The following is a 112,010-nucleotide window of genomic DNA, read 5'->3' on the forward strand; positions in this document are numbered from 1 at the left end:
CGCGGTGTCCTGCCGGAACGGCACGTGGCTGTAGAGGGAGGACGCGCCCGGCTCCGGCGTCGGCCGCCGGTCCAGGACGGCCGCGCCCCGCACCCGCTCCACGATCTCCCGCAGGTGCTCCGGGGTCGTCCCGCAGCAGCCGCCGACCAGGGCGGGCCCGTACTCGCGGACGAAGTTCTCCTGCGCGTCGGCCAGTTCGGCCGGCGACAGCGGATAGTGGGCGCCGTCCGAGGTGAGGACCGGCAGACCCGCGTTCGGCATGACCGAGATCGGGATCCGGGCGTGCCGGGACAGGTGCCGCAGGTGCTCGGCCATCTCCGCCGGGCCGGTCGCGCAGTTCAGGCCGATCATGTCGATGCCCAGCGGCTCCAGGGCCGTCAGCGCCGCCCCGATCTCCGAGCCGAGCAGCATGGTGCCCGTGGTCTCCACGGTGACCTGGACGATCACCGGCAGGTCCACACCCACCCAGTCCAGGGCCCGGCGGGCGCCGATGACGGCCGCCTTCGTCTGGAGCAGGTCCTGCGAGGTCTCGATGAGCAGGGCGTCCGCGCCGCCCCGGATCAGACCCTCCGCGTTCTGCTGGAAGGCCTCCCGCAGCGGCTCGTACGTCACGTGGCCGAGCGTCGGCAGCTTCGTACCGGGGCCCATGGAGCCGAGCACCCAGCGGGGGCGGCCGTCGGCGGCCGTGTGCGCGTCCGCCGACGTACGGGCGATCCGGGCGCCGGCCTCGGACAGCTCGTACACCTGGTTCTCGATGCCGTACTCGGCCAGCGCCGCCAGGTTCGCGCCGAAGGTGTTCGTCTCGACGCAGTCCACGCCCACCGAGAAGTAGGCGTCGTGGACGGAGGCGACGATGTCGGGGCGCGTGAGGTTGAGGATCTCGTTGCAGCCCTCCAGCTGCCGGAAGTCCTCCATCGTCGGGTCGGCGGCCTGGAGCATCGTGCCCATCGCCCCGTCGGCCACCACGACCCGCGTCGCGAACTCCTCCCGCAGGGAACGCCGGGCGGTACTCACGTCAGCCCCCTCAGATGTGTCACGAGCGTGGCCGTGCAGCCCACCCCGTACGTCGTCCTGATCCGGTCCAGGAGGGAGTCCCGGTGCAGCCGGTACTCCTGCGTCCCCACGTAGTCGAGGACCGTCGCGGCCACCGCGCAGCCCAGCTGCGCCGCGCACCGCTCCGGCACGCCCCACAGCCAGCCGGCGAGGAAGCCCGCCCGGAACGCGTCCCCGACCCCGGTCGGGTCGACGACCCCGGCGACCTCCACCGCGGGCACCGCCAGCGGCTCCCGGCCCTCGCCCCGGACACGGACGCCCGCCTCGCCGTGGGTGGTCACCCAGGTGCCCACCCGGCGCAGCACGTCCGCCTCCGCCCAGCCGGACTTCTCCAGGAGGAGCGCCGTCTCGTACTCGTTGGTGAACAGGAACCGCGCCCCGTCCACCAGCTCCCGCACCTGCTCGCCGTCGAGCCGCGCCAACTGCTGCGAGGGATCGGCGGCGAAGGGAATCCCCAGGTCACGGCAGGTGCGGGTGTGCCGCAGCATGGCCTCGGGGGCGTCCGGGGAGACCAGGACCAGCTCCAGCCGGCCGGTGCGCGCGACCACGTCCCTGAGGTCGATCTCGCGCGCCTCGGCCATCGCCCCCGCGTAGAAGGTGGCGATCTGGTTCTGGGCCCGGTCGGTCGTACAGACGAACCGGGCGGTGTGGAGCGACTCGCTGACGCGCACCGAGTCGGTGTCCACACCGTGGTCCTTCAGCCAGACCCGGTACGGCTCGAAGTCGGCGCCGACCGCGCCCACCAGGGCGGGACGCAGACCGAGGACACCGAGTCCGAAGGAGATGTTCGCTGCCACTCCACCGCGCCTGACCTCCAGGTTGTCGGCGAGGAACGACAGGGAGACCTTGTCGAGCCGGTCGGCGAGCAGCTGCTCGCTGAACCAGCCGGGGAAGGTCATCAGATGGTCGGTCGCGATGGATCCCGTGACAGCGATGCGCATGGCCTACTCCCCCACTGCCTTCTTCAGGGCCTCCGCACGGTCCGTGCGCTCCCACGTGAACTCCGGCAGCTCGCGGCCGAAGTGGCCGTACGCCGCCGTCTTCGCGTAGATCGGGCGCTTGAGGTCCAGGTCGCGGATGATCGCCGCCGGGCGGAGGTCGAAGACCTCGCTGACGGCCTCCTGGATCCGCTCNTCGCGGCCGAAGTGGCCGTACGCCGCCGTCTTCGCGTAGATCGGGCGCTTGAGGTCCAGGTCGCGGATGATCGCCGCCGGGCGGAGGTCGAAGACCTCGCTGACGGCCTCCTGGATCCGCTCGTCCGGCAGGGTGCCGGTGCCGAAGGTCTCCACGAAGAGGCCGACGGGCTCGGCCTTGCCGATCGCGTACGCCACCTGCACCTCGCAGCGGCGGGCGAGACCGGCCGCGACGACGTTCTTCGCGACCCAGCGCATGGCGTASGCCGCCGAGCGGTCCACCTTCGACGGGTCCTTGCCGGAGAACGCGCCGCCGCCGTGGCGGGCCATCCCGCCGTAGGTGTCGATGATGATCTTCCGGCCGGTGAGCCCGGCGTCACCCATCGGGCCGCCGACCTCGAAACGCCCGGTCGGGTTCACCAGCAGCCGGTAGNCGTAGGTGTCGATGATGATCTTCCGGCCGGTGAGCCCGGCGTCACCCATCGGGCCGCCGACCTCGAAACGCCCGGTCGGGTTCACCAGCAGCCGGTAGCCGTCGGACTCCAGGCTGACGCCCTCCTCCACCAGCTCCTTGAGGACGTGCTCGACGACGTACTCGCGCACGTCCGGGGTGAGCAGGCCCTCGACGGAGATGTCGGCGGCGTGCTGCGAGGACACCACCACCGTGTCGAGGCGCACCGGGCGGTCCCCGTCGTACTCGATGGTGACCTGGGTCTTCCCGTCGGGCCGCAGATACGGCACGGTGCCGTTCTTGCGGACCTCGGTCAGCCGGCGCGAGAGCCGGTGGGCGAGCGCGATCGGCAGCGGCATCAGCTCGGCCGTGTCGTCGCAGGCGTAGCCGAACATCAGGCCCTGGTCGCCCGCGCCCTGCGCGGCCAGCTCGTCGCCCGCGCCCTCGACGCGGGACTCGTACGCCGTGTCCACGCCCTGGGCGATGTCCGGGGACTGCGCGCCGATGGACACCGAGACGCCGCAGGAGGCGCCGTCGAAGCCCTTCGCGGAGGAGTCGTAGCCGATGTCGAGGACGGCCTCGCGCACCAGCTTCGCTATCGGCGCGTACGCCGAGGTGGTGACCTCGCCCGCGATGTGCACGAGACCCGTGGTGATCAGGGTCTCCACCGCCACCCGCGAGGACGGGTCCTCGGCGAGCAGGGCGTCCAGGATGGTGTCGCTGATCCGGTCGGCGATCTTGTCGGGGTGGCCCTCGGTCACCGACTCCGAGGTGAAGAGGCGCCGGCTCATGCCTGGACCTCCACCGGGGCCTTGAAGAAGTGCTGCTCGATGGCACCGAGGGTGCGGATGGACTCGACCTCCAGGGTCTCCATCTGGATCGCGGTGCCGCTCTCCTGCTCCAGGAGGAAGACGAACTCGACGAAGGACAGCGAGTCGATGAGCCGGTTCTCGATCAGGTCGAGGTCGGACGCGATGTCGTCGCGCTCCGGGTGACGCTCGAGGATCCAGTTCTTCACCGTCTGCAGGCCGTCGGCCATGGTTGCTCTCCTTTAGCTGCTGCTAGCTACTGCTGCTGGATACGTGAGGGGTGGGGGCGGGGTACGGGGTGGGGGCGATGATCGGAGCGGCCACCGCGACCGCGTAGTCCACGTCGTGGCTGATGGACACGGTGATCTCGGTGATGCCGGACTCGGCGGCCATCTCGGCCGCCGACCGGTGCAGTTCCACGAGCGGCCAGCCGCCCTCGGAACGCCGCACCACGATGTCCGGCCAGGGCAGGAACCTGCCCCTGACCCGTAAGGTCTTGAAGGCCGCTTCCTTGGCCGCGATCCGTCCGCACAGGCTCAGCACGTCGAGCCCGGAGGAGGTACGGCAGTCGGCGAGCTCGCCGGGGGTGAGCATCCGCTCGAAGAACCGCTCCCCGTACTGGGCGAGGAGCCTGCGGACACGGTTGACGGACACGATGTCCATGCCGAGGTTCGCCCACCCCAGGCCGCCCGCCGGCGGGGCGGCGGGACGGGCCGGCACGTCAGATCACCGGCCCGGCCGCGCCACTCGCATCGGCCCGCAGGCGGGCGTTCGCGTCGAGCACCGCCCCGGTGGCGGCCTCCCAGCTGCCGTGGCGCCTGGTCAGCGCGGACAGCCAGCGTTCGAGACCGAAGGCGACACAGCTGGTGAAGGCCGGCCCGCCGGTCGACTCCAGGGTGATGTCGCAGCGGTCGCCGAAGAAGTTCCGGTGCGTGTTGACCGAGGCGATGGCCAGGTCCTCGTACAGGAACTCGTACTTCACCGGCGTCAGCCGCTGGAGGAGCGCCTTCGAGCCGCCCTTGTCGAAGAACGGGTCGCAGGCGGCCTCCTTGCGGAGCGGCAGGTCGAGGGCGGCGGCGAACGCCTGGATCCTGCCCGTGAAGTCCGCGAGGTGCGTCTCGGCGTGCTCACGCGCGCCGATGGCGACGATCTCCCGCATGCGGAAGCCGAGCTGGCGCCGCATGCCCTCGTAGTGGGTCTCCTTGCGGAAGCACCAGGAGCAGATCGTGACGAGGGTGTCGTCGGCGACCCGGGTGCCCCGGTGGTCGAGGTAGACGGCGTAGCAGGACGCCGAGGGCAGTCCGAGCGCGGCCGGTTCCAGGGCCTCGCTGGGGAAGCGGCCCGTCTCGGCGGAGAAGGGCGCGGTCTCCCGGCGCTCCAGGTCGAGCGGGGTCGCCACGACGGCCTGGTGCGGGAAGTTGTCGTAGTAGTCGAGCTTCGCCAGCTCGGCGGCCGGCAGGAGCGGGGGCATGGTCATCGGGCGGGCGCCCGCGGTCACTCCCCAGCTCTCGAAGGTGTCGTCGAGGAGCCGCAGCAGGCGGGTCCCCTCCGGGCCGAGCGAGGGGAGGCCCCTGGTCTCCCCGACGGTCTCGGGGGTCGTCAAGGTCATGGTCGGTGCACCTCTCGGGTGAGGGCTCTCGGGTCGGGGAGTCGCTCAGACGACGGGCAGGCTGTCGTCCGAGAAGATCCCGGTCTTCAGGAAGAAGGCGAGCGGCTTGCGGATCGCCTTGCGCTCGTGGGGGCGGCGGCTCGGGTCGGCGACCAGCGCGTTGCGCAGGGCCAGCGGGTCGGGGATGCCGGCGTCCCGGTACACATGGGGGTTGTAGAGGGAGTTGACGCTGTAGACGACGTACCGCTTGAGGTACGCCTCGACCTCGCGGACCCGCTCGGCGCTCACGGCCTGGCACATCCGGCCGTACAGCAGGGAGACCAGCTCACGGCCGAAGGCGATGTGGCGGGACTCGTCCTGGTGGTGGATCCGGTTGACCTCGCGGATCGTGTGGCAGAGCGAGGTGTCCTTCGCCATCCGGGAGTTGTAGTGGTCGACCAGCTCCTCGAAGAAGAGGATGCGGGTGAAGACGAGGAAGTTCTCGACCTCCGGCTCCCAGGCCGCGTCGGCGCGCATCGCGGTGGAACCGTAGATCTTGTGGCCGTAGCGGCGGCAGAACTCGGAGAAGAACCACATGTGTTCGTTCTCCTCACCGATGAAGTGGTGGAAGAAGTCCGAGGGCACCTCGAAGCCGGGCATGTGGATGCGGCCGACGACCTCGATGAGGAGTTCGCGGATGCCGTGCACATTGAGGCTGTAGAAGTTGATCGACTCCCACTTCGACAGGCGCTGAAGCGTTTCCTCACCGAGGGCGTCGTAGTGCTCGGTGCCGTAGACGGTGAGCAGCTCCGGCGTCATCCAGAAACGGTTCTCCTCCAGCGTCTCGGGCCACTGGAAGGTCTGGTACGGGTTGTAGTAGTCCTCGACCGAGCGCTCGCTGAGGCGTTCGAGGACCTCCATGAACCGGTCCGTGACCGGCAGCGGGGCGGCGACGCCCATGATGTGACTCCTTGGGAAGGGGACTACGGGCGGACTTCGTAGACCGCGTTGACCGGGGTCTCGGTCGCGCGGCGCCAGCGGGTGAAGCCGGCCTCCTCCGCGATGGCACGGAAGGCCTTCTCGCCGGAGTGGTTGCCGAGCGCGTGCGGGCCGCGCTGGGCGACCGCGACGGGCAGGCACATCACGGCGGACAGGGCCATGAACATGCGGGCGGCGGGCGTCTGGACGTCGATGTCCTGCGGGGACACGTTCGACTCGACGAGCATCCAGGTGCCTTCCGCGTCCAGGGACTTGTGGACGTGCTGGGCGGCGGCGACCGGGTCGCCCATGTCGTGCAGGGCGTTGAAGAAGCACACCAGGTCGTAGCCGGAGCCCGGGTAGTCGTCGGCGGACGCCACGTCGAAGACGACCCGGTCGGACAGACCGGCCTCCTCGGCGAGCTCCCGCGCGATCGAGATGGCCTCCTCCGAGTAGTCGAAGCCGTGGACGGTGGCGTTCGGGAAGGCCTTCGCGATGAGCAGCGTGGTGTGGCCGACGCCGCAGCCCACGTCGGCGACGGTGCCGCCGGCGGCCAGCTTGTCGGTGACCTGGTGCAGCGCGGGCAGCCAGTCCGGGACGAGCTTGTGCTCGTAGGTCGGCTGGAAGAAGGAGCCCATGCCGGTGTCGAGGGCCGCGTCGTGCTCGGCCCAGCCGACGCCGTCACCGGTGCGGTACGCGTCGACGAGCAGGTCCTCGGTGGCGTACAGCGCCTTCAGGGCGGTGAAGAACCCGGCGGCGTACGTGACGGCCTTCGGGTCCGCGAGGACCTCGACGTGGTCGGCGGGCAGCGTGTACGTGAGGGAGCTGGGGTGCCGCTCGACGTACCCGGCGGAGAGCTGGGCGTGCAGCCACTCCTCGATGTACCGCTCGTTCGTGCCGGTCCTCGCGGCCAGCTCGGGGGCGGTCAGCGGGCCGTGCTCGGCCAGCGCCCGGTAGAGGCCGAGGCGCTCGCCGAGGGCGACGGTCAGGCCGCGGACGGCCGCACCGGCGTCGGTGATGACCCTCTGGTGGAAGTCGTGGGCGCTCATGCGGCCTTCTCCTCCTCGTACGTGGGCAGGTCGCAGGTGAAGAGGAAGGACCGGGGCACGCGCGGAACGGAGCGGGCCGGGACCGGGTAGGGCCAGCGGTCGAAGTCGGCGCCCGGCTCACCGGGCTGCCTGACCTCCCGTACGGCCCAGCCGCAGTCGGCGAGCAGCGCCTCGGGCTCCTCGGTGCCGAAGAGCCACGGGTTGCCGTCCTCGTCCAGGGCCTTCATGAAGCCGCGGGCGAGCGGGTTCTCCAGGGCGGCCTTGGAGATGACGTCGCCGAGCAGCACGGAGCCGGGGGCGGCGTGCGCGGAGAGCGTCGACATGAGGGTCCGTACGGCCTGCTCGGGCAGGAAGAACAGCAGGCCCTCGACGACCCACAGGACGGGCTCCTCGCTCTTCCAGCCCGCCTCCTTGAGGGGGCCGGTCCAGTCCTGGGTGAGGTCGACCGGGATCGGGACCCGGGTGCGGCCCGCGGGCTGCGGCTCGTCCTTGAGCATCTCGGCCTTGGCCTCCAGGAGGGCCGGGCGGTCGAGCTCGTAGACGGTGACGCCGTCGGGCCAGGGCAGCCGGAAGAAGCGGGTGTCCATGCCGGCGGCGAGGAAGACGACCTGACGGATGCCCCGCTCCTCGACGGCCCGGACGATGGCCCGGTCGAGGTACGTGGTGCGGATGGCGAGGAACGGCACGGTGCCGCCCCCGGCGTAGCGCTCGAGCAGTTCGAAGCCGATCGTGTCGGCGACGGTGCGCGCGTAGGGATCGGCGAACAGCCGGTCCTCGCGCTCGGTCTCCAGGGCGCGCGCGGCGGCGGTCCACTGGGCGGTGCGGGATACGGCCTCCACAGGAGGTCCCCCTTCACTCGTGAACGGTCTGGTGTGGGTGGGGTGGTGCGGGAGGTACGGACGGCCGTGTTCAGGGGCCCGACGAAGGACGGTTCGTCAGGCGCTCATGACCGGGACACAGGTCTTGGCCGGTCGCGCGCACGCGACGGGGTCCTCGGCCGCGGGCATCGACGACAGATGGTCGGCCTCGGAGTCGGCGGGGCGCCGGCGGAAGATGCTGTGCAGGATCATGCTGAACACGGCCGTCCCGTCGGCGGCCACCAGGGTGCACCGCGGTTTGACGGTGCCGGTGGCGGGGTTGAACGGCGACGGGGTGACGCCGAGGACCTCGAAGCGCGCGGTGAGGACGTCGCCCGGGCGGACGGGCCGCAGGTAGCGGACCTCGTCGATGCCGGGCGAGCCCATACAGGCGCTGTAGGCGAGCAGTCCGTCGACGTAGCGGCGCATGAACATCGCCTGGGTGTGGAACCCGCTCGCGATCAGGCCGCGGAACTGCGACTGCTCCGCGCGTACGGGGTCCGTGTGGAAGGGCTGCGGGTCGAAGCGCCTGCCGAACTCCAGCACCTCCTCCGCCGTGACGGTGACGGCGCCCAGCTCATGGACGTCGCCGGGCCGGAAGTCCTCGAAGTAGCGCATCTCGCGCCCCCCCTTGACCTAGGAGTGGTCTTTCCCTGGCACACCCCAATCTACGAATCGACCATTTATTTTGTCAACCCAAAAGAAGGATTTCGGAGCGCTCAGCCGAGGGCCTGTTCGACGTCCGACCAGAGATCCTCGGCGTCCTCGATGCCCACCGACATCCGCACGAGCCCGGGAGCGACCCCCGCGGCCCTCAGGGCGGCCTCGTCCAGCTCCCGGTGGGAGGTGGACGCGGGGTGCGTCACGAGGGTCTCCACGCCGCCGAGGGAGAGCGCGAGCCTGGCCACCCGTACGCGCTCGACGAAGGCCCGGCCCGCCTCCCGGCCGCCCGCCGGCTCGAAGGAGAGCAGCCCGCCGCCGCCGGAGAGGACCTTCCCGGCGCGCTCGTACGAGGGGTGCCCCGCGAGCCGGGGGTAGTGGACGGCCGAGACGCCGGGGTGGGCGTCGAGCCGCTCGGCCAGGGCGGCGGCGTTGGCGCAGTGGGCGCGCATCCGCAGCGGCAGCGTGGGTATCCCGCGCAGCGTCAGCCAGGCGGCGAACGGGTCGGCGCAGGCGCCGAGTTCGACCGTCCGGGGCCAGACGCGGCGGCGCAGTCCGTCGTCCGCGAAGACGGCGGCGCCGCCGAGCACGTCGGAGTGCCCGGAGAGGTACTTGGTGGTCGAGTGGACCACGATGTCGGCGCCGTGCTCCAGGGGGCGGCAGAGCACGGGCGAGGCCAGCGAGTTGTCGACCACGCTCGTCACCCCGAGCGCGCGGGCGGCGGCCAGCAGACCCGGCAGGTCGGGGACCTGGCCGGTGGGGTTGGCGATGGTCTCCAGGACCAGCATCCGGGTGGCGGGGTGCACGGCCGCGGCCTCCAGCTCGGCGGGGTCGTCGCCGGATATCCGGACGACCTCGATCCCGTACCGCTCGGAGAGGTCCGCGAGGACGGCGTGCGTGCCGCCGTAAAGGCACCGCTGGGCGACCACCCGGTCGCCGGGCCGCAGGAGGGCGAGCAGGACCCCGCTGATCGCCCCCATGCCGGAGGCGAAGGCGAGGGCCCCCTCGCCGCCTTCGAGGCCGGCGAGGGTCTGCTCCAGGGCCCGTACGGTCGGGTTGCCCCGGCGGCTGTAGACGTACCGCCCGTCGGGGTCCGCCATCGCCCCGGCCAGCTCGGCGGCGGAGTCGAAGGCGAAGGCGGAGGACTGCACGAGGGGCACCGAGAGCGGCCAACTACCGCTCTGGAAAGGCTCGTTGACTACGTGCACGGCACGGGTGTTCAGTTCCACGACGGTCCTTTCGAGAACCCTGACGGGGTACGGAAAAGGGGCCGCCCGATGTCCGGGGAAGGACATCGGGCGGCCCCTTCGGGGCGGTTCAGGCGGTGACCTTCTCGCCCTGCGGAGCGGGGGCGGCGGCCTCGGCCGCGAGGGCCTTGTCGCTCTTCATGACGAGCAGGGTGATCACACCGCCGAGGGCGGCGATGATCGCGGCGCCGATGAAGGCGGACGAGAAGCCGTCCGTCAGCTTCGGCAGGTTGCCGAGCTGGTCGGCGCCCTGGGACATCGCGACGGCGGTCAGCGCGGCCAGACCGAGCGCGGAGCCCACGTTGTAGGTGGTGTTGACGATGCCGGAGGCGAGACCGGCCTGCTCCTGCGGGGCGCCGGACATGGCGGCGATCATCGCGGGGATGTACGCGAGGGACATGCCGAGCGCGGCGACCAGCGAGGCCGGCAGGACGTCGACGAGGAAGGAACCGGTCGGCGGGACGGCCGCCAGCCAGACCAGACCGGCCGCGAGGACCAGCAGACCGCCGCCGATGAGCGGCTTGGCCCCGAACTTCATCATGAGCCGGGCGGTGATGGCCGTCATGAAGATCATGAGGAGCACGGTCATCGGGAGCAGCGCGGCACCGGACTCGAAGGCGCCGAAGCCCAGCACCTGCTGGAGGTACAGGTTGAGGAAGTACCACATCGGGATCCAGGCGGCACCGAGCAGCGTCATCGCCAGGTTGGCCGAGCCGAGGCGCGGGACCCGCCAGACGCTGAGCGGCATGAGCGGCTCGCTGATGCTCTTCTGGATCACGAGGAACAGGCCCAGGAGGACGGCGGCGCCGATCAGCTGGAGGATCGTGCCGGTGGAGCCCCAGCCGACCTCGGGGGCGCGGACCACGGCGAACACGGCGAGCGCGAGACCGGCGGTGACGGCGGCGGCTCCGAGGACGTCGACCGAGCCGCGGCGGGACTCGACGTTCGGGAGCAGCTTGGTCGCGGCGAGAGTGGCGAGGCCGATCGGGATGTAGATGATGAAGACCCACTGCCAGCTCATCCACTCGGTGAAGACACCACCGAGGAAGACGCCCGCGGTACCGCCGGCGGGGGCCGCGGCGCCGTAGAGCGCCATCGCCTTGCCGAGCTCCTTCGGGTCGTGCATGAAGAGCATCATGAGCAGGGTCATCGCGGAGGGCGCGATCAGCGCACCGCCGACGCCCTGGACGGCGCGGCCGACGATCTCGACCCAGGCGGTCTGCGCGGCGGCGGCCACGACGGAACCGGCGATCATGACCGCCCAGCCCGAGACGAAGATCCTGCGGGCTCCGACCAGGTCGGAGAGGCGTCCGCCGAGGAGCAGCAGACCGCCGAAGACGATCACATAGGCGTTGAAGATCCACTGGAGCTCGCTCTGCGAGAAGCCCAGGTCCTTCTGCATCTCGGGAAGCGCGACCCCGATGATCGACGTGTCCATGATGACCATGAACTGTGCGGCGGCGAGCACGACAAGTGCCCACCAGCGCCGGGGATTGACGGTTGACATTGCCCTGACCCTTCGCTCGCTCTGACCCCCGACCACGGCCGGGGCATACCCCTAGGGGGTACCTGTGCGGTGCACCGTAGCATACCCATGGGGGGTATGTAAGGGCGAGGTGAGGACGGAGCCGGGGATGCGTGGGAAGCAGCGCTTCCGCGGCCCCGGCCGGGCAGAATGCCCCCATGACCGCAGACCAGGACCCCGCGCTCCTCCAGCGGTGGAACACCACCCTGCTCGCCGCCCGCGCCGGCCGCGAGGGCCCCGACCCCGCCCCCTACGGCCGCAACCTGCTCGCCCGCTGGGCCGAGCCGCAGCGCCGCTACCACACGGTCGACCACCTCCGGGCGGTCCTCGACCGCATCGACGAACTGACCGATCAGGGCGGCGAGGGAGGCGAGCTGGAGCTCGTACGGCTCGCCGCCTGGTTCCACGACGCCGTCTACCGCCCGGACCGCTCGGAGAACGAGGAACGCTCGGCGGTCCTCGCCGAGAAGGCCCTCACCGAGGCCGGACTCACCCCGCACGAGGTCGCCGAGGTGGCCCGGCTCGTCCGCCTCACGACCGGCCACGACCCGGCCGGCGGCGACCTCAACGGCGAGACCCTCTGCGATGCCGACCTCGCGGTCCTGGCCTCCGACCGCGATACCTACCAGGGGTATACGGCGGCGGTCCGCGAGGAGTACGCCTTCGTCCCCGAAACCGCCTTCCGCGAAGGCCGCGCGACGATCCTCCGCCACCTCCTCGGCCTGCCCCGCCTCTTCCGCACGCCCTACGGCGCGGCGGTCTGGGAGGAACGGGCGCGCGAGAACATGGAGCGGGAACTCGCGGAACTGACGGACATGTCCGGAAAGGCCTGAACGGATCGAGTCGACCTCGAAACGTAATGAGAAAGACCCTCTACCGCCGGTAAGATCATTTCCACTTTGTCTTCACCCGCGAGAGATTCCAGGAAAAAGAACATGAGACTGCGTACGGCCCTCCCGATCGCCGCCGTATTGCCCGCCCTGCTCGCCCTGTCCGCGTGCAGCGGCGAATCCTCGGACTCGGGCGACAAGAATCCGAAGGCGAGCGCGCAGAACACGAGCAGCGCCGAGGAGAAGGAGGCGGCGGAGGCGAAGAAACTCGGCGCACTCGACACCAAGCAGCTCGAAAAGGTCGCCCTCACGGGAAAGAACGCCGGATTCGACGCCAAGAAGATAGCCAAGTCGGAGGTCGAGGCCGGCCGCGGCATGGAGGCCGACAAGAAGGCCTGCCAGCCCCTCGCCAGCCTCATCGGCGGCTTCACGCACATCCCGGCCGTCAGCGAGGTGCACCGCTCGCTCCAGCCGGTCGAGGCGACCAGCGCGACCGTCGGATCCATGTGGCTCGCCTCCCACTCCGAGGAGAACGCCGCCCGGGTCATGAAGGACCTGCGCGCCGCCGTCACCGCCTGCCCCAAGGGCTTCAAGACCCTCGGCCTGACGTACGGCAAGGTCGAGAGCCTCCCCGCGCCGAAGCTCGGCGCCGAGGCCGTCGGCTACCGGATCACCGGCGACATCGGCAAGCAGAAGGTCCCGATGACGTACACGGTGGTCCGCGAGGGCGGAATCATCGCCGCGTTCTACGGCGTGAACATGCTGGACCCCCAGCAGGCGGCGATCCCGGAACCGCTGATCAAGGCGCAGCTGGACCGCCTGGGGGGCTGACGTCCCCCTTTTTTCCGTACGCACGGAAGGGGCCTCCCCGGGAAAGCTTTCGCTTTCCCGGGGAGGCCCCTTTCATGTCGGCCGACCAGGTCAGTCGACGTGCCCCGATTCCATCGGGAACTCCGGCGGCGAGGGGGCGTCGTACAAGGACTGAAGGTCACCCATCAGCTCGTACTCCGCCTCCCGCCAGGACGGGTTGGCACCGACGACGAAGCTGTCGCCGTCCCGTTCCAGCATCCACGTGTACGCGGCGCTTTCCTCCGGAATGCCGTGCCGTTCACCGAGCACGGCGAACTCCTCGGCGGTCGCCCGCCGGATGTGGAGCCCGTTCCGGTAGAGGGGCTTGAGGAACATCAGTTCCACATGCCCGATGGAGACCTCGACCCTCGTCGTGGTCTGGTCCACCAGGGTGGCCGGACTGGTCAGGAACAGCTGCCGGTGCGAGGGGAGAAACGCGGTGACTCTGAAGAGCCGCCCCTCCCGGATGAAATCCGTCATGACCGCCGTCCTCCTCTCCTTAATCGACCGGTGTGCCGTTGGCATAGGTCAGCTTCGTCGGATAGACCTGCTTGACCACCATCTTCCCCGTCTCCGGGTCCCTCACGGTCATGTGCCACTCGACGGAGGCCCACTTCCGGTACTCCATCCGGAGAGCCGCACGGAGCTTGACCATCTCCCACGCGGTTCCGTAGCCGCCGTCCTGAATGAGCTTCCAGCTGCTGTCCGGGATCGAGTCCCCTCGCGCCAGAAGCATGGACAGCGCCTCGTCGGCGGTCTTGGCGCCCTCGACACCGTCCAGGGAGACCGAGAGCTTCACGTTGGGGTTGGACACCGCCCGCTCCACACCCACCGTCCAGATGGCGCGCTTCCCCAGCCCCATGCTCTCCGGCAGTTCGATGCCGTACAGCTCCTTGTTGTTGAACGTCTGACCGCCGAGGGACTTGGCCAGGTCGTCCGAGTAGGGGTTGATTCCGAGGACGACGTGATCGCCGTCCTTCACCAGACCGGCGAGGATCGCGGCGCACTTCTTGACGAGGTCGTCGCCGCTCGACGCCACCGAGAACGAGGCGACCTTGAAGGTCACGACGTCCCCGGCCTGGCACACCTCGTCGATCTTCCGGAGGATCCGGCTGATGATGCCCGAGATGGCGGCCTCGGTCAGACCGATGGTGCGGAGCGCCCGGTAGGCGTCCATGAACCCGACGCCCATCCTGAGGGAGGCGTCCAGGGCGGCCACTCCGGCCTTGGCCCCGCGGAAGAGCGGGCCCGCGACGAACCAGCTGGCCGCCCAGGCGCAGTCGCCCCAGCTGCCGCCCGACACACCCGGGGTGAGCAGCTTCGCGCAGCCGATGAAGTCCCCGAGGAGGATGTCGACCGGGTCGATGCCCGAGTTGAACTCGGTCATCGTCAGCGTGATGGTGAGCGTCTTGGTCTCGGCCTCGGTCGTCTCCGGGCCGAGGTAGACGGTGTCCGCGGCCGGGCAGCTGCCCGAGGCCGTGTACTGCTCCCACGGCACCATGCACATGTACACGTCGACGTGCGACTTGTACGTGACGTCGGACGTGACCTTGCAGTCCCCGAAGTGGATGATCGGGTTGCAGTTGTCCTTCTTGACGTTCTTCGGCTCACCGATGTACTCGATGTGGTCGAGCACCGCCCACACATCGCTGATCCCGGTGGTGACGCCCTGCGAGATCTGCTCGGAGCTGCCGGCCTTCTCGGTGCGGTCGGCGGCGTCCTGAGCCTCCTCCGCCGCGTCCCTGGCGCCGGCCGCGGCCTTCTCGGCGGCCGTCGCGTCCGTCTCCGCCTGGGTGGCGGTGGCACGGGCGCTGGCCGCGTCCTCCTCGGCCTTGGTGGCCACGGCGCGGGCGTTGGCGGCGTCCTTCTCCGCCTCGGTCGCCGCGGCGTCGGCCGCGTTGGCGTCGGTCTGCGCGTCACTGGCCGCCGACGACGCCGCCATGGCGTCGTTGCCGGCCGACATGGCGTAGCCGTCGGCGCGGCCGGCGGCCGCCTGGGCCTCCTTGGCGTCCTTGGCCGCCTGCGCCGCCGACTCCTGGGCCCGCAGATACGCCTTGGCGGCGCGGGACGCGTCCGCCGCGGCGGCCGCTGAGGCCTGCGCCGCGAGCTTCATGTCCGCGGCGGCCTGATCGGCCAGGGCCTTCGCCTCGGCGGAGAACGCCAGGGCCTGGTTCGCGGTGGCGGCCGCTGCCGCCGCCTGCTGCTGCGCGATCGTCAGCGACTGCTGGCCGGTGAGCACCGCGAACGCCGCGGAACTGTCGAGCTCCTGGTACGGGCCGCCGAGCGAGATCGCCTCGTTCGCCGGCTTGTTCACCGCCGCCGCGGAGTCACGCGCCGCGAGGGAGGACCGTACGGCCGCGAGCGCCTTGCCCGCGGTGACCGCCGCCCAGGACGCGGTCTGCGCCGCCTCGGAACGGGCGGCAGCCGCCTCCGTCTTGGCGACCTTGGCCGCCGCGGAGGCCTTCTCCGACTGCTCCTTGGCACCCTTCGCGTCGGCCGCGGCGGCCTGCGAGGCGTCGATCGCCTCGGCCGCCGCCGCGTGGGCCGCGGCGGCGGAACCGGCCGCGATCCAGTACGACGCCCAGGCGCTGTCGGCCGCCGCCTTGGCGCGGGACGCGGAGCCCTGCGCCTTGGTGGCCGCCTCGCGGGCGTTGGTGGCGGCGGCCGTGGCCGCGTTCGCCGCCGCGCGCGCGTTGGTGGCCGCCGTGGTCGCCTCGTTCGCGGCGGAACGGGCGTCGGTCGCGGCCGCACGGGACGCGACGGCCGCGTCCGTACCCTCGTCGGCTGCGGCCTTGGCCTCGAAGGCCGCGGCCTTCGCGTTCAGCGAGTCACGCCGCATCTCGGCCTCAAGGGCCTTGTCGCGGGCGGCGACCGCGTCGCGCTCCGACTGCTCGGCGTCGCCCCTGCGGGCCGACGCCGTGGCTCCGGCCGCCTCGGCCGAGGTACGGGCCTCGCTCGCGATCCGTCCCTGGGCGACGGCGTCGGCCTCATGGCCGGCGGCCTTGTCGCGCTCGCGCTCGGCGGTGGCCCGGTAGGCCGCCGCGTTGGCGCGCTCCAGCTCGGCGACGGCACGCGACGCCTGCGCGTCGGCCGCCGCCTTCTTCGCGTCCTGCTCCTCCGCGAGGGCCGTCTCCTTGGCCTTCTTGGCGGTGGCGGCGTTCGCCGCGGCCGAGGCCGCGTAGGCGTCGGCGCTGTCCGCGGCGGCCTTCGCCTGGGCGGCGGCCTCCTGCGCGGCGATGCGGCGGAACTCGGTGTTCACCGCGTGCGTCTCGGTCTGCGCCAGGGCGAGCAGCGCCTCCGAGGTCGACACGGTCGCGTTCGCCGCGTTCAGGGCCGTCTCGGTCGCCTTGGAGGCGGCCGTGGCGGCCGCGCCCGAGGCACGGGCGACCTGCACGGACTGCTGGGCGTACATCAGACCCCGGCCGCGCGGCACCTGGGCCGCGTCCGCGATCGTCCAGGCCTGCTGCTGGGCCGACACCGCGCGCTGCGCGGCGGCGTTGGCTGCGGTGGCCTGCTCCTTGGCTGCGGTGACCAGGGCCTGGACCTTGCCCCGGGCCTTCGCGAGGTCCGTCTTCGCCTTGTCGAAGAGGGCCTGCTTGGGCTTGAGGATGTGGTCCGGGTCGGCCTCCAGCTCGTCGTGCCAGTACTTCTGCCAGCGCAGGATCTGGTCGGCGAGCCAGGCCTGGCCGATGGCCTCGACCATGTTGTCGGTGGCCTTGCGGGTGGCCGCGGCGGCGTCCGCCTCGGCCTGCATGATCAGGGTGCGCGGGGCGGCCTGGCCGGCGTACTCCGCCTCCCACTCGGCCGAGGCCTGGGAGACGGCCTCGCTCAGGGCGTTGCGCGGGTCGGTCGGGTCCGCGTGGTTGCACGTGGCCCACTGCTGCTTGAGGTCCTCGACCTCGACACGGAACTCGGGCGAGCCCTCGGTCAGCTTCTGGCGGGCGAAGCCGCCGTTCCGCAGGTACGTGGCGATGTCGGCGGACGTGGTGCCACCGGAGTACCGCGTCTGGTTGACGCTGGAGTCCCGCAGCATGATGTCCGCGGCGAAGTCGTGCCAGCTGTCCTGGCCGCGGTTCTGCTCGGTGATCTGGCGGGCCTTGGCTATCGCCTCGGGGCTCGCGTTGGTGTGCGCGTCCCAGCCGATGCGGTCGGCCATCTTCGCCTGCGTGGAGTAGGTGTAGGCGCTGATGTCGGCGCCGAACTCCGGGGCGTGCAGCGTGATCCCGTCGTCGAACGAGCTCATCGCGTACGGGCGGTTGGCGTCCTCCAGGAGGGCCTTGCGCGCCGCGAACGTGTCGAGGTACGCGTAACCGGCCTCGCGGTCCTGGTCACTGGCCTGCCCCAGGGGCATGAAGCCGATCCAGCCGATGTCCCCGATGACGGCCTTCAGGTCGTCGTTGGTGCCGGACAGGCCCTGGATCGCGATGGCCTTGGTCTTGGCGCCGCCCGCGTGCAGGGCGACTCCGGCGAGGCACCGGTTGAGGCGCGGGGTGGAGCGGACGTCACGGATGACGGCCGTCAGGTCGTTCAGGCGCCGCAGGGCGTTGTCGGCGTCGTCGAAGATCTTCCGCAGACCGGAGGAGACCTGCTCGATCGCCTGCGCGAGCGCGGGCATCCGGCCCACGATCACGGCCGACGAGGGGATGTCGACGAGCTCCCACAGGCAGTCCTCGACGTCGGAACCGGCCAGGCAGTCCTTGACCTTCGCGGCGTCGAGCTGCTCGAAGAGGATCTGCCCGCCGTTCGCGGTCGCCCACTCGACGATGTCCACGGAGACGGCCGCGAGGCCCTTCCGGTAGTCGTCGACGCAGGTCTGGCCACAGGCGTCGAGCAGGATCTGCTCCTCGCGCTGCCCGAGCACCGGCCAGTTGGAGGCACCGCCCTTGATGGGCGTGACGCCCTGGGCCAGCGCGTCCTTGTGCGCGGCCTCGTTGCGGTCGCGCTGCTGCTGCTCGGCGAGCCTGGCGGCCTCCTCGGCGGCGGTGCTGTTGCCCGCCGCGTCGGACGCCTTCGTCTCGGCGTCCTTGGCCTCCTGCTCCGCCTGGGACGCCTTGTCCTGCGCGCCCTGGGCGGCCTCGGCGGCCCGCCCGGCCTTCTCGTTCGCCTCGGCGGCGTGCCGCTCGGCGTCGGTGGCCTCACGGTCGGCCTCAAGGGCGGCGTTGCTCGCCTCGTCCGCGGTGAGGCGGGCGGAGACGGCGTCGTTCCCGGCCTGCGTGGCGTGGCCGGCGGCGGCGTCGGAGGCCGCCTTCGCGCCCTTCTGGGCACCGGAGGCCTCGGCCGCCGACGCCTGGGCGCGGGTCACGGCCTCGACGGCGCGGACCGAGTCGGCGGCGGCACGGGCGGCCGCCTCGGCGGCGAGCTTCGCGTCACCGGTGGCCTGCGCGGCGGTCTGCTGCGCCGACGCGGCGGCCTCGGCGGCCTCCGTCGCCTTGGCCTCGGCCGCCGCGGCCTGCTGCTCGGCGACCGTCTTCGACGACTGGCCGACGAGCACGGCGAAGGCCGCGGAGCTGTCCTTCTCCTGGTACGGGGTGCCGATGGCGATGGCGTCGTTGCCGGCGGCCACCGCCTCCTTGGCGCTGTCACGGGCGGCGAGCGCGGCCTGACCGGCGGCGTACGCGCGGCCGAGGACGGTCGCGGCCGAGGTGAGCGCCTCGGCGGCGCTCGTACCGGCGGCGAGCGACTCCTGCTCGGCCTTCCTGGCGAGCGCGGTGGCGTTCTCCGAGGCCGTGGCGGCGTTGTCCGCGCGGGTCGACGCGTCCTGGGACGCGTCGAGCGCGACGGCTGCGGCGGCGTGCGCGGTGGAGGCCGCGCCGACCGAGGTGTAGTACGCCGACCAGGCGCTGCCCGCGGAGGCCTGGGCCCGCTCGGCGGCGCCCTCCGCGGTGGTGGCGGCGGTCCGCGCGGTGACGGCGGCGGCCGTGGCCTGGTCCGCGGCGGTCTGGGCGGCGGTGGCGGCCGTGGCGGCCTGGGTCGCGGCCGTCCGGGCGGCCGTGGCGGCGGCCCGGGTCTCGGCGGCGGCGGCCGTGCCCGCGGCGGCGTTCGCCGCGGCTTCGAGGGCGGCGGCGCGGGCGGCGGTGGCCTGCTTCGACCGGAGCGCGGCGACGGCCTGCTCCCGGGCGGTCTGCGCGGCCTTCGCCCTGGTGTTCGCCAGCGTGCGCTTCGTGGTGGCGTCGGTGGTCGCCGTACCGGCGGCCGTGTCGGCGCTCTGCGCGGTGGTCTTCTGCGTACCGGCCCGCTGCTCGGCCTCCACCGCCTTGGTGCGCTCGGTGGCGGCCTTGGCGCGGGCGGCGACGGCGTTGGCCCGCTCCGTCTGCGCCTCGGCGCGCTCGGCGGCGGCGGTCGCGGCGGCCGTCTTGGCCTTGTCGCGCTTCTGCTCGGCCGTCGTACGGGCGGCCTTCGCGGTGTTCGCGCTCTCGGCGGCGGCCGTGGCGTTGGCCTCGGCGCTGTCGGCGGCGGCCTTCGCCTGCGCGGCGGCCTCCTCGGCGGCGACGCGGCGGAACTCGGTGCTGATGGCGTGCGACTCGGTCTGCGCCTTGGCGAGGAGCGCGTCACTGGTCGCGATCGTCGCGTTCGCGGCGGAGAGCGCCGTCTCGGTGGCCTTCGCGGCGGCGGTCGCGGCCGCCGCCGAGGCGCGGACGACCTGCACCGACTGCTGGGCGTACATCAGGCCGCGGCCGCGCGGCACGTGCGAGCTGTCCGCGACGGCCCACGCCTCCTGCTGCGCGGTGGCGGCCTGCGCCGAGGCGGTGGCGGCCTTCGCGGCCCAGGCCTTGGCCGAGGCGGCCGCGGCGGCGGCGGTGGAGCGGGCGGCCGCGAGGTCGGCGGTGGCCTTGTCGTAGAAGGCCTGGTCGGGCTTCTCGAAGATGGTGTCCGGGTCGTTCGCGAGGGTGTCCTGCCAGTGCTTGCGCCAGGTCAGGATCTGGTCGGCGAGCCACGCCTGCCCGATGGCCTCGACCATGTCGTCGGCGGCCTCGCGGGTCGCCTTCGCGGCGTCGGCCTCCGCCTTGATGATCGTGGCGCGCTGGGCCGCCTGACCGGCGTACTCCTGCTCCCACTCGACCATCGCGGTCATGACCGGCTCGTTGAGGACGCGGCGCGGGTCGACCGGGTTCTGGTAGTCGCAGCCGGCCCAGGCCTGCTTGAGGTCCTCGACCTCGACGCGGTACTCCGGGGAGTCCTTGGCGAGGGGCGCGACGACGTAGCCGCCGTGCTTCAGGTAGGACGCGATGTCGCTGGAGGTCGTACCGCCGGAGTACTGGGTGTTCTTGACCGAGCTGTCCCGCAGCATGTCGTTCGCGGCGAAGTCGTGCCAGTCGTCCTTGCCCGCGCTCTCCTCCATGAGGGCGCGGGCGCGGGCGACGGCCTCGTCGCTGGCGTTGCTGTGGCCGTCCCAGCCGAGACGCCAGGCGAGCTGGGTCTGCGTGACGAGGGTGAAGTGGCTGACGTCCTCGCCGAAGGCGGGGGCGTGCCACTCCATGGCGTCGTTGTTCCAGGCGGACTCGCGGTAGGGCTTGTTGGCGGTGTCCAGTCCGTCGGTGCGGGCCCGCACCATGTCGGAGTAGACGCCGCCGGCCTCCTTGTCGGCGTCGGCGGCGAGGCCGAGGGGGCCGTATCCGATCCAGCCGAGGTCGCCGATGGTGTCGCGGAGCTGGGTCTCGGTGCCGGTGAGGCCCTCGATCGCCTTGGCCTTCATCTGCCCGGCGCCGAAGTGGAGCGCCACCCCGGCGAGGCAGCGGTCGAGCCGCCGTGACGCGCCGATGGTGTTGCGGGAGAGGCCGGTGTCCTCCTCGGGCACCGTGTCGGCCGTGGCCGCCGGGGCCTGGACGAGGCCGGTGAGTACGGCCGCGGCCGTGACGAGGGCCACCGTGCTGGTGGCTCTGGTCACCGTGGACCGTAGACGACGCCGGCGTCTGCCGGCGTCTCTGAGCAATGACATGGTCTGCCTTTGATCTCTGCGATCGACCGGCAGTTCAGTCATGGGCATGACAGCAGAGTCCCCGGGCACGGCAGGTGCCGGCGCCCTCGTCCCCCCACGAACCGACACTGCCGCTTACCCTGCGACGATGTCACGCGCGGTAGCTCGCGTGAAGATCAAATAAATGCCGCCAACCGCGTACGGGACACCGAGTACGGACAAAGCAACCGATCAGTTGATCATCTTGTTACCGGCCGTAAGGAACCGCCGACCGCCCGGCCGTCCCAAATGTCGAGATCCCCGCGGGTCCGGGAATGACAGGCACAAACCCCAGGTTGACGCATGTCATGCCGTCACCCTCCGCCGAGCCCACGAACCCCGCCGGCACGACCCCCGGGAGCACGCCCGAGGGCCGTCGCATGCCCCTCGCCGTCTACATCCTCGGCCTGTCCGTCTTCGCACTCGGCACGAGCGAATTCATGCTCTCCGGCCTCCTGCCGCCCATCGCGGACGACATGAACGTCTCCATCCCCAGCGCCGGACTCCTCATATCCGCCTTCGCGATCGGCATGGTCGTCGGCGCCCCGCTCCTCGCGGTGGCCACCCTCCGCCTCCCCCGCAAGACCACCCTCATCGCCCTGATCACCGTCTTCGGCCTCGGACAGGTGGCCGGCGCCCTCGCCCCCACCTACGCGATCCTCTTCGCCTCCCGCATCGTGAGCGCCCTCGCCTGCGCCGGCTTCTGGGCGGTCGGCGCGGCCGTCGCCATCGCGATGGTCCCGGTCGGCTCGCGCGCCCGCGCCATGGCCGTCATGATCGGCGGCCTCTCCATCGCGAACGTCCTCGGCGTCCCCGCCGGCGCCTTCCTCGGCGAACACCTCGGCTGGCGCTCCGCGTTCTGGGCCGTCGGCCTCGCCTCCGCCATCGCCCTCGTCGGCGTGATCACCCGCATCCCGCACATCCCGCTCCCCGAGACCAAGCCCCGCCTCAAGCGCGAGCTCGCCATCTACCGCGACCGCCAGGTGCTCCTCGCCGTCGCCGTCACCGCCCTCGCGGCGGGCGGCGTCTTCTGCGCCTTCTCCTACCTCGCCCCGCTGCTCACCGACGTCTCCGGACTCGACGACAGCTGGATCTCCGGAGTCCTCGCCCTCTTCGGCATCGGCGCCGTCGTCGGCACCGCCATCGGCGGCCGCGTCGCCGACGCCCACCTCTTCGGCGTCCTGCTCAGCGGCATCGCCGCCTCCACCGTCTTCCTGGTCGCCCTGGCGCTCTTCGCGTCCAGCCCGGCCGCGACGATCGTCCTGACCTTCCTCCTCGGCGTCTCCGCCTTCTACACGGCCCCCGCGCTCAACGCCCGCATGTTCAACGTCGCCGGCGCCGCCCCCACCCTCGCGGGCGCCACCACCACCGCCGCGTTCAACCTCGGCAACACCGGCGGCCCCTGGCTCGGCGGCACGGTCATCGACGCGAACCTCGGCTACGCCTCGACGGCCTGGGCGGGCGCGGCGATGACGGCCGTGGGCCTGGGAACGGCGGCCGTCGCCCTCAAGCTCCACAGGTCCCCGTCCCGCGTGGTGACCTCCGGATCACCGGCGGAGCGGAAGGCCGTATCGTCCCGCTGAACCCGTCGCGACCGGCCGGCCGCGCGTGGCCGGAAAATCGCCGCGCGGCCGGCCGTCACGCCCCTAGGGTGGCACCGTGACGACCCAGATGATCATCCTCAACGGCGGTTCCAGCGCCGGGAAGTCCGGCATCGTGCGGTGTCTCCAGGACGTACTGCCGCAGCCCTGGCTGGCGTTCGGGATCGACTCGCTCATCGACGCCATGCCCGTCGCCCTGCAGAGCTCCGACGACGGCATCGGGTTCGCCGCCGACGGAGGCGTCAGCGTCGGGGACGACTTCCGCGCCCTGGAGGGCGCCTGGGCCCAGGGCCTCGTCGCCATGGCCCGCGCCGGCGCCCGCGTCGTCGTCGACGACGTCTTCCTCGGCGGGGCCGCCTCCCAGGAACGCTGGCGGGGCTTCCTCGGCGACCTGGACGTGCTCTGGGTCGGCGTCCGGTGCGACGCCGCCGTCGCCGAAGCCCGCGAGACCGCCCGCGGCGACCGCGTCGCCGGCATGGCCGCGAAGCAGGCCGACCTCGTCCACCGGGGCGTGGTCTACGACATCGAGGTCGACACCACCCACACCGCGTCCCTCGACTGCGCCCGCGCCGTCGCCGCCCGCGTCGTGTGACGCGAGCGCCTCCGGACCCGCGCCGAGACCGCTCACGCCGACGTCAGATCCTGCACCAGGCGCGTCATCAGCGGAGACGGCTCCACCGCCAACTCCCGCCGCAGCAACCGCTGGTAGTCCTTGTAGCGCTTCACCGCGCACGCCGTGTTGCCCTCCGCGATGTGGATCTCGATCAGGATCCGGTGCGCCGTCTCCCTGATCGGGTCGATCTCCGTCGCCGTCAGCGCCGTCTGCAGCGCCGCCAGATACTCCCCGTCCCGCCGCAGCCGCTGCGCCAGGCTCTCCAGCGCGTGCAGCCGCACCTGGTCCCAGCGCTCCCGCTCGAGCACCAGCCACTCGTCCGGCCAGCGCGGCAGCAGCTCCTCGCCCAGGCTCTCCACCAGCGCGTCCGGGTCGGGCGGCGGCGGGCCGTCCGCCACCGCGCCCCGCGCCAGGCCCCGTACCGCGTGCAGATCGACCTCGACCACCGGAGCCAGCCGCAGCCTGTGGTCCACGCACTCCACCGCCGTCACCGGACCCGCCCGCCGACCGTGGCACAGCGCGGTCCTCAGGTTCGCCGCAGCCCTGCTCGGACTGCAGTCGGGCCAGAGCCGCTCGGCTGCCGCACCCCGGTACACGCCGCCGGCCGTGTGCACGGCGAGAAGCGCCAACAGGCGCTGCGCCCCCGAGGGGAGGGGGATGCGGCATCCGGCGTATGAGAGCTCGAAAGCACCGAGCAGTTCGAGGTATACGCCGTTCGATGACACATCCCTCACTGTGCAACCGGCCGGTGGATCACGCATCCGCTCGTCCGCCCGCCCGGACCGCCGCCGTACACCTCCACGGCCCCGCCCCCGGCCCGCCCGCACCGGCCCCGCCCGCCGCCGGAACCCCGCCGGGCCCCGCCGCCCCACCGGGCTGACCGGCGGCCAAACGGCCCCGCGCACGCCCCGGCGACACCCCCGCGACGCCCCGGAAACGATCCCGCGACGCCGCTTGCACGTTCCGGGTGACACACCGTGCACGACGGCCGCCCAGAGTCGGACCGACAAGCCTTTCCGCACGCGGTGCCCACGGGCACGGAAAGCAGGTCCGAGATGAAGCCTCGGGCAGTCCTGGGAGAACTCCGCCCACGGCCCGACGAGCCGTTCGGCGACCCCCGGGTGTGCGTCGCCCTGCTCGACGGCCCCGTGGACCTGTCCCACCCCTGCTTCGCGGGCGCGGATCTTACGCGTCTGGACACCCTGGTGCAGGAGCCCGCGGGCCCCGGCCCGATGTCGCTCCACGGCACCCACGTGGCCAGCCTGCTCTTCGGCCGGCCCGGCACCCCCGTCACCGGGATCGCCCCGCACTGCCGCGGCCTGCTCCTCCCCGTCTTCCGCGACGGCGGCGACGGCCGCGTCCCCCAGATCGACCTGGCCCGCGCCATCGAACGCGCCGTCGAGGAAGGCGCCCACGTCATCAACATCAGCGGCGGCGAACGCGCCGACGACGGCCGGCCCGACGCCCTCCTCGAACGGGCCCTGCGGCTCTGCGAGGACCGGGGCGTCCTGGTCGTCTCCGCCGTCGGCAACGACGGGGCCGACACCCTCCAGGTCCCGGCCGCCGTCCCCTCCGTCCTGGCCGTCGGCGCCGCCGCGGCCGACGGCTCCCCGCTCGACATCAGCAACTGGGGCGGCGCCTACCGGGCCCACGGGATCCTCGCCCCCGGACAGGACATCGAGGGCGCCGCTCCCGGCGGCGGCCTCGCCTCCCTGACGGGCAGCAGCTTCGCCACCCCCCTCGTCGCCGGCACGGCGGCCCTGCTCGTCGCCGCCCAGCTGGCCGGCGGCGCCTCCGCGGACCCGAGGGCCGCCGGCCAGGTACTGCTCTCGACGGCCACCGCACCCGCGGACTGCGCCGACCCGGACGCCCCGGCCTGCCGGCGCGGGCTCGGCGGCAGCCTGGACGCCGTCCGGGCCCTCGCCGCCACCACCAGGAAAGAGGAGACAGCCGTGACCACTCCCGCAGCCGAATCCGCCGCCGCGCCCCAGCCCGGGGCGCCCGCACCGGCACCGGCACCCGCCCCGACCCAGAGCCCCGCACCGCAGGCCGCCCCGGCGGCGGTCGCACCCGTGGCGGCCCCGGCGGTCGTCCCGGCGGCCGCACCCGCAGCCGCCGTCGCGCCCCCGGCGCCCGCGCCCGCGGCCGTACCCCCGCCCGTACAGCAGGCACCCGCCCCCCAGGCCCCGGCACCGGCCCCGCCGCCCGCACCCGTCGCGCCTCCCGCGCCCGCCCCCGCGTACACCTCCCCCCACCCCGCGCACTCCGGCGTACGCCCCTCCTGCGGGTGCGGCGGCGACCCCGCCGGCTGCACCTGCGGCGGCGGGGACGGGAGTACGGCCGGGGGACGGCAGCTGGTGTACGCGATCGGCACCATCGGCTTCGACTACCCGACCGAGGCCCGCCGCGACGGCTTCCGGCAGCAGATGCCGTACTTCACCACCACCGTCGGCGGCGAGGAGGTCGAGCAGGACCCCGACCCGTACAACGTCAACCAGCTCCACGACTACCTCCTCGGCGCCCCCTGGGCCTGCGACAAGCTCACCTGGACCCTCGTCATGGACGGGGCCACGGTGTACGCGCTGGAGGCCGAGACGCCCGTCGCCATGGACTGGGGCCAGCCACTCGTGCTCCCCGAGGAGGTCCAGAAGGAGCGCAGGACGGTAGCGGAGCTCGCCGCCAAGAAGGACACCTCCTTCGAGGCGCTGGTCGCGATGCTGACCAGCCCCCCGGTGTCGACCGTCTACCGCGTGTTCCGCGACGCCATCGCGGGCCAGGCCATCAACGTCGAGCGGCAGACCGACGAGCGCGCCGACTACATCTCCCGCGTCTCCATCCCCGGCGTCCTCACCGGCCGCACCACCCGCCTCTACTCCGGCCAGATCGTGCCGGTGGTCGAGGTGAAGAGCCGCGGCCTCTACACCTGGCACGAGTCCCTGCTCGTCGACACCGTCATCCAGCAGATCAAGGACGAGGCCGGCAACCAGAAGGTCAAGATCCGCAACCCGGAGGAACTGCGCCTGACGATCCGGTCGTTCCTCGACAAGATCTACTACCAGTTCCGCAACCTCGGCCAGACCTCCGCCGACCGCGCGCTCAACTTCATGGGCACCAACACCTACTCCTTCAGCAACATGCTCGCCCAGGGCCTGCTGTCGTCGAGCAAGGTGCCCGGATCCAGCAAGAACCTGTACGCGCTCGACACGGTCGCCGTGACCAAGAGCCCGTACTGCCGCCTCGGTTCGGACTGCCAGGACGTGACCGTGACCTTCTACGACCCGGAGGACGAGCGCAGGTCCCGGCTCTCGTACCAGTTCACGATCGACGTGAGCGACGAGCTGCCGGTCACCCTCGCCCCGGTCCACACCTTCCTCGGCTCCTTCTGACCCGAGGGCTCCTTCCGACACCAGGACTCCTTCCGACCCCAGTACCGCGAGAGGAGAACCCCATGAACACCCGGCGCACTCCGCCTCCACGCGCTCCGGGAACACCGCCGCTCCAGGCCCGTCCGGTCCGCCGCGACGCGTACGAGACCGGCGCGGACCCCCGTACCGGCGTCGGGGCCGCCAAGTCCCCCTGCGCCACCATGACCGGCCCGGCCAGGCAGATGTGCTACGCGAGTTACGGCGTGGCCACCTGACCGAAGCCTTCGAGGAGAGGAAAGGAAACCGTCATGTCCGACGAGACCCACACCACCCGCGAAGCCGGCGACGCGAGCCCCCGCCGGTCCACCGCCGGGCAGCTCCGGCTCCAGCTCCCCCAGCAGTCCGCGCCGGTCGAGCGCGGCAGGCACCCCGAGAGCGGGGACGCCTCCGGCGTCGCGGCCAGCGGCCTGATCGCCAGCCTCCTCGGCGACATCCTGCCGTTCTGAGGCCCGCGACACCGCAAGGACCGCAAGGCCGGAAGACCGCGGCACAACAGCGGTGACAAGGAAAGGAGAACACCATGTTCAAGGAGACCCAAGCCCAGGAAGGCGGCGCGGACACGCCCCGCCGGTCCCCTGCCGGGCAGCTCCGGCTCCAGCTCCCCCAGCAGTCCGCACCCGTCGAGCGCGGCAGGCACCCCGAGAGCGGGGACGCCTCCGGCGGCGCGGCGGCCAGTGGGTTCCTCGGCAGCCTCCTCGGCGACATCCTGCCGTTCTGAGTCCGGCGCCATCGGCGGGACCGGCACCGCGGACCCGTGACCGGTCCGGTCCCGCCCGATCCGAGGAAGAACCATGCGACTCGACCTGCCGAAGCTGGCACCGGCGGTGGACCGGCGGGAGCACTACCTGCCGTTCCGCATCGTCGTCATAGCCCGGCCACCGGGCCTGCCCGAGTTCCTGGTCCACCAGCCGCCGAAGGGCCCCTTCGGAGGTCTGCCCGCCGACCCCGCGCCCCTCGTGCACGGGTACGGGCGCGGCTGGACCTGCGCACCGGCGACGGGCTGCCGCTGGACCGGAGTCCTGTGAGGGAAAGGGTGGTGACGGGTCGTCCGAGCGGCGGCCCGCCACCATGAGGAGAAGGAGCGGAAGCCATGGCGCAGCTGCGGTCGGCGGTCTCCTGGCCGAACGACAAGACGTATCTCTTCCTCGACGACGACACCTACGACCGGTACGACTCGGTGACCGGGGTCCGGGAGGACTCCGGGCTCGGCATCGACCGGTGGGAGGGGCTCCCCCGGTCGCCCGACGCGTTCGTCTGGTGGGGCGCGGGCAAGGCGTACGCCTTCTCCGGCGGCGACTACTTCCGGTACGACGACCCCGCCGACCGGGTCGACCCCGACTATCCGCTCCCGGTGGGCCCCGGCTGGCCCGGACTCCCCGCCGGCGAGGGCGGCGGCCCCGACTGGCGGACCGGCATCGACGCCGCCGTGAACTGGGGCAACGGCAAGCTGTACCTCTTCAAGGGCGACGCGTACGTGCGGTACGACATCACCGCCGACCGGGTCGACCCCGGCTACCCCGTGAAGATCGCGGACCGCTGGACCGGGGTGTTCCCCTCGGGCCTGGACGCGGTCTCCTACCCCGGCGGGCGGTACGCGTACTTCTTCCGCGGCGGCCAGTACCAGCGCTTCGACGTGGACGCCGACGCGGTGGACGCGAGCGGCCCCCTCGACGCGTCCTTCCGGCTCGCGCCGACCCCCTCCGGGGCGGTCGCGCCGGCCCGGTTGCTCAGTCCCGTCCAGGCGAACCGCCTGATGGCCGACCTGATCCGGCGGGGCGTCCTGACCCTGAAGAGCCCGGTGTTCGTGGACGGACCGGCCGGGATCGTGTCACCGACGCCCGCCCAGCGGGTGGTGGTGAGCCCGCCGACCTTCGGCGGCATCCGCTACACGAACCAGATCGCCCCGGCGGCCACCGTCATCGACAACCTCGACCAGCGGATGCTGGTCGCGCTGTACCGGCTGACCCGCTGGATCAACTCCTCCGCGCCCGACGTCACCGAGCTGCTCCACCTGGGCATCGGCCACGGCAACGGCCCGGCCAACGACTGCCACAACGAGGGCAGGGCGCTCGACCTCTCCGGCATCGTGGGCGAGGCGGACGGCGCGGCCTTCACCCGCTCGGTGAAGCAGCACTGGGGCAGTCTGCCCCGCCCGCCCGGCGTCGTCGTCCGCATCAGCCCCACCACGGACCCGCTCGGGTACGGGCTGTTCACGACGGCCTTCCGGTGCGCGACGTTCGAGTGCGAGGCCACGGCGATCGGCGCGGCCAACAAGTGGCCCATGCCGGAGCTGGGCGGCGCCGGGTTCGTGATCTACCCGGACTACGGCGGCTCGGCCGCGCTCCGGGCCGCCCACCAGGACCACATCCACCTCCAGGTGGGCGTGACGCGCAGCCCGCCGCCGTGACGCCGCGCCGAAGCCGCCGTCAGGACGCCGGACGCCCCTTCGGCCGGCGCAGGCCCGCCTCCGTGAGCCGCAGCAGCAGCTCCTTCGACCCGACCTCGACCGCGCCGGCCTCCACCGCGTCCCGGTACCGGTCGGAGGGGATGTCGTAGTGGTCCCGCTCGAAGGCGCGGGGCGGGGCGCCGATCGAGGCGGCGAAGGCGTGCAGCTCGTCGAAGGAGACGTCGCTGACCAGGTGGGACCACATGCGGCCGTGCCCCGGCCAGGTCGGGGGGTCGATGTAGAGGGTCACGTCAGCCCGCCCACCGGCGCGACGACCACGCCCTGCTTGCCGCAGACCCAGTGCGGGTCCGGGCCCAGCTCGGGTTCCACGTCGAGGGCGTGCGGGTCGCCGGAGGAGCAGACCGGGCAGAGCGGCCAGCGCCCGTGGCGTTCGAGCAGGGCGTCCTGCACGTCCTGGGCGACGAGCCCGGCGACGTACGTGACGCCCTCGGGCCACTGCTCGACCCACCAGCGCCGGTGGGTCACGGCGTCCTCCACCATCGACACGACCTCGGCGGCCGCGACCTCGCGGGCCACCAGGTCGGCCAGTACCAGCGCGCGAGCGGCGTGGAGCGCCTGCTCCACGGGGTCGATGTCGTCCATGGACTCATTGTCACTCGCCGCGGGAGAACCGTACGAATACGCCGGCCGGCCGCAGGACCGCCGCCCCGCCGGCCGTACGACTGCCGCCGGGCGCCCATACGGAAGGGACCAAGGCCCCCTCCCGATCGGGGACCGACGGGGTCTTGTCGCCCCACCCCTCCGAAAGTATCTTTCAGATGTGACCAATGATGTGAAGGAAAGTTTCACGAGCGACGCGCCGCCCGCACCCGCCGCCCTCGCGGCCAAGGTCCGGACCCTCGCGCCGTCCATGACCCGCTCCATGCAGCGGGTCGCCGAGGCCGTCGCCGGAGACCCGGCCGGCTGCGCCGCGCTCACAGTCACCGGCCTCGCCGAGCTCACCGGCACCAGCGAGGCGACCGTCGTCCGCACCGCCCGCCTCCTCGGCTACCCCGGCTACCGCGACCTCCGGCTCGCCCTCGCCGGGCTCGCCGCCCAGCAGCAGTCCGGCCGGGCGCCCGCCGTCACCGCCGACATCGCCGTCGACGACCCGATCGCCGACGTCGTCGCCAAGCTGGCCTACGACGAGCAGCAGACCCTCGCCGACACCGCCGCCGGACTCGACACCGTCCAGCTCGGCGCCGCCGTCGCCGCCCTCGCCACCGCCCGCCGCATCGACATCTACGGCGTCGGCGCCTCCGGCCTCGTCGCCCAGGACCTCGGCCAGAAACTCCTTCGCATCGGCCTCCTCGCACACGCCCACAGCGACCCGCACCTCGCGGTCACCAACGCCGTGCAGCTGCGCTCCGGGGACGTGGCCATCGCCATCACCCACTCCGGCTCGACGGGCGACGTCATAGAACCGCTCCGGGTCGCCTTCGACCACGGCGCCACCACGGTCGCGATCACCGGCCGCCCGGACGGCCCGGTCACCCAGTACGCCGACCACGTCCTGACCACCTCCACCGCCCGCGAGAGCGAACTGCGCCCCGCGGCCATGTCGTCCCGCACCAGCCAACTCCTGGTCGTGGACTGCCTGTTCACCTGCGTCACGCAGCGCACGTACGAGACGGCGGCCCCTGCCCTCGCCGCCTCGTACGAAGCCCTCGCCCACCGCCACTCACCCCGCACCCGCTGACCGGCCCACGAAGCCGCCCCCGGCAACCGCACCCGCCGAACCACCCACGAAAGAGCCTCTCGTGTCCACCACGTACTCCGAACTGCGCGCCCAGCTGGCCACCCTCACCACCGAAGCGTTCCGTCCGGAACTGGCCGAGATCGACCAGCTCCCCACCGCCGAGATCGCCGCGCTCATGAACGGCGAGGACGCCACCGTCCCCGCCGCCGTCGCCCGGCAGCTCCCCGCCATCGCCGCCGCGATCGACGCCACCGCCGAGCGCATGGCCCGCGGCGGACGCCTCGTCTACATGGGCGCGGGCACCGCCGGCCGCCTCGGCGTCCTCGACGCCAGCGAATGCCCGCCCACCTTCAACACCGACCCCTCCCGGGTCGTCGGCCTGATCGCCGGCGGCCCGTCCGCCATGGTCAAGGCCGTCGAAGGCGCCGAGGACTCCAAGGAACTCGCCGCCGAGGACCTCACCGCCCTCGGCATCACCGCGGACGACACCGTCGTCGGCATCTCCGCCTCGGGCCGCACCCCGTACGCCATCGGCGCCGTCGAGCACGCCCGCGCCCGGGGCGCGCTCACCATCGGCCTGTCCTGCAACGCGGACAGCGCCCTCGCCGCCGCCGCCGAGCACGGCATCGAGGTCGTCCCCGGCCCCGAGCTGCTCACCGGCTCCACCCGGCTCAAGGCGGGCACCGCCCAGAAGCTCGTCCTCAACATGATCTCGACGATCACCATGATCCGGCTCGGCAAGACGTACGGAAACCTCATGGTCGACGTCCGCGCCTCCAACGAGAAGCTCCAGGCCCGCTCGCGGCGCATCGTCGCGCTGGCCACCGGCGCCCCGGACGAGCAGATCGAGGCCGCGCTCACCGCCGCCGACGGGGAGGTGAAGAACGCGATCCTCATGATCCTCGCCGACATCGACGCCCCGACGGCCGCGCAGCGGCTCACCGTCTCCCAGGGGCATCTGCGTGCGGCGCTGCACGCGAAGTCCAGCTGAGCCCCCTCCCCTCACAGCAAGGCACCACCGCACCATGAGCACAGACGACAAGAACCGCGCCATCGCCGCCGCGATCCTCCCCCTCGTCGGCGGCGCCGAGAACATCAGCTCCGTGGCCCACTGCATGACCCGCCTCCGGCTGGGACTGCGTGACCGCTCGCTCGTCCAGGACGAGGCCCTCAAGGCCCTGCCCCCGGTGATGGGTGTGGTGGAGGACGACACGTACCAGATCGTCCTCGGCCCCGGCACCGTCGCCCGCGTGACCCCCGAGTTCGAGGCCCTGGTGGCGGCCGCGCCGAAGCCGGTGCACTCCGCCGACGACCTCGCGGCACAGGGCGCGGCGATGAAGTCGGCGCGGAAGGCGAAGAACGCCACCCCGTTCAAGCTGTTCCTCCGCCGGATCGCGAACATCTTCGTCCCGCTGATCCCCGCCCTCATCGGCTGCGGCATCATCGCCGGCCTCAACGGGCTGCTCGTCAACCTCGGCTGGCTGCCCGGCGTCACCCCCGCGCTCGCGGCGATGGCCAGCGGGTTCATGGCGCTCATCGCGGTCTTCGTCGGCTACAACACGGCGAAGGAGTTCGGCGGTACGGCGATCCTGGGCGGCGCGGTCGCGGCGATCATCGTCTTCCCCGGCGTCGCGAAGATCGACGCCTTCGGCCAGACGCTCTCCCCCGGCCAGGGCGGTGTGCTCGGCGCGCTCGGCGCGGCGGTCCTCGCGGTGTACGTCGAGAAGTGGTGCCGCCGCTGGGTGCCGGAGGCCCTGGACGTCCTGGTCACCCCGACCCTGACCGTCCTGATCTCGGGCCTGGTGACCATCTTCGGCCTGATGTTCCTGGCCGGTGAGATCTCCACCGCCATCGGCGAGTTCGCCAACTGGCTCCTCGCGAACGCGGGCGCCGGAGCGGGCTTCCTCCTCGGCGGCCTGTTCCTGCCCCTCGTCATGCTCGGCCTCCACCAGGCCCTCATCCCGATCCACACCACGCTCATCGAGCAGCAGGGGTACACGGTCCTCCTCCCCATCCTCGCGATGGCGGGCGCGGGCCAGGTCGGCGCGGCCATGGCCGTCTACCTCAAGCTCCCCCGCAACGGCTCCATCCGCCGCACCATCAAGTCCGCCCTCCCGGCCGGCTTCCTGGGCGTGGGCGAGCCCCTGATCTACGGCGTCTCGCTCCCGCTGGGCCGCCCGTTCATCACCGCCTGCGTCGGCGGCGCGTTCGGCGGCGGCTTCATCGGACTCTTCAGCATGCTGGGCGACTCGGTCGGCTCGACCGCGATCGGCCCCTCGGGCTGGGCCCTCTTCCCGCTCCTCGACGGCAACAAGGGCCTGGGCGGGACGATCGCGATCTACGCGGGCGGGCTGATCGTCGGCTATCTGGTCGGCTTCGTGGCGACGTACTTCTGGGGCTTCAGCAAGGAACTCCTGGAGGAGTTCAACGTGGAGACGGAGCCGAAGTCGGAGCCGGCGGAGGTGACGGGCACGGAGTCCCCGGCGCGGACCCCCGAGCCGGAACCGGCGAAGGTCTGACGACCGAGGCACGAAGCAGGGGGAAGCACGGGGAGGGCCCGGCCGGAGAGATCCGGCCGGGCCCTCCCCTCTGTGCACCCGGTCCGTCCTACCGGCAGAGCACGTCGGCCCCGGGCCGTACGCCCTCCGTGAGGAACCGGGTCACGGCCGTGTCCCCGCAGGCGTTCCCGTTCCCGAGGTAGACCCCGTGCCCGCCGTGGTCGACGGAGACGAGCCGCGCGCGCTGACCGAGGGCGGCGCGCATGGCGAGGCCCTTGGAGTACGGGGTGGAGGGGTCGCGCAGGTTCTGGATCATGAGGATGTTGGACGGCCCGCGGTCGGTGATGCGGACGGGCTTCTCGGTGGCGCCGCCCTTCCAGTACGCGCAGGGGGTGACGTTCACGGGCAGGCCGGCGGTCAGCGGGTGGGCGGCGCGGTCGGCGGTGACGGCGCGCTGGTAGGAGCGGACGGGGGAACGCGGCCAGTCGACGTCGTTGCAGATGACGCCGACGGTGATGGCGGCGGCGTCGTCGGGCATCGGGGCGGCGAGCTCGCGCGGCAGTACGGGCACCCCGGCGGGGTCGAGGGCGTCGGTCACGAGCTGGGCGAAGGCGGGGAAGGCGGCGTCGGAGTACAGGGCCTGCTGAAGCGCCTGGAGGAGCATGGTGCCGGTCAGGGGCACGCCGGGGGTGTTCGACGGGTGCGGCTCGCGGTCGAGCCGGGCGGCGAGACCGAGCACCGCCGCCCGTACGTCCTCGGGGCGTTCGGCGAGCCGCAGCCCTTCCCCGGCACGGTCGGGGTGGGCGGCCCAGGCCGCGAAGTCGGGGAAGCGGTCCTCGGCGCCCGTCGCCATGCCCACGAGCCAGCCGCGGGCGACCCGCCTGGGGTCGGGGTCGTTGCTGCTGTCGAGGACCCAGCGGTCGGTGCGGTCCGGGTACTTCTCGGCGTAGGCGGCGGCGACGTAGGTCCCGTACGACACGCCCCAGGCGGACAGCTTGCGCTCGCCGAGGGCCTGGCGGAGGCGTTCGAGGTCGCGCACCTGGTTGGCGGTGGTCAGCCCGCGCAGCATGGCGCCGCCGTTGCGGGCGCAGGTGTCGGCGATCCGCTTGGACCGGGCGACGTTCTCGTCGATGCCGCCGTCGGCGCCGGGCCAGGACCGCAGCGTCACCATCCACCGGTCGCCCTCGTCGAGCCCGCACCGCGCCTTCGCGGAGCCGCCGATGCCCCGCGGGTCGAAGGCGACGAGGTCGTAGGCCCCGTCGAGCTGCCCGGCGAGCACGGCCCCCTTCTGCGCGAGCCGCTGCACACCGGAACTCCCGGGCCCCCCGGGAATGACCATGAGCGCCCCGCGCCGGGCCTCGGGCCGGGTGCTCCGGATGCGGGAGACGGCGAGCTGGATCCGCTCGCCGTCGGGATCGGCGTAGTCGAGGGGTACGGAGAGCTTGGCGCACTCCTGCCCGGGCAGCGGCTTCACCGCGGGGTCGCAGACCCCCCAGTCGAGCCCGGCGGCGACGGCGGGAGCACCCCCGCCGGAAACGACCCCGGCGCCGGCGACGGCGAGGGCGGAGAGGGCGAGAAGCAGGGCGTTGCGTCCACGGTTCGTTGTCATACCCACAGCCTCCCGAACCCGCCCCGCCCACCCCATCCGGCGAACAGGCGGATCGGTGGTGGGGTCAACCCCCGGGTGCGGGAGGGGTGTTCGGGAGGGGAGGTGCTGTGGAGCCGGTCAGAACCAGTGGAGGCAGTGCGGGGTGCGGTCGGAGCGGAAGAGGGTGTCGGCGAGGGCGGGGGCGGCCGGGTGGTGGGCTCGGATGTGGCCGGCGCGCACGAGGGTGGTCGGGGTGGTGCCGCCGAGGTAGATCGAGCCCAAGTCCCTTACGTCCAGGGAGAGATCGGGTTCCCGGTCGGTCGGAGCGCAGTCCGCCTTGCCGTCGCGGACGGTCAGGAGGTAGCGGCCGTGCTCGCCGAGGAAGGGGTCGTCGACGTCGAGGACGAGCTCGCCGTCCGTGTCCCAGCCGCGTGCGGTCAGCGCGCGCGGGACGTCGAGGATCCGTACCCAGAGCCAGTCGGTGTCGCCGCCGACCTGCCCGGCGCGGAAGTCCGTGAGCTGCCAGCGCAGCGGATGCTCGGGCGGAAGGTGCTTGAACACGACCTGGGAGACCAGGTCGTGGCCGAGGAGGAACCGGGCCAGGGCCGTGAGGACGGCGTCGTCGGTGGCGATGGTCTCGTCGACGGTGAGGGCGTTCTCGGCGTCGTCGCGGGAGTAGCTCGCGTATCCGTCGGGGACGCCGTCGGCGTCGCGGTGGACGGCGACGTAGCGCGGCGCCGGGGAGACCGGGGGCTGCCCCGCGCCCAGGGCCCACCAGCGGGGCGGCCGGGACAGCGCGCCGGGCTGCGCGCGGCGGTACCGGTCGTAGACGGTTTCGAGGATCTCCCCGCAGTCGGCACGACGGAGCACTTCGACGGAGCCGGGGCGGGGCGCCGGGCCGGACTCCTGGCCGAACTCCTGGACGTCGGTGGTTCCGCCCGCCCGGGAAGGGGCGAGGGCCGCCTGATGGCGGGGCACGGTGAGACGGGCGGTGTAGGTCGCGGGCCCGTAGCCGAACCGGCCGTAGATCGGGGCCTCGGAGGCGAGCAGGACGGAGAGGAACTCCCCGCGGCCGCGCAGCTCGTCGAGCTGATACCGCATCATCGCGCCGAGGACGCCCCGACGCCGGTGCGAGGGGAGGACGCCGACGGCACTCACCCCGGCGGCGGGGGCGAGGACCCCGCCGGGCAGGGTCAGCTCGAAGGAATACGACCCGGCGGTGCCGACGGGCACGCCGTCGGCGGTGGAGGCGAGCACACCCCGGTCCATTTCGAGCGCCGACCACCAGAGCCCGCCACCGCCCTCGGCGGGCGTCTCGGTGAAGCGCCCGAAGGCGGCGTGGAGGGTGTCGACGAAGACGGTGAGGTCCTGGTCGGTGGTGGAACGGATCTCCATGACGACGGCTTCCTCCCGGGAAGGGCACGGACACGACGAGGTGCGGTGCCCGGGCACAGTGCAGTCCGACGGGGAGAAGGGGTCAACCGAATTACGCGGCAGTCCGCGGACCAGGACACGGTTTATGCGAACGCGCCACGAGGACAACACCACTAGTCTGACGGTGAGTTACCCCGAGGAGGATCACTGTGCGAGCGACGCACCGGCACGTCACGCATCTGGCTCTGGTGGCTGCGCTGACCGGTTTGGCGGGCTGTTCCGGCGGCGCGTCCGGGACGGACACGGACGCCGGGGCCCCGGGTGCGACCTCCGGCGCCAAGCCTCCGGCCGCGGCGAAGCCGAAGGCGTTCGACCCTCCGGCGAAGTTCGGCGAGGAGATCGCCCTGCCCGTGGACGAGGACGTCAAGGACTGGGGGTTCGCCCTGCACGGGCCCACGCTGTACCACCGGACCTCCGCGGCCCTCGACGCCTACGACACCCACTCCGGGCAGAAGCTCTGGTCGTCCCCCCTCGGCCGCAAGGACTGGTACACCGGCAAGGAGGGCCAGCCGAGCGACGACCAGGTCATCCCCCCGGTCCTCGCCCAGCAGGACGGGCGCACGGGCGTCCTCTTCGCGTACGCCGACTACACGAAGGGCTCGGGCACCGAGCGCGACCGGACCGACGTCTACCTGCGTTCCGTCGACGCGGACAGCGGCAAGGTGTCCTGGACGATCCGGCTGCCCGCGCCGAAGGGGGCGACCGTGAGTGACCTGGAGCCAGGGGTGATCGGCGCCGAGGGCGGAACCGCCGCCGTCAGGGTCCTCACCAGCACGGACGGCGGCGGCAGGGACGGCGGCCAGAGCGCCACCACCTACGCGGTCGACCTGAAGAGCCACCAGGTGACCTGGCAGAAGGACGGCTTCGCGGGCGGCGTGCTGGACAGCGGCGTCGTCATCGGCGCCCAGCTCAGCGAGGAGGCGACCTTCCAGGCGATCGACGGCTGGCACTCCCCGCAGAAGGACCTCGCCCTCGCGGGCCTGGCGCTCACGGACGGCTCCCCGCGCTGGAAGGAGGAGGACCGCGCCGGCGTGGAGGTCGAGCAGGTGGGAGGCGGCTTCTTCGTCGCGGGCACGCTGCGCGACAGCCGTACGGGCGAGCGCGTCGCCGGCGCACCGAACAGCAGCCTCATCCACTGCGTCCACGACCAGCGGTCCGTGGTCGTCTGCGACACCAAGGAGACCGCACGGGGCATCGACGCCCAGAGCCGCAAGGTGCTCTGGACCATCTCCGAGAACGACCCCTCGCGGAAGAAGCCCGAGGTCGAGAACGCCTTCCACGGTGCCGTCTACGCCACGGCCGACGCCGACGGCGTCATCCTCGACGCCCGCACGGGCAAGGACCGCGGCCTCTACGACGGCGCGAGCACGTACGTGATCAACGAGTACGCGGCGGTGGGCATCGACCTGAACGTGTACCCCGCGACCGGGTGAGCCGGGCCTCGGCCCGACCTGCGGCCGGGTGAGCCGGGCCTCGGTTCGACCTCGGCCCGACCTGCGACCGGCCCGCCGACACGACCGGCCGCAGCCCGGGGCCGCGGCCACGCTGCGGCTCCTGATAGAACCCGGGCATGACATACAGGTTCACAGCCCGCGCCGTCGCGGCCGAGGCGGACGTCGAGGGCGAGATGCAGGCCGGTGTGGCGGAGGAGGACGAGGGCTTCTTCCTCCTGTTCACGCGCGCCCTCGGCGAGCCGTCCGCACAGGACGTCCCGCTCGGGCTCGACACGTACCAAGTGACCACCCCGGACGAGTGCACGGCCTACGGCTGCGTCCGCGAGGCGACCCTCACGGACACCTCGCTCACGGTGACGCTGGACCCGGCCTGCCTGGACGACCTGGAGCTGGACGACACGACGATCGAGGCCGTACTCGACGTACCGGCCGAGAGCATCGCCGAGCTGCGCACCGTACTCGCGAAGGTACTGACCTCCGGCCGCGAGGAATCCCACCCCCTCCTCACCGGCTTCCCGACCTGACCCCTCACCGAGGCGCCGAGCCCCGCGTCAGCTCAGGAACGTCTTCCGCCACTCCAGCGGAGACATCGTGAGCGCCGCCTCCGCGAGGGCACGCGCCGACGCCGTCTTGAGGCTGTTCATGGACGTGTCGATCCAGTCCTGGACCAGCGTGTTGCCCTGAGACCGGTACTCCACGGCCTGCACGAGGCACTCCAGCTTGTCCGCGTCCTTGGCCACGATCGCCTCGGGACTGTCGTTCGCCTCGTACTCCTCGACCACCCGCTGCACCCCGGCCCGCACCGCCGGGTGCGCGGCGGACACCTGATCGGCGGTGACCGTCCGGTTCGACGCCGCGTCGATGTACCGGCGGCCGATGTGCGGGATGTCGCCGATCCGCGTCTCCTGCGTGTCGTGGAACAGGCACATGAGGGCGACCTTGGCGGGGTCCACGCCCTCCATCATGGCCAGCACGGCGCCGACGATGCCCACGCGGAACGAATGCTCGGCGATCGACTCGGGATTGTTGTTCCCGGTGAACCACCACCCGGTGCGCTTGGCGTTCTTGAGGACGCCCATATGGTGGTCTGCGTGCGCGGGATGCTTTCGCGCGCCAAGCGCAGGACGAATCCCGCGATGGATCCCGTAGCCGCACGACCCCGCGCAGGTGGTCTTGACGTCATGGCCGAACTCCCCGAGAACGTTCCGTCCTCCAACACGTACTGCCGGTCAGTCCTACCGCGCCCGCGCCGACCGTACGTTCAAGACGCGGAAACGACCAGCACCCATACGGGTAGCGGGCGTTGACGCGCACATCGAGGAGCAACAACGGCTCCACTGCGCGACCTGCGGCAGCGGGCCGAAGGGGCGCCCCTGTGTACCTCCCGTCCGCTGCCCTTCCTGAGAGGAGCCCCCACATGCCCACTCCCGACCCACCCCGCAGAACCCCCGGTTCCAGCCGCCAGACGCACACCTCCCCCGAACCCCCGCCCGGCGCGCCCAGCCGTCCGCTCCGGCTGCGGGCGGCGGCCGGATGGGCGAGGTTCATGCGCCGGGCGGAGGTCGACGTCCCCGTCGAGGAGGAACCCCTGGCGGAGCCCGAAGCCCCACCTCCGGGACCGGCCCCGGTCCAGGCCCTCGCCCGGGCCCGTACGTGAATCCCGTAGGGCACGACGGCCACGAGCAGCACCCTCTGCTCCACACGAAGGTCCGCGACACCGCCAGCCGGTGCGAAGGCGAGCTCACCGCCGTCACCCACGAGCTGCATCACGACGGCCGCGTGGTCCGCATCGCCCACATCCGGCCCCCGAACGGCATCGAGTGGACAACCTCCGCCGACAACATCCACGCCGCCTTCGAAACCCCCGACGGCTGAGCACCACCCCCGCAGATGCCACTCACCCGCCAACTCACCTTGGAGAAACCCGTGTTCCGTCACTCGGACCGACTCCCGACCGGCACCCCCCTGCCCCTGGGGTACGACACCCCCGCCCCCTGGGGTGTGCAGCGCATGGTCCCCTACCCCGCCATGGCCCCCTCCTGGGCGCGGGCCGAGGTCGACCCGGACACCCAGACCGCCCGCTACTTCGACCTGGCGGGCCAGGTCATGGAGATGCCCCAGCACGGAACGAGTACCGGCACCAACCCGGGCACCAACACCGGCAACCCGTCCGACGGTTCCAGCGGCGGTGGTTCCGGTGGCGGGGACAGCGACACCGGGAACGACTCCGACCAGTGACGCGCACCGGCCCGGTGCTGGTCGTCACCATGATCGACGACCCCACGGCCGACGTGGTGATCAGCGAGCTGTACGACCGGGGCGTCCCGGTCGTACGGCTCGACTCCGGGGACTTCCCCGCCACCCTGTCCTTCGCGGCTTCACTCACGCCTCACGGCATCGGGGGAACCCTGTCCACCCCCACCCGGACCGCCGACCTCTCCGCCGTACGGTCGCTGTACTACCGACGCCCGTCCGGCTTCGCCTTCACCCACCTCGACGAGCAGGACCTCCGCTTCGCCGTCACCCAGGCCCGCTACGGTCTCGGCGGCGTCCTCGCCTCACTGCCCGGCTGCCTCTACGTGAACCACCCGCACCGCATCGGGGACGCCGAGTTCAAGCCCTCCGGCCTCGCCGCCGCCGTCCGGTGCGGATTCCGGGTCCCGGCGACGCTCGTCACCTCGGACCCGGCCGCCGCACGCGCCTTCGCCAGGAGCCACGGGCCCGTCCTCTACAAGCCGTTGTCGACCCCGCCCTTCCGGATCGGCAGGGTGTCCTGCACGGTCGAGGTCGGTGAGGTCACCGAGGACCAGATCGACGAGCGGGTGGCCGGCACCGCGCACCTGTTCCAGCGCCGCGTGGACAAGGCCGCGGACGTGCGGGTGACCGTGATCGGGCGGGAGGTGTTCAGCGTGCGCATCGAGTCCGGGCTGCTGGACTGGCGTACCGACTACGAGCGGCTCGTGTACACCGTGGTCGAGGCGCCGTCCGGGATCGTCGACGCTCTTCACCGGTATCTGGACCACTTCGGGCTGGTCTTCGGGGCTTTCGACTTCGCCGTGGACCGGGCGGGCGCATGGTGGTTCCTGGAGTGCAACCCGTCCGGGCAGTGGGCGTGGCTGGAGCCGGAGACCGGGCTGCCGATGGTGGCGGCCATGGCGGATCTCCTGGAACGGAGGACCGCGTGAGTGACGGGACTGAGCTCACCCGCGGCTTGGCCGACCGGCTCGCCGCCGACGGACACCTGCGCTCGCCCCGATGGCGGCGGGCCGTGCTCGACACCCCTCGCCACGAGTTCCTTCGCGGCGGCTTCTTCCAGCGGGTCGACGGAGACGGCACCACCGGCTGGAGCCCGGTGATGCCCACGGACCCCGCGTGGCTCCCGGCCACGTACGCCGACGAATCGCTGGTGACCCAGATCGCCGGAACCGTCGTCCCCGGCGACCTCCACGGCCGGATCCATCGCCCGCCGACCAGTTCCAGCACCATGCCGGGCCTGGTCGTCCGCATGCTTGAGGAACTGCACGTGGAGGACGGGATGCGCGTCCTGGAGATCGGCACCGGCACCGGCTACTCGACCGCTCTCCTCTGCCACCGTCTCGGTGACGGCCTCGTGACCTCGATCGACATCGACGAAGGCGTGTCCGTCCGCGCCCGGAACGCCCTCGGCGCCACCGGACACACCCCCCGCCTACTCGTCGGGGACGGCCTCGCCGGGGATCCGGACGGCGGCCCTTACGACCGGATCGTGGCCACCTGCGGAGTCCTGGAGGTGCCGCTGGCGTGGCTCGCCCAGGTCAGGCCCGGCGGCCGGATCCTCGTCACGGTGGGCGGATGGATGTACGCCTCCGAGCTGGCCCTGCTCACCGTCGACGGGGAGGGCGGCGCCCACGGCCGGCTGCTCGGCGGCCAGGTCTCGTTCATGCAGGCCCGCCCCCATCTGCCACCGCCCCTCGGCGTCCTGCCCGACCTCGCCGCCGGGGAAGAACGGGAGACACCCGTCGGCGCCGACTCACTGGACGACTGGACCACCCGGTTCGTCGCCCAACTCGCCGCCCCACGTACCCAGCGCATCCGCGTGGCGTCCGAGGGCGGCAAAGAAGTCGAGGTACTCCTCGACGCCGACGCCGGTTCGTGGGCGACCCTGCGTCGCGACGGCGCCCGCTGGATCGTCAGCCAGGGAGGCGAGGACCGCTTGTGGGACACGGTCGAGGACCACGTGACCCGCTGGCGGCGAACCGGATCGCCAGACCTGGACGACTTCAGGATCACCGTCGCCCCGGACGGCCAGACGATCACCTGGCCGACCTAGCCGGTCGAGCGCCGGGCTCCTACGGAGCCATCCCACTCACAAAGAAAGCGGCCACGCCCCAGCCCCGAACACCCACCCCCCTGGCCTCGCGGGCCCCGTCTCGGCGATCATCCTCCGCATGACTGACACCTCCACCCCCAGCACCTGGACCCTCGGTGATCTCACCGTCCGTCGCGTCGGATTCGGTGCCATGCGGTTGCCCCAGCGGGGGGCCGCTCTCGTCGAGGACGCCGTGCCCCGTGACCGGGCCGAGGCCATCGCCGTGCTGCGGCGGGCCGTCGAGCTCGGGGTGAACCACGTGGACACCGCCGCTTTCTACTTCTCTCCGCTGCTCTCCGCCAACGAGCTGATCAACAGCGCCCTCGGCGGGCCCTACCCCGACGACCTCGTCATCGCCACCAAGGTCGGGCCCTGCCGCGACGCCTCCGGCGCGTGGGGTGCGCACGCGCGGACGCCCGCCGCCCTGCGCGGCCAGGTCGAGGAGAACCTGCGCCAGCTCGGCCGCGACCACCTCGATCTCGTCAACCTCCGCATCCTCGGCACCGATTCCGTCGCCGAGCGGTTCGGCGCCCTCGCCGAGCTCCGCGACGCCGGCCTCATACGCCACCTCGGCGTCTCCAACGTCACCCCCGAGCAGCTCGCCGAGGCCCGGACCATCGCCCCCGTCGTCTGCGTGCAGAACATGTACGGGATCGGCGTCCGCCCCGAGTACGCCGACTTCGTCCGCCGCTGCGGCGAGGACGGCATCGCCTTCGTGCCCTTCTACGCCATCGCCGGCGCCGGCCGCGAAGGCGGCAACACCGCCCCCGAGAGCCCCGAGGTCCTCGCCGTCGCCGAGGCCCATGGTGCGAGCCCCGCCCAGATCCGTATCGCCTGGACCCTCCACCAGGGCCCCCACCTCCTCGCCATCCCCGGCACCGGCGACCCCGCCCACCTCGCCGCGAACGTCGCCGCCGGCGCGATCCGGCTCACCGCCGACGAGCTGGCCCTGCTCGACGGACTCCACCTCGCCGGGGCCACTGCCTAGACTCCCTCCCCATGACGACCACCGCCCCCAGCCCCGCCATCGCCGCCGACCTCGCCCCCACCGGCGTCCTCCGGGCCTCCGTCAACCTCGGGAATCCCGTGCTCGCCCAGGGCACCCCCGAGGCGCCGTCCGGAATCACCGTCGACCTGGCGCGGGAGTTCGGCGCGCGGCTCGGCGTACCCGTGGAGCTGCTCTGTTTCGACGCGGCGCGGAAGTCGTTCGAGGCGATGGCGGACGGCCGGGCCGACCTCTGCTTCCTGGCCGTGGACCCGGCGCGGGAGACGGAGGTGGCGTTCACCGCCCCGTACGTCGTCATCGAGGGCGTGTACGCCGTTCCCCGTGACTCCGGCCTCACCTCCGTCGCCGACGTCGACGCGCCCGGTGTCCGGATCGGGGTCAAGCAGGGTTCCGCGTACGACCTGTTCCTGTCCCGGTCCCTCGCGCACGCGACCGTCGTGCGCGGGGACGAGGGGGTCGACACGTTCCTGGCCGAGGGGCTCGAGGCCGGTGCGGGCATCCGTCAGCCGATGACCGCGTACGTGGGGGATCACCCCGAGCTCCGGCTGATCGACGGCCGGTTCATGGAGATCCGGCAGGCGGTCGGCACGACCGTCGGCCGTGCCCCCGCGACGGTCGCCTTCCTCCGCGACACCGTCGAGGAGCTGAAGGCGAACGGCTTCGTCGCCGACTCGCTCCGCCGCGCCGGCCAGGACGCGGGGCTGCTCGCCCCACCGGCCTGAGGCCTGACGGGGCCCACCTGGGAAGGCCTCCCTCCGGACCCGTAGGGGGCCGAGGGGACCCCTACGGACCCCTCGGGCCCCTACGGGCTCAACCCCGTCACGTCCTCCACCGTCAGCGGCTCCCCCGGGATCAGGGTCCGGTCCCCGGGCCCGTACGGGACGAGTTCGTCCCACCACCGGGCCCTCGGGTCGTACCGGGCGTGCGCGACCCTCCCCGTGAGGGCCGGGTCGCGGCTCCACAGCGCGCGGAGGGCGAACGCCGGGCCCTGGTCGAGGTGCGCGATCCCGTCGACGGCGAGCGTGCCCAGTGCCGTGGACATCACGGGGCCGCACGCGGGGCGGGCGAGTTCCGGCACCTGCCGCGCCGCCGCCGTGCAGACCTCCAGGGTCCGGGCGAGCGGCAGCCCGAAGTAGCGGCGCGGGCCCGTGCCGCGTACGGCGGAGAGGGAGTACGGGAAGAGGCCGAGTTCGAGCTGTTCCCGCCACATCCGGGCCCAGGTGTCCGCGTCGTCGTTGACGTGCCGGAGCACGGGGGCGCGGGTGCGCAGGATGGCTCCGGTGGCCCGCAGCCGGCGCAGGGCGCGGCGGGCCGCTTCGGGCCGGAGTTCCCGGGGGTGGGTGACGTGCAGCATCAGGGCGAGGTGCCGCCCGGAGTCGACGATCCGCTCGAAGAGGCGGAGCAGGTCGTCGGCGTCGGGGGCGTCCAGGAACCGCGCGGGCGAGAACGACACGGCCCTCGTGCCGATGCGGACGGTGTGCACGCGGGGCTGGTCGAGGAGCGGGGTGAGGCACGCGTCGAGGAGGGCGGTACGCGTGAGCAGCGGGTCGCAGGGGCCGACCGGGTCCCAGAGGTCCGGGGGATCGTACGGGTCGCAGGGGTCGGGGTCGTACGGGTCGTACGGGTCGCCCGCGCGACCCCCGCCACCCGCGCCTCCCCCGTCGCCCGTACGCGCGCCGTCGCCCGTACGCGATCCGCCGCCCCAGCCGCCCGAATGCCGCGACAGCCGTTCCCTGATGCCGTCGACGACCAGGCGCGACCGGTCCCTGTCCCCGGTCCGCAGGGTGTGTTCGACGGCCGCGAAGTCGGCGGGGTCGAGCATGTCCCGGTGGGGCATGACCAGGCGGTAGAGGGGGTCGTCCGGGGCACGGGACCAGTCGATGAGTTCGTCGGCGACGTGGGCGCTGACCCGGAAGGGCAGGACGCTGCCGACGACGTCGGCGTCGTGGGCGAGTGCGGGCTGGCCGGTGCGGTCGGCGATGAGCCGGCCGAGGCGGCGGCCGGTGAAGACGCTCACGCGCGGCCTGCGCGTACGGCCCCGACCCCGGCCCCAGCCCCGGCCCCAACATCGCTTCTCTGCGCGGTCGTTCCCTGCACGTCGTTCCCTCCCCGGAGGCAAGTGCCTCGCGCCTCTCGGACGATGGTGTCGATGATGGGGAGCGGGGCGCGGGCCGCCAACGGGACTAGCGGGGGCCGGTGTCGGCGGCAACGGGGGAGTCCGGCCAAACGCCCGGGGCATGTACCGGACGGGATTTCACACCGCCAGACGGGCCGGGGAGCGGGTCCGGGCGGTAAGTCCGTTACGTACCAGCGGGATTCAGGCCAATGCGCACATCCGGGGCATCTGTCAGATTGGCGCCTTTCCTTCACCTCACGCCCGCCCGCCGACCACCCTCCGGCCCACCTCCCCGACCCCCCTGAAAACCCACCCCGGCGCCCCCCGCACACCCCCCTCCCCGACCCTGAGGGCACCCCTACGAGGCCTCCCGTACGGGTTGCACCCCCGCACCCGCACCCCCTCCCCGTACGCGGCCCACGCCCCGCACAGCCCCTCCCCGCCCACCCTCAACACCCGTCCTGACCTGGGCTTTTACCCTCACTCCCCCTACCCTGGAGACAACTCGGAGGGGAGATCTTCTTGGATCTGAACAACCGTGACATCCGCACGGTCGACGACGTCCTGCGCCTGCTCGACGGGCTCTTCGCGCCCGACGCCGACCGGTGGACGGAGGGCGGGTCGGACTGGTGGGACGGCTTCTACGCCGACCGGGACAAGCCCGTCCCGTTCTTCGTCACGAAGCCGGACGAGAGCCTGGTGTCGTACGTCGAGCGGGGCCTCCTGCCGACCGCCGACGCCGCCTCCCCGGGCACGCCCACCACGCGTCGCCGGGCCCTCGACCTCGGCTGCGGTCCCGGCCGGAACACCCTCTACCTCGCCTCGCTCGGATACGAGGTGGACGCCGTCGACCTCTCCCCCACCGCGATCGGCTGGGCCGGGGAGCGGGCCCGGGAGGCCGGGGCGACGGGCGTCCGGTTCGTACGCGGCGACGCCTTCACGTCGGCCGCCCTGGACGGCCCGTACGACCTGATCCACGACTCCGGCTGCTTCCACCACCTGCCGCCGCACCGCCGGGTCAGCTACCTCGCCCTCCTGGAGCGCGTCCTCGCGCCCGGCGGCCACCTCTCCATGACCGCGTTCGCGGCCGGGGACGGCGGGATGGGCTCGGAGGTCCCGGACGCGGAGCTCTACCGGCGGGGAAGCCTCGAAGGCGGACTCGCGTACACGGACGCGTCCCTGCGCGCGCTGTTCGCGGACCTGACGGAGATCGAGGTCCGCCGCATGCGCGACGAACCCGCCGACTCCCCCGCCTTCGGCGAATCCTTCCTCTGGACGGCCCTCTTCCGCCGCGCCTGACGACCGACGCGCCGCGTCACCGCCGCCCGGGCAATGCGGTGGTGGCACGGCGCGCACGCGAGCCGATCGCGCAGGCCCTCCTCCACCCGTAAGGGCAGGGCCGGCTCCCCCGGGAGCCCGTCCCTCACATCGACCTCAGGTGCTCCGCCAGCCGGTCGTACTGTTCGCGTACCCCCGCCTCCATCCCCGCCGCCAGGGCCTGGTCGCGGATCTCGTTCGAGGGCCAGAAGGACGTGCTGGTCAGGGCCGTGCCGCCGTCCGGGGTCGCGTCGAAGGTGAGGGTGACGCGGACCGGGTCGGCGTCCGGCATCTGTTCGAAGACCTCGGTGTAGTCGAGGCGTTCGACCGGGACGACGTCCTCGTACGTCCCGGAGAAGACGAACTCCTGGCCGTCGGGGGCGGTCTGCCCCCAGCGCCACGCGCCACCGACCCTGAGATCGATGTCGACGACCGTCGTGGTCAGCGCGGACACCCCGTACCACTCCCGTACGTGCTCCGGGCCCGTCCACGCCTCCCACACCCGGGCCGGTGGGGCGTCGAACGTACGGGTCACGACCAGCTCGCGGTCGGTCGGCGTCGTCAGGAGGGTGACCATGGCCCGTTCCCTTCCTCGTTCCGGCCGTCCGTGCGTCCGGCCGCACGCGCGTCCACCGCCGTACGGGAATCCGGCCGTGAACCAATCCAGCCATTCCAGGATCACCCCGGCGCTCCCGGTAAACCAAGTGAACATGTTCAACAGGTCAGCGCTACAGTGCTGCCACGCGGCCGCCTCGATCACGGCGACGCCGCCATCACGACCTGTGGGGGGTCCCCTTTGCCGCGCTCTACGCGCAGGCTTCCGCACGCCCTCGTGCGTGCAGCAGCCGTTTTCGCTCTCTCGGCGGGCGTCATCGTGCCCGCCGTCATCCACGCCCCTGCCGCTCACGCGGACTGGACGTCCGTCCAGGGCACCACCGAGGACGACGGCCGCTACACCGTCACCCTCCCGAACAACGCGCTCTGGGTGAAGGTCAGCGTCCTGGCCTCCGCCGACGCCGACGCCCCGGTCCTCGCCTCCACGGAGGAGGTGATCCCGAAGGGCAGCTGGGTGACGACCAAGGCGCCGGTCACCCTCCCCGCGGGCACCGCCCTGGGGGACTACCCGGTCAGGGTCGACTACCGGCTCTCCGGCGAGACCACCAAGCAGTGGACGGGCACCTACGGGCACCGCACGCACGTCGGCGTCGGGAAGCTGGCGTTCGACCGCGCCTCGACCGACTGGGACAACCGCAGGGCCGTGCTCACCGGCACCACCACCCTGTGGAACCCGGCCACCGGTGAGCGCACCGCCGCCCCCGAGGGCACCAAGGTGCTGGTCACCCTGCCCATCGACAACAACGGCTCCTCCCGGACGCTCAGCGCGGTCGCCGTCGCCGGCGCCGACGGCAGCTTCGCGCTGCCGGTCACGCCTAACGGAAGCATCCAGGGGGCCACGGCCCGGATCGTCGAGCCGGCGCCCGGCCTCGACCCGGACGACACCGTCCCGGTGCCGTACCTGCCCGCGGACGCGACCCTGAAGTACCGGATCACCTCGGACGTGAGCAAGTTCCGCGTCCTCGCCTCGACCGACGTCCGGGTCACCGGACGGGTGGAGCGGCTGACCCCGGCCGGCTGGAAGCCCTTCGCGGGCGTGCCCGTCGTCGCCACCGGCCTCCAGCCCGGCTACGACGCCGCCGCGGTGAACGTGCTCGGCGGGATCAACACCGCGGAGAACGGCACCTTCTCGTTCCTCGCGCGCCCGTACTACGTGACCGAGGCCGTCTACACCTCGCTGCGGCCCTCGCCGTACTTCGCGGGGTCGGTCCGCCCGTACGACAAGAACGACATCGCGGTCCCGCAGCAGTTCTCGTTCAGCCCGTACAAGATCACTCTCGACGCGTACGGCAAGGTCACCGCGACCGGCAGGCTCGCCAGCGGCGCCGCGCCGTACTGCGACAAGGTGCAGCCGGTCGTCCTCCAGTACTCCCGTGACGGCGGGCGCACCTGGGGCACCCTGCGCTCCGGCGCGACCGACTTCTACTGCAACTACACCCTCTCCGCCTGGGGCTACACGGACGCCCGCTACCGGGTGGTCCACCCGGAGACGGACCAGCTCGTCGGCAAGGCCGCCGCCAACATCCGCCTCGCCCGCTACGAGACCCGCTTCTCCGCCTTCACCATCAGCCCCACCCGGCCCGTGGTGAACGGCAAGATGACGGTCTCCGGCACGGTGCAGCGCAAGGTCAGCGGGGTCTGGAAGCCGTACGCCGGCGCGAAGCTGACGCTGCTCTTCAAGCCCAAGGGCGACACCAACTGGTACTGGATCACCAAGAGCATCGTCACCAACACCAGCGGCAACTTCAGCTACCGCGCCACCGCCTACGAGGACGGCACCTGGATCACGATCCTGCAGCCGCCGGCGGGCTACTTCTACAGCGAGACCACTGCGAGGTACATCGATGCGCGCTGATCTCCGGCTCTCCCTGACCGCGGTGCTCACCGCCGCCGTCCTCTCCGCCGCCACCCTGCCCGCCCTCGCCGACGAGGCACCGGCCACGCCGACCCCGATCGGCATCGGCCCCGCCCTCACCGACGACGCCCAGCGCGGCACGTTCCGGGTCGCGGCCTGGACCGACGCCCCGCAGGCCAAGGTCACCGCGGTGTCGGCCCGGGTCCGGCAGGGCGACACCGTCCTCGCCGAGATCCCCGCCCTGGCCCCGGGGAACCCCTGGGACTCGCAGACCGCGGGCCGCTTCCTGGTGCCGTCCGAGGCCGCGCTGCGCCTCACCGAGGACGGCGGGACCATCCCGGCCCTCGGTACGTACGCGATCGACGTCACGGCCACCGACTCGCTCGGCAACACCTTCACCCGCACCGACGCCGGCACGCTGGACTTCCGGCTGCGGCCCCGGCTGGACACCTTCGGCGTCGGCACCCCCGCCTGGGACGACCGCAACGCCCGCCCGACGGGCACGCTCGTCGGCGTCCAGCCCGGCTCCGGGGACCTGGTGCCGCTGTCCGGCCGTACGGTCACCGTCGCGCCGACGGCCACGACGCCGGGCTCCGCCGTCACGGCGGTCACCGGCGACACCGGCGCGTTCACCGGCGGTCCGCTGCCGGTGGCCGACCGCTACGCCTCCTTCGAGGCCTCGTACTCCGAGGACAGCGCCGAGGTGCACGGCTCGGTCTCCGAGTACCGCCAGGTGTACGACGTGAAGGGCCGCGCGGTGCAGGTCACCGCCGTCGCCGACAAGAAGCGGGCGCTCAGCGGCGAGGCCGTCACCATCAGCGGCCGCGTCACCGACCCGGCCGCCGGGAACGCCCCGGTCGCGGACCAGGCGCTCATGGTGACCCTCGGGGAGTACACGTACAACGCCCCGTACGGCACGACCGTCCACACCGACGCCGACGGGCGCTTCTCCGCGCGTCTGATCGCCGCCTCGGGCCTCTCGGACTACGGGGACTACTGGACGGTGCGGTCCGCCGATCCGTACCTGCGGTTCGACCAGGTCTCCGGTGCGGTCGCCGTGCCGTGGGAGACCCGTATCGACCTGCTGACCGGCGGGCTTTCCGCCGACGGCCGGGTCTCGGTGGGCGGCGTCTTCCGCCCCCGTTACGGGCTCGGCTCGCGCTCCTCCGTACCGGCCCAGTACCTCCAGCTGGAGCAGTCCGCCGACGGGAAGACCGGCTGGCGGAAGATCGCCGCCGCGGAGGCGTACGCCGGCTACTGGTCGACCTTCGGCCTCGCCGCGAACAGCAGCGGCGGCTACTTCCGCGTCCGGCACCTGACCAGCGACGCCTACGCGGAGTCCAGCAGCCGGGTGTTCCGGCTGGTCAGGACCCCGGTCCGGGTCGCCGGCATGAACTCCGGTCCCGAGCCGGTCCGCAAGGGCGCGTACGTCGCCACGACGGGCACGCTCCAGCACTACACGAGCGGCGCGTGGCGGGCGTTCGGGAACGTTCCCGTGGCCCTGCAGTTCCAGGCCAAGGGCACGACGACCTGGCGTCAGGTCGCCACCGGCCGCTCGGCCGCCAACGGCTGGGTCTCGCTGAAGGCGAAGGCCTCCGTCGACGGCAGCTGGCGCATCCGGTACTGGGGCGACTCCACGCACTTCCACTCGGCGGCCCCGTGGGCCGACTTCGTCGACGTGCGCTGATCCCTTCCCCGTAGGGCCGCTACCTCAGGGCCCGTACAACGCCCGAGGGCGGCACCCCCAGCAGGGGGTGCCGCCCTCGGTCCGTTCTTCTTCGCTCCGGCTCGCGCCTCGGCGACGAACCACCGATCCCGGAGGATCAGAAGTCCATGTCACCGCCCGGCATGCCGCCGCCGGCCGGCGCGGACGCCTTCTCCGGCTTGTCGGCGATGACGGCCTCGGTGGTGAGGAACAGCGCGGCGATCGACGCGGCGTTCTGCAGCGCGGAGCGCGTGACCTTCGCCGGGTCGATGATGCCCTCGGCGATGAGGTCGACGTACTCGTTGGTCGCGGCGTTCAGGCCGTGGCCGACGGGCAGGTTGCGGACCTTCTCCGACACGACGCCACCCTCAAGGCCGGCGTTGACGGCGATCTGCTTCAGCGGGGCGTCGAGCGCCTTGCGGACGATGTCGGCACCGGTGGCCTCGTCACCCGAGAGCTCCAGCTTGTCGAACACACCGTCGGCCTGGACGAGGGCGACGCCACCGCCGGCGACGATGCCCTCCTCGACGGCCGCCTTCGCGTTGCGAACGGCGTCCTCGATGCGGTGCTTGCGCTCCTTGAGCTCGACCTCGGTCGCGGCACCGGCCTTGATGACCGCGACACCGCCGGCGAGCTTCGCCAGGCGCTCCTGCAGCTTCTCGCGGTCGTAGTCCGAGTCGCTGTTCTCGATCTCGGCGCGGATCTGGTTCACGCGACCGGCGACCTGCTCGCTGTCACCGGCACCGTCGACGATGGTGGTCTCGTCCTTGGTGATGACGACCTTGCGGGCGCGGCCCAGCAGGTCGAGGCCCGCGTTCTCCAGCTTCAGGCCGACCTCCTCGGAGATGACCGTGCCGCCGGTGAGGATGGCGATGTCGTTCAGCATGGCCTTGCGGCGGTCGCCGAAGCCCGGAGCCTTGACCGCGACGGACTTGAAGGTGCCGCGGATCTTGTTGACGACCAGGGTCGACAGGGCCTCGCCCTCGACGTCCTCGGCGATGATCAGCAGGGGCTTGCCCGACTGCATGACCTTCTCCAGGAGCGGGAGAAGGTCCTTCACCGAGGAGATCTTGGAGTTGACGATGAGGAGGTACGGGTCGTCGAGCGACGACTCCATGCGCTCCATGTCGGTGGCGAAGTACGCCGAGATGTAGCCCTTGTCGAAGCGCATGCCCTCGGTGAGTTCCAGCTCCAGACCGAAGGTCTGGGACTCCTCGACGGTGATGACGCCTTCCTTGCCGACCTTGTCCATCGCCTCGGCGATGAGCTCGCCGATCTGGGTGTCGGCGGCGGAGATGGAGGCCGTCGAAGCGATCTGCTCCTTGGTCTCGACATCCTTCGCCTGCTCCAGCAGGGCGCCCGAGACGGCCTCGACGGCCTTCTCGATACCGCGCTTGAGGGCCATCGGGTTGGCACCCGCGGCAACGTTGCGGAGGCCCTCGCGGACGAGCGCCTGGGCGAGAACGGTGGCGGTGGTCGTACCGTCGCCGGCGACGTCGTCCGTCTTCTTGGCGACTTCCTTGACCAGCTCGGCGCCGATCTTCTCGTACGGGTCCTCGAGCTCGATCTCCTTGGCGATGGAGACACCATCGTTGGTGATCGTGGGGGCGCCCCACTTCTTCTCGAGGACGACGTTGCGGCCCTTCGGGCCGAGGGTGACCTTGACGGCGTCAGCGAGCTGGTTCATGCCGCGCTCGAGACCGCGCCGGGCCTCCTCGTCGAACGCGATGATCTTGGCCATGTGAAGTGGTCCTCCCGGACATGGGGTGGATAACGCTCCAGGACCGCGCCGACGCCCGCGACGGACGGCCTGCGAGCCCGGCGGTTCCTTGCCCCACCTGGCCGCGGGCCTCATCTGCCCGATCCTCGTAAGCACTCTCACCTTCCGAGTGCTAACGCCAATGATTAGCACTCGGCCTAGGAGAGTGCAAGCGACTCTCGACGATCGGGACACTCGCAGCCGGGTCCCGGGGACACGCGTGACCGGGTCCCGGGGACACGCACAGCCGGGCCCCGGGAACGCACGAGGGGTCCGCATCCCCTCAGGGATGCGGACCCCTCGACAGCGTTGCGTCGTCGGCCGATCGCGCCGCGCTCAGACGGCGAGCTTGACCATGTCCGCCTGCGGACCCTTCTGGCCCTGCGAGATCTCGAACTCGACCCGCTGGCCCTCTTCGAGACTGCGGTAGCCATCCATCTGGATCGCGCTGTAGTGGACGAAAACATCCGCACCACCGTCTACCGCGATGAAGCCGTAGCCCTTCTCCGCGTTGAACCACTTGACGGTGCCCTGAGCCATGCCTAACTCCCCTATTACTGGCCCTTGCGCGGGACCCGCACTTCGCGGACCCGGGGTCAGACCCTGCGCCGGAACGCGTCGACCGCCGCTGAATGTATCTGCCCAACTGCCCTCTGCAACAGGTCATTCGAGCGAGAATTCTGGGCGCGCCGGAAAGGTGAATTGGGGATAATCCCTGGAGTTCCGGGGCAAGTCGGGCCCGGCAAAACGCGCAGAACGTACACAACGCGCAGGTACTTTGGCTGCTTCCTGACGCACGGCGACGCATTCTCATATGCGTCCGGCATGAGCAGCGGAGGGGGCTTCCCCAACTCTACCGCGCTCAACCATGCAGAATTGCCCCTTCCGCTTACAGGCGCGGAAGGGGCAATTCGAGAGAGATGGGGATCAGCAGCCGCCGGCGACGGCCGGAATGATCGAGACGCCCGCGCCGGCCGGGGTGGCCGTCTCCAGGCCCTGCTCGAAGCGCACGTCGTCGTCGTTCACGTAGACGTTGACGAAGCGGCGCAGCTTGCCCTGGTCGTCCAGGACGCGGGCGGCGATGCCCGTGTGGTTCTTCTCCAGGTCCGCGATGACCTCGGCGAGGGTCGTGCCCTCGGCCTGGACCTCGGACTGCCCGCCCGTGTAGGTGCGGAGGATGGTGGGGATGCGGACGTTCACGGCCATGTCTTCGAAACCTTTCAGTGGGCCAGGAAAGCGGGCCGGTCCGGAGCGGACCGGCTCAGGCGGGCCGGCCCTGAGCGGGCCGGCTCAGAGCGCCAGGCCGGCTTCGCGGAACGCGTCCAGGCTCGGGCGGATGGTGGTGGTCGCCTGAGAGGTGTCGGCCACCGCGTCCAGGGTCTTGAGTCCGTCGCCGGTGTTGAGGACGACGGTGGTGAGGTCCGGGTCGATCAGCCCGGCCTCGACGAGCTTCTTCGTGACGCCGACGGTCACGCCGCCCGCGGTCTCCGCGAAGATCCCCTCGGTCTGCGCGAGCAGCCGGATCGCGTCCACGACCTGCTCGTCGTTCACGTCCTCCACGGCGCCGCCGGTCCGGCGGGCGATGTCGAGGACGTACGGGCCGTCGGCCGGGTTGCCGATCGCGAGCGACTTGGCGATCGTGTTCGGCTTCTGGGGCCGTACGACGTCGTGGCCGGCCTTGAAGGCCACGGACACCGGGGAGCAGCCCTCGGCCTGGGCACCGAAGATCTTGTACGGCTTGTCCTCGACCAGGCCCAGCTTGATGAGCTCCTGGAGACCCTTGTCGATCTTCGTGAGCTGGGAGCCGGAGGCGATCGGGATGACCAGCTGGTCGGGGATGACCCAGCCGAGCTGCTCGCAGATCTCGTACGCGAGCGTCTTGGAGCCCTCGCCGTAGTACGGGCGGAGGTTGACGTTCACGAAGCCCCAGCCCTCGCCGAGCGGGTCGCCGATGAGCTCCGAGCAGAAGCGGTTGACGTCGTCGTAGTTGCCCTCGATGGCGACCAGGTCACCGCCGTAGACACCGGCCATGACGACCTTGCCCTGCTCCAGGTCGTGCGGGATGAACACGCAGGAGCGGAAGCCGGCGCGGGCGGCGGCGGCGCCGACGGCGCCGGCCAGGTTGCCGGTGGAGGAGCAGGAGAGGGTGGTGAAGCCGAAGGCGCGGGCGGCCTCGATGGCCTGGGCGACGACCCGGTCCTTGAAGGAGTGGGTCGGGTTGCCGGAGTCGTCCTTGACGAACAGCTTGCCGGGGGCGACGCCGATCTCGCGGGCGAGGTTGTCGGCCTGGACGAGCTTGGTCCAGCCCGGGTTCAGGTTGGGCTTGTCGGCGACGTCGGCGGGGACGGGCAGCAGGGGGGCGTAGCGCCAGATGTTGGCGGGGCCGGCCTCGATCTGCTTCCGCAGCGCCTCGGGGTCACCGGTGGGGAGGTCGTACGCGACTTCGAGCGGTCCGAAACACAGCTCACAGGCGAAAATGGGACCGAGTGCGAACACTTCACCGCATTCGCGGCAGGAAAGCCCGGACGCGGGACCGAGGTCGACCGAAGTGGCGGGGGTAACCGTCTGTACAGCCATGGAGGCGAGGCCCTTTCTCCTCATCTTTCCCATGACGAATTTTTCGTCATGAGACGGATTTGGCACCTTCCCGAGCCGGGGGCCTCGATGGAGTACGAGACAAACCGACTGGAGGGTTGCCGGGGCTTCAACGGGCCGTTTCCCTCTGCCCCTCTGGATGAGCGGTATTCGATTGTGAAGCGCGGTGGACTTCGTTCCTGCGCTCCGACGCGGTCGGCACCCCGACGTGCATCGGGGATCCGCGTTGTTCAAGACTGTAACCGAAGGCCCGGACGCTCGGACCGGCCGTCCGAACCGCGAGATGGAGATCACGTGCTGGAAGAGGTGGAACGCTGGCTGGACCGGCGGTCCTGGTCCGTGGCGGACCGGCCGCTGGAGCGAATCCTCGCGGCCAAGCGGAACACGAAGGTCAGCGTCGTCCTGCCGGCGCTGAACGAGGAGGCGACGGTCGGCGACATCGTCGCCGTGATCCGGCGCGAGCTGATGACGGAGGCCGTTCCGCTGGTCGACGAGCTGGTGGTGATCGACTCGGGTTCCACGGACCGGACGGCGGAGGTCGCGGCGGCGGCCGGCGCGCGGGTGGTGGCGCGGGACGCGATCCTTCCCCGGATACCGGCCGTGCCGGGCAAGGGCGAGGTCCTGTGGCGGTCACTGATGGTGACGAGCGGGGACGTCGTCTGCTTCGTCGACGCGGACCTGCGGGACTTCTCGGCGGACTTCGTGACGGGGATCGTGGGCCCGCTGCTCACGGACCCGGACGTGGAGTTCGTGAAGGCGATGTACGACCGCCCGTTCGGCGACGCCGGCCCCGAAGGGCCCGCCTCCGGCGGGACCCCCGCTCAGGGCGGGCGGGTGACGGAGCTGGTGGCGCGCCCGCTCCTGAACCTGCACTGGCCGCAGCTGGCCGGCTTCGTGCAGCCGCTGGGCGGCGAGTACGCGGCGCGGCGCTCGCTGCTCGAACGGCTGCCGTTCCCGGTGGGTTACGGAGTGGAGCTGGGGCTGCTGGTGGACGCCCTGCACACGGTGGGTCTGGACGCGCTCGCGCAGGTGGACGTGGGGGTGCGCAAGCACCGTCACCAGGACGGGCAGGCGCTGGGCCGGATGGCGGCGGCGATCTACCGGACTGCGCAGCTGCGGCTGTCGCGGGGCCATCTGGTGCGGCCGCGGCTGACGCAGTTCGAGCGGGGCGAGAAGGGCTTCGAGCCGACGACGTACGCGGTGGACACGGAGGAGCGGCCGCCGATGGCCGACATCGCGGAGTACGCGAGGCGCCGCGTGGCGTAACGCCCCATGATGATCCGTTTTGCATAAATTGCCCTTTTATGCGCTTCACATCACCTCACTTCGGGAGAGTGCTCGCGGCCGTCGGGCTCGTCGCGGGCTCCCTGGCGTTCACGGCGGCCGGACCGGCCGCCGCGGACGTGATCGAGCCCTTCGGCAAGCGGTACGAAGAGTCGCTGTACGGCGACTTCACGACGCTCGGGAACACGGTCATGGGCTGCCCGACCGCCCCTGCGGACATGGCGGCGCGCTGCGCGACCGCGGCGGCCGGCCAGGGGTCGGACAACAACAACGCCTTCGTGATGGAGCGGATCGACACGGCCGGAACCGGGGGCGGATACGGCTCCAGCACCGGCCACGTGGTGATCCCGGCGGGCGCCGAGGTGGCGTACGCCCGGCTCTTCTGGGGCGGCAACGACGGCACGTACAAGGGCCCGAGCGGAGCCGCGCTGAACCGCTGCGACATCTCCGGCGCGGATGTCGGGCGCTCCCCCGGCGACCCGACGACGACCGCCCCGGTGATCGAGGTCGGCTCGGGTCCGGCGGTCCCGGTCTCGATCGACAGCATGGTCGCGGACCCGGCGGACACCAACGGGCCGCACTACTACACGGGCGAGTCGGACGTGACCGCCGCCTTCGCGGGCGTCTCGGGGACGGACGCGCGGATCGCGGTCGGGAACGTCTGGGCACCCAACGGCAAGGGCTGCGTGGCGGGTTGGTCGCTGACGGTGGTCCACAGGTTCCCCGGCCCGGACCCGGTCAAGGCGCCGGAGCGCCGGAGCGTCCACGTGTACGGCGGCCACGTCCTGCAGCGCTCGACCTCCCCCGCGACCACGATCACCGTCGACGGCTTCCACCGGAGTCCGGGCACGGTGCGCGCGAGCGTGACGGCGTACGAGGGGGACTGGAACACTCCGGGCGACACGTTCCTCGTCGACGGCAGGAACGTCACCGAGTCCCACACCGGCAACACCAACAACTTCTTCATCAGCGAGGACGACGGCGCCGTCGACCCCCGTCCGGCCAACAACCTGAGCATCGACGCCAAGGCCTTCGCCCTCCCGGCCGGCGCGGTCCCGCCGGGCGCGACCTCGGCCGATCTGACGTTCTCCACCAGCGGCGACACCTATCTGCCGTCCGGTCTCGCCTTCTCCGTACCGGTCCCCGACCTGGAGATCACCAAGACGGCGAGCCCTCGCACGGTGAAGCCGGGCGACACGCTCACGTACACGATCACCGCGAAGAACACCGGCCCGCTCGACTACCCGAACGCGAAGTTCGGCGACGACCTCACCGGCAACCTCGACGACGCCGACTACGCCGGGGACGTACGGACGACGGGCCCCGGGAGGGCGACGTACACGAAGCCGAGGATCTCGTACTCCGGGACCATCCCGGCGGGGAAGACGGCGACCGTCACCTACTCGGTGAAGATCAAGAACACGCCGGCCGGGGACGGGAAGCTCCGCAACGGCGTGGAGGTCGAGACACCCCGCTCGAACTGCGGCAAGGGCAGCGAGGACCCGTCGTGCGCGGTGGCCCCGGAGATCGACAGGCCGAAGCCGACCCCGACGCCGACCCCGACACCCACCCCGGTGGACCCGACCCCGACCCCGACGGAGGTCGACCCCACGCCGACCCCCACCGACGACCCCACGCCCCCGGCGACCGTCGAGCCCTCCTCCCCCGCTCCCCCGGCGCCCGGGCCGCACGGCGACGACGCCGGTGACGCCGGTGACGCCGGTGACGCCGGTTCGATGGCAGAGACCGGCGGCAACGGCGAGCGGCTGTGGCTGCTCGGCGCGCTGGGCCTGGCGCTGGCGGCGACGGGCGTGGTGGCGAGGGCGGCGATGCGCGGACGGCGCGACTGACGCCCGACCACGCTGGGTGGCCGGATCCCCCCGTCTCGTATACGTACGTTTGAGCGTTTACGGGACGGGCTAGGTTCGCCCCATGGCTTCTGTGCTCGTGGCATCCAACCGGGGCCCCGTCTCGTACGTCCTCGGCGACGACGGCTCGCTCGACGCCCGCAGGGGCGGCGGCGGCCTGGTCTCGGGGCTGAGCGCCGTGTCCGCCCAGGACAGTCTGTGGGTGTGCGCGGCGCTCGGCGAGGGCGACCGGGAGGCCGTCCGGCAGGGGGTCGGGGAGCCGGGCGTACGGATGCTGGACATCGACCCGGAGGTGTACGCCGACGCGTACAACGGCATCGCGAACTCGGTGCTGTGGTTCCTCCACCACCAGTTGTACGACATTCCGCGCGAGCCGGTCTTCGACGCGGGGTTCCGGCGCCGCTGGAAGTCGTACCGGAGCTACAACCGCGCCTTCGCCCGGGCGCTGGCGGCGGAGGCGGACGAGGGCGCGGCGGTCCTGGTGCAGGACTACCACCTGGCCCTGGTCCCGGGGCAGCTCCGGGCCCTCCGCCCGGACCTGCGGATCGCCCACTTCACGCACACCCCCTGGGCCGCCCCGGACTCTCTGCGCATGCTCCCGGCCGACATCCGCGAGGAACTGCTGCGGGGGATGCTGGGCGCGGACCGGCTGGGCTTCCACACCCCGACCTGGGCGAGGGCGTTCGAGGACTGCGCGGGCGAGCTCGGGCGCACCCGGGTCGCGGTGTACCCCCTGGGCGTCGACGCCGACGAGCTCCGCGCCCTCGCGTACCGCCCGGAGGTGGACGAGAAGCTGGCCCGCCTGCGCGCGGAGACCGGCGGCCGGAAGACCATCGTCCGGGTCGACCGCACGGAACTCTCGAAGAACATCCTGCGCGGCCTGCACGCCTACCGCGAACTGCTCACCACCCACCCCGAATGGCAGGACAGGGTCGTCCACCTGGCGTCGGCGTACCCCTCCCGCCAGGACCTGGAGTCGTACCGCGCCTACACGGCCGCGGTGACGGAGCTCGCGGACGAGATCAACGCCGAGTTCGGCACGGCGGCCTGGCAGCCGGTCCTGGTCTCGGTCGAGGACGACTTCCCCCGCTCCCTGGCCGCCTACCGCCTCGCGGACGTGGCCCTGGTGAACCCGGTCCGCGACGGCATGAACCTGGTGGCGAAGGAAATACCGGTGGTCTCGGAGTCCGGCTGCGCCCTGGTCCTCTCCACGGGCGCGGGCGCCCACGAGGAACTGAAGGACGACGCCCTCACGGTGAACGCCTTCGACGTGACGGAAACGGCCGAAGCCCTCCACAGAGCCCTGTCGATGCCCCCCGCGGAACGAGCGGACCGCACGAAACGCCTGGCGGCAGCGGCGACGGCCCTGCCCCCACAACGCTGGTTCCTGTCGCAGCTGGAGGCACTGGAAGGGCTCGAGCCCTGACCCCACGACTCCGCCGCCGCACGACGACGGTGCCGCGCCGCACGACGCCGGTGCCGCGCCCGCGCAAGCGGTGACGGCCTTGCCACCCGCTACGGCAAGACCGCCACCATCCGCCTCACCGGACCCCACGCCGCCGTCTTCATCCGGTCGGCGAGGTGATCCGAGGGGAACCGTCTAGTAGCCGAGGTCCTTCTGCTCGGTGATCAGACGGCCGGCGATGTGCAGATTACCGTCGGAGTCGAGCACCGCGATGATCTTCTTCGTGGAGCCGTGGTGGGTCGTGAAGTAGATCTTGTCCGCCTCCTGCGAGGTGGAGTAGTTCGTGTTCACGGACAGCTCGATGCTCACCGGGGAGCTGATGAGCACGTCCTTCTTCGGCGAGGACGGGTAGATCTGGTTCTGCCGCAGCTTGACTCGGCCGTGGGTGTCCCCCTCGTCCCAGTCGGACGCCACGCCGAGGTCGATGTCAGCCATGCGATTTCCCCTCCGGTTCCAATGGACGAACTCTGCGGCCGGGCGTCACAGGACCTCCCGAACCGAGCCCAGAACCTACGCAGTTCGTTCACATCTCGGCACAACATCTCAGCACTATGACCAATTTTCACCCTGCTTCGTCGCGAAGTGACAGCAAGGTACCGGAGCCACCAAAAATGCCCGAAAAGAGCCTTGACAATTCTCTGAGATGACGACCAGTGGGCTCTCTCGGATCACCCCGCCGCCCAGTCGACCCGAAGGCGCTCCCAGAGGGTGTCGCTCAGACGTCGCTGTCGCTGCCGCCGTCGATGACGGTCAGCTCGGCACCCTTCCCCGCGTACGGGTCGGGGGTGCCGGCGGGGATGTTCCGGACGGCCCGGCCCTGAGCGGCACCGTTGCCGTTGAACACGAAGTCCGGGCGGATACGCCAGTCACGCCCGTCGGGGTAGATGAAACCGGCCTCGGCGAGCTGCCTGAGGGACCGCGACACGGTCGACTGGGACATGCCCACCTGCTCGGCGAACTTGACCTGGCTCTCCACCCGGACAAGACCGTGGTCCTTGCGGTTCTGGAGGGCGCACATCTTGTGGAACAGCTTGTAGGCCGCCCCGCTGAGGTCCGCCTCGGCAAGGGCGTCGTGCGCGTCGTATCCCATCGTGGTGAACCCACCTCCCCGGAACCAGAGTCCGTGCGCGGCGCCGACCGAGGAGTGCACCGTGAGGTCCTGCACCTCACCGGTGGTCCGGTTGACCGTCTCGATCCTGGTCACTCGTCGAGCCGCACGCACAGCGTACCTCCGTGACTAAATGAGGCCATCCAGAACTGGATGGCCTCACCTAAGACCTTCATGGAGCATCCACCTTTGCATAGACCAAGCCGATCCATACCATCTTCTATGCAATCTCGCATAGCCACTCTCCATGGCTGCAACACGGCTCGGTCATTCACGCAGGTCCGGGGCCTGCCATGGTCAGCCCGTCTTCATAGGGAAAGCGCACCCGCCGTACGGGAGCCCCTGCGGTACTCGCTGCGCTCCGTTCCTCGGGGGTGCCCCACCCTCGCCTCGGGTGCCCACCCGGCCGCCGTCGGCCGGGGCCGGAGCAGCAGGGAAGCGTGGCCGGGGCCGGTGGGTGGTCGTCGTGCGCACATGGCGGACGCCCGTCCGGCTGTCCCGCAGCCTCGGCGGGCTTTCGTGGGCCGCGGTCACCGCGGGCCGCCTACGGGAAGGGGCTCACGCCGTCGCCGGGTCGCCGGTACCGTTCCCGTATGGCGTACGAGCTGGAGGAACAGGAGGCCATCGGCCGCCGGATCAAACGGCGTCGACTCGGCCTCGGCATGGCTCAGGCCGACCTCGGCGCGGCCATCCGCAAGTCGCAGGCGTGGGTGTCCAAGGTCGAGCGGGGCCGGATCGAGCTGGACAGGGCCGGCCTCATCAACGTGATCGCGGCCGCGCTGCACTGCCACCCCAACGACCTCATCTCCCGCCCCTACCTGGGCAGTCCGAGCGACGAGCAGTGGCAGCCGGCGGCGGCGTCGATCCTGCGTGAGTTCCGCCGCTACGACCTGACCCCGGTCTTCGACGGAACTCCGCGCCCCTCGAACGCACTGTGGGCGGACATGACCCGCCTCCACCGACTCCGCGACGCGGCCGCGAACGTGGCGATCCTGCGGAACCTGCCGGACCTGCTGCGCGAGGCTCACGCCCTGGCCGATCGGTCCCGGGGGCACGAGCAGGAAGAGGCGTTCGGCATCTACGCGGTGTGCTGCAAGTTCGCCCACACTTCCGCTCATACCCTCGGCCACGCCGAACTGGTCGCCACCGCGTGCGAGCGGGCCTCCTGGGCGTCCCGCCTGTCGGGTGACCCGATCCTCCCGGCCGTCGCCGACTGGATGCGCGTGTGGGACATGTGGGCCACCGCGGACTGGGCAGACGCCGTCGCGCTCGCGGACAAGGCTCTGACCGGGATCGAGGCCGAGTACGAGCGGGGCGAACCGCGCGCCGTGCGGGCCTGGGGCAGCCTCCAGCTCCGCGCGGCCGTCTCCGCCGCGCGGGCCAACAACAGGGCCGAAGCCGAACACCGCATCGGCCTCGCCCGCCAAGCCGCCGACCGCGCGGACGCCGTTCGCGGCGAGCCGTTCGACGACCGGCACTCGCTCACGTTCTCGTCCGGCAACGTGACCGTCCACGGCATCAACGTCGCCCTGGAGATGAGCGACCAGCGCCGTGCGCTGGCGCTCAACCACCAGGCGGACCAGGGCCAGATCGAGGCCCTTCCCCATTCCCGCCAGGGGCACCACCGCATGGACCTGGCCCGAGCCTATCTATGGGACGGCGACCGGCATCGTGCGCTGGCCGAACTCCGCGCAGCCGAGAGCCTGGCCCCGCAGCTCGTTCGCAACCACCCGATAGCCCGGGCCACCCTACGGAAGATCGTGTACGCCGAACGGGCCTCCACCCGAGGACAGTTGCGTGGGATGTCGAGCCGATTTCACCTCGATGACCAGGACCTATTCTCCTGACTCATATTCAGCTGTCGTTCGTCCCATAGCTTCTGAGGCATGACGGAAGGACGCACCACCCACGTCTCCGCGACGGCCTGGCGGCCGCAGCGCGGCGACCTCGCGTACGACATCGGCAGCTCGCGCGTCGGTGTCGTGACCGCGTTACCGGAGGACACCGGCACCGCCACCCATCAGCTCACCCCGGAGGGCGGCGGCTCCGGCTGGACAGCACCCCTCGGCCGGCTCAGGCCGCCCGCCGCCGTACGCGCCGCAGCGCTGTACGTGTGTGTCCAGCGAGGCGGACTGCAGCCCCACCTTCCCGTCGAGCGCGCCGAGGAGGAGGGCCGGAACTTCGCCGACCGCCACGGCCTCTCCTTGGTCGAGACGATCACCGATCCCTTCGGCCAGCCGGACCCCCGGCTCCGCGAAGGCTGGCTGCGCGTCCGCGAACACGCCGAGGCCGGCCGGGTCGCAACGGTGATCGTCCGCTGGCCCGCCGCCATCTCACCCGAGCACTCCCACGAGCTCCGCGCACACGAGATCGCGTGGCTCAAGGACCGCGCCACAACGGTCCGCTACTCGTGGCCCCCGCTCGCCGATCCCGGCATGGGCTGACGCCCGGCCGCACAGTCTCGCCGGTCTGCCCCCGGGCAGGTCGCCGGCGATGGGGGTGCGTGCCCGGCGGAGTTCCCCGTACGGACGGTTTCGCCCCCGCCCGCACCACTCGAACCGAAGCGATCGAGAGGAGCAAGACATGACCTTGCAGGCCATGGAACCCGAGGTCTCGGAAGCCCCCGCTCTCCGCGACCCGCGCACCTACGTCAAGCCGGACGTGTGGGAGCGTGAGATCACCCTGCTGATGCGCGACCACCCCTTCGACGAGGTGATGGCCACCCGTCTGTTCGGCGCGGCGGTCTCGTACCTCGTCACCGCGATGGAGAAGTGGGGCCAAGGCCTGGAGATGTGCTGCGGCCGGATCGTCGACATCGCCGTCCACGTCTTCATCCTGGACACCCGCAACTACCGCGAGTTCTGCGCCGAGCACTTCGACGGCCGCTTCCTGGAACACATTCCGGAGATCGCCTTCAAGTACGACGGCTCGGTCGAGCGGACCGCGCACATCATCGCCGAGAACGGCTTCGAGGTGGACTGGAAGCTGTGGGAGGCGGACTACGCCAAGTGCGGCCCGTGCTCCGCCGGTTCCAACTGCCACTGAGCACCGGCACCCACACCACGCCCGGAGGCGCTCCCGCGCCTCCGGGCTCCCCGTGACACGTCCGGGCGCCCCGCTCGGATTCGCCCACGACACGCGGAGAGACGCGAGTAGCCTCACGGTCCCCACCGTCCGGCACGCCCTCCGGAGGACTTCATGTTCAGCGCAGCACCGGCCACCCCGGCCGAATACTGGGACACGTACAAGCCCTACCGGGGGGAGGGAGAACAGCCTCGGCCCGCGGCCGGCGCCTTCGACTGGACCGGCGTTCCGGGACACGGGCCCGGGGCCGAACTGCTCGGCGTCCCGGAGACCGCGCTGGACCTGGGTCCGGCCGAAGGGGAGAACGCCGCCTTCCTCGCCCGGCAGGGCGTGCGCGTGACCGCGGTCGACTTCTCGTCCTCCCAGGTCGACCGTGCCCGCCGGTTCTGGGGCGACGAGCCCCGCCTGACCTTCGTGCATGCCGAGGCCTGCGCCTTTCTCCACCAGGAGAACCGGCGGTTCGACGCGATCTACTCGACGTGGGGGGCCGTCTGGTTCACGGACCCCGAGGACCTGTTTCCGCTCGTCGCCGCGCGTCTCGCGCCGGCTGGCGTCTTCGGCTTCTCGCACCGCGAGCCCGTCGTCGGACAGTACGGGGCGCAGCAGATGGGCGGGAAGTGGCTCGAAGGCCGCGAGACCGAGCTGACCGTCCTGCGCTGGCAGTACACGGCCGAGCAGTGGACGGACGTCCTCAAGCGGCACGGCTTCACGTCCGTGCGGGCAAGGCTGCTGCCGAACCCGGACCGTGCGGCTCTCGGCACACTTCTGGTGACGGCGACGGTGCGGTGAACGGCTGGTCCGGTCACCGGCTTCAGCCGGTGGCCTCCCGCCGTCCCCTCCCCCACTCCGCCAGCGGTTCCAGAGCCTCGTTGAGGCGGAGGCCGGCCTTCGTCAGGGAGTACTCGACGCGCGGCGGGACCTCCTCGTACGCGGTCCGGTCGACGATTCCGTCCGCCTCCAGTTCGCGGAGGTGGGAGGTGAGGACCTTCTCCGTGACGCCCGGGAGGAGGCGGCGGAGTTCGCCGAAGCGGCGGTGGGGGTGTTCGTGGAGGGCCCAGAGGATGAGGACCTTCCACTTGCCGCCGATGACCTCCATCGCCGCGTCGATGCCGCAGACGTGGCCGTCGTCGTCCTCGGGCCGGTTCAGTGTCGTCATGCGCCCCACCTCTCGGACGTGCCAGGCCGGTTCAGTGTCGCCCTGTGCTCCACCCTTCTGACCTGCTCGCTCACCTCAGGGTAACCACCCACTCCCAAGTGGGTACTTGAGCAGGTCAGGGCCCTGGAGCAGCCTTGTCGGCATGACAGAGAACAGCGCGGAGAAGACCCCCCTCAGCCTCCTCGGACTCGGTGCCATGGGCGCCGCCCTCGCCCGCACCTGGCTCGCCGCCGGGCATCCCCTCACCGTCTGGAACCGCACCCCCGCCCGCGCCGAGGCGCTCGCCGCCGAAGGCGCGAAGGTCGCCGGGAGCGCCGCCGGGGCCGTCGCCGCGAGCACCCTCGTCGTGGTCTGCCTCCTCGACGACGACTCCGTCGGCTCCGCCCTGGAAGGCGTCGACCTGACCGGCAAGGACCTCGTCAGCCTCACCACCACGACCCCCGCCCAGGCCCGCTCCCGTGCCGCGTGGGCGGAGGCGCGGGGTGCCCGATACCTGGACGGCGGCATCATGGCCGTACCGCCGATGATCGGGGTGCCGGAAGCCGGGGGTTACGTGTTCTACAGCGGGTCCCGGGAGCTGTTCGAGCTGCACCGGGACGCCCTGGCCGTGCCCGCGGGCACGAGGTTCGTCGGCGCGGACGCCGGATTCGCCGCCCTCCACGACGTGGCCCTGCTCAGCGCCATGTACGGGATGTTCGCCGGGGCCGCGCACGCCTTCGCGCTGATCCGGCGGGAGGACATCGACCCCGTGGCGTTCGCCCCGCTGCTCGGGGAGTGGATCGGGGCGATGGCGGGGCCGTCCGTCCGGCAGACCGCCGCCCATCTGAAGGACGGCGACTACACCGCCGGCGTGGTCTCGAACCTCGCGATGCAGGTGGCCGGCACGCCGACGTTCCTGGCCACCGCCGAGGGGCAGGGCGTCAGCCCGGAGCTGCTCCGTCCGTACTTCGAGCTGATGCGCCGTCGCCTCGACGTGGGGAGCGGGGAGGAGGGACTGACGGGGGTGGTGAATCTTCTCCTCCGATAATCGGTACGCCCCCTCCTCCTGAGGGGCCTTCCCGTGTCAGACTCTGCGGCGATCGTTCCCCCAGGCGATCCGTTTTTCCCCATGAGACGCATGAGGCAAGCGGAAGGATCGCAAGAGACGTGAAGAAGATTGTCGTGAGCATGACCCTCGGGTCCGCGCTCACCGCACTCCTCGCCGCGGGGCTCACCCCCGCCGCCGCGCAGGAAGCCCGGGACACCGCACCGGCCGGGGCCGGCACCCACCGGCCCGACAACCGTCCCGGACCGCTCACGAAACAGCGCACCGAGCTGCGCGAGAAGGCGATCGACCTGGTCGCCAAGGGCAGGGCCAAGGCGAACGCCGACGGCGTCGTCGAGGTCGCCCCCGGCAAGTTCGCGGAGACCGAGACCGCGTCCGGGACCACCGCCGACCGGCAGGAGAAGATCTTCACGATCCTCTCCGAGTTCGGCGACCAGGGCGCCGGCAAGCTCGGCACCGTCCCCGGCCCGCTGCACAACCAGATCCCGCAGCCCGACCGGACCACGGACAACTCCAACGCCTGGACCGCCGACTTCTCCAAGTCCCACTACGAGGAGCTGTTCAACGGCTCCGGCGAGTCCATGAAGACGTACTACGAGAAGCTGTCCAACGGCCGCTACTCGGTCACCAACACCGTCGAGGACTGGGTCAAGGTCCCCGGCAACGCCTCCACCTACGGCGACAACGCCGTCGAGGACACCGGCGGCTCCTGGGCCTTCATCCAGGACACCGGCGACGCCTGGTGGAACGCGCAGCTCGCCGCCGGCAAGACGCCGGCCGAGATCGACGCGTACCTCGCCCAGTTCGACGTCTGGGACCGCAACGACTACGACCACGACGGCGACTTCGACGAGCCCGACGGCTACATCGACCACTTCCAGGCCGTCCACGCCGGCATGGGCGAGGACGCGGGCGGCGGCGCGCAGGGCGAGGACGCCATCTGGTCGCACCGCTGGTACGTCAACGGCGACGACTTCGGCCTCACCGGCCCCGCCGTCTCCGGCACCCAGAACAAGGCCGGCGGCGCCCGCATCGGCCAGTCGAAGTACTGGCTCGGTGACTACACCACCGAGGGCGAGAACGGCGGACTCGGCGTCTTCTGCCACGAGTTCGGCCACGACCTCGGCCTGCCGGACTACTACGACACCGACGGCGGCGAGAACTCCACCGCCTTCTGGACCCTGATGAGCTCCGGCTCCTGGCTGAGCCACGGCGCCGCCGCCAACGCCGGCATCGGCACCCACCCGGGCCTCATGGGCGCCGAGGAGAAGCTCTTCCTCGGCTGGCTGGACTACAGCGACGCCCCGCTCGGCGCCTCCGGCACGTACACCCTCAACCCGGCGCAGCTCCAGGTCACCGGCAAGGACCAGGCGGTCCGCGTCGCGCTCCCGGACAAGACGACCAGCACCACCTACGCCACCCCCACCTCGGGCACCCACGCCTGGTGGACCGGCTCGGCCGACGGCCTCAACCAGTCCCTCACCCGCTCGGTCCCGGCCGCCCCGAAGGTCACCGTCAAGGCGAGCGCCTGGTACGAGATCGAGGCCGACTTCGACGCCCTCTTCGCCGAGTACTCCCTCGACGGCGGCGCCACCTGGGCCCGCGCGGGCGAGGCCGTCGACGGCTCATCGGCCGGGAAGTGGACGACGCTGCGGTACACGTACGACTCCGCCGGCAAGCCCTCCCTCTTCCGCTTCCGCTACCAGACCGACGGCGGCGTGCACTTCGCCGGCGCCTTCCTCGACGACATCACCCTGGCCTCGGGCGGTACGAGCCTGGCGTCCGACGACGTCGAGCAGGGCGCGAACGGCTGGTCGGCCACCGGCCGCTGGTCCGTCTCCACCGGCACCGTCACCGCCACCTACCCGCGCTACTACCTCCTGGAGAACCGCGAGTACGTCGGCTCCGACGCGCTGCTCGCCGAGGGCCCCTACCAGTTCAGCAAGGGCATCACCGCCCCCGACTGGGTCGAGTGGTTCCGCTACCAGAACGGCATGCTCGTCTGGTACGTCGACCGGTCCTTCGACGACAACAACGTCAGCAACCACGCGGGCGGCGGCCAGTCCATGGCCGTCGACGCCCGCCCGGCCCCCTTCGCGTACGCCGACGGGACCGCGCCCAGCAACCGGCGCCAGCCCTTCGACGCGACCTTCGGCCTGGAGGCCACCGACGCCACCTGCCTCCACAAGGAGGTCCTGGTGGGCAAGGGCGGCAACAAGACCGTCGAGACGCAGGCGGCCTGCGCCCCCTCCGTCCCGGGCATCCCGGTCTTCGACGACACCGACCCGAACGCGTACTACGACACGACGGCCCCCCAGGCCAGCGTGAAGGTCGCCGGCCACGGCGTGCGCGTCACGGTCACCGGCGACGCGGGCGACGACCTGACGATCAGCGTGGTCAACCCGGCCGCGCACTGATCCGTACGGATCCGCGCGGACAGCGGCGAGGGCGGTACGGCGGGGCCCCGGGCCTCCCGTACCGCCCTCGCGGCATGCCGGGTCTCAGGCCTGCCGGGGCTCAGGCCTGCCGGTCCTCAGCCCTCCCGTACCGCCCTCGCCAGTTCCGTCAGGAACTCCACCACGCCCGCCGGGCCCGGCACCGCCAGGTCCGCGCGGTCGGCCAGTTCCGGGACCTCGGTGGAGCCGCTGCAGACCAGCAGGCCCGGGGTGCCGTCGGAGCGGAGCTTCTCCACGGCGGCGAAGGCCGGCAGGTCGCCCAGGTCGTCGCCCGCGTAGAGCACGGACCCGGCGCCCACCTCCCGTACGTACTCCGCGAGCGCCACGCCCTTGTCCATGCCCGGCGGCCGCAGCTCCAGGACCATGCGGCCGGGTTCCAGGACCAGACCGTGGGCGACGGCCAGGTCGCCGAGCGGGCCCTTGAGCGCCTCGAAGGCGCCCTCCGGGTCCTGGGCGCGGCGGGTGTGGACGGCGACCGCGCGGCCCTTCTCCTCGATCCAGACGCCCGGCCAGGCGCCGGCCCGGTCCAGGAAGCCGGGGAGTTCGGCGCGGACGGAGGCGACGCCGGGGTGCGGGGCGGCGGCCCTGACGGTGCCGGAGACGGCGTCCCAGCGTTCGGCGCCGTAGTGGCCGAGGACCACGAGGTGCTCCAGGCCGGGGACGCCGGCGAAGCCGCCGTAGCGGACGGCGACCCCGGCGGGGCGGCCGGTGACGACGGCGATCGAGGCGACCTCGGGCGCGAGGGCCGCGAGCGCGGCCACGGCGCCGGGGTGGGCGCGGGCCCGCTCCGGGTCGGGGACGATCTCGGCGAGGGTGCCGTCGAAGTCGAGGGCGACGACGGCCTTCGCGGGCCGCGCGAGGAGCGCGGCCAGACCGTCGCGGCCGGAGGGTGTGGCCGGGTGCGGAAGGCTGCTGACCATGTTCCCGACCCTACCGACGGAGGGGCTCCGCGTCAGCGGCGCCGCTGGCGCTCGGTGCGGACGCGGCGGAGCCGGTTGACGGTCACCGGGTCGTGGGCGAGGGCGCGCGGGTCGTCGAGGAGGGCGTTGAGGAGCTGGTAGTAGCGGGTCGGGGAGAGGCCGAGGCGCTCGCGGACCGCTCGTTCCTTGGCGCCGGGGCCGGGCCAGGAGCGGCGCTCGACGGCGAGCAGGGCCTGCTCGCGCTCACCGAGCCCGCCCTCGTCGTCGGCTGCCACGCCCTGTTCCTCGCTCATACGACCAACCTATTACCCGGCGGTCCCGGTCGGCCCACCCTGCGGTTCCGGTCGGCGGTCCCGGACGATGACCGGGACCGCCGATCACGTCACTCCGCCGCCTCGGCCGCCGTCGCCACCCTGCCGATCGCGCCCAGCACGTCCGAGGGACGGCCGGCCGGGGTGACCGCCTTGCCGATGTTCTGCTTCACGTTCTCGCTGACCTTGGCCCAGGAGGTCTTGCCGACCGGCGGGAGCTGGCTGTCCGGGAGCGTCTTGAGGAAGACGCGCAGGTTGGCGTGCTCGGGCTCGGTCTCCATGCGGGCGGAGGCGCTGACGGTGACGGGCAGCAGGTCGTTGTCGCCGGCGAACTTCAGGACGTTCTCGTCGCTGAAGACGAAGTTGAGGAAGTCGCCGATCTCCTTGCGGTGACCGTTCTGCTTGAAGCCCATGATCCAGTCGGCGACGCCCATCGCGGCCTTCGCCGGGCCGTCCGCGCCGGGCAGCGGGACCTGGCCGACCTTGACGCCCTTCTTGGCGGCTTCCTTCAGGAGCGAGGGGTGGCCGTTGAGCATGCCGACCTCGCCGTTCGCGAAGGCGGCGAACGCGGCCTTGCGGTTGAGCTTGCCGGGGGCGACGGGGCCGGTGAGGCCCTTGCCGACGAGGTTCTTCTTCAGCCACTCGAAGGTGCGGACGTTCGCGTCGGAGTCGACCGTGTAGTGGTCGGTTCCGTCGGTCCAGCCGCCCCCGCCGCTGAGCATCCACATGAGGGCCTCGGCCTGGGCCTCCTCCGGGCCGAGCGGCAGCGCGAAGGGGGTGCGGACGCCGTTGTCCTTCAGCTTCTCGGCGGCGGCGGCCAGCTCGTCCCAGCTGGTGGGGGCCTTGACCCCGGCGTCGTCGAAGAGGGCCTGGTTGTAGAAGAGCGGCCGGGTGGAGGCGACGAACGGCAGGCCGTACTGGGTGCGCTTGTGCTCGCCGGCGGCGACGAGCGGGGCGAGGAAGTTGGCCTGGACGGGGATGGAGAGGAGCTCGTCGGCGGCGTAGAGCTCGCCGGCGGCCGCGTAGTCGGCGTAGGCGCCGATCTGCGCGATGTCGGGGGCCTTGTCGGCCTTCACCATCTCGGCGACCTTGCGGTCGACGTCGTCCCAGGACTCGACCTGCACCTCGACCTTGACGCCCGGGTGCTTCGCCTCGAAGGCGGCGACGAGGTCGGTCCAGTACTTCTTGGTGGTGTCCCCGCCGGTGAGGTCGTAGTCCGCGGCGACCAGTCTGAGGGTCACATCGCCGGAGTCGCCGCCGAGGGAGCCGCAGCCGGCGACCGTGGCGGTCAGCCCGAGGGCGGCGGCGGCCGCGGTCAGTCCAAGGAATCGTCGCCGCTGCACGCTTTTCATCCACCTTTTGCTCGTCGTTGAGCTGCATCGAGCCGCACGTTTGCTCTGCGCAGGGCCGTAAGTCTCTCCCGGCGGCGGGCATGAGGTCTACACCACTCGGGTATCACTTCCGCAACGCCACGGGGACGATGGACCCATGGCGGGCCCCGAATTTGTATCCGTACGCAACAATCCTCGGCAGTGGACTAGACCTTTTGGGTCCTCCCGAGCCAAACTGTCCTCCGTGAGACACGTCATCGCCCTGGATGTGGGCGGCACCGGTATGAAGGCCGCCCTCGTCGGGGCGGACGGCACGCTGCTCCACGAGGCCCGCCGCGCCACCGGGCGCGACCGCGGGCCCGAGGCGGTGGTGGAGACCATCCTCGGCTTCGCCGAGGACCTCCGTGCACTCGGCCAGGAGCGGTACGGAGAACCCGCCGCGGCCGCCGGAGTCGCCGTCCCCGGAATCGTCGACGCGGAGAACGGCATCGCCGTCTACGCCGCCAACCTCGGCTGGCGCGACGTTCCCATGCGCGAACTCCTCAGCCGCCGGCTCGACGGCGTCCCCGTCGCCCTCGGCCACGACGTGCGCACCGGCGGCCTCGCCGAGGGCCGCATCGGCGCGGGCAACGGCGCCGACCGCTTCCTCTTCGTCCCCCTCGGCACCGGCATCGCCGGCGCCATCGGCATCGGCGACCGCATCGAGGCCGGCGCCCACGGCTACGCCGGCGAGATCGGCCACATCGTCGTCCGCCCCGGCGGTACGGAGTGCGGCTGCGGCCAGCGCGGCTGCCTGGAGCGGTACGCCTCCGCCTCCGCCGTCTCCCAGGCCTGGGCCGGGGCGAGCGGCGACCCCGAGGCCGACGCGGCCGACTGCGCGAAGGCCGTCGAGTCCGGCGACCCCACGGCCGTACGGGTGTGGCAGGACGCCGTCGACGCCCTCGCCGACGGCCTGGTCACGGCGCTCACCCTGCTGGACCCCCGCACCCTGATCATCGGTGGCGGACTGGCGGAGGCCGGGGAAACCTTGTTCACACCACTTCGGGCCGCGGTGGAGGAGCGAGTCACGTTCCAGAAGCTGCCCGCCATCGTCCCGGCGGCCCTCGGGGACACCGCCGGATGCCTGGGCGCGGGCCTCCTCGCCTGGGACCTGCTCGCCGAACAGCGCCCCACCGACTCGGAGGTTTCCGCCTGATGGCCGATCACAAGGTTCTCGCCGGCGCACACGTCGTGCTGCCCACCGGGATCGTCGAGAACGGACGCGTGATCGTCGACGGCGACCGCATCGCGGGCGCGGCCCCCGAGGGCACCCCCGCCCTCGACCTGACCGGCCACTGGCTCGTCCCCGGCTTCGTCGACATGCACAACCACGGCGGCGGCGGCGCGTCCTTCACCTCCGGCACGGTCGACGAGGTCCTCAAGGGCGTCCACACCCACCGGCTGCACGGCACCACCACCGTCGTCGCCTCCTTCGTCACCGGCGACATGGACTTCCTCACCCAGCGGGCCGGGCTGCTCTCCGAGCTCGCCGAGCAGGGCGACCTGGCCGGCCTGCACTTCGAGGGCCCGTTCATCTCCCCCTGCCGCAAGGGCGCGCACGACGAGACGCTGCTGCGCGACCCCGACCCGGCCGATGTCCGCAAGCTGATCGACGCGGCCCGCGGCCAGGCCAAGATGGTCACCCTCGCCACCGAGCTGCCCGGCGGCATCGACTCCGTACGGCTGCTCGCCGAGCACGGTGTGATCGCCGCGATCGGCCACACCGACGCCTCGTACGAGCAGACCGCCGAGGCCATCGACGCGGGCGCGACGGTCGCCACCCACCTCTACAACGCGATGCCCGCGCTCGGCCACCGCGCCCCCGGCCCGATCGCCGCCCTCCTGGAGGACGGGCGGATCACCGTCGAGCTCATCAACGACGGCACCCATCTGCACCCCGCCGCGCTGGAGCTCGCCTTCCACCACGCGGGCGCCGGGCGGGTCGCCTTCATCACGGACGCGATGGACGCCGCCGGCTTCGGCGACGGCCGCTACATGCTCGGCCCGCTGGAGGTCGAGGTGAAGGACAGCGTGGCCCGCCTCGTCGAGGGCGGCTCCATCGCCGGGTCCACCCTCACCCTGGACCGCGCGTTCAAGCGCGCCGCGACGATCGACGGCCTTCCCGTCGAGGCGGTCGTCCAGGCCATCTCCGCCAACCCGGCCCGGCTGCTCGGCGTGTACGACCGCGTCGGCTCGCTGGAGCCCGGCAAGGACGCCGACATCGTCGTCCTCGACGCCGACTTCGAGCTCAAGGGCGTCATGCGCAAGGGCGAGTGGATCGTCGACCCGACGGCGGGCGCGGCCGTCTGATCAGGTGTCACTCAGGAGAGCGGTTGGCCCGGGGGTCTGGGCCAACCGCCTTTCGTTTGGCATGATCGGTGCCCGTCGAGCGGACGTTCCGCAGGACTTCACACGGAGTACGGGGGGTGGACAGGTGATTCTCACGGTCACCCTCAACACGGCACTGGACCTGACCTATCGGGTCCCCGCGCTCACCCCGCACGCCTCCCACCGCGTCACCCAGGTCATCGAACGGCCCGGCGGCAAGGGCCTCAACGTCGCCCGGGTCCTCGCGGCCCTCGGCCACGAGACGGTCGCCACCGGCTTCGCGGGCGGCACCACCGGCGGCGTCCTGCGCGAGCAGCTCGCCGCGACGCCCGTCCGGGACGAACTCGTCGCCACCGCCGGCCCCACCCGCCGTACGGTCGCGATCGTCGACGCCACGACCGGCGACACCACCCAGCTCAACGAACCCGGACCGACCGTCTCGGCCGCCGAGTGGACCGCCTTCCGCGACCACTTCACGGAACTCCTGGACGGCGCCTCGGCGGTCGCGCTCTGCGGCAGCCTCCCGCCGGGCATCCACGTCGGCGCGTACGCGGAACTCGTCCGGCTCTCCAGGACGGCCGGGGTCCCCGTCCTCCTGGACACCAGCGGCGAACCCCTGCGGCGGGGCATCGCCGCCCGCCCGGACCTGGTCAAGCCGAACGCCGACGAACTCGCCCAGCTCACCGGCTCCCGCGACCCGCTGCGCGCGACCCGCGAGGCACGGGGCCGGGGCGCCCGCGCGGTCGTCTCGTCACTGGGCCCGGAGGGACTGCTCGCCGCCACCCCGGAGGGCCTGTGGCACGCGGCCCCGCCCGCACCGGTGAAGGGCAACCCGACGGGCGCGGGCGACTCGGCGGTGGCGGGCCTGCTCTCGGGCCTGGCCGACGACGCGCCCTGGCCGGAACGACTGACCCGGGCGGTGGCCCTGTCGGCGGCGACGGTGCTCTCCCCGGTAGCCGGGGAGTTCGACCGCACGGCGTACGAGGAGCTGCTGCCCCGGGTGAAGGTGACGGAGGAACCGGCGCGGGTGTAGGAACCGCGCCCGAGAGCTCAGCCCGCACCCATGCGGCTCCACGCCGGTTCAGGCCCGAGCGGCCATGTGGTCGAATTCAGACCACAACGGCATTTTTCCCTAGCCTCGACCCGACTCGTGATCGATGATGCAGCGATCACACACGGTCGCCCTCAGGGAGAGACACATGCGCCGGAGAGTCCTCACCACTGCCGGAATTCTCGCCACGACCCTGGCCCTGACACTGCCGATGACGGGTGCGGCCCACGCAGAGGAGAACACCGGCAGCGCCTCGTGCAACACCCCGGGCGCGCACGGGGACTTGTATTACTCGAACTACCACGGCCCGGACGCCACCGTGGAGATCTCTTTCACTCTGGACGACACCCTGGCCGACGGCTACGAAGTGCGCATGCGCCTGCTGTCCACCGACGTCTGGGGAAAGGTGCACTACTGGCCGTGGCGCACGAACGCCAAGGGCTCCGGAACGAGGAGCACGTGGGAGACCACCGCCTCGCACCCCAACGGGCTGTTCAACATCGGGGTGCAGGTTGCCCGCACCAACAGTGCGGGCACCCTCGTCAACAGCTGCTCCGACTGGTAGGCGCGGGCTCACCGGGCCCGACGCCGTCCGACCGTCGCGGGCACCCCGGGGACGCGAGGCTCACCTACCGGTGTGGCCGGCCTCCAGGTAGACCTGGTCCAGGATCGCCTCGCACGTGTCGCCCGCTTCGCAGGAGATCTTGAGTGCGTTGTCGCCCTTCTTCAGGTTCACGTAGGCGTACGTGTAGGTCCAGCCCTTCTCCCAGTCGCCTTCGGCGGCCTTCGCGAAGTTGGACATGTTCACGCCGCGCGGCGGCTCGCCGTTGACCGTCAGCGTGGTCTTGGCATCCTTGCCGGGCACGCCGTACGTGATGCGGAGCGTGTACTCGCCGGAGTCGGGCACGTTGACGGACCAGCTCGCCGAACCGCCCACCCCGTTGAAGGTCACATAGGCGCCGTCCGCGCCCTTCGCACCCTTCACGTCCTTGGACAGGGACGCCGCACCGCCCAGCTTCAGGGTGGCCGCATCCTGCTTCGGCAGCTCCGCCTGGGTCTTGTCGGGGCTCGGCTCCGTGGTCGGCTTCTCCGAGACCGTCGAGGGCGCGGTCGGGGTGGTGCCGCCGGCCTGGCCGTTCTTGTCGTCCTTGTTGCCCGAGTTGCTGATCACGGCGGCCGTGATGGCGATCACGACGACCGCGACGACCGCGACCGCGCCGATCAGCAGACCCTTGGTGTTCGGGCCGCGGCCGGAGCCGCCGTGGTGCTGCTGCGGCGGGGCCTGGCGGGGCGGCTGGCCGCCGTACGTCTCGGGGGCGGCGTACTGCGCCTGCGGCTGCCCGTAGGAGGCCTGCTGCTGCGGCGGCACGTAGGGCTGCTGGCCCTGCGGCGGCTGCCCGTACTGGCGCTCGCCGACCGTCCTGACCTGGTTGTACGAGGTGCGGGGGACGCCTGGCTGCGCCTGCGCGGGGCCGGGGTAGCCGTAGCCACCACCCTGCGGGGGCTGGGCACCCGCCGCCTGGCCGTCCTCGTACAGGTAGCCGAACGGGTCGTCGTTCTCGGGCGTGTTCGCGCCGTCGTTACCGGCAGCCATCCGGGTTCCTCTCCATGCTCGCCAGCCGTCGCCGACCGGCCGAGCCTACCCCGAACGGAGCAGCCGCCGAAGCGGGCCCGGGCGGGTGCGGCGCCTCAGCCGGCGCGGCGGTGGACCTTGGCACGGGAGCGTTTCTCCACGTACATCCGTTGGTCCGCGGAGTTCAGGACCTCTTCCACGGACATCCCGCATTCGGCCCATCCGATGCCGAAACTCGCCCCCACCCGAACGGCCCGCCCGTCCACCCGGATGGGCGGAATGATCGCGTTGCGGAGGCGTACGGCCAGGTCAGCGGCATCGGCCGCGCCGAGCCCGTCGGCGAGGACGACGAACTCGTCACCGCCGAGCCGGGCGACGGTGTCGCCGTCGCGAACGCCGGTGGTGAGCCGGCGCGCCACCTCGATGAGGACGGCGTCGCCGGTGTGGTGCCCGAAGCGGTCGTTGATCGACTTGAAGCCGTCCAGGTCGCAGAAGAGGACGGCGAGTCCCTTGGTGCCGTCGTCGACGTCGCCGCCCGTGGGGGCCACGATGTGGACGTGGTGGTCGTACGGGCCGACGCCGGCCGGCTCGAAGCCGAAGCCGTGCTCGTGGGCGTGCTCGTACGGGGAGCCGCCGTAGCCGGAGGGCGCGGCGGGAGCGGGGTCGTGGCCGGAGTCACCGGAGTCGTACGCGGGCTCGTACCCGCCGTCGCGCTGGGAGTCGTACCCCGAGGTGTCGTACCCCGCCGTGTCGTAGCCCGCCGTGTCGTAGCCGCCGTCGCGCTGGGAGTCGTAGCCCGGCGTCTCGTAGCCGCCGTACGCGACCTCGACGGCGGGGCCGGGGGCCGCCGGGCGCTCGCAGAGGCGGGCGGAGAGGCGGGAGCGCAGCTCGGCGCTGTTGGGGAGGCCGGTCAGGGCGTCGTGCGAGGCGCGGTGGGCGAGCTGGAGCTCGTGCCGCTTGCGCTCCTCGATGTCCTCGACGTGGGTGAGGAGGAAGCGGGGGCCGTCGGCGGTGTCGGCGACGACGGAGTTGCGGAGGGAGACCCAGACGTACGTGCCGTCGCGCCGCCCGAGCCGCAGCTCGGCCCGGCCGCCCTCGGCGGAGGTCCGCAGCAGGGTCCCTATGTCCTCGGGGTGGACGAGGTCGGCGAAGGAGTAGCGCCGCATGACGGACGCGGGCCGGCCGAGGAGCCGGCACAGGGCGTCGTTGGTACGGAGCAGGCGGCCGTGCTGGTCGCCGCCCATCTCGGCGATGGCCATGCCGGAGGGGGCGTACTCGAAGGCCTGCCGGAAGGACTCCTCGCTGGCGCGGAGGGCCTGCTGCTCGCGTTCGAGCCGGACGAGGGCGCGCTGCATGTTGGAGCGGAGGCGGGCGTTGCTGATGGCGATGGCGGACTGGGAGGCGTACATCTGGAGCGCCTCCTGCCCCCAGGGGCCGGGGTGCCGGCCGTTGCGCGGGCGGTCGACGGATATGACGCCGAGGAGCTCGCGGCCGGAGCCGGAGGCGTACATCGGGGCGTAGAGGCGGTCGTGGGGGTGCCACTCGTCCTCGAAGCGGGGCGCGGGGCCGTCGGTGTGCCACTGGGGGACGTCGTCCTCCATGAGCACCCAGCCCTCGGTGTGCGAGATGAACCGCAGGTCGCCCCAGGCGTCGGCCATGGAGAGGCGCCGGTCCCAGGAGGCGCGGGAGCCGACCCGGCCGGTGATCAGGGCCTCGGCGGCGGTGCTTCCGGCGAAGGCGGCGACGACGAGGTCACCGTCGGGGCGTACGAGGTTGACGCAGCACAGCTCGTAGTTGAGACCGGCGACCACACCGTCGGCGACGGTCTGCAGGGTGTCCGCCAGGCTGCGCGCGGTGTTGAGGTCCGCCACGACCTGATGCAGCTGCCGCAGGGTCGAGAGACGGACGTACGGCTCCGACTCGGTCTCCATCGCTCGCTCTCCCCGAGACCTCGACAGCAACTCCAGGGTTCTCATCGGCTTCGTGGTGCACAGTCACGATTTACCGTGCACTGTCATCGCCACTGAATCACAGCGAGCTGCGCACCCGGTACACAGGGTCAGCAAATACTCGTGTCTGTGACTCAAGTCACAGCAGGTCATGGGCGGGTCGCGTACAACCCCGGCGGCGGGCGGGCACGGGGGCGCGGTGGGCGCCTCCGTGCGGCCCGGCAGGCGTCTCCGCCGTGACCTGCGGGCGCCTCCGTAGCGTCCCGGCGGGGGCCAGGACCTAGGTCCGGCGGGGGTGCCGGACTGGTCCCCGGGCCCGATGCGGGCGCCGGAGGGCCCGGACTAGCGTGCGAGTGTGCTGCAGAAGACTCCCGCCACTCCCCCCGTGTCCGATCTGGCCATCCCCCATGCTGAGGGGGTGAGCAACGACGACTTCCGGGCGGCGATGTCCCGCCTCGCGGCGGGCGTGGTCCTGGTGACCGCGCACGACCCCGACGACGGCCCGCGCGGCGAGGACGTCGGTATGACGGCCACCGCCTTCATGTCGGTCTCCCTCGACCCGCCACTGGTCCTGGTCAGCCTCCGCAACGGCTCCCGCATGGACGACCTGCTCGCCGAGGTGCCCGTCTGGGCGGTGTCGATGCTCGCCGAGAACCAGCGGCACATCGCCGGCCGCTTCGCGATGAAGAACCGCGTGAGCGACCGGCTGCTGTTCGCGGACCTGCCGTACACCCGGGGCGAGGAGAGCGGCGCGCCGCTGATGAGCGGCGCGCTCGCGGCCCTGGAGTGCCGCACGGAGAGCAGGGTCGTGGCCGGCGACCACACGCTGGTGGTGGGCCGGGTCCTGTCGGTCGACGGCCCGACCCCGGAGGGCGGCCCGCTCATGTACTACCAGGGGAAGTACCGGCACCTGTCCTGAGGCGGGGCGGCGGCGCGTGGCGGAACGCCTCACGCGCCCCTTCGGCCACGGTCCGAGAATGGCCGGAGCTTCGACTCTCAGCGTCCTTCATGAGGCTTCGCCTCCGCCTCCCGCCTCCCCGCAAGGCGATGCCCCGCACCCCAGGGCGGCCCTGATGTTGTCCACCGCCGTCGTCCAGGCGACGCCGGTGGCGGGCTGGAGATACGCGATACGCAGCAGCCGGCCGCCGTGCCACTCGTGAACGACGGCCGTCAGCACCCCTTCACCTCGGCTCGCGATGTCGCGGACCCTCCGGTGAAGGAGGGGGTGGCCCTCCCCACCCTCGGCGCCCGGCACGCTCACCGATCGGGTTCCTCACAGGCGTCGAACCACCGTTCGAGGAATTCCCGCCACCCGGCTTCGGCCCGAGCCCGGAGAGCCGGGCTCAACCCGTCCGGCGGTACGGGAACGCCGCTCTGCGGTTCGTCAGCTTCCGTCATTTCCACGATCCCCACCTTAAGCGCAAACGACCCTAAGCGGCAAGCACTTAAGGTTGATCGGGTCCGGCAGAAGCAAGGAAGTAGGGTCGCTGACAACAGTCACCTGGAGGTAGGAACATGTCGGGCGATGCGTGGATCAGCGAGACCGCGCCGTACCTGGCCCCGCGCGAGCCCGGCCAGAGCGACGCATGGACCGATGAGGCCGCTCGCCGTGGGCGCCGAGGCGGCCAACGGCTTCTCCAGGCAGGCGAAGTGGACGCCCCCGACGCCATCCGTACCGCCCTGCGGTTGTCAGCCGCCGAGCGCGTGATCGTCAGACGTCGGCTGATCCTGCTCGACGACCGGCCCGTGGAACTGGCCGACTCGTACTACCCCGTCCCCATCGCGGGCGGCACGCCCCTGGCAGAGCCGGGCAAGGTGCCTGGCGGCGCCGTCACCCTGCTCAAGAACCTGGGGTACACCGGCGCCGAGGTCGTCGAGGACGTGAGCGCCGCCCTCGCCACCACGGAGGAGCGCGAGCACCTGGAGCTGCCTGAGGGCAGTGCCGTCCTCCACCTGCTCCGCCTGACGCGAACCGCCGACGGGACTCCGATGGAGGCCTCACTGATGACCATGCCGACGGACAGACACCTCACGTATCGGCTCGGGAAGCAGGGCGTGTGATGGCGAAGGAGTTCAAGGATCCGAGATCCCCGCACCAGAAGATCGCGGCGGAGCTTCGACGGCAGATCACCCGCGGTGACCTCCCTCCGGGAAGCAAGCTGGGCTCGACCGCCGAGCTGATGAAGCAGTACGGCGACGTGGCCAATACGACCGTCCAGAAGGCCCTCCAGGCGCTGAAGGCGGAGGGACTCCTCGAAGGGCTCCCGGGCAAGGGCGTGTACGTGCGGCAACACGCGCAGCAGTCCGTCGAGCCGATCGCCTTCATGAGGCCGGCCGGGCCGGGTGAGCCGTACCCCTGGATGTCCGAGGCCGCGAAGCGGCAGCAGGTCGGCAGGTCCCAGCTCCTCGGCGTCGAGGTCGTCGTCCCGCCGCAGGAAGTGGCCGAAGCCCTGCACCTGGAGGACGGCGAGCGAGCCGTGCTCCGCAAGCAGATCCTGTTCCTGGACGGGGAGCCGACGGAACTCACCCGGTCGTACTACCCGCTGAGCCTGGTCGAGGGCACGGCCGTGCTGGAGAAGAAGCGGATTCGGGGCGGTACGCCGGCGCTGCTCGACTCCATGGGCTTCCCTCCACGCGAGTTCGTGGACGAGTTGTCGTCCGAGATCCCGACGGAGGAGGAGGTCGTGGCGCTGGAGCTTCCGAAGGACATGCCCGTACTGGTCGCCTTCCGGGTGGTCTACTCCGACGCCCGGCGTCCGATCGAGGTCACACTGATGACGAAGGCGGCACACCGCTACCGGATGCGCTACAGGCTGCCTGTGATGTAGCGCCCACTCCCTGGTACGGGGGCGGCGGCCGGGACACGGCCCCGGTCAGCTCCAGTCGCGCGACCGGCGGGTCTTCTTCGTCTCCGAGCGCTGTTTCTTCTCCCGCAGGCGGCGTTCGTTGATGCCCCGGGGGATCTTCGTCGGTCTGCGGGGCTTCGGTGGCGGGGCCGTCGCCTCGGCGAGCAGGGCGGCGAGGCGGACCGCCGCCGTCTCGCGGTTGCGCCACTGGGAGCGGTGCTCCGAGGCGCGGACCGTCACGACGCCGTTGACCAGGCGGGACGCCAGGCGCTCCAGGGCGCGGGCCTTCCACACCTCGGGCAGCGACTCCGTGGCGGCGAGGTCGAAGCGCAGCTCGACCTGGGAGTCGCTGGTGTTCACATGCTGTCCGCCCGGGCCCGAGGAACGCGAGAAACGCCACTGGAGCTCGGCCTCGGGAAGCGAGACGGAGCCGCGAATGGGATACGGACCGGACATGCCCTCCATGTTCCCCGCACAGGGCCATCGGAGTCATCCTGTTTTCGCACGGAAGCTTCCGGGAACCGCCGGGCGCTCACGCGCGTTCCTCCAGGCAAGACATCACGATGAAAGGGACTTTCCATGGCTGTGAGCCTGTCCAAGGGCGGCAACGTCTCCCTGACCAAGGAGGCCCCCGGCCTCGCCGCCGTCACCGTGGGCCTCGGCTGGGACGTCCGTACGACCACCGGCACGGACTTCGACCTCGACGCCTCCGCCATCGGTGTGGACGCCGCGGGCAAGGTCGCGTCCGACGCGCACTTCGTCTTCTTCAACAACAAGTCGACGCCCGACCAGACCATCGTGCACACCGGTGACAACCGCACCGGCGAGGGCGGCGGCGACGACGAGCAGATCAACGTCAACCTCGCGGCCCTCCCGCCGAACGTCGACAAGATCGTCTTCCCGGTCTCCATCTACGACGCGGTGAACCGCTCGCAGAACTTCGGCCAGGTGCGCAACGCGTACATCCGCATCGTCAACCAGGCCGGCGGCGCCGAGCTCGCGCGCTACGACCTCTCCGAGGACGCCGCCGTCGAGACCGCCATGGTCTTCGGCGAGCTGTACCGCAACGGTGCCGAGTGGAAGTTCCGCGCGGTCGGCCAGGGCTACGCCTCGGGCCTGGAGGGCATCGCCCGCGACTTCGGCGTCAACCTCTGATCCTTCGCACACAGGTGGAGCCCCGGCCGGGAAGTCCCGGCCGGGGCTCTACCCTGTGCGCGTGATCGTCGAAGCCCTCGCCCCCAAGGCCCTGGAGGACGGCGCCGCGCTCCCCGGCGCGCTGCTGACCGAGCTCACCGCGCTGTACGCCTCCAACGAGGAGTTCCACCAGCTCAGTGGCGACTTCCCGGACCCGTCCGACGTCCGGCCCGAGCAGATCGCGGCCACCCTCGCCGAGGAGCTGGCCCAGCCCGGCTCCGAGGTCCTCCTCGCCCGCTCCGAGGGCCGGCTCGTGGCGGTCGCCGTGACCCTCGCCCACCACCCCGACCCGGCCGATCCCGACCCCTGGCTGGGGCTTCTGATGGTCCACGGGGACGTCCGCCGCTCGGGCCACGGCCGCCGGCTCGCCGCGTACGTCGAGGACCGCTTCCGCGCCGCCGGCCGCACGGGTCTGCGGCTCGCCGTCCTGGAGAACAACCCGAAGGCGCTAGCCTTCTGGACCTCCCTCGGCTACGAGGAGACCGCCCGCCGCCGGGACCGCGCGCTCGACCGCCCGTGCGTGGTCCTGCGCAAGAGCCTCGCGGAGAACACGCCTCAGAGCCTGTCTTCCGGATCAGCCCCCTAAGGGGCCGTCGGACGTTCGTCGCCGTACAGCCACACGTCCCACAGGGAGTCCAGGTTCCGGCCCGCCACGGATTCCGCGTAGGCGGTGAAGTCGGCCGTGGTGGCGTTGGCGTGGCGGTACTTCGCCGGCCAGCCGCGGAGGATCTCGTCGAAGACCGCGTCCCCGACCGTCTCCCGCAGCTTGTGCAGGACCATCGCGCCCCGCTGGTAGACCGGCGGGTCGAAGAGGTTCTCGGCGGTGGGCGGCGCGGCCGGCGGGAAGGCCCAGTTGGCCTCCTGGGCGAACGCCCGCTCGAAGTGCGTCCGCGCGGGGACGTGTTCGTACTCCTCCGTGTAGAGCCACTCCGCGTACGTCGCGAAGCCCTCGTTCAGCCACAGGTCCCGCCAGCTCGCGGGCGTCACCGAGTTCCCGAACCACTGGTGGGCCAGTTCGTGGACGAGTGTCGTCCGGTCGAAGGAGGCGGCGGGGAAGACGGGACGCGTCTGGGTCTCCAGGGCGTAGTCGAGGGTGCCGTCGGCGGTGACCGTCGCCCCGGCGGCCGAGAAGGGGTACGGGCCGAAGCGCCGGACCTGCCGGGCGAGGATCTGCGGGACCTCGTCCCGCAGCGCCGCACTCCGCGCGGCAACCGACCGCTCGGCGGCGGTCAGGACCGGCACCGCCGGGTCGGGGGTGCTCGCCGCCTTCGTCTCGTACCGGCCGATCGCGACCGTCGCCAGATAGCTCGCCATCGGTTCCGGCGCGTGCCACACCGTGGTGACCCGGCCGTCCGGCTCCGTCCGGCGGGCCGTCCTGACCCCGTTCGAGAGCGCTTCGAGCCCGGCGGGGACGGTCAGGGTGATGTCGTACGCGGCCTTGTCGGAGGGGTGGTGGTTGCCGGGGAACCAGGTCATGGAGCCGGTCGGCTCGCCGACCGCGACCGCCCCGTCGGCCGTCCGCAGCCAGCCCTCCTCCGAGCCGTCCGCGTCCGTGACCCGCTCGGGCACACCCGCGTACCTGACGACCGTCCGGAACTCCGCGCCCTCCCGGATCTCCTCGCGCGGCCTGAGCGTCAGCTCGTTCCCCGCCCGGTTGGCCGCCGCGGGCGCGCCGTCGACGGTCGTCCCCTCGACGGTGAGGCCCGCCAGGTCGAGGTTGAAGGCGCTCAGGTCCTGCGTGGCGCGGGCGGTGATGTCGGCGGTCCCGGTGAGCCGCCCGGTCCCGGGGTCGTACGCGAGGTCCAGGGCGTAGTGCCGGACGTCGTAGCCGCCGTTCCCCAGCTTCGGGAAGTACGGGTCGCGCACCCCGGCCGCCCCGGGCGTACCTCTGACACCACCGGTGGCACCGGTGCAGCCGCCCGCGAGCAGCGCGAGGGCGACGAGGGCGGCGGCGAGGCCGCCGGTGACGGTTCCGGTGCGGTGGCGCTGGATCACGTAACGATCCTAAGCAGGACGGATCAGGTATCCGCCCCAAGCGGGACGGATCGCGTATCGGCCCGGGACGGATCGTGTATCGGCCCCGAGCGGGACGGAAGCGGAATCCGCCGCGGAAAGCGGGATCGGGATACGGAAAAGGTTCGGGACACGGAAAAGGTGATGGCGCCCGGCGGGGGATCCGGGCGCCATCACCAGCTGTGGGGTCGGCCGGTCGCGAGGTCGACCGCGAGGTCGACCTGCCGGCCTTCCGGTTACTTGCCGAGCGTGGCGACGCCGGCCTGGGCGAACTTCTCGTCGAGGTCGCCGGAGGGGGCGCCCGCGACACCGATGCCCGCGATGGGCGCGCCCTTGGCGGTCACCGGGGCGCCGCCGGCGAGGAAGAGGGNCGGTTACTTGCCGAGCGTGGCGACGCCGGCCTGGGCGAACTTCTCGTCGAGGTCGCCGGAGGGGGCGCCCGCGACACCGATGCCCGCGATGGGCGCGCCCTTGGCGGTCACCGGGGCGCCGCCGGCGAGGAAGAGGGTGCCGGGGATGTCCTTGAGGGTGGGGGCGTTGGTGAGGCGCTTGGCCAGCTCGGAGGTGGGGGCGTTCCAGGAGACGGCGGTGTAGGCCTTCTTCACGGCCGACTCGTAGGACTGCGGGCCGGCGCCGTCGCCGCGGAGGGTGACGATGGTGTTGCCGTTGCGGTCGACGACGGCGACGGAGACGCGCTGGTTCTCCTTCTCGGCGGCGTCCAGCGTGGCCTGCGCGGCCTTCGTGGCNGCCGCGGAGGGTGACGATGGTGTTGCCGTTGCGGTCGACGACGGCGACGGAGACGCGCTGGTTCTCCTTCTCGGCGGCGTCCAGCGTGGCCTGCGCGGCCTTCGTGGCGGCCTCGATCGTCAGGTGCGTCGACTGCTGCAGGTTGGCGTTGCCGGCGTCGGCGGTGATCGCGGCGGCGGGGGCGGCGGCAGGGGCGGAGGCGTTCGCGGAGACCGCGCCGAAGGTACCGGCGGCGATGACGGCGGCGGCGGTGGCACCGAAGAGGATCTTCTTCATGAGGAACTCCGTGAGGGTGAGATGCGGTGAGGAGGTCTGCCGAGCGGCGGGGCTTCGTGCTGCTCCTTCGCTCTGCAACCCATCCTGTGGCCGGAACCCGGGCCGCCCGGTCCACGGTCCGGCTGCCCTCCTCACGCACACTGGAGGACGGCCGGGTCAGCCGATCGGCTGATGCCCACGTGGTCCCTCCGGGCCAGGATGGACTGATATCCCCAGGTCAGGCAGGTATGTGGAGAAGGAGGCGGGCGGCTTGGACGTGACACGGCCGACCGGGACGGAGCAGGATCCCGACGCCCGCTGGCTGGCGCGGGTCATGCACATCGCCTTCTTCCTCCTCCTCGGCGCCTCCCTCGCCCGGTTCCTGCTGCGCCACCCCTGGGAGGAGCGCAGCCCCTGGATCGTCGCCCTCTCCGGCGCCCTCGCCGCCCTGTACCTCCTGGGCCCCGTCGTCGGCACCCGCGCCGCGCCCCGCCGGATCGCCTGGCTGTGCACGGTCGTCGCCGTGTGGATCGTCCTCGTCGTCCTCGCGCCCAGCTTCGCCTGGTGCGCGGTGCCGCTCTTCTACACGGGCCTGCGCACGCTCCCGGCGCGCGCGGCGCTCGGTCTGGTCACCCTGCTGACCGCGTTCGTGGTGTTCGCGCAGGTGCAGCTGGCGCACGGCGGCTGGGACCCGAACCTGATCGTCGCCCCGCCGGCCGTCGCCGCCCTCGCCACCGGGGTGTTCGTGTACTCCGACCGGCAGGCGGCCCGGCAGCGGGCCCTCATCGACGACCTGATCCGCACCCGCCGCGAACTGGCCGCGATCGAGCGCCGCGAGGGCACCCTCGCCGAGCGCCAGCGACTGTCGATGGAGATCCACGACACCCTGGCACAGGGCCTGTCCAGCCAGCAGATGCTGCTCCAGGCTGCCGACCGCACCTGGGACAGCGACCCGTCGACCGCGCGCCGCCACGTCCGTACCGCCGAGTCCATCGCCGAACGCGACCTGGCCGAGGCGCGCCGCTTCGTGCACGACCTGGCGCCCGCCGACCTCGCCGAGGGCGGCGGTCTCGAAGAGGCGCTGCGCGGACTCGCCGCACGCGAGTCGGCGGCGTTCCGGGTCGACGGGACGGCCGTGCCGCTGCCCGAGCGGGTGCAGTCGGCGCTGCTGCGGATCGCGCAGGGCGCCCTCGCCAACATCCGCGAGCACGCCGGCGCCGAGTCCGCCGCGCTCACCCTCACCTACCTCGACGACCAGGTCGTCCTGGACATCGCCGACGACGGGCGGGGCTTCGACCCGGTGGAGAAGCCGGGCGGGGTACGGGGCCACGGTCTTCCCGCGATGGGCGTGCGGGCGCGGCAGCTGGGCGGCACCCTGACAGTCGAGTCCACCCCGGGCGAGGGCACGGTGCTCTCGGCCGCGATCCCGCTCTCCCTGGAGTCCTGATGTCCGTACGGATCCTCCTCTGCGACGACCACGTCGTCGTCCGCGCCGGTCTGCTGGCCCTGCTCGGCAGCACCCCCGACATCGAGGTGGTCGGCGAGGCCGGCAGCGGCGAGGAGGCCGTCGCCATGGCGGCGAAGCTGAAGCCGGACGTCGTCCTGATGGACCTCCAGCTCGGCGCGGGCATCGACGGCGTGGAGGCGACCCGGCGGATCGCGCCGACGGGGGTGCACGTCCTCGTCCTCACCACGTACGACACGGACGCGGACATCACGCGGGCGATCGAGGCGGGCGCCACCGGCTATCTGCTGAAGGCGGAGCGGCCCGAGGAGCTGTTCGCCGCCATCCACGCGGCGGCGCAGGGCCGCACCGCCCTGTCCCCGCCGGTCGCCAGCCGGGTGATGGACCGGATGCGGGGCGCGGCGGGCCCGAGCCTCACGGACCGGGAGCGGGACATCCTGGGCCAGCTGGGCCGGGGCCTGGGCAACCGGGAGATCGCGCGGGCGCTGTTCATCAGCGAGGCGACGGTGAAGACCCACCTGGGCCGGATCTACGCGAAGCTCGGCGTCGACACGCGCGCGGGCGCGGTCGCGGTGGCGAAGGAACGACGGCTGCTGCCGTAGGGGGCGGGGCGCCGGAGGCGGGGCCGTCGAGGGCGGGGCCGTCGGGGGCAGTGGCCTCCGACAGCCCCCGTACATGCGAGGGCATCTCCGCCCGGCACATACCTACGAAGGCACCTCCGCCCCGCACGTAAGAGAGCACCCGCACCCGGCACGTACGGCCGCGCCCCCGCCCGGCGCGTACGCCGCCACCCGCACTCCGTCGCTCCCGGCACCCTCACCACTGCTACCCTGCGTTGCCATTCGACCGCACGGTGTCATGTCTCAGTGGGAGCGCACGTGAAGTTCGCGATCGTCGGCGGCGGCCCCGCCGGCCTCTACCTCTCGATCCTCCTGAAGCGGCAGGACCCCGCCCACGAGATCGCCGTGTACGAGCGGAACCCCGAGGGTTCCACGTACGGCTGGGGCGTGACGTACTGGGCCGGGCTCCTCGACAAGCTGCGCGCCGGTGACCCCGAGTCCGCCGCCGCCGTCGCCGAGGCGTCGGTGACCTGGACCGACGGCGTCGCGATCGTCCGCGACGAACGGACCGTGCACCGCGGCGACGCGGGCTTCGGCATCGGACGCCGGCGGATGCTCGCGCTCCTCGCCGACCGGGCGGAGGAGCTCGGCGTACGGGTCCGGTTCGAGCACGAGATCACCGGACCGGACGCACCCGAACTGGCCGACGCGGACCTGGTCGTCGCCGCCGACGGCGTCAACAGCGCCCTCCGCGAGGCGCATTCCGGCCACTTCGGCGGCGAGGCCACGAGCGGCCGCAACCCGTACGTCTGGCTCGGCACCACGAAGGTCTTCGACTCGTTCAGCTTCGCCTTCAAGGAGACCGAGCACGGCTGGATCTGGTGCTACGCGTACGGGTTCAGCGGCGAGCGCTCCACCTGTGTCGTCGAGTGCTCCCCCGAGACGTGGACCGGCCTCGGGCTCGACGCGCTCGGCGAGGCCGACAGCCTGCGCCTCCTGGAGAAGCTGTTCCACGACCTGCTCGACGGGCACGAGCTGATCGGCCGCGGCCGGGCCGACGAACCCGCCCAGTGGCTCACCTTCCGCACCCTCACCAACCGGGTCTGGCACCGCGGCAACCTCGTCCTCCTCGGCGACGCCGCCCACACCACCCACTACTCGATCGGCGCGGGCACCACCCTGGCCCTGGAGGACGCGCTCGCCCTCGCGGACGCCCTGCGCGGCACGGGCAGCGGCGCCGGGGGCCGGGACCTCGACACCGCCCTCACCACGTACGGGAAGCGGCGCCGCGCGGAACTCGTCTCCGCGCAGAGCGCGGCCCGGTACAGCGCCCAGTGGTACGAGAACCTGCCGCGCTACATGCGCCTGGAACCGGCGCAGATGTTCGCCCTCCTGGGCCAGCGCCACTCGCCGCTGCTCCCCCACATCCCGCCGCAGCTGTACTACCGGATCGACCGGGCCGCCGGGCAGCTGGAGTCCCTGCGGCGCCTGAAGCGCTGGCTGGGCCCGAGGGTGGCGCGGGCGGTCCACGGGCGGCGCTGACGGGACGCGGCCCGGGGGCGTACGCGCTCACACGTCCCTGCGCCCCACCGCCACGAACGCCACCGCCGCCGCGCCCAGCGCCCACACCGCGTACACCGTCCACGCCCCGCCCGCCGTCCACGGGAAGTCCACCGGCACCGGCGATTCCCCCACCTCCGTGAGCCGCTTCCACGCCCCCTGCGGCAGGGCGTGGAGGAAGGTCGCGCCCCAGCGGTTGCGGTCGTCCATCAGCGCCGGCAGCAGGAGCAGGACGCCGGTGAGGGTGACGATCGTCGTCGCCGTGTGCCGGAGGAGCGCCCCGAGGCCGAAACCGGCGAGCGCGCACACCGGGGCGAGCAGCGCGGACGCGGCGACGGCCGGCAGCACGCCCTCGTCGCCGATCGCCATGCCGACCCCCCGGTCGTCGAGCACGGCCTGCGTGGCGGCGAACGAGACCCCGGCGACCAGCGTCCCGTACGCCGTCATCACGGCGGCGAGGACGAGCGTCTTCGCGGCGACGACCGCCCGGCGGGCCGGGACGGCCGCGAAGGTCGTACGGATCTGGCCCGTGCCGTACTCGCCGACGATCATCAGCGCGCCGATGGAAGCGGTCGCGAGGGTGAACACCATGGCCCCGCCGAGCGTGAACGCGTCGCGCATGGCCCAGATCGGCACGAAGAGTTCCTTGATGCCGTCCGAGTAGCGGGGGTAGTTGCGGTGGTCGGCGAGGGTCGCGTTGAGGTTGACGCCGAGCGCGGCGACCGCGCCGACGACGAAGGCCCAGGGGGTGGAGCGGAGCGACCACAGCTTCAGCCACTCGGCGGCGAGGAGGTCACGGAAGCGGGCGTCCATCAGCGGTACTCCACGGTGTCGGCGGTGAGTTCCATGAACGCCTCTTCGAGGGTGGAGGCGTTCGGGGTCAGTTCGGCGAGCGGGACGCCGCGGCGGAAGGCGAGGACTCCGATCCGGGCCGCGTCCACGCCGGTGACGACGAGGGTTCCGGCGGCCTCGCTTCGTACGGCCTCCGCTCGTACGGGCTCCGTGCGTACGGGCTCCGTGCGTACGGGGTGGGCGGCCTCCGCTCGCACAGGCTCCGTGCGTACGGTCGCCCCCTCCGCCGTCAGTGCGGCGGCCAGGCCCTGCGCGGCGGCCGGGTCCGCCGGCCGTACCGTCACGCTCCGGCGGGTGCCCCGCGCCGCGAAGTCGGCGACGCTCTCGGCCGCGAGGAGCCGACCCCGGCCGATGACGACGAGGTCGTCGGCGGTGTGCTCCATCTCGCCCATCAGATGGCTGGAGACGAACACCGTCCGGCCCTCGGCGGCGAGCCGCCGGAACAGTCCGCGCGCCCACAGCACCCCCTCCGGGTCCAGGCCGTTGACCGGTTCGTCGAAGAGCAGCACGGGAGGGTCGCCGAGCAGTGCGGCGGCGATCCCGAGCCGCTGCCGCATGCCGAGCGAGTAGCCGCCGATCCGCCGCCGGCCCACCTCGGCGAGCCCGACCTCGTCGAGGACCTCGCCGACCCGGCGGCGCGGGATGCCGTTGCCGCGGGCCAGCGCGGCCAGCTGGGCCTCGGCGGTCCGGCCGCCGTGCACGTCCTGCGCGTCGAGCAGCGCCCCCACGTGCCGCAGCCCGCGCGGCAGGTCCCGGAACCGCCGCCCGCCGACGGTGGCGGTGCCGGACGTCGGCTCGTTCAGCCCCAGGATCAGCCGCAGGGTCGTCGACTTCCCGGCCCCGTTGGGCCCGAGGAACCCGGTCACCCGCCCGGGCTTCACGCCGAAGCCGAGCCGGTCGACGGCGAGCCGGCCCCGGCCCGGACGGCCGTACTGTTTGGTCAGTTCGTGTACTTCGATCATGCGGCCCACGGTCCCGGCCCGGCAGCCCCCGGCACATCGGCCGGCCGGGCACAAGCGGTGCGAGGGGGTGGCCCGGGGGCGTACGCCCCCGGGCCGATGTCCCGGCGCGGGGCCGGTGCCTACGATCGGGCCATGCCCGCCACTCCGCGCTCCTCCCTCCCGTCCGGCGGGCGGGTGGCGGCGGTCCTCGCCTGGTGCGCGGCCGTCGCCCACCCCTTCGTCCTGCTCTCCGCCCTGCGGGCGGGGCCGTACCGCTCCACCGAACTCCGGCTCTTCCTCACCGCCGTCACCGTGGGGCTGGCGCTGCCGCTGGCGCGCCGCAACCCGCTCGCCGCGCTGGGACTGCTGCTCACCGGGCTGTTCGCGGGGGCGACCACCCGGCCGGAAGCGGTGCTCCTCTACCTGCCGGTGCTCGCCGCCGACGGCATCGTCGGGTGGCTCGCCGCCCGGCGCCCGCTCCGGGTGCTGCTGCCCGCCGCCCTCGGCTCGCTCGCCGTGCAGGTCGCCGCCGCCACCTACACCACCTCCGGGCAGGACGTCTTCGTCAGCACCGTGGCGGCCCTCGCGCTCGCGCTGCTGACCGCCGGGCTGCTGGGCCGTTCGGTACGGGACCGGCGCGGTCACGCGGCGGAGCTGCGGGCGGCGACGGCCGCCGAGGCCGTCGCCGCCGAACGGCTGCGCATCGCCCGCGAGCTGCACGACGTGGTCGCGCACAGCATCGGCGTCATCGCCATCCAGGCGGGCGTCGGCCGCCGGGTGATCGAGACCCAGCCGGCCGAGGCCCGCAACGCGCTCGCCACCATCGAGACCACCAGCCGCGAGACCCTCGCCGGTCTGCGCCGCACCCTGGGCGCGCTGCGGGCCGCCGCACGGGACGCCGACGGGCACGCGCCGCGCGATCCCGCGCCGGGCCTCGCGGACCTGGAGCGGCTCACCGCGTCGACGGCGGACGCGGGCGTACGGGTCGAGGTGCGGCACCTCGGGGACCCCGGCCGGCCGCTGCCGCCGGAGGTCGACCTGGCGGCGTACCGGATCGTGCAGGAGTCGCTGACGAACGTCGTACGCCACGCGTCCGCACCCGCCTGCCGGGTGACCGTGGAGCGGGGCGAGGACGGCCTCGTCGTCGAGATCACGGACGACGGCCCCGCGACCGCGAGGCCGGCGGGCCCCGCCCCGGCCGGGGGCGGGTACGGCATCGTCGGCATGCGGGAGCGGACCGAGCTCCTCGGTGGCCGCTTCTCCGCGGGACCGCGCCCCGGCGGCGGCTTCCACGTGACGGCCCTGCTGCCCCTGCCCACCACCGCCCCGGAAGGAACCCGCCCGTCGTGAGCCCCACCGACGAGAACCCGCGCCCGGAGAGTCCGTACGGCGAGAGCCCGTACGCCAAGGGTCCGCGCCCGGAGAGCCCCTACGGCAAGGGTCCGCGCCCGGAGAGTCCGTACGGCGAGAGCCCGCGCGCCGAAGACACGGCCTCCTCGGCGTCCGGCCCCTCCCCCGCCCCCATCCGGGTCCTCCTCGTCGACGACCAGCCCCTCGTACGGGCGGGCCTGCGCGTGCTCATGGCCGACAGCCCCGACCTCGCGGTGGCCGGCGAGGCGGGCACGGGCGACGAGGCGGTCCGGCTCGCCCGCGAGCTGCGGCCCGACGTGGTGGTGATGGACGTCCGGATGCCCGGCATGGACGGCATCGAGGCCACCCGGATCGTGACGGCCGGCCCCGGCGCGCCCCGCGTCCTCGTCCTCACCACCTTCGACGACGACGAGTACGTCTACGGCGCGCTGCGCTCCGGCGCGAGCGGCTTCCTGGTCAAGGACATGGCCCTGGACGACATCCTGGCGGCGATCCGGGTCGTCGCCGCCGGGGACGCCCTGATCGCGCCGGGCGTCACCCGGCGGCTGATCGAGGAGTTCGCGGCCCGCCCGGAGCCCGGCGTCCCCGCGCCGCCCCCGTCGCACGCCCTCACCGGGGTCACCGCGCGGGAGCGCGAGGTGCTGGCCCTGGTCGGCCGGGGCCTGTCCAACGGGGAGATCGCGGAACGGCTCCACATCAGCGCGGCCACCGCCAAGGCGCACGTGGCGCGGCTCTTCACCAAGCTGGACGCCCGCGACCGGGTGCAGCTGGTGATCCTCGCGTACCAGGCGGGCCTGGCGCCGTGACACCATCGGTGACGTGCTCGACATCGGCTACTCCCTCTCGCGTCGCTTCCCCGACCCGCCGCAGACCGACTACCGCCACGCGGACGTCCACGCTCTGCGCCACGACCTGTTCTGCGGGGACGTGTACCTGGCCGACACCAAGGCGGACCGCGAGGTGTCCACAGCCTGGGGATGGGTGCCGGTGCTCGACTTCGCGTGGGCGCTGTGCGACATCGTCGAGCAGCTCGACCAGGACCCGCGCGGCAACCGCGCCTCCCAGCCGCAGTACGCGGAGCTGGACTTCACCGAGTCCAGTGACCGGATGCTCTTCGAGCGCCGCTTCGGCTGGGTGGACGTCGAGGCCGACTGGATGCCGGGCGACGAGCCGCCGGTCACCTTCAACCACAAGATGCTGCGCCGCGAGGCCCGCGACTTCCTGCACGACCTGATCGCCGACCTCACGGACATGCACGAGGGCCTCGCCGACAACCCGGCGATCTGGTCCCTCCAGGCCCGCTTCCCCCGGCTGCCGTAACCCCGACGGGGGGCAGGCCTGCTTCCCTGCCGGCGCCGCCCCCACGCGGGCCCCGCCCCCACGCGGGCGCGACACCCACGCGGGCGGCGCGAACGCCCTACCCCTCCACCCGCACCCCCAGCTGCGCCGCGAGCACCGGTGCCAGGTCGAAGAGCTGGGCCGTCGAGATCACGGCCCCGGACAGCGAGTCCAGCCCCCGTGTGATCTCCAGCCGCTGGACGCCCCGCAGGTCCACGTCCTTCAGCCGGGCCCCGCTGAAGTCCGCCCCGGTGAGCACGCAGTCCACGAACTCCACCCGTTCGAGCGCGGCGCCCCCGAAGTCGGGCTCGCTCAGGACACAGCCCTCGAAGACGACGTCCTTCAGCTTCGCCGCCCGCAGGTTCAGGTAGTCGATCTTCCCGCCCCGCACCACGACTCTCTCCAGCACCGCCCCGTGGAGCTGTGTCCCGCCGAGCCGCGCCTCCACGAGCTCCACGTCCCGCAGCTGGGCCCCCGACAGGACCGTGCCCACCCCCCGTACCCCCGTGAGCACCGAGTCGAGGAACCGCGCCCCCGTAAGCCGCGCCTCGTCCAGCCCGCAGTCGCGCAGCGCGCAGTCCAGGAACCGCGCGCCCTCCCCCGACTGCCCCGCCAGGTCGAGTCCGGTCAGTTCGAGGCCGTCGTAGTCCCCGTCCGCCGCGATCCCGCCCTCGTACGCCTCCAGGGGAGGCAGCCGCACCTCCGGCCGCCGCGCCCCCGCCACGGCCGCCTTCTTCTTCCGAGTCGTCGCCATGCACCCATGGTGAGGTACGCCACTGACAACGCCCCCGATGTCACGAACGGACCCCCGCCCCCCGTCATGCGTACGGAACCGTACGGAACCGGCCACCACGAGGGAGACGGACATGCGGAAGCTCACGATCATCGGCGGCGGTTTCGCCGGACTCACCGCGGCGATCACCGCCGCCGAGGCCGGTCTCAAGGTGACCGTGCACGAGGCGCACCGCACCCTCGGCGGCCGGGCCCGTACCGCCGAGGGCCCGTACGCCACGAACGAGGGCCCGCACGCCCTCTACCGCGGCGGCCCCCACTGGACCTGGCTCCGGCAGCGCGGCCTCCTCGGCCCGCTCGCCCCGCTGCCGGCCGCCGAGGCCCTCCGGCTCCGCTTCCACCGGGCGGGCGCCCTGCGCCGCACCCCGCCGCTCGGACTGCTGCGCCAGTCGCTCCGTACCGCCGAACAGGCCCCCGCCGACCTCGACTTCCTCAGCTGGGCCACCCGGCTCGCGGGCGCGCGGACCGCGCGCGAGGCCGCGGCGTACGCGGCGGTCGCGCTCTTCCACCACGACCCCGGCGCGCTCTCCGCCCGCTTCGTGCAGGAGCGCCTCCACCGGGCCGCCGCCCTGCCGCCCGAGGCACGGTACGTGCGCGGCGGCTGGGGGCAACTGATCGAGCGGATGGCCGCCCGCGCCTGGGAGACGGGGGTACGGATCGAGACCTCCTCGCGCGTCGACAGCCTCCCCTCGGGCGAGGGCCCGGTGGTCGTGGCGACCTCTCTGCCGGCCGCCGCCCGCCTCCTCGGCGACCCGGCGCTGACGTGGGAGAGCGGCCGTACGGTGCTGCTCGACCTGGCGCTGCGCACCCGGAAGGGGGACCCGTTCGCGGTCTCCGACGTGGACGCGCCGGGCTGGATCGAGCGGTTCACCGCCCAGGACCCGTCGCTCGCCCCGGCCGGGCAGCAGCTGGTCCAGGCGCAGCTGCCGATCGCCCCCGGCGCGACGAAGGCGGACGGCGTCGCGCACGCGGAACGGCTGCTCGACCTCGGTTTCCCGGGCTGGCGGGAGCGGACGGTGTGGCGGCGGGAGTCGGTGTCGCAGGGGCGTACGGGAGCGGTGGACCGCCCCGGCACCACCTGGCGCGACCGGCCGGCCGTCGACCGGGGCGACGGCGTGTACCTGGTGGGCGACCAGGTGGCGGCGCCGGGCGTGCTGTCGGAGGTGTCGTTCACGAGCGCGGTGGAGGCGGTGTCGCTGGCGCTGCGCGCGGAACGCCTTGACCTCAAGCGCGCTTGAGGTCCGAGGGTGTTCCGCGTAGGACGCGGGACGGACGACGCGAGTGCAGCGGGCGAGTGCAGCACGCCGGTGCACCGCGACGTCGCGCCGCGCACCACCATCCGTACGACGAACGGGGAACGCCATGCACGCCGTCCGCCTCCACGCCTTCGGCCCCGCTGAGAACCTCACGTACGAGGAGACCCCCGACCCCGTACCGGGCCCCGGCCAGGTCCGCGTCCGGGTCGCGGCGGCCGGCGTGCACCTCCTCGACACCGCGCTGCGGGAGGGGATGACGGGCCCGTACCCGGCGCCCGCCGCACTCCCCACGGTCCCCGGCCGCGAGGTCGCCGGCACCGTCGACGCGCTCGGCGAGGGCACCGACCCCGTCTGGCTCGGCAAGCGGGTCGTCGCCCACCTCGGCATGAACCCGGGCGGCTACGCGGAACTCGCCGTCACCGACGCCGCCCGCCTCCACGCCCTGCCCGACCACCTCGGCGCGGCGGAGGCGGTCGCCATGATCGGCACCGGCCGCACCACCCTGGGCATCCTGCAGTTCACGGCCCTCGGCCCGGAGTCGGTGGCGATCGTCCCGGCCGCCGCGGGCGGCATCGGCACCCTGCTGGTGCAGTACGCGAAGAACGCCGGCGCCACCGTCGTCGGTCTCGCCGGCGGCCCGGCGAAGGTCGCCCTCGTCGAGGCGAACGGCGCCGACCTGGCCGTCGACTACCGGCGGCCCGACTGGGCGGAGAAGGTCCGCGCGCACCTGGGCGGGCGCGCCGCGACCGTCGTCTTCGACTCGGTCGGCGGCGAGACCGGGCGGGCCGCCGTGGACCTCCTCGGCGAGGGCGGACAGCACCTCGTCTTCGGCTGGTCGAGCACCGGACTCCACGACGGGGAGCCGCTCACGTTCACCCCGGAGGAGCTGGCGGCGCGGGGCATCACGTCGGAGTCCGTCCTCGGCCCCGTCATGATCCGGAAGGCGGGCGGCGACGTCCGCGGCCTCGAACTCGCCGCCCTGGCCGCGGCGAGCACGGGCACCCTCCGCCCGGCGGTCCACCGCTTCCCCCTGGCGAAGGCGGCGGACGCCCACCGCGCCCTGGAGACCAGGGGCACGACGGGCAAGGTGGTCCTGATCCCCTGAGCGGTGGGGCCGGGGTTGTGACGGGTCCGGCTCAGGGTCCTACGGGGTCGGGCCCGAGGTCCTCAGGGTCCGGCTCAGGGTCCTACGGGTCGGGCCCGAGGTCCTCAGGGTCCGCCCCCAAGGCCCTTCGGGACCGGCCCCAGCCCCCCACCGAATCCCCATCCCCCTCAGACCCCGATGACGTCCCAGGAGTGCGCCTTGTACTCCTTCAGGAAGTCGGGGTGGTCCTCCCACATGCGGGCGACGGAACGCAGCACGTCCCAGTTGTGCTCCAGCGCCTGGTCCACGACCTGGCGCAGCTCCGGCGCCGATTCGCGCTTCTCCACGAGCCCGTTGACGGCCGAGGCGGCCTGCACGGTGTAGCGGGTGGCACGCAGGGCGCGGGAGGTGTCGTCCATCCCGAAACCGTGGTCGCTGCCGTTCGCGGGGTCGAAGAGCGGGGTCAGCCGCGCCTCGACGAAGGCCGTGATCCGCTGGAAGCGCTGCTCGATGTCGTTGTCCATGCCCCTTTCCTACACCCCGCCCGAACCGAGCTCCGCCAGGGCCCCGTCCGTCAGCCGGTAGACCGTCCACTCGTCCTGCGGGCGGGCGCCGAGGGACTCGTAGAAGTCGATCGAGGGCTTGTTCCAGTTCAGTACGGACCACTCCAGGCGTTCGTAGCCGCGCTCGACGCAGATCCGGGCCAGTTCGGTGAGCAGGGCCTTGCCGTGGCCGCCGCCGCGCGCCTCGGGACGGACGTACAGGTCCTCCAGGTAGATGCCGTGGACGCCGCGCCAGGTGGAGAAGTTGAGGAACCAGAGCGCGAAGCCGACCGGTTCGCCGTCCTCGGCCTCGGCGATGTGGGCGTAGGCGGCCGGGCGGTCGCCGAACAGGGCCTCGTGGAGCTGCTCGGGGGTGGCGCGGACCTCGTCGAGGGCCTTCTCGTACTCCGCGAGGTCACGGATCAGGGAGTGGATGACGGGAACGTCGGAAGCGACGGCGGTACGGATCATGGCCCAAGACTGCCCCGTGTCAGGCCCTTCCGGCCAGCAGGATCCGCGCGGCGGCGACCTGTTCCGGGTCGAGCGCGGGCTCCCCGTCCTCCACGTCCCACAGCCCGTTCTGCAGCACCCGCCCCAGCGTCCACGCCACCGCGCGCCCCCGGTCCCCGACGACCTCGGCGAGGAGGTCGAAGCGCCACAGCACCTCCGCCGGGTCCGGGTCGAACCGGTCCATGAGCGCCGGCAGCAGCTCGAAACCGGGGTCGCCCGCGAGGGGCTTCGGGTCGATCGCGAGCCACGGTTCCCGGTCCGCCGCGAGCACGTTCCCCAGGTGCAGGTCCCAGTGGAGCAGCCGGTCCCCGGGTTCGCCCGCGACCTCCCGTACGGCCGCCGCGCAGTCCCGCAGGACGGCCGCGTCGGCGGCACCGAGGCTCTTCTCGGCGCCGGGCACCGCGTCGAGCATCGCGGCGGTGATGTCGCCGAGGCCGCGCAGCCCGGCCGGCGCGGGGACCGCCGACAGGCGGGCGAGCAGCCCGGCGACGACGCCGAGCGCCTCGCGGGTGTCGGCGTGGGAGGTCAACGGCCGGGCCTCGTCGAGCCGTTCGAGGAGCATCGTGCCGGTGGCGGGATCGTGGTCGAGGAGACGCACGCACCCGTCCCCGCCCCAGGCGAGCAGGCCGGCCGGTTCGCCCTCGGTCTCGTCGTCGAGGATCTGCATCTTCAGCGCGGCGGGCGCGCCGTCGGCGGCCCGTTCGACGGGCAGGACCAGCGAGGCCACGCCGTGCATCGAGGGGCCGGTGACCCGCAGCCCCCACCGGCCGAGGAAGTCCTCGGCGAGCGCGGGCAGCCCGGCGACGAAGGCCCGCCCGGCCTCGCCGTTGTACTTCACCTGCGACCGGGCCAGTTCCTCGGGTACGTGGATCACGCTACGACCCTAGGGCCAGGGCCCCAGGGGGCGTCCGCCTTCGTTTCCCCGACGACCACGCGCGGGGTCCTGCGCACGGGCACGGGGGAGTCCTTCCGGAGCAACGGAATCCGCACGTGGAACGCCCTTGCCACGCACCCTCGGACCCAGGGCCGGCCCCGTACGGGAAGCGTCGCCGAAGGACCCGTATCCAGGGGCCCGAGGCCCCGGGTAACGTCCCGCTCACGCACCCGGAAGAGGGATACACATGAGTACGGTCAACGGCGGCATTTCGTTCTGGTACGCGCAGGAGGGCGCCCCCGCGCCCCGCGAACCGCTCCCCGGGGACATCAGCGCCGACGTCTGCATCGTCGGCGGCGGCTACACGGGCCTGTGGACCGCCTACTACCTCAAGAAGGCCGTGCCCTTCCTGAACATCACGGTCCTGGAGGCGAAGTTCTGCGGGTACGGGGCCTCCGGCCGCAACGGCGGCTGGCTCTACAACGGCATCGCCGGCCGCGACCGCTACGCGAAGCTCCACGGCCACGAGGCCGCCGTCCGCCTCCAGCACGCCATGAACGCCACGGTCACCGAGGTCGTCGACGTGTGCGAGCAGGAGAAGATCGACGCCGACCTCCACCGGGGCGGCGTCCTCGAAGTCGCCCTCTCCCCCTCCCAGCTCTCCCGCCTCAAGGCGTTCCACGCCGCCGAGGTCGCCTTCGGCGAGACGGACCGGGAGCTGTACGGGGCCCGCGAGACCGCCGAACGCATCCGCGTCGCCGGGGCCGTCGGCTCCTCATGGAGCCCGCACGGGGCGCGCCTGCACCCGGTGAAGCTGGTCCAGGGCCTCGCGGACGCGGTCGAGGCGCTCGGCGTCACGATCCACGAGTCGACCCCGGTCACCGAGATCAAGCCGAAGCACGCGCTCACCCCGTACGGGACGGTCCGTGCCCCCTACGTGCTCCGCTGCACCGAGGGCTTCACCGCCTCCCTCGCGGGCCAGCGGCGCACCTGGCTCCCCATGAACTCCTCGATGATCGCGACCGAGCCGCTCAGCGACGAGCAGTGGGCGTCGATCGGCTGGGACGGCCGCGAGACCCTCGGCGACATGGCGCACGCCTACATGTACGCCCAGCGCACCGCCGACGGCCGCATCGCGCTGGGCGGCCGGGGGGTCCCGTACCGCTTCGGCTCGAAGACCGACAGCGACGGCCGCACCCAGCCGCAGACCATCGAGGCCCTGCGCGAGATCCTGGTGCGCTTCTTCCCGCAGCTGGCGGGGGTACGGGTGGACCACGCGTGGTCCGGCGTCCTCGGCGTCCCGCGCGACTGGTGCGCCACGGTCACCCTCGACCGCTCCACCGGCCTGGGCTGGGCCGGCGGCTACGTCGGCTCGGGCGTCGCCACCGCGAACCTCGCGGCCCGCACCCTGCGCGACCTCATCCAGCAGGACTCGGGCCAGTCGGGCCCCACGGACCTGACGGCGCTCCCGTGGGTCAACCACAAGGTCCGCAAGTGGGAACCGGAGCCGCTGCGCTGGCTGGGCGTCCAGACGATGTACGCGGCCTTCCGTGGCGCGGACCGCCGCGAGGCGACGGGCCACACGGCGCAGACGGACCGGGTGGCGGTGGTGGCGAACAGGCTGAGCGGCCGCTGAGGGGGCGGAACGGTCAGCGGGGGGCGGAGGCGGATCACGGCGGGGGAGGCCGATCTCGGCGGGGGGTGGACGCGGATCACGGCAGGCGGCGGACGCGCATCACGGCGGACGGCACGTCACTCCACCTCGATCCCGAAGTCCCCCACCAGCTCCTCGAGCCCGCCCCGGTACCCCTTCCCTCCCAGCACGAAGTCCCAGTCGCCCCCGGCGCGCCGCCGGAAGGACCCGAGGACGAGCGCGGTCTCGCCGGGCCGGCCGTCGGAGACGACGAGCCGGTCGAGTTCGACGCCGGAGTCGTCGCGGAGCCGGATGCCGGCATCGGTGAACTCCCGGAGATCGGCCTCGGGGTTCACCTCGGGGTCGACGGCGGCGACGAGGACGAGACGGTCGGCGCGTGAGGGAAGCCGGTCGAAGCCGACCCGGACGGCGGCCCGGTCGCCGGGCGGGGCGGCCACGGCGGCGACCGAACCATCGGGCGTGGAAGGGTTGTTGAAGAAGACGAACCACTCGTCGCCGAGGACGCGGTTGCCGGCGCAGACGAGGGCGCAGACGTCGAGGGCGGTGGATCCGGACCAGACCATGCCGAGCAGGTTGAAGTCGGCATCGGCCTCGACGGAGGCGGAGCCGGCGGCAGGGGCAGAGCCGGGAACGGGCGCGGGTACGGGTCCGGATGCGGGGGCCCCTACGGGTCCCCCCGACCCCAACCGCCCCCGAAGCCCGTGCTGATGGAGCAGCTCGACGAGTTCGGTCCCGGATATCAGGGTGAGGGGCTTGCCGTTGGCGAAGGTGTAGGAGCCGGGCCCGAACTTGGAGGTGGTGACGAGGACGCCCTTGTTGGCGCCGGCACCCTGGACGGTGCCGAAGAGGTCGCGTACGGCGGCCGGGGGCACGGTGTTCCGGTACCGCTTGACCTGGACGACGATGGACCCGCCGCTGATGGGATCGGGGTCGAGGGCCTCGACGTCGACGCCGCCGTCGTTGGAGCGGCGGGTGGTGACGGCCTGGAGCCCGCGGGCGCGGAACAGTTCGGCGACGAGCCCTTCGAAGGCGATGGGGTCCATGGCGAGCAGGTCGGGCTCTTCGCCGTCGCCCTGGACGACGACGTCGGAGCCCACCTGGTCGGGGGCGCGGAAGGCGGCCACGGCGACGCGTTCGTCGGGCTTGGCGGAGAGGCGGCCGGCGAGGGCGCCGGTGAGGCAGTCGACGGCGGCGACGCGTTCGAGGTTGAGCCGGTCGAAGGCGGCCCGCTCGACGACGACGGAGGCGACGCAGACGCGCCCGGCGAGCCCGGTGGCTGGGTCGACCCCGCCGATGTGGCCGTTGAGGGTGATGGCCTCCAGGGCGCCGAAGCGGTCGGCGGCGAAGAGTTCCCGTACGGCGAGGAGGACGCTCTGCGCGAGGACGTCCCGGTAGAGGGCGCGGCGCTGGGTGACGGGCCGGGGGACTTCCTTCTCCTGGTCGGTGCTGGGCAGGTACTTCACGCCCTTGGCCTCGGGGACGACCTCGTGGCCGGGCAGGTCCCAGTCGAGGACGAGCCCGCGGACGCGGCGGTCGTAGGCGGCGGAGACCTCGCGGGGGAAGCCCTCGGGCCAGGCGGTGGAGGCGAAGAGGACGGCGGAGAAGAACTCGACGACGGTCTCGGCGTCTCCGTCGCCGAGGGCGGCCACGGTGCCGGCGAGGCCGGCGTTGTGGGTACGTATCTCGGTGAGGCGTTCGGCGGCCCAGGTGTCGTACTGCCGCCGGTGGGCGGCGAGTTGCTCGACCCGGCGGGCTTCGGCGGCCTGGGCGGCGTACCAGTCCCGCTCGAAGCGGGCGCGGGCGTCCTGCTCGGCCTGGGCGCGCCCGGAGGGGGTCCAGGAGCCCTGGGGCCGGTAGAAGCGCTGGTCGGGCAGGGCGACGGGCTCGCCGAGGGGGCCGGGTGAGAACGGGGCGATGTCCTCGCCGCGTCGCAGGGACTCGACGGAGAAGGCGGGGGCGCGGCAGCCGGCGGCGAGCAGCCCTTCGAGGAGTGCGACCCGCTGTTCCAGTTCGCGGGTGCGGCGCAGGGCGTCGGCTTCGCGCTGCTGCCGGTAGGCGGCGCGCTGTTCCCGCTGCATGCGGGCGACGTCGCGCGCGTACTCCCGTTGCACCCGCTCGGCGTCGCGCTGCTGCCGCAGCACCGCCTGGTGCTGCCCCTCGCGTTGCCGCTGCGCCACCCGCTGCTGCTCGGCCCACACCCCGAGCAGCCCACCGGCCCGCCGACTCATCCGCCCCACCCCTCCCGACGACACCCCGACCACACAAACGCCCCCGTGACGGACAAGTGTCCCGGACGGAGGGCCCGTTGTCCGCCGGTGGGGCGTACTGTCGGAGGGGTGGAGGAGACAGTCGCGGACGGAGCGCCGTACGTACGGTTCCAGGGAACGGTGAGGCACCCGCGGGGCCACTTCCCGGGCGTCTTCGTCCTGGCGAACGAACTGGCGCGCGAGGGACGGCTGTCGGAGGCGGAGTACCGCTTCTGGAGAACGAACAACGACTGGTACGACGCCCACTACACGAACCCGACGGACGTGGACCCGAGGATCTACGCCCCGGAGGTGAACCCGGGTGCGGTGGCCTGGTTCAAGCCGACGGCCCACCACCTGATCACCCGCGTGGACGGCTACCTGACCCTCCTGGCGGCCCACGGCATCGCATGCCACCGCCTGGAGTCCACGAACCCGGGAAGAATCCTCTACGAGGACGAGCACCAGATCGTGGTGGCTCCGACCGGCGGGTAGTCCCGGCGGCATACTCGCGAGGTGCGCATAGACGGACATGCTCAAGTGGCCCTCCGGTGCGGGATCTGGGTCGGCGCGACCCTCACCGCACCCCTGCTCCTGGTTGCCGGCGGCCCGGCGTACGACCGCCTGCTGCGGCACTTGTACCGCGAAGAGGGCCCGGGGCTCCTGTCCAAGGAGGAGAACTGGGTGCACCCGGGCTACTGGGTGGTGACCAACCCCCTGGTCCGAGCCCTGACCTGGCCGACCCGCCGCAACGGGCTGCTGAGGACGGGCCCGATGCGTTGACCCCGCCACTGGTCGGGTGATTGTCAGGGCGGCCGCCGAGCCCCCCTGACCTGCTGCTTTGATCAGAGCATGACCCACTCTGATGATCCGGCCGGCGACAGATCCGGCCGGATGAGCCGTTCCGTGGCTTTCGGTGCGGCTTCCGTCGCGTTCTGGTTCTGCTGCCCGCTCTGGATGCTCGTCTGGGCTCTGGCCCTGCCGCTCGGCCTCACGGGCCTCGTCCTGGGCGTCATCGAGTACCGAACTGCCTCACGACAGGGCGTCAGCCGTGCGCAGCCTCTGACCGGCCTGGCACTCTCGTCAGTGGGTACGGCAGCGGCCGTCGCGTACATGCTCTTCGTGTTCGCCCATCCGGATCTGCCCCTTCAGGAGTAGGCCGACGGAGCGGCTTCGGCGTGGAGCTGCCACGGTCCGCCGACCTCCGCAGAACACCCGCCCCGGCGCCGGACCGCGGCGCTGTCAGTCCCCGCCGCTACCGTTCCCCCGTTCGCGATCTTCAAGGAGGGGTGGCTCGATGGGTGCCAGCGGATGGGACTACGTCGCCAGGTACGAGGGCGATGTCGAGGCGGCCTTGGCAACCTTGCAGGCAAGCGTGTTCCAGAAGGAGTACGGCGATGACGCCCGATACCGAAGCCTGGAAGACCTCTACGAGGACGAGGAGTTCATGGGGACCGAGGGCACCCATACGATCCTCGACATCGACACGGTGGTCGCCACGGATGCCCCGCCGACGCCCACCAGAGGCGCCGACTACGGCACCCTGCGCCCTCTGGCTCTCAACCGCGTGATCCACCACTTCCACACGGACCGCCCGTCGGTCGAGCAGTACGAGAAGCTCGCGGCTGCCGCCGGTGCGGCTTCGAGCAACGAGGAGCACAAACAGAGCCTGCTCGGCGAGTGCCGGATGCGGTGGACCGGCTACTACGTCGTCCTCCACACCGACGACAGTCCGACGCACCTGGGAATCTTCGGATTCTCAGGAGACTAGGACCGATCCGGCTTCGCAGGAGATACCGCCACTGGGACGAGGGTCCGGAGGTGGGCGGCCCGCACGATCCAACCGAGGTGACCATGGAACGGCATGTGCTGGAAGCGCTGTTGACCGGCGATGACGAGGCGTCCGCGGTAGCGCTGGCCGCCCTGCGCCGTGGCGCCCCCTACTCGGTGGAAGAGCGGGTTCAACCCACTGGTGCGCATGCCGGAGTATTCAGTCGTCGACTTCAGCGCATGCGGATGCGTGGATTCGAACCCCCTGGGCTGGAACGAGCGGTGCAGCTCATCAGCGAGTACGACCGCCCCGTGCGCACCGCACTGATTGATCCCGAGAATCGGACACGATTCACTCTGCTCTTCCTCACCGAGGACGGCAGCGCACTGGTGGCCTGCGCGAGCTGGACCCTGCCGCTACCTGCAAGGAAGCCACCGCTCTAGGCGCTCGATCCGGCCGCTCCCACGGGGCTCGCACCAACTGCCGGCCATGCCGCCGGTGACTGCCCGAGGATCTCGCACAGGGCGGCAGGTACGACGATGTCCGCCGGCTCCACCGGCCACCCCTCGTCGCTGTAGTACGTCCGCCGGATGTGAGTGACGAGCGCGGCCCTCTGGATCCCACGCTCAGCAGGAAGAGGTCAATGCCCGCTTCCCAGACCGTGTCCTCATCGTCCACGCCCCACAGCCGAGCCCCCTGCCGGCACTCGATCATTCCGCTGACATCGGTCGACATGACGCGATCCTGCCCGCCGGGTCCGGGACCCGGCATCCGCACTTCGCTCCGCGCACTCGCGGGCGTCGTCGACTGACCGTCGCCGTTGATGTCACCCGTAGCTGTCGAAGACCCCCAACCATGATCGGTTGGGGGTCTTCGACGTTCCTACCTGGAGCCCCCTGTCGGGTTCGAACCGACGACCCCCGCTTTACAAGAGCGGTGCTCTGGCCAGCTGAGCTAAGGAGGCAGCCAGTGCAGTGTAACCAACCCCGTCCCGGACGCGGTCGGAAATCTCACCGGCCCGTGAGTGCTGACAGAACGGGCACCGGCAGGTAGCGTCACTTGCGGTTCACCCTGGTGGACTAGACCTCAATCCTTCCTTTACTCGGATCGTCCGGCACGTTCCTGCCGGTGAAGGGACACATCACCATGGCTTCCGTCACTTTCGACAAGGCGACCCGGATCTACCCCGGTGCCACCAAGCCCTCCGTCGACCAGCTCGACATCGAGATCGCCGACGGCGAGTTCCTCGTCCTCGTCGGGCCCTCCGGCTGTGGCAAGTCGACCTCCCTGCGCATGCTCGCGGGTCTCGAGGACGTCAACGCCGGCTCCATCCGTATCGGTGACCGCGACGTCACGCACCTGCCGCCCAAGGACCGGGACATCGCCATGGTGTTCCAGAACTACGCGCTCTACCCGCACATGACCGTCGCCGACAACATGGGCTTCGCCCTCAAGATCGCCGGCGTCAACAAGTCCGAGATCCGCACCAAGGTCGAAGAGGCCGCGAAGATCCTGGACCTCACCGAGTACCTGGACCGCAAGCCGAAGGCGCTCTCCGGCGGTCAGCGCCAGCGTGTCGCCATGGGCCGCGCCATCGTCCGCGAGCCGCAGGTCTTCCTCATGGACGAGCCGCTGTCCAACCTCGACGCCAAGCTCCGCGTCTCGACCCGTACGCAGATCGCCGGCCTGCAGCGCCGCCTCGGCATCACGACCGTGTACGTCACGCACGACCAGACCGAGGCCCTCACCATGGGCGACCGCGTCGCCGTCCTCAAGGACGGTCTGCTCCAGCAGGTCGACTCCCCGCGCAACATGTACGACAAGCCCGCCAACCTCTTCGTCGCCGGCTTCATCGGCTCCCCCGCCATGAACCTGATCGAGGTCCCGATCACCGACGGCGGCGTGAAGTTCGGCAACAGCGTCGTCCCCGTCTCCCGTGACGCCATCGCCGCCGCCTCCGCCAACGGCGACACCACCGTCACCGTCGGCGTCCGCCCCGAGCACTTCGACGTGCAGGGCCCCACCGGCAAGGACGGCCTCGCCGTCACCGTCAACGTCGTCGAGGAGCTCGGCTCCGACGGCTTCGTGTACGGCTCCACCCGCGTCGGCGGCGAGGACAAGGACCTGGTCGTCCGCGTCGGCGGCCGTGACGTCCCCTCCAAGGGCACCACGCTGCACGTCGTGCCGCGCGCCGCCGAGCTCCACGTCTTCTCGACGTCGACCGGCGCCCGCCTCAGCGACTGACCCGCAGCCGAAGCCGAGCACAGCACGCCCAGCCACGCTGGCCGAACGGCCCCGCATCCCCCCGGATGCGGGGCCGTTCGCCCATCTGCCGCGCAAGTGGTGGTTTACCCTGGAAAACCCCGGCATTCAGGGCCCACCTCCACCCTCCGCGTCAACACGGGATTCGAAAAGCCGCCTCGAACCATCCCTCGCGAGAGTGACTAAATGTCGCCATATCACTACCGGCCGCTACGCTCGCCTGCGTGACGCACACTGCCCGCCGAATCGGCCGCTCTCTCGCCCTCGTCCTGCCCGTCGTCCTGGTGCTCTCGGGAACGCTCGCGGTGTCCGCCGTTCCGTGGGCCGGCCAGGACTCCGGGACCCAGCTGACGGCCTCCTCTTCCGAGGTCTCCGTCCGCGCCAAGTCCCGCGCCCCGCAGGACGTCCTGCGGGACCAGCTCCTCGCCGAGCTCCAGGAGAAGGACCCGGGCACGGCCCTCACCCACCTCCAGCGCGAGGTGGAGAACCGGCCGTCCCTCGCCAAGCACTGCATGTCCATCGCCCGCTCCCTCGGCCGCGCCGCCGTCGAGCAGTACGGCCCCACGCGCGCCCAGTCCTTCTCCCGCCCGGTCTGCGACACCTCGTTCGCGACCGGCGTGATGCGCGCGAGCTGAACAGCCGGACGCTGAGCGCCGTCGCGCGTCCGGACCTCGTGCCCGCGGGGCACCTATCGTTCCCCGTATGCACACCTCTCCGACGCAGGCCGTGGTCCTGGCGGGCGGCCAGGGCTCACGGCTCCGCCCGTACACCGACGACCGCCCCAAGCCGATGGTCGAGATCCCGGGCACCGGGACCCCGATCATCGGCCATCAGCTTTCCTGGCTGGCCGCCGAGGGCGTGACCGACGCCGTCGTCTCCTGCGGCCATCTCGCCGAGGTGCTCCAGGAATGGCTGGAGGACGCCGACCTCCCCCTCAAGGTGACCACGGTCGTCGAGACCGAGCCGCTGGGCCGCGGCGGCGGCCTCAAGTACGCCGCCGGGCACCTGCCCGCGCCCGACCAGCCCTGGTACGCCACCAACGGCGACATCTGGACCCGGTTCTCGCTGCGCGAGATGGCCGCCTTCCACGCCGAGCGCGACGCCCTCGCGACGCTCGCCCTGGCCCGCCCCCGCATCCCCTGGGGCGCCGTCGAGACCGACACCTTCGGGCACATCACCGACTTCATCGAGGCGCCGCCCTCGCCGTTCCTCATCAACGCGGGCGTGTACGTCTTCTCCGCCGCCTTCACCGAGCTCCTCCCCGACCTCGGCGACCACGAGCGGACCACCTTCCCCCGCCTCGCCCGCGAGCGGCGCCTCGCGGGCTTCCCCCTGCCCCAGGGGGCGTACTGGCGGGCCATCGACACCGCCAAGGACCTCACGGAGGCCGCGAAGGAACTCGCCGCCCAGCGCGGCTGAGCCGAGAGGCGGCCGGGCCGGACCGAGCTGAGCCCGCGTAGACCCCGCACGGACAGACGCCGGTGCGTAGACCCCGCACGGGCTCGGCTCAGCACATGGATCCCGCGCGGACAGGCACCGGCGCAGAGGGAACAAGAAGGGCGGCACCGCGGAGAACCGCGGTGCCGCCCTTTCCGTACGTACGAGACCGGCGTCTCAGCCCAGCAGGCCGCCGATCGGGTTCTGCGCCCCGCCCGTCGTCGAGCCCGGCTCCGACGGCGTGTCCGTGGTCCCGCCGGTCGAGCCGCCGCTCGACCCGCTCCCGGTGCTGCTCGGGGTGTCGCTCGTCGACGGCGGCGGCGCGGGCTTGGACTGCGTGGGCGTACGGGTGGTGCCCGTGCCGCTGCCCTCGGTGGAGGTCGGGCGCTGCTCCTGGGTCCGGGTCGACTCGCGGGTCGTCTCGGTGGGCCGGCTCGCCTCCTCGGTCTTCTCGCGCTCCGCCGGGGCGTCGCTGGTCGCGGCCGGCTCGGGCGCGGTGGACGCGGCCTCGGAGGGGGTCCGGCGGGCCGGCTCCGTGGGGAGCGGGCGGCCGGGGAGGTGGTTGATCGGGTCGTCGTTCGGGCCCGGGACGGTGATCATCTCGGTGGAGCGGACGGCGCCGCCGAGGACGGAGCCGATGAGGAGGGTGAGGCCGACGACGACGGAGGCGAGGAGGGTGCTGCGGCGCACGACGCGGCGGCGCAGGTCCCACAGTTCGGCGCGGGGGCCGAGGGTGCGCCAGGCCTCGCCCGCGAGGCGGCCGTCGAGGGAGTAGACCGGGGCGCCGGCGATGATCAGCGGCGACCAGGCGGCCAGGTAGATGATGTCGGCGGAGTCGTAGACCGGGACGGTCTTCCAGCTGACGGTCAGGATCAGCGCGGCGGAGAGCAGGGCGCCGACGACGGCCGCGACGCGCTGCCAGAGGCCGAGGACGGTGAGGACACCGACGACGACCTGGAGGAACGCGACGGTGAGGCCGGCGCCGACGGGGTGCTGGAGGGCGAAGTCGCGCAGCGGTTCGGCGAGGGCCCAGGGGTGCAGGGAGTTGAGCCACTTCACCATGGAGCCGCGCTCGCCGCCGTCGAAGTAGACGGGGTCGCAGAGCTTGCCCATGCCCGCGTAGATGGAGATGAAGCCGAGGAAGACGCGGAGCGGGAGGAGGACGACGCCGAGGTTCATCCGGCGGCCCGGGTAGTACGCGTGCCGGACGCTGTCCTGGCCGTGGCGCTGGGCCGTCCGGCCGGACGTCTCCTCGTCCTCGTACGCCTCCGGTCCGAGGGTCTCGGGCCGCATCTCGTACAGGTCGTCGTACGCGCCCTCGGCGCGGCGCATCGGCGGCAGCAGAGGGCCGTCGGCGGGCACCACGGGGGTGGGCATGGTGTCGTCGAAGCGCGGGACGGCCCGGGTGGAGCCGGTGTCCGGGCCTCCGTGACCGCCCCGGCCGACCGCCGGGTCGAGGGTGGAGACGGACGACTCGCGCACGGCCTGGAGGAGGCCGGTCGCGCCCGGTGCGGACTTCCCGCTCCACACGACGGGGCGACGGCGCGGTCCGCCGGCCCCGGACAGGGCTGCGGTGCGGGCGCCGGCGCCGAACTTCGGCTGCGGGGCCGGCGCGAGCCGCACACGGAAGCTGGCGTGGTTCACGATCACCTGGGCGGGATCGGAATCCACCTTGACCATGCTCAACGCGGGCTGATCGTCGAACCCCGGCCGGGGCGTTCTGGTGTCCACACTCATCTAACCGAGTGATCTGGGTTTAGGACACTGCCTTGACGGATCGCAAATGTCCGAGACCCGTCAAGATCAACGCCGACCGGGCCGAGCCCGGCCGGCGCCCGACGCGGCAGGTCACGCCATGCGTCGCCGCGCCGCCTCGTACAGCACGACGCCCGCCGCTACACCGGCGTTCAGCGACTCGGCGCCGCCCGGCATCGGGATGCGGACGAGGAAGTCGCAGGTCTCGCCGACCAGGCGGGACAGGCCCTTGCCCTCGGAGCCGACGACGATGACGACCGGGCCGCCCAGCTCCTCCAGCTCGTGCACCTCGCGGTCACCGTCGGCGGCGAGGCCGACGACCGTGACGCCGGCCTTCTGGTACGCCTCAAGGCAGCGCGTCAGGTTGGTGGCGCGGGCGACGGGCGTACGGGCGGCGGTGCCGGCCGAGGTCTTCCACGCACCGGCGGTCATGCCGGCGGCGCGGCGCTCGGGGACGACGACGCCGTGGCCGCCGAAGGCGGAGACGGAGCGGACGACGGCGCCGAGGTTACGCGGGTCGGTGACGCCGTCGAGGGCGACGATCAGCGGGTCCTCGTGGTCGTCGAAGGCGGCCGCGACCAGGTCCTCGGGGTGCGCGTACTCGTACGGCGGGACCTGGAGGACGAGGCCCTGGTGGTTGAGGCCGTTCGTCATCCGGTCGAGCTCGGGGCGCGGCGCCTCCATGATGTTGATGTTGCCGCGGCCGGTGGCGAGGTTCAGGGCCTCGCGCACGCGCTCGTCGTTGTCGATGAACTGCTGCACGTACAGCGTCGAGGCGGGCACGCCGTCGCGCAGGGCCTCGAAGACCGGGTTGCGGCCGACGACCATCTCGGACAGGCCCTTGCCGCCGCGGCGGGCGACGGGCTTGCGCTTGGCCACGTTCCTGGCCATCGCGTTGGAGACGCGGAACGCCTTGTGGCCCTTGCGGTTCTCGGCCTTGGGGGTCGGGCCCTTGCCTTCGAGGCCCTTGCGCCGCTGGCCACCGCTGCCGACCGTCGCACCCTTCTTGTTCGACGTGCGACGGTTCCTGCGCTGGCTGTTCCCGGCCATGACTACCTGTTTCCTCTGCTGACGTACAAAGTCTGTAAGTGAAGTGTGCCGCCCGGTGACCCGAGCGGCACGTCTTCTAACGGTTGCCCAGCGTCCAGCGGGGGCCGTCGGGGCTGTCCTCGATGGCGAGACCGGACTGGCTCAGCTGGTCGCGGATCGCGTCCGCCGTCGCCCAGTCCTTCCGCTCGCGGGCCGACTCGCGCTGCTGGAGCACGAGCCGTACGAGGGTGTCGACGACGCCGTGGAGCTCTTCGCCGCCACCCGTCTCCTCGGCCCAGTGCGGGTCGAGCGGGTCGAGGCCGAGGACGCCGAGCATGGCCCGGACCTCGGCGAGGCGGGCGATGGCCTCGTCCTTGTCGTCCGCGGCGAGGGCGCTGTTGCCCTGGCGGACGGTGGTGTGGATGATCGCGAGCGCGTGCGGCACGCCCAGGTCGTCGTCCATGGCCTCGGCGAAGGCCGGCGGCACCTCGGCGGCGGGGGCGACGGTCGTCCCGGCCTTCTCGGTGGCGCGCTGGACGAAGCCCTCGATGCGGCCGAACGCCGATTCGGCCTCGCGCAGGGCGTCCTCGCTGTACTCGATCATCGAGCGGTAGTGCGGGGTGCCCAGGTAGTAGCGGAGGACGATCGGGCGCCAGTTCTTCACCATCTCGGACACCAGCACGCTGTTGCCGAGCGACTTCGACATCTTCTCGCCGCTCATGGTGACCCAGGCGTTGTGCACCCAGTACTGGGCGAAGGAGTCGCCGAAGGCCTTGGCCTGGGCGATCTCGTTCTCGTGGTGCGGGAAGATCAGGTCGAGGCCGCCGCCGTGGATGTCGAAGGCGGAGCCCAGGTACTTGTGGGCCATGGCCGAGCACTCCAGGTGCCAGCCGGGGCGGCCGCGGCCCCAGGGGGTCTCCCAGTCGGGCTCGCCCGGCTTGGTCGCCTTCCACATCGCGAAGTCGCGGGGGTCGCGCTTGCCGGTGATGCCGTCCTCGGAGGGCTGGCGCAGGTCGTCGATGTCCTGGTTGGACAGCTCCAGGTACCCCGGGAAGGAGCGCACGTCGAAGTAGACGCTGCCGTCGGCCTCGTACGCGTGACCGCGCTCGATGAGGCCGCGCATCATCTCGATCATCTCGGGGACGTGCCCGGTGGCGCGCGGCTCGTAGGTGGGCGGCAGGCAACCGAGGGCCTCGTAGCCCGAGTTGAACGCGCGCTCGTTCTCGAAGCCGATGGACCACCAGGGGCGGCCCTGCTCGGCACCCTTGGTGATGATCTTGTCGTCGATGTCGGTGACGTTGCGGATGAACGTGACGTCGTAGCCGCGGTACGCGAACCAGCGGCGCATGATGTCGAAGTTCAGCCCCGACCGGATGTGGCCGATGTGCGGGGCCGCCTGGACGGTGGCACCACAGAGGTAGATCGAGACGCAGCCCGGCGTGAGCGGGGTGAAGTCACGGATCTGCCGGGCGTTGGTGTCGTACAGGCGAATAGTCACCACTCCAGGGTAGTGGGCGTGTGGTAGTGCCCCGATACCCGATCCGCGTCTCCGATGACGTTTTTCACCCGGTACCGGGGCCTGCCGGCCCTTCAGGAGCCCCCGGGGGCTCGCCCGGCCGCAGTCCGGACGG

The 112,010-nt window shown here is 72.2% G+C and carries 107 protein-coding genes, 1 tRNA gene, 5 pseudogenes and 1 riboswitch (1 of these 114 cut by a window edge); of the genes and pseudogenes, 60 read left to right on the top strand and 53 right to left on the bottom strand.

The window, feature by feature from the left end; translation table 11 throughout:
• The 14 genes and pseudogenes from ASD33_RS03920 to ASD33_RS03975 form a co-directional block, all read right to left on the bottom strand.
• A pseudogene (locus ASD33_RS03920) lies at positions 1–948 on the bottom strand (homocysteine S-methyltransferase family protein); it reaches 2,519 nt to the left of the window's first position.
• 62 nt (positions 949–1,010) lie between these two features.
• Positions 1,011–1,994, bottom strand: a complete 984-nt coding sequence (locus ASD33_RS03925) for a carbohydrate kinase family protein (RefSeq protein WP_056553143.1) — start codon at positions 1,992–1,994, stop codon at positions 1,011–1,013.
• 3 nt (positions 1,995–1,997) lie between these two features.
• Positions 1,998–2,186: methionine adenosyltransferase domain-containing protein (locus tag ASD33_RS36030; protein ID WP_242426823.1), on the bottom strand; the 189-nt coding region annotated here is incomplete at its 5' end.
• 1 nt (position 2,187) lies between these two features.
• Positions 2,188–2,619 (bottom strand): annotated as a pseudogene (locus tag ASD33_RS36035) (methionine adenosyltransferase domain-containing protein); the annotation flags it as partial.
• Between the two features lies 1 nt (position 2,620).
• A pseudogene (gene metK, locus ASD33_RS36040) lies at positions 2,621–3,428 on the bottom strand (methionine adenosyltransferase); the annotation flags it as partial.
• A complete protein-coding gene (locus ASD33_RS03935) occupies positions 3,425–3,676 on the bottom strand; it encodes an acyl carrier protein (protein WP_056553149.1) in 252 nt (83 codons plus the stop codon). The gene ASD33_RS03935 and the pseudogene metK, both read right to left, overlap by 4 nt.
• A 22-nt stretch (positions 3,677–3,698) precedes the next feature.
• Positions 3,699–4,166, bottom strand: coding sequence for a holo-ACP synthase (gene acpS, locus ASD33_RS03940; RefSeq protein ID WP_079044523.1), 468 nt, complete (start codon positions 4,164–4,166; stop codon positions 3,699–3,701).
• 1 nt (position 4,167) lies between these two features.
• Positions 4,168–5,055 (bottom strand): hypothetical protein, encoded by an 888-nt coding sequence (locus tag ASD33_RS03945; protein ID WP_056553151.1) that lies wholly within the window; start codon positions 5,053–5,055, stop codon positions 4,168–4,170.
• Positions 5,056–5,100: 45 nt separating this feature from the next.
• Positions 5,101–5,994, bottom strand: coding sequence for a diiron oxygenase (locus ASD33_RS03950; RefSeq protein WP_056553154.1), 894 nt, complete (start codon positions 5,992–5,994; stop codon positions 5,101–5,103).
• A 23-nt stretch (positions 5,995–6,017) separates the two neighbouring features.
• Complete coding sequence (locus ASD33_RS03955; protein ID WP_056553157.1) at positions 6,018–7,061, bottom strand: class I SAM-dependent methyltransferase; 1,044 nt, start codon at positions 7,059–7,061, stop codon at positions 6,018–6,020.
• On the bottom strand, positions 7,058–7,900 hold the full coding sequence (locus ASD33_RS03960; RefSeq protein WP_056553160.1) for an SAM-dependent methyltransferase: 843 nt from the start codon (positions 7,898–7,900) through the stop codon (positions 7,058–7,060). Before ASD33_RS03960 ends, ASD33_RS03955 begins: the two co-directional genes overlap by 4 nt.
• Positions 7,901–7,996: 96 nt before the next feature.
• Positions 7,997–8,536 carry a MaoC family dehydratase gene (locus ASD33_RS03965; protein WP_056553163.1) on the bottom strand — a complete coding sequence of 180 codons (540 nt, stop codon included), beginning with the start codon at positions 8,534–8,536 and terminating at the stop codon, positions 7,997–7,999.
• Positions 8,537–8,637: 101 nt separating this feature from the next.
• Positions 8,638–9,807 (bottom strand): aminotransferase class I/II-fold pyridoxal phosphate-dependent enzyme, encoded by a 1,170-nt coding sequence (locus ASD33_RS03970; RefSeq protein WP_056553165.1) that lies wholly within the window; start codon positions 9,805–9,807, stop codon positions 8,638–8,640.
• Between the two features lie 88 nt (positions 9,808–9,895).
• Positions 9,896–11,332, bottom strand: a complete 1,437-nt coding sequence (locus ASD33_RS03975) for an MFS transporter (RefSeq protein WP_056553168.1) — start codon at positions 11,330–11,332, stop codon at positions 9,896–9,898.
• A gap of 176 nt (positions 11,333–11,508) precedes the next feature.
• Between ASD33_RS03975 and ASD33_RS03980 the strand changes: the two genes are divergently transcribed.
• Positions 11,509–12,183 carry a hypothetical protein gene (locus ASD33_RS03980; protein ID WP_056553171.1) on the top strand — a complete coding sequence of 225 codons (675 nt, stop codon included), beginning with the start codon at positions 11,509–11,511 and terminating at the stop codon, positions 12,181–12,183.
• Between the two features lie 102 nt (positions 12,184–12,285).
• Positions 12,286–13,011, top strand: coding sequence for a hypothetical protein (locus ASD33_RS03985; RefSeq protein WP_056553174.1), 726 nt, complete (start codon positions 12,286–12,288; stop codon positions 13,009–13,011).
• Positions 13,012–13,101: 90 nt separating this feature from the next.
• On the opposite strand, the gene ASD33_RS03990 is transcribed toward ASD33_RS03985, so the two are convergent.
• Together ASD33_RS03990 and ASD33_RS03995 are read right to left on the bottom strand one after the other, a co-directional pair.
• A complete protein-coding gene (locus tag ASD33_RS03990; RefSeq protein ID WP_056553176.1) occupies positions 13,102–13,509 on the bottom strand; it encodes a hypothetical protein in 408 nt (135 codons plus the stop codon).
• A 19-nt stretch (positions 13,510–13,528) separates the two neighbouring features.
• The gene (locus tag ASD33_RS03995) at positions 13,529–20,914 is read right to left on the bottom strand and encodes a polymorphic toxin type 27 domain-containing protein (protein ID WP_242426824.1); all 7,386 of its coding nucleotides are present in this window, start codon (positions 20,912–20,914) and stop codon (positions 13,529–13,531) included.
• A 449-nt stretch (positions 20,915–21,363) separates the two neighbouring features.
• Here ASD33_RS03995 and ASD33_RS04000 point away from each other — a divergent pair, with 449 nt between their 5' ends.
• Together ASD33_RS04000 and cpt are read left to right on the top strand one after the other, a co-directional pair.
• On the top strand, positions 21,364–22,566 hold the full coding sequence (locus ASD33_RS04000) for a Cmx/CmrA family chloramphenicol efflux MFS transporter (RefSeq protein WP_056553866.1): 1,203 nt from the start codon (positions 21,364–21,366) through the stop codon (positions 22,564–22,566).
• A 76-nt stretch (positions 22,567–22,642) separates the two neighbouring features.
• Entirely contained in the window at positions 22,643–23,176 is a 534-nt protein-coding gene (gene cpt, locus ASD33_RS04005) for a chloramphenicol phosphotransferase CPT (protein WP_242426825.1), read from the top strand.
• Between the two features lie 32 nt (positions 23,177–23,208).
• On the opposite strand, the gene ASD33_RS35375 is transcribed toward cpt, so the two are convergent.
• Positions 23,209–23,670: a bacterial transcriptional activator domain-containing protein gene (locus ASD33_RS35375; RefSeq protein WP_157869990.1), complete on the bottom strand. Its 462-nt coding sequence runs from the start codon at positions 23,668–23,670 to the stop codon at positions 23,209–23,211.
• 582 nt (positions 23,671–24,252) lie between these two features.
• On the opposite strand from ASD33_RS35375, the gene ASD33_RS36725 reads away from it, so the two are divergent.
• The 6 genes from ASD33_RS36725 (at position 24,253) to ASD33_RS36055 (ending at position 29,029) form a co-directional block, all read left to right on the top strand.
• Positions 24,253–26,583 carry a S8 family serine peptidase gene (locus ASD33_RS36725; RefSeq protein ID WP_079044526.1) on the top strand — a complete coding sequence of 777 codons (2,331 nt, stop codon included), beginning with the start codon at positions 24,253–24,255 and terminating at the stop codon, positions 26,581–26,583.
• 62 nt (positions 26,584–26,645) lie between these two features.
• Positions 26,646–26,837, top strand: a complete 192-nt coding sequence (locus ASD33_RS04020; RefSeq protein WP_056553188.1) for a hypothetical protein — start codon at positions 26,646–26,648, stop codon at positions 26,835–26,837.
• A 33-nt stretch (positions 26,838–26,870) separates the two neighbouring features.
• Positions 26,871–27,068, top strand: coding sequence for a hypothetical protein (locus tag ASD33_RS04025; RefSeq protein ID WP_056553191.1), 198 nt, complete (start codon positions 26,871–26,873; stop codon positions 27,066–27,068).
• 74 nt (positions 27,069–27,142) lie between these two features.
• Complete coding sequence (locus ASD33_RS04030; protein ID WP_056553194.1) at positions 27,143–27,340, top strand: hypothetical protein; 198 nt, start codon at positions 27,143–27,145, stop codon at positions 27,338–27,340.
• A gap of 73 nt (positions 27,341–27,413) precedes the next feature.
• Positions 27,414–27,647, top strand: coding sequence for a hypothetical protein (locus ASD33_RS04035; protein ID WP_056553197.1), 234 nt, complete (start codon positions 27,414–27,416; stop codon positions 27,645–27,647).
• Between the two features lie 65 nt (positions 27,648–27,712).
• Positions 27,713–29,029 (top strand): hemopexin repeat-containing protein, encoded by a 1,317-nt coding sequence (locus tag ASD33_RS36055; protein ID WP_056553200.1) that lies wholly within the window; start codon positions 27,713–27,715, stop codon positions 29,027–29,029.
• Between the two features lie 19 nt (positions 29,030–29,048).
• On the opposite strand, the gene ASD33_RS04045 is transcribed toward ASD33_RS36055, so the two are convergent.
• Together ASD33_RS04045 and ASD33_RS04050 are read right to left on the bottom strand one after the other, a co-directional pair.
• Positions 29,049–29,318 (bottom strand): DUF4031 domain-containing protein, encoded by a 270-nt coding sequence (locus ASD33_RS04045; RefSeq protein WP_056553203.1) that lies wholly within the window; start codon positions 29,316–29,318, stop codon positions 29,049–29,051.
• The gene (locus ASD33_RS04050) at positions 29,315–29,671 is read right to left on the bottom strand and encodes a hypothetical protein (protein ID WP_056553205.1); all 357 of its coding nucleotides are present in this window, start codon (positions 29,669–29,671) and stop codon (positions 29,315–29,317) included. The genes ASD33_RS04045 and ASD33_RS04050 overlap by 4 nt, the downstream gene beginning before the upstream one ends.
• A 178-nt stretch (positions 29,672–29,849) precedes the next feature.
• Here ASD33_RS04050 and ASD33_RS04055 point away from each other — a divergent pair, with 178 nt between their 5' ends.
• From ASD33_RS04055 to ASD33_RS04065, 3 genes are all read left to right on the top strand, one after another.
• Positions 29,850–30,767 carry a MurR/RpiR family transcriptional regulator gene (locus tag ASD33_RS04055; RefSeq protein ID WP_056553208.1) on the top strand — a complete coding sequence of 306 codons (918 nt, stop codon included), beginning with the start codon at positions 29,850–29,852 and terminating at the stop codon, positions 30,765–30,767.
• 61 nt (positions 30,768–30,828) lie between these two features.
• Positions 30,829–31,758 (top strand): N-acetylmuramic acid 6-phosphate etherase, encoded by a 930-nt coding sequence (gene murQ, locus ASD33_RS04060; protein ID WP_079044527.1) that lies wholly within the window; start codon positions 30,829–30,831, stop codon positions 31,756–31,758.
• A gap of 34 nt (positions 31,759–31,792) precedes the next feature.
• On the top strand, positions 31,793–33,286 hold the full coding sequence (locus ASD33_RS04065; protein ID WP_056553210.1) for a PTS transporter subunit EIIC: 1,494 nt from the start codon (positions 31,793–31,795) through the stop codon (positions 33,284–33,286).
• Positions 33,287–33,374: 88 nt separating this feature from the next.
• On the opposite strand, the gene ASD33_RS04070 is transcribed toward ASD33_RS04065, so the two are convergent.
• Both ASD33_RS04070 and ASD33_RS04075 read right to left on the bottom strand, forming a co-directional pair.
• On the bottom strand, positions 33,375–34,874 hold the full coding sequence (locus ASD33_RS04070) for an alpha/beta hydrolase (RefSeq protein WP_079044528.1): 1,500 nt from the start codon (positions 34,872–34,874) through the stop codon (positions 33,375–33,377).
• Positions 34,875–34,991: 117 nt separating this feature from the next.
• Positions 34,992–36,248 carry a GNAT family N-acetyltransferase gene (locus tag ASD33_RS04075; RefSeq protein ID WP_056553215.1) on the bottom strand — a complete coding sequence of 419 codons (1,257 nt, stop codon included), beginning with the start codon at positions 36,246–36,248 and terminating at the stop codon, positions 34,992–34,994.
• 188 nt (positions 36,249–36,436) lie between these two features.
• Here ASD33_RS04075 and ASD33_RS04080 point away from each other — a divergent pair, with 188 nt between their 5' ends.
• Both ASD33_RS04080 and ASD33_RS04085 read left to right on the top strand, forming a co-directional pair.
• Positions 36,437–37,720 carry a hypothetical protein gene (locus tag ASD33_RS04080; protein ID WP_057573879.1) on the top strand — a complete coding sequence of 428 codons (1,284 nt, stop codon included), beginning with the start codon at positions 36,437–36,439 and terminating at the stop codon, positions 37,718–37,720.
• Positions 37,721–37,857: 137 nt separating this feature from the next.
• Entirely contained in the window at positions 37,858–38,265 is a 408-nt protein-coding gene (locus ASD33_RS04085) for an Imm10 family immunity protein (protein WP_056553221.1), read from the top strand.
• A gap of 27 nt (positions 38,266–38,292) precedes the next feature.
• On the opposite strand, the gene ASD33_RS04090 is transcribed toward ASD33_RS04085, so the two are convergent.
• Positions 38,293–38,820: an HD domain-containing protein gene (locus ASD33_RS04090; protein ID WP_056553224.1), complete on the bottom strand. Its 528-nt coding sequence runs from the start codon at positions 38,818–38,820 to the stop codon at positions 38,293–38,295.
• A gap of 338 nt (positions 38,821–39,158) precedes the next feature.
• Between ASD33_RS04090 and ASD33_RS35380 the strand changes: the two genes are divergently transcribed.
• From ASD33_RS35380 to ASD33_RS04120, 7 genes are all read left to right on the top strand, one after another.
• Positions 39,159–39,398, top strand: coding sequence for a hypothetical protein (locus tag ASD33_RS35380; RefSeq protein ID WP_157869991.1), 240 nt, complete (start codon positions 39,159–39,161; stop codon positions 39,396–39,398).
• On the top strand, positions 39,395–39,616 hold the full coding sequence (locus tag ASD33_RS04095) for a hypothetical protein (protein ID WP_056553227.1): 222 nt from the start codon (positions 39,395–39,397) through the stop codon (positions 39,614–39,616). The genes ASD33_RS35380 and ASD33_RS04095 overlap by 4 nt, the downstream gene beginning before the upstream one ends.
• 51 nt (positions 39,617–39,667) lie before the next feature.
• A complete protein-coding gene (tgmA, locus tag ASD33_RS04100) occupies positions 39,668–39,979 on the top strand; it encodes a putative ATP-grasp-modified RiPP (protein ID WP_056553231.1) in 312 nt (103 codons plus the stop codon).
• Complete coding sequence (gene tgmB, locus ASD33_RS04105; protein WP_199863437.1) at positions 39,976–40,926, top strand: ATP-grasp ribosomal peptide maturase; 951 nt, start codon at positions 39,976–39,978, stop codon at positions 40,924–40,926. The genes tgmA and tgmB overlap by 4 nt, the downstream gene beginning before the upstream one ends.
• Entirely contained in the window at positions 40,923–42,050 is a 1,128-nt protein-coding gene (gene tgmC / locus ASD33_RS04110; protein ID WP_056553235.1) for an ATP-grasp peptide maturase system methyltransferase, read from the top strand. The genes tgmB and tgmC overlap by 4 nt, the downstream gene beginning before the upstream one ends.
• A 118-nt stretch (positions 42,051–42,168) precedes the next feature.
• The gene (locus ASD33_RS04115) at positions 42,169–43,077 is read left to right on the top strand and encodes an aldo/keto reductase (RefSeq protein WP_056553238.1); all 909 of its coding nucleotides are present in this window, start codon (positions 42,169–42,171) and stop codon (positions 43,075–43,077) included.
• An 11-nt stretch (positions 43,078–43,088) separates the two neighbouring features.
• The gene (locus ASD33_RS04120; protein ID WP_056553241.1) at positions 43,089–43,817 is read left to right on the top strand and encodes a transporter substrate-binding domain-containing protein; all 729 of its coding nucleotides are present in this window, start codon (positions 43,089–43,091) and stop codon (positions 43,815–43,817) included.
• 80 nt (positions 43,818–43,897) lie between these two features.
• Here ASD33_RS04120 and ASD33_RS04125 read toward each other — a convergent pair whose 3' ends face one another.
• Positions 43,898–45,112 (bottom strand): hypothetical protein, encoded by a 1,215-nt coding sequence (locus tag ASD33_RS04125; protein WP_056553245.1) that lies wholly within the window; start codon positions 45,110–45,112, stop codon positions 43,898–43,900.
• A 621-nt stretch (positions 45,113–45,733) separates the two neighbouring features.
• Between ASD33_RS04125 and ASD33_RS04135 the strand changes: the two genes are divergently transcribed.
• On the top strand, positions 45,734–46,510 hold the full coding sequence (locus ASD33_RS04135; RefSeq protein WP_107103619.1) for a class I SAM-dependent methyltransferase: 777 nt from the start codon (positions 45,734–45,736) through the stop codon (positions 46,508–46,510).
• Positions 46,511–46,634: 124 nt separating this feature from the next.
• On the opposite strand, the gene ASD33_RS04140 is transcribed toward ASD33_RS04135, so the two are convergent.
• Complete coding sequence (locus ASD33_RS04140) at positions 46,635–47,105, bottom strand: SRPBCC domain-containing protein (RefSeq protein WP_056553252.1); 471 nt, start codon at positions 47,103–47,105, stop codon at positions 46,635–46,637.
• Positions 47,106–47,360: 255 nt separating this feature from the next.
• On the opposite strand from ASD33_RS04140, the gene ASD33_RS04145 reads away from it, so the two are divergent.
• Both ASD33_RS04145 and ASD33_RS04150 read left to right on the top strand, forming a co-directional pair.
• On the top strand, positions 47,361–48,998 hold the full coding sequence (locus tag ASD33_RS04145; protein WP_157869992.1) for a hypothetical protein: 1,638 nt from the start codon (positions 47,361–47,363) through the stop codon (positions 48,996–48,998).
• Complete coding sequence (locus tag ASD33_RS04150) at positions 48,988–50,685, top strand: hypothetical protein (RefSeq protein ID WP_056553259.1); 1,698 nt, start codon at positions 48,988–48,990, stop codon at positions 50,683–50,685. The genes ASD33_RS04145 and ASD33_RS04150 overlap by 11 nt, the downstream gene beginning before the upstream one ends.
• A 136-nt stretch (positions 50,686–50,821) precedes the next feature.
• Here the strand turns inward: ASD33_RS04150 and groL are convergent, their stop codons facing one another.
• The 4 genes from groL to thrC form a co-directional block, all read right to left on the bottom strand.
• A complete protein-coding gene (gene groL, locus ASD33_RS04155) occupies positions 50,822–52,444 on the bottom strand; it encodes a chaperonin GroEL (protein ID WP_056553262.1) in 1,623 nt (540 codons plus the stop codon).
• 354 nt (positions 52,445–52,798) lie between these two features.
• Positions 52,799–53,002, bottom strand: coding sequence for a cold-shock protein (locus ASD33_RS04160; RefSeq protein WP_015035246.1), 204 nt, complete (start codon positions 53,000–53,002; stop codon positions 52,799–52,801).
• A gap of 387 nt (positions 53,003–53,389) precedes the next feature.
• The gene (locus ASD33_RS04165) at positions 53,390–53,668 is read right to left on the bottom strand and encodes a MoaD/ThiS family protein (protein WP_055598878.1); all 279 of its coding nucleotides are present in this window, start codon (positions 53,666–53,668) and stop codon (positions 53,390–53,392) included.
• 84 nt (positions 53,669–53,752) lie between these two features.
• Complete coding sequence (gene thrC / locus ASD33_RS04170) at positions 53,753–55,063, bottom strand: threonine synthase (protein WP_199863449.1); 1,311 nt, start codon at positions 55,061–55,063, stop codon at positions 53,753–53,755.
• Positions 55,057–55,203: riboswitch (SAM riboswitch) on the bottom strand. (Overlaps the previous gene by 7 nt.)
• Before the next feature lie 148 nt (positions 55,204–55,351).
• On the opposite strand from thrC, the gene ASD33_RS04175 reads away from it, so the two are divergent.
• The 3 genes from ASD33_RS04175 (at position 55,352) to ASD33_RS04185 (ending at position 59,635) form a co-directional block, all read left to right on the top strand.
• Positions 55,352–56,323 (top strand): glucosyl-3-phosphoglycerate synthase, encoded by a 972-nt coding sequence (locus ASD33_RS04175; RefSeq protein ID WP_056553269.1) that lies wholly within the window; start codon positions 55,352–55,354, stop codon positions 56,321–56,323.
• A 68-nt stretch (positions 56,324–56,391) separates the two neighbouring features.
• Positions 56,392–58,191, top strand: a complete 1,800-nt coding sequence (locus tag ASD33_RS04180) for a DUF11 domain-containing protein (RefSeq protein ID WP_242426826.1) — start codon at positions 56,392–56,394, stop codon at positions 58,189–58,191.
• An 82-nt stretch (positions 58,192–58,273) separates the two neighbouring features.
• Entirely contained in the window at positions 58,274–59,635 is a 1,362-nt protein-coding gene (locus ASD33_RS04185) for a trehalose-6-phosphate synthase (protein ID WP_056553274.1), read from the top strand.
• 174 nt (positions 59,636–59,809) lie between these two features.
• On the opposite strand, the gene ASD33_RS04190 is transcribed toward ASD33_RS04185, so the two are convergent.
• Together ASD33_RS04190 and ASD33_RS04195 are read right to left on the bottom strand one after the other, a co-directional pair.
• The gene (locus tag ASD33_RS04190) at positions 59,810–60,109 is read right to left on the bottom strand and encodes a DUF6342 family protein (RefSeq protein ID WP_056553277.1); all 300 of its coding nucleotides are present in this window, start codon (positions 60,107–60,109) and stop codon (positions 59,810–59,812) included.
• Positions 60,110–60,389: 280 nt separating this feature from the next.
• Positions 60,390–60,878 (bottom strand): ArsR family transcriptional regulator, encoded by a 489-nt coding sequence (locus ASD33_RS04195; RefSeq protein ID WP_056553281.1) that lies wholly within the window; start codon positions 60,876–60,878, stop codon positions 60,390–60,392.
• A 497-nt stretch (positions 60,879–61,375) separates the two neighbouring features.
• On the opposite strand from ASD33_RS04195, the gene ASD33_RS04200 reads away from it, so the two are divergent.
• The 4 genes from ASD33_RS04200 to ASD33_RS04215 all read left to right on the top strand — a co-directional run bounded on the left by ASD33_RS04200 (position 61,376) and on the right by ASD33_RS04215 (position 64,655).
• A complete protein-coding gene (locus ASD33_RS04200) occupies positions 61,376–62,629 on the top strand; it encodes a helix-turn-helix transcriptional regulator (RefSeq protein WP_056553284.1) in 1,254 nt (417 codons plus the stop codon).
• Between the two features lie 39 nt (positions 62,630–62,668).
• Positions 62,669–63,226 (top strand): recombinase family protein, encoded by a 558-nt coding sequence (locus ASD33_RS36060; RefSeq protein ID WP_079044530.1) that lies wholly within the window; start codon positions 62,669–62,671, stop codon positions 63,224–63,226.
• A 139-nt stretch (positions 63,227–63,365) separates the two neighbouring features.
• Positions 63,366–63,827: a hypothetical protein gene (locus tag ASD33_RS04210; protein ID WP_063991895.1), complete on the top strand. Its 462-nt coding sequence runs from the start codon at positions 63,366–63,368 to the stop codon at positions 63,825–63,827.
• A gap of 153 nt (positions 63,828–63,980) precedes the next feature.
• On the top strand, positions 63,981–64,655 hold the full coding sequence (locus tag ASD33_RS04215; protein ID WP_056553287.1) for a class I SAM-dependent methyltransferase: 675 nt from the start codon (positions 63,981–63,983) through the stop codon (positions 64,653–64,655).
• 22 nt (positions 64,656–64,677) lie between these two features.
• Here ASD33_RS04215 and ASD33_RS04220 read toward each other — a convergent pair whose 3' ends face one another.
• Positions 64,678–65,022 carry a helix-turn-helix domain-containing protein gene (locus ASD33_RS04220; RefSeq protein ID WP_056553291.1) on the bottom strand — a complete coding sequence of 115 codons (345 nt, stop codon included), beginning with the start codon at positions 65,020–65,022 and terminating at the stop codon, positions 64,678–64,680.
• A gap of 142 nt (positions 65,023–65,164) precedes the next feature.
• Between ASD33_RS04220 and ASD33_RS04225 the strand changes: the two genes are divergently transcribed.
• Complete coding sequence (locus ASD33_RS04225) at positions 65,165–66,049, top strand: NAD(P)-binding domain-containing protein (protein WP_056553295.1); 885 nt, start codon at positions 65,165–65,167, stop codon at positions 66,047–66,049.
• A gap of 119 nt (positions 66,050–66,168) precedes the next feature.
• Positions 66,169–68,484, top strand: coding sequence for an immune inhibitor A domain-containing protein (locus ASD33_RS04230; RefSeq protein WP_079044531.1), 2,316 nt, complete (start codon positions 66,169–66,171; stop codon positions 68,482–68,484).
• Positions 68,485–68,600: 116 nt separating this feature from the next.
• On the opposite strand, the gene otsB is transcribed toward ASD33_RS04230, so the two are convergent.
• The 3 genes from otsB to ASD33_RS04245 all read right to left on the bottom strand — a co-directional run bounded on the left by otsB (position 68,601) and on the right by ASD33_RS04245 (position 71,106).
• Positions 68,601–69,443, bottom strand: a complete 843-nt coding sequence (otsB, locus tag ASD33_RS04235) for a trehalose-phosphatase (RefSeq protein ID WP_056553299.1) — start codon at positions 69,441–69,443, stop codon at positions 68,601–68,603.
• Between the two features lie 32 nt (positions 69,444–69,475).
• Positions 69,476–69,736 carry a DUF3263 domain-containing protein gene (locus tag ASD33_RS04240; RefSeq protein ID WP_056553301.1) on the bottom strand — a complete coding sequence of 87 codons (261 nt, stop codon included), beginning with the start codon at positions 69,734–69,736 and terminating at the stop codon, positions 69,476–69,478.
• An 89-nt stretch (positions 69,737–69,825) separates the two neighbouring features.
• Entirely contained in the window at positions 69,826–71,106 is a 1,281-nt protein-coding gene (locus ASD33_RS04245; RefSeq protein WP_056553304.1) for an extracellular solute-binding protein, read from the bottom strand.
• A gap of 223 nt (positions 71,107–71,329) precedes the next feature.
• Here ASD33_RS04245 and ASD33_RS04250 point away from each other — a divergent pair, with 223 nt between their 5' ends.
• The 4 genes from ASD33_RS04250 to ASD33_RS04265 all read left to right on the top strand — a co-directional run bounded on the left by ASD33_RS04250 (position 71,330) and on the right by ASD33_RS04265 (position 75,068).
• Positions 71,330–72,280: an ROK family protein gene (locus ASD33_RS04250; protein ID WP_056553308.1), complete on the top strand. Its 951-nt coding sequence runs from the start codon at positions 71,330–71,332 to the stop codon at positions 72,278–72,280.
• Positions 72,280–73,434 carry an N-acetylglucosamine-6-phosphate deacetylase gene (gene nagA / locus ASD33_RS04255; protein ID WP_056553311.1) on the top strand — a complete coding sequence of 385 codons (1,155 nt, stop codon included), beginning with the start codon at positions 72,280–72,282 and terminating at the stop codon, positions 73,432–73,434. The genes ASD33_RS04250 and nagA overlap by 1 nt, the downstream gene beginning before the upstream one ends.
• A 124-nt stretch (positions 73,435–73,558) precedes the next feature.
• Complete coding sequence (locus ASD33_RS04260) at positions 73,559–74,485, top strand: 1-phosphofructokinase family hexose kinase (protein WP_056553314.1); 927 nt, start codon at positions 73,559–73,561, stop codon at positions 74,483–74,485.
• A 166-nt stretch (positions 74,486–74,651) separates the two neighbouring features.
• Positions 74,652–75,068 carry a hypothetical protein gene (locus tag ASD33_RS04265; RefSeq protein WP_057573880.1) on the top strand — a complete coding sequence of 139 codons (417 nt, stop codon included), beginning with the start codon at positions 74,652–74,654 and terminating at the stop codon, positions 75,066–75,068.
• Positions 75,069–75,128: 60 nt separating this feature from the next.
• Here the strand turns inward: ASD33_RS04265 and ASD33_RS04270 are convergent, their stop codons facing one another.
• Both ASD33_RS04270 and cdgB read right to left on the bottom strand, forming a co-directional pair.
• Complete coding sequence (locus tag ASD33_RS04270; protein ID WP_056553322.1) at positions 75,129–76,097, bottom strand: CBM35 domain-containing protein; 969 nt, start codon at positions 76,095–76,097, stop codon at positions 75,129–75,131.
• A 95-nt stretch (positions 76,098–76,192) separates the two neighbouring features.
• A complete protein-coding gene (cdgB, locus tag ASD33_RS04275; RefSeq protein WP_056553325.1) occupies positions 76,193–78,007 on the bottom strand; it encodes a diguanylate cyclase CdgB in 1,815 nt (604 codons plus the stop codon).
• A gap of 373 nt (positions 78,008–78,380) precedes the next feature.
• Here cdgB and ASD33_RS04280 point away from each other — a divergent pair, with 373 nt between their 5' ends.
• The 3 genes from ASD33_RS04280 (at position 78,381) to ASD33_RS04295 (ending at position 80,853) form a co-directional block, all read left to right on the top strand.
• Complete coding sequence (locus ASD33_RS04280; protein WP_242426827.1) at positions 78,381–78,944, top strand: flavin reductase family protein; 564 nt, start codon at positions 78,381–78,383, stop codon at positions 78,942–78,944.
• A gap of 596 nt (positions 78,945–79,540) precedes the next feature.
• Complete coding sequence (locus ASD33_RS04290) at positions 79,541–80,086, top strand: UTRA domain-containing protein (RefSeq protein WP_056553335.1); 546 nt, start codon at positions 79,541–79,543, stop codon at positions 80,084–80,086.
• Positions 80,086–80,853, top strand: coding sequence for a GntR family transcriptional regulator (locus tag ASD33_RS04295; RefSeq protein ID WP_056553338.1), 768 nt, complete (start codon positions 80,086–80,088; stop codon positions 80,851–80,853). The genes ASD33_RS04290 and ASD33_RS04295 overlap by 1 nt, the downstream gene beginning before the upstream one ends.
• A 45-nt stretch (positions 80,854–80,898) precedes the next feature.
• On the opposite strand, the gene arfB is transcribed toward ASD33_RS04295, so the two are convergent.
• Complete coding sequence (arfB, locus tag ASD33_RS04300; RefSeq protein ID WP_056553340.1) at positions 80,899–81,336, bottom strand: alternative ribosome rescue aminoacyl-tRNA hydrolase ArfB; 438 nt, start codon at positions 81,334–81,336, stop codon at positions 80,899–80,901.
• A 114-nt stretch (positions 81,337–81,450) separates the two neighbouring features.
• Between arfB and ASD33_RS04305 the strand changes: the two genes are divergently transcribed.
• Together ASD33_RS04305 and ASD33_RS04310 are read left to right on the top strand one after the other, a co-directional pair.
• Entirely contained in the window at positions 81,451–82,026 is a 576-nt protein-coding gene (locus ASD33_RS04305) for a TerD family protein (protein ID WP_017238251.1), read from the top strand.
• Positions 82,027–82,087: 61 nt separating this feature from the next.
• Positions 82,088–82,651, top strand: coding sequence for a GNAT family N-acetyltransferase (locus ASD33_RS04310; protein WP_056553891.1), 564 nt, complete (start codon positions 82,088–82,090; stop codon positions 82,649–82,651).
• Here the strand turns inward: ASD33_RS04310 and ASD33_RS04315 are convergent.
• The 4 genes and pseudogenes from ASD33_RS04315 to ASD33_RS34820 form a co-directional block, all read right to left on the bottom strand.
• Positions 82,648–84,060, bottom strand: a complete 1,413-nt coding sequence (locus ASD33_RS04315; protein WP_056553343.1) for a M1 family metallopeptidase — start codon at positions 84,058–84,060, stop codon at positions 82,648–82,650. The genes ASD33_RS04310 and ASD33_RS04315 overlap by 4 nt on opposite strands.
• A gap of 254 nt (positions 84,061–84,314) precedes the next feature.
• Positions 84,315–84,448: heme-binding protein (locus ASD33_RS33820; protein ID WP_206780088.1), on the bottom strand; the 134-nt coding region annotated here is incomplete at its 5' end.
• Between the two features lie 4 nt (positions 84,449–84,452).
• The coding region (locus tag ASD33_RS04320) for a heme-binding protein (protein ID WP_057573886.1) at positions 84,453–84,824 on the bottom strand (372 nt) is incomplete at its 5' end.
• 1 nt (position 84,825) lies between these two features.
• A pseudogene (locus tag ASD33_RS34820) lies at positions 84,826–85,240 on the bottom strand (hypothetical protein); the annotation flags it as partial.
• Positions 85,241–85,357: 117 nt separating this feature from the next.
• Between ASD33_RS34820 and ASD33_RS04330 the strand changes: the two are divergent.
• The 3 genes from ASD33_RS04330 (at position 85,358) to ASD33_RS04340 (ending at position 88,647) form a co-directional block, all read left to right on the top strand.
• Positions 85,358–86,527, top strand: a complete 1,170-nt coding sequence (locus tag ASD33_RS04330; protein ID WP_056553893.1) for a sensor histidine kinase — start codon at positions 85,358–85,360, stop codon at positions 86,525–86,527.
• The gene (locus tag ASD33_RS04335; RefSeq protein WP_056553350.1) at positions 86,527–87,147 is read left to right on the top strand and encodes a response regulator transcription factor; all 621 of its coding nucleotides are present in this window, start codon (positions 86,527–86,529) and stop codon (positions 87,145–87,147) included. The genes ASD33_RS04330 and ASD33_RS04335 overlap by 1 nt, the downstream gene beginning before the upstream one ends.
• Positions 87,148–87,423: 276 nt before the next feature.
• Complete coding sequence (locus ASD33_RS04340; RefSeq protein WP_056553353.1) at positions 87,424–88,647, top strand: FAD-dependent monooxygenase; 1,224 nt, start codon at positions 87,424–87,426, stop codon at positions 88,645–88,647.
• 27 nt (positions 88,648–88,674) lie between these two features.
• Here the strand turns inward: ASD33_RS04340 and ASD33_RS04345 are convergent, their stop codons facing one another.
• Complete coding sequence (locus tag ASD33_RS04345; protein ID WP_056553356.1) at positions 88,675–89,478, bottom strand: ABC transporter permease subunit; 804 nt, start codon at positions 89,476–89,478, stop codon at positions 88,675–88,677.
• On the bottom strand, positions 89,478–90,479 hold the full coding sequence (locus ASD33_RS04350; RefSeq protein WP_063991896.1) for an ATP-binding cassette domain-containing protein: 1,002 nt from the start codon (positions 90,477–90,479) through the stop codon (positions 89,478–89,480). The genes ASD33_RS04345 and ASD33_RS04350 overlap by 1 nt, the downstream gene beginning before the upstream one ends.
• A gap of 132 nt (positions 90,480–90,611) precedes the next feature.
• Between ASD33_RS04350 and ASD33_RS04355 the strand changes: the two genes are divergently transcribed.
• From ASD33_RS04355 to ASD33_RS04365, 3 genes are all read left to right on the top strand, one after another.
• Positions 90,612–91,808: a histidine kinase gene (locus ASD33_RS04355; protein ID WP_056553362.1), complete on the top strand. Its 1,197-nt coding sequence runs from the start codon at positions 90,612–90,614 to the stop codon at positions 91,806–91,808.
• A 173-nt stretch (positions 91,809–91,981) separates the two neighbouring features.
• The gene (locus ASD33_RS04360) at positions 91,982–92,635 is read left to right on the top strand and encodes a response regulator transcription factor (RefSeq protein ID WP_056553896.1); all 654 of its coding nucleotides are present in this window, start codon (positions 91,982–91,984) and stop codon (positions 92,633–92,635) included.
• A gap of 13 nt (positions 92,636–92,648) precedes the next feature.
• Positions 92,649–93,149: a hypothetical protein gene (locus tag ASD33_RS04365; RefSeq protein ID WP_056553365.1), complete on the top strand. Its 501-nt coding sequence runs from the start codon at positions 92,649–92,651 to the stop codon at positions 93,147–93,149.
• Between the two features lie 97 nt (positions 93,150–93,246).
• On the opposite strand, the gene ASD33_RS04370 is transcribed toward ASD33_RS04365, so the two are convergent.
• Positions 93,247–93,921 (bottom strand): pentapeptide repeat-containing protein, encoded by a 675-nt coding sequence (locus ASD33_RS04370; protein WP_056553901.1) that lies wholly within the window; start codon positions 93,919–93,921, stop codon positions 93,247–93,249.
• A gap of 112 nt (positions 93,922–94,033) precedes the next feature.
• On the opposite strand from ASD33_RS04370, the gene ASD33_RS04375 reads away from it, so the two are divergent.
• The gene (locus ASD33_RS04375) at positions 94,034–95,197 is read left to right on the top strand and encodes an NAD(P)-binding protein (protein ID WP_056553367.1); all 1,164 of its coding nucleotides are present in this window, start codon (positions 94,034–94,036) and stop codon (positions 95,195–95,197) included.
• A 124-nt stretch (positions 95,198–95,321) separates the two neighbouring features.
• Entirely contained in the window at positions 95,322–96,320 is a 999-nt protein-coding gene (locus ASD33_RS04380) for a zinc-binding dehydrogenase (RefSeq protein WP_056553370.1), read from the top strand.
• A gap of 167 nt (positions 96,321–96,487) precedes the next feature.
• Here ASD33_RS04380 and ASD33_RS04385 read toward each other — a convergent pair whose 3' ends face one another.
• The 3 genes from ASD33_RS04385 to ASD33_RS04395 are packed head-to-tail and all read right to left on the bottom strand — an operon-like array spanning position 96,488 to position 98,225.
• The gene (locus ASD33_RS04385) at positions 96,488–96,823 is read right to left on the bottom strand and encodes a hypothetical protein (RefSeq protein WP_056553374.1); all 336 of its coding nucleotides are present in this window, start codon (positions 96,821–96,823) and stop codon (positions 96,488–96,490) included.
• 9 nt (positions 96,824–96,832) lie between these two features.
• Entirely contained in the window at positions 96,833–97,312 is a 480-nt protein-coding gene (locus ASD33_RS04390) for a GNAT family N-acetyltransferase (protein WP_056553377.1), read from the bottom strand.
• 19 nt (positions 97,313–97,331) lie between these two features.
• Complete coding sequence (locus ASD33_RS04395; RefSeq protein ID WP_056553380.1) at positions 97,332–98,225, bottom strand: aminoglycoside phosphotransferase family protein; 894 nt, start codon at positions 98,223–98,225, stop codon at positions 97,332–97,334.
• Positions 98,226–98,472: 247 nt separating this feature from the next.
• Here ASD33_RS04395 and ASD33_RS04400 point away from each other — a divergent pair, with 247 nt between their 5' ends.
• Positions 98,473–99,861 carry an FAD-binding oxidoreductase gene (locus tag ASD33_RS04400; protein ID WP_056553383.1) on the top strand — a complete coding sequence of 463 codons (1,389 nt, stop codon included), beginning with the start codon at positions 98,473–98,475 and terminating at the stop codon, positions 99,859–99,861.
• A 116-nt stretch (positions 99,862–99,977) separates the two neighbouring features.
• On the opposite strand, the gene ASD33_RS04405 is transcribed toward ASD33_RS04400, so the two are convergent.
• Positions 99,978–102,107, bottom strand: a complete 2,130-nt coding sequence (locus tag ASD33_RS04405; protein ID WP_199863438.1) for a restriction endonuclease — start codon at positions 102,105–102,107, stop codon at positions 99,978–99,980.
• Positions 102,108–102,215: 108 nt separating this feature from the next.
• Between ASD33_RS04405 and ASD33_RS04410 the strand changes: the two genes are divergently transcribed.
• The 5 genes from ASD33_RS04410 to ASD33_RS33825 all read left to right on the top strand — a co-directional run bounded on the left by ASD33_RS04410 (position 102,216) and on the right by ASD33_RS33825 (position 104,339).
• Positions 102,216–102,620 carry a hypothetical protein gene (locus ASD33_RS04410; protein WP_056553386.1) on the top strand — a complete coding sequence of 135 codons (405 nt, stop codon included), beginning with the start codon at positions 102,216–102,218 and terminating at the stop codon, positions 102,618–102,620.
• Positions 102,621–102,665: 45 nt separating this feature from the next.
• A complete protein-coding gene (locus ASD33_RS04415) occupies positions 102,666–102,908 on the top strand; it encodes a hypothetical protein (protein ID WP_056553389.1) in 243 nt (80 codons plus the stop codon).
• A gap of 69 nt (positions 102,909–102,977) precedes the next feature.
• Positions 102,978–103,283 (top strand): hypothetical protein, encoded by a 306-nt coding sequence (locus tag ASD33_RS04420; RefSeq protein WP_056553392.1) that lies wholly within the window; start codon positions 102,978–102,980, stop codon positions 103,281–103,283.
• Between the two features lie 139 nt (positions 103,284–103,422).
• Complete coding sequence (locus tag ASD33_RS04425; RefSeq protein WP_056553395.1) at positions 103,423–103,896, top strand: hypothetical protein; 474 nt, start codon at positions 103,423–103,425, stop codon at positions 103,894–103,896.
• A 50-nt stretch (positions 103,897–103,946) separates the two neighbouring features.
• Positions 103,947–104,339 (top strand): hypothetical protein, encoded by a 393-nt coding sequence (locus tag ASD33_RS33825; RefSeq protein ID WP_242426829.1) that lies wholly within the window; start codon positions 103,947–103,949, stop codon positions 104,337–104,339.
• On the opposite strand, the pseudogene ASD33_RS36065 reads toward ASD33_RS33825, so the two are convergent.
• Positions 104,336–104,518 (bottom strand): annotated as a pseudogene (locus ASD33_RS36065) (hypothetical protein); the annotation flags it as partial. The gene ASD33_RS33825 and the pseudogene ASD33_RS36065 sit on opposite strands and share 4 nt — an antisense overlap.
• 265 nt (positions 104,519–104,783) lie before the next feature.
• A tRNA-Thr gene (locus ASD33_RS04435) sits at positions 104,784–104,860 on the bottom strand.
• 182 nt (positions 104,861–105,042) lie between these two features.
• On the opposite strand from ASD33_RS04435, the gene ugpC reads away from it, so the two are divergent.
• The 3 genes from ugpC (at position 105,043) to ASD33_RS04450 (ending at position 107,577) form a co-directional block, all read left to right on the top strand.
• Positions 105,043–106,140, top strand: coding sequence for a sn-glycerol-3-phosphate ABC transporter ATP-binding protein UgpC (gene ugpC, locus ASD33_RS04440; RefSeq protein ID WP_056553403.1), 1,098 nt, complete (start codon positions 105,043–105,045; stop codon positions 106,138–106,140).
• 242 nt (positions 106,141–106,382) lie between these two features.
• Positions 106,383–106,793, top strand: a complete 411-nt coding sequence (locus ASD33_RS04445) for a hypothetical protein (RefSeq protein ID WP_056553406.1) — start codon at positions 106,383–106,385, stop codon at positions 106,791–106,793.
• 67 nt (positions 106,794–106,860) lie between these two features.
• Positions 106,861–107,577 (top strand): nucleotidyltransferase family protein, encoded by a 717-nt coding sequence (locus tag ASD33_RS04450; RefSeq protein WP_056553409.1) that lies wholly within the window; start codon positions 106,861–106,863, stop codon positions 107,575–107,577.
• Positions 107,578–107,772: 195 nt separating this feature from the next.
• Here the strand turns inward: ASD33_RS04450 and ASD33_RS04455 are convergent, their stop codons facing one another.
• The 3 genes from ASD33_RS04455 to cysS all read right to left on the bottom strand — a co-directional run bounded on the left by ASD33_RS04455 (position 107,773) and on the right by cysS (position 111,877).
• Positions 107,773–109,332, bottom strand: coding sequence for a DoxX family membrane protein (locus ASD33_RS04455; RefSeq protein ID WP_056553412.1), 1,560 nt, complete (start codon positions 109,330–109,332; stop codon positions 107,773–107,775).
• 111 nt (positions 109,333–109,443) lie between these two features.
• Positions 109,444–110,400 (bottom strand): 23S rRNA (guanosine(2251)-2'-O)-methyltransferase RlmB, encoded by a 957-nt coding sequence (gene rlmB, locus ASD33_RS04460; protein ID WP_056553415.1) that lies wholly within the window; start codon positions 110,398–110,400, stop codon positions 109,444–109,446.
• Between the two features lie 76 nt (positions 110,401–110,476).
• Entirely contained in the window at positions 110,477–111,877 is a 1,401-nt protein-coding gene (cysS, locus tag ASD33_RS04465; protein WP_056553418.1) for a cysteine--tRNA ligase, read from the bottom strand.
• Between the last annotated feature and the right edge of the window lie 133 nt (positions 111,878–112,010).

The sequence above is a fragment of the Streptomyces sp. Root1304 genome (genome assembly GCF_001426405.1).
Classification (GTDB): domain Bacteria; phylum Actinomycetota; class Actinomycetes; order Streptomycetales; family Streptomycetaceae; genus Streptomyces.

What these genes read in the sequence shown, in the direction of transcription:
- ASD33_RS03925 (WP_056553143.1), bottom strand. Translation starts at nt 1,994, where the DNA reads ATGCGCATCGCTGTCACGGGATCCATCGCGACCGACCATCTGATGACC.
- ASD33_RS03935 (WP_056553149.1), bottom strand. Translation starts at nt 3,676, where the DNA reads ATGGCCGACGGCCTGCAGACGGTGAAGAACTGGATCCTCGAGCGTCAC.
- ASD33_RS03945 (WP_056553151.1), bottom strand. Translation starts at nt 5,055, where the DNA reads ATGACCTTGACGACCCCCGAGACCGTCGGGGAGACCAGGGGCCTCCCC.
- ASD33_RS03950 (WP_056553154.1), bottom strand. Translation starts at nt 5,994, where the DNA reads ATGGGCGTCGCCGCCCCGCTGCCGGTCACGGACCGGTTCATGGAGGTC.
- ASD33_RS03955 (WP_056553157.1), bottom strand. Translation starts at nt 7,061, where the DNA reads ATGAGCGCCCACGACTTCCACCAGAGGGTCATCACCGACGCCGGTGCG.
- ASD33_RS03965 (WP_056553163.1), bottom strand. Translation starts at nt 8,536, where the DNA reads ATGCGCTACTTCGAGGACTTCCGGCCCGGCGACGTCCATGAGCTGGGC.
- ASD33_RS03975 (WP_056553168.1), bottom strand. Translation starts at nt 11,332, where the DNA reads ATGTCAACCGTCAATCCCCGGCGCTGGTGGGCACTTGTCGTGCTCGCC.
- ASD33_RS03980 (WP_056553171.1), top strand. Translation starts at nt 11,509, where the DNA reads ATGACCGCAGACCAGGACCCCGCGCTCCTCCAGCGGTGGAACACCACC.
- ASD33_RS03985 (WP_056553174.1), top strand. Translation starts at nt 12,286, where the DNA reads ATGAGACTGCGTACGGCCCTCCCGATCGCCGCCGTATTGCCCGCCCTG.
- ASD33_RS03990 (WP_056553176.1), bottom strand. Translation starts at nt 13,509, where the DNA reads ATGACGGATTTCATCCGGGAGGGGCGGCTCTTCAGAGTCACCGCGTTT.
- ASD33_RS04000 (WP_056553866.1), top strand. Translation starts at nt 21,364, where the DNA reads ATGCCCCTCGCCGTCTACATCCTCGGCCTGTCCGTCTTCGCACTCGGC.
- ASD33_RS36725 (WP_079044526.1), top strand. Translation starts at nt 24,253, where the DNA reads ATGAAGCCTCGGGCAGTCCTGGGAGAACTCCGCCCACGGCCCGACGAG.
- ASD33_RS04020 (WP_056553188.1), top strand. Translation starts at nt 26,646, where the DNA reads ATGAACACCCGGCGCACTCCGCCTCCACGCGCTCCGGGAACACCGCCG.
- ASD33_RS04025 (WP_056553191.1), top strand. Translation starts at nt 26,871, where the DNA reads ATGTCCGACGAGACCCACACCACCCGCGAAGCCGGCGACGCGAGCCCC.
- ASD33_RS04030 (WP_056553194.1), top strand. Translation starts at nt 27,143, where the DNA reads ATGTTCAAGGAGACCCAAGCCCAGGAAGGCGGCGCGGACACGCCCCGC.
- ASD33_RS04035 (WP_056553197.1), top strand. Translation starts at nt 27,414, where the DNA reads ATGCGACTCGACCTGCCGAAGCTGGCACCGGCGGTGGACCGGCGGGAG.
- ASD33_RS36055 (WP_056553200.1), top strand. Translation starts at nt 27,713, where the DNA reads ATGGCGCAGCTGCGGTCGGCGGTCTCCTGGCCGAACGACAAGACGTAT.
- ASD33_RS04050 (WP_056553205.1), bottom strand. Translation starts at nt 29,671, where the DNA reads ATGGACGACATCGACCCCGTGGAGCAGGCGCTCCACGCCGCTCGCGCG.
- ASD33_RS04065 (WP_056553210.1), top strand. Translation starts at nt 31,793, where the DNA reads ATGAGCACAGACGACAAGAACCGCGCCATCGCCGCCGCGATCCTCCCC.
- ASD33_RS04070 (WP_079044528.1), bottom strand. Translation starts at nt 34,874, where the DNA reads ATGACAACGAACCGTGGACGCAACGCCCTGCTTCTCGCCCTCTCCGCC.
- ASD33_RS04075 (WP_056553215.1), bottom strand. Translation starts at nt 36,248, where the DNA reads ATGGAGATCCGTTCCACCACCGACCAGGACCTCACCGTCTTCGTCGAC.
- ASD33_RS04085 (WP_056553221.1), top strand. Translation starts at nt 37,858, where the DNA reads ATGACATACAGGTTCACAGCCCGCGCCGTCGCGGCCGAGGCGGACGTC.
- ASD33_RS04090 (WP_056553224.1), bottom strand. Translation starts at nt 38,820, where the DNA reads ATGGGCGTCCTCAAGAACGCCAAGCGCACCGGGTGGTGGTTCACCGGG.
- ASD33_RS35380 (WP_157869991.1), top strand. Translation starts at nt 39,159, where the DNA reads ATGCCCACTCCCGACCCACCCCGCAGAACCCCCGGTTCCAGCCGCCAG.
- ASD33_RS04115 (WP_056553238.1), top strand. Translation starts at nt 42,169, where the DNA reads ATGACTGACACCTCCACCCCCAGCACCTGGACCCTCGGTGATCTCACC.
- ASD33_RS04120 (WP_056553241.1), top strand. Translation starts at nt 43,089, where the DNA reads ATGACGACCACCGCCCCCAGCCCCGCCATCGCCGCCGACCTCGCCCCC.
- ASD33_RS04140 (WP_056553252.1), bottom strand. Translation starts at nt 47,105, where the DNA reads ATGGTCACCCTCCTGACGACGCCGACCGACCGCGAGCTGGTCGTGACC.
- ASD33_RS04150 (WP_056553259.1), top strand. Translation starts at nt 48,988, where the DNA reads ATGCGCGCTGATCTCCGGCTCTCCCTGACCGCGGTGCTCACCGCCGCC.
- groL (WP_056553262.1), bottom strand. Translation starts at nt 52,444, where the DNA reads ATGGCCAAGATCATCGCGTTCGACGAGGAGGCCCGGCGCGGTCTCGAG.
- ASD33_RS04160 (WP_015035246.1), bottom strand. Translation starts at nt 53,002, where the DNA reads ATGGCTCAGGGCACCGTCAAGTGGTTCAACGCGGAGAAGGGCTACGGC.
- ASD33_RS04165 (WP_055598878.1), bottom strand. Translation starts at nt 53,668, where the DNA reads ATGGCCGTGAACGTCCGCATCCCCACCATCCTCCGCACCTACACGGGC.
- thrC (WP_199863449.1), bottom strand. Translation starts at nt 55,063, where the DNA reads ATGAGGAGAAAGGGCCTCGCCTCCATGGCTGTACAGACGGTTACCCCC.
- ASD33_RS04185 (WP_056553274.1), top strand. Translation starts at nt 58,274, where the DNA reads ATGGCTTCTGTGCTCGTGGCATCCAACCGGGGCCCCGTCTCGTACGTC.
- ASD33_RS04190 (WP_056553277.1), bottom strand. Translation starts at nt 60,109, where the DNA reads ATGGCTGACATCGACCTCGGCGTGGCGTCCGACTGGGACGAGGGGGAC.
- ASD33_RS04200 (WP_056553284.1), top strand. Translation starts at nt 61,376, where the DNA reads ATGGCGTACGAGCTGGAGGAACAGGAGGCCATCGGCCGCCGGATCAAA.
- ASD33_RS36060 (WP_079044530.1), top strand. Translation starts at nt 62,669, where the DNA reads ATGACGGAAGGACGCACCACCCACGTCTCCGCGACGGCCTGGCGGCCG.
- ASD33_RS04210 (WP_063991895.1), top strand. Translation starts at nt 63,366, where the DNA reads ATGACCTTGCAGGCCATGGAACCCGAGGTCTCGGAAGCCCCCGCTCTC.
- ASD33_RS04215 (WP_056553287.1), top strand. Translation starts at nt 63,981, where the DNA reads ATGTTCAGCGCAGCACCGGCCACCCCGGCCGAATACTGGGACACGTAC.
- ASD33_RS04220 (WP_056553291.1), bottom strand. Translation starts at nt 65,022, where the DNA reads ATGACGACACTGAACCGGCCCGAGGACGACGACGGCCACGTCTGCGGC.
- ASD33_RS04225 (WP_056553295.1), top strand. Translation starts at nt 65,165, where the DNA reads ATGACAGAGAACAGCGCGGAGAAGACCCCCCTCAGCCTCCTCGGACTC.
- otsB (WP_056553299.1), bottom strand. Translation starts at nt 69,443, where the DNA reads ATGGTCAGCAGCCTTCCGCACCCGGCCACACCCTCCGGCCGCGACGGT.
- ASD33_RS04240 (WP_056553301.1), bottom strand. Translation starts at nt 69,736, where the DNA reads ATGAGCGAGGAACAGGGCGTGGCAGCCGACGACGAGGGCGGGCTCGGT.
- ASD33_RS04245 (WP_056553304.1), bottom strand. Translation starts at nt 71,106, where the DNA reads ATGAAAAGCGTGCAGCGGCGACGATTCCTTGGACTGACCGCGGCCGCC.
- nagA (WP_056553311.1), top strand. Translation starts at nt 72,280, where the DNA reads ATGGCCGATCACAAGGTTCTCGCCGGCGCACACGTCGTGCTGCCCACC.
- ASD33_RS04265 (WP_057573880.1), top strand. Translation starts at nt 74,652, where the DNA reads ATGCGCCGGAGAGTCCTCACCACTGCCGGAATTCTCGCCACGACCCTG.
- ASD33_RS04270 (WP_056553322.1), bottom strand. Translation starts at nt 76,097, where the DNA reads ATGGCTGCCGGTAACGACGGCGCGAACACGCCCGAGAACGACGACCCG.
- cdgB (WP_056553325.1), bottom strand. Translation starts at nt 78,007, where the DNA reads ATGGAGACCGAGTCGGAGCCGTACGTCCGTCTCTCGACCCTGCGGCAG.
- ASD33_RS04290 (WP_056553335.1), top strand. Translation starts at nt 79,541, where the DNA reads ATGTCGGGCGATGCGTGGATCAGCGAGACCGCGCCGTACCTGGCCCCG.
- ASD33_RS04295 (WP_056553338.1), top strand. Translation starts at nt 80,086, where the DNA reads ATGGCGAAGGAGTTCAAGGATCCGAGATCCCCGCACCAGAAGATCGCG.
- arfB (WP_056553340.1), bottom strand. Translation starts at nt 81,336, where the DNA reads ATGGAGGGCATGTCCGGTCCGTATCCCATTCGCGGCTCCGTCTCGCTT.
- ASD33_RS04305 (WP_017238251.1), top strand. Translation starts at nt 81,451, where the DNA reads ATGGCTGTGAGCCTGTCCAAGGGCGGCAACGTCTCCCTGACCAAGGAG.
- ASD33_RS04335 (WP_056553350.1), top strand. Translation starts at nt 86,527, where the DNA reads ATGTCCGTACGGATCCTCCTCTGCGACGACCACGTCGTCGTCCGCGCC.
- ASD33_RS04345 (WP_056553356.1), bottom strand. Translation starts at nt 89,478, where the DNA reads ATGGACGCCCGCTTCCGTGACCTCCTCGCCGCCGAGTGGCTGAAGCTG.
- ASD33_RS04350 (WP_063991896.1), bottom strand. Translation starts at nt 90,479, where the DNA reads ATGATCGAAGTACACGAACTGACCAAACAGTACGGCCGTCCGGGCCGG.
- ASD33_RS04355 (WP_056553362.1), top strand. Translation starts at nt 90,612, where the DNA reads ATGCCCGCCACTCCGCGCTCCTCCCTCCCGTCCGGCGGGCGGGTGGCG.
- ASD33_RS04370 (WP_056553901.1), bottom strand. Translation starts at nt 93,921, where the DNA reads ATGGCGACGACTCGGAAGAAGAAGGCGGCCGTGGCGGGGGCGCGGCGG.
- ASD33_RS04375 (WP_056553367.1), top strand. Translation starts at nt 94,034, where the DNA reads ATGCGGAAGCTCACGATCATCGGCGGCGGTTTCGCCGGACTCACCGCG.
- ASD33_RS04380 (WP_056553370.1), top strand. Translation starts at nt 95,322, where the DNA reads ATGCACGCCGTCCGCCTCCACGCCTTCGGCCCCGCTGAGAACCTCACG.
- ASD33_RS04385 (WP_056553374.1), bottom strand. Translation starts at nt 96,823, where the DNA reads ATGGACAACGACATCGAGCAGCGCTTCCAGCGGATCACGGCCTTCGTC.
- ASD33_RS04390 (WP_056553377.1), bottom strand. Translation starts at nt 97,312, where the DNA reads ATGATCCGTACCGCCGTCGCTTCCGACGTTCCCGTCATCCACTCCCTG.
- ASD33_RS04400 (WP_056553383.1), top strand. Translation starts at nt 98,473, where the DNA reads ATGAGTACGGTCAACGGCGGCATTTCGTTCTGGTACGCGCAGGAGGGC.
- ASD33_RS04405 (WP_199863438.1), bottom strand. Translation starts at nt 102,107, where the DNA reads ATGAGTCGGCGGGCCGGTGGGCTGCTCGGGGTGTGGGCCGAGCAGCAG.
- ASD33_RS04420 (WP_056553392.1), top strand. Translation starts at nt 102,978, where the DNA reads ATGACCCACTCTGATGATCCGGCCGGCGACAGATCCGGCCGGATGAGC.
- ASD33_RS04425 (WP_056553395.1), top strand. Translation starts at nt 103,423, where the DNA reads ATGGGTGCCAGCGGATGGGACTACGTCGCCAGGTACGAGGGCGATGTC.
- ugpC (WP_056553403.1), top strand. Translation starts at nt 105,043, where the DNA reads ATGGCTTCCGTCACTTTCGACAAGGCGACCCGGATCTACCCCGGTGCC.
- ASD33_RS04450 (WP_056553409.1), top strand. Translation starts at nt 106,861, where the DNA reads ATGCACACCTCTCCGACGCAGGCCGTGGTCCTGGCGGGCGGCCAGGGC.
- ASD33_RS04455 (WP_056553412.1), bottom strand. Translation starts at nt 109,332, where the DNA reads ATGAGTGTGGACACCAGAACGCCCCGGCCGGGGTTCGACGATCAGCCC.
- rlmB (WP_056553415.1), bottom strand. Translation starts at nt 110,400, where the DNA reads ATGGCCGGGAACAGCCAGCGCAGGAACCGTCGCACGTCGAACAAGAAG.